Annotated in this window: 97 protein-coding genes, 1 pseudogene and 2 riboswitches (1 of these 100 running past the window's edge); of the genes and pseudogenes, 42 read left to right on the top strand and 56 right to left on the bottom strand. The window is 73.2% G+C overall.

Annotation, left to right across the window (positions count from 1 at the left end):
• Both AC069K_RS08035 and AC069K_RS08040 read right to left on the bottom strand, forming a co-directional pair.
• Positions 1-371, bottom strand: a 371-nt coding sequence (locus AC069K_RS08035) for a substrate-binding domain-containing protein (protein WP_365107648.1), incomplete at its 3' end; no start/stop codon positions are given.
• 269 nt (positions 372-640) lie between these two features.
• Complete coding sequence (locus tag AC069K_RS08040; protein WP_478613338.1) at positions 641-1,354, bottom strand: TetR/AcrR family transcriptional regulator; 714 nt, start codon at positions 1,352-1,354, stop codon at positions 641-643.
• Between the two features lie 218 nt (positions 1,355-1,572).
• Between AC069K_RS08040 and AC069K_RS08045 the strand changes: the two genes are divergently transcribed.
• A complete protein-coding gene (locus tag AC069K_RS08045) occupies positions 1,573-3,057 on the top strand; it encodes an MFS transporter (RefSeq protein ID WP_478613341.1) in 1,485 nt (494 codons plus the stop codon).
• Positions 3,058-3,101: 44 nt separating this feature from the next.
• Here the strand turns inward: AC069K_RS08045 and AC069K_RS08050 are convergent, their stop codons facing one another.
• Entirely contained in the window at positions 3,102-4,085 is a 984-nt protein-coding gene (locus AC069K_RS08050; protein WP_478613344.1) for a hypothetical protein, read from the bottom strand.
• A 109-nt stretch (positions 4,086-4,194) separates the two neighbouring features.
• Between AC069K_RS08050 and AC069K_RS08055 the strand changes: the two genes are divergently transcribed.
• Together AC069K_RS08055 and AC069K_RS08060 are read left to right on the top strand one after the other, a co-directional pair.
• On the top strand, positions 4,195-4,950 hold the full coding sequence (locus AC069K_RS08055; RefSeq protein WP_478613347.1) for a tyrosine-protein phosphatase: 756 nt from the start codon (positions 4,195-4,197) through the stop codon (positions 4,948-4,950).
• A gap of 95 nt (positions 4,951-5,045) precedes the next feature.
• On the top strand, positions 5,046-6,029 hold the full coding sequence (locus tag AC069K_RS08060) for a trypsin-like serine peptidase (RefSeq protein ID WP_478613350.1): 984 nt from the start codon (positions 5,046-5,048) through the stop codon (positions 6,027-6,029).
• A gap of 40 nt (positions 6,030-6,069) precedes the next feature.
• Here AC069K_RS08060 and AC069K_RS08065 read toward each other — a convergent pair whose 3' ends face one another.
• The gene (locus AC069K_RS08065; RefSeq protein WP_478614424.1) at positions 6,070-6,357 is read right to left on the bottom strand and encodes a hypothetical protein; all 288 of its coding nucleotides are present in this window, start codon (positions 6,355-6,357) and stop codon (positions 6,070-6,072) included.
• Positions 6,358-6,621: 264 nt separating this feature from the next.
• Here AC069K_RS08065 and AC069K_RS08070 point away from each other — a divergent pair, with 264 nt between their 5' ends.
• Positions 6,622-8,109, top strand: coding sequence for a sigma-70 family RNA polymerase sigma factor (locus AC069K_RS08070; protein WP_478613354.1), 1,488 nt, complete (start codon positions 6,622-6,624; stop codon positions 8,107-8,109).
• Between the two features lie 78 nt (positions 8,110-8,187).
• Here AC069K_RS08070 and AC069K_RS08075 read toward each other — a convergent pair whose 3' ends face one another.
• The 8 genes from AC069K_RS08075 to AC069K_RS08110 all read right to left on the bottom strand — a co-directional run bounded on the left by AC069K_RS08075 (position 8,188) and on the right by AC069K_RS08110 (position 18,519).
• The gene (locus tag AC069K_RS08075) at positions 8,188-9,045 is read right to left on the bottom strand and encodes a CAP domain-containing protein (protein WP_478613357.1); all 858 of its coding nucleotides are present in this window, start codon (positions 9,043-9,045) and stop codon (positions 8,188-8,190) included.
• A 109-nt stretch (positions 9,046-9,154) separates the two neighbouring features.
• On the bottom strand, positions 9,155-10,198 hold the full coding sequence (locus AC069K_RS08080; protein WP_478613360.1) for an ArsR/SmtB family transcription factor: 1,044 nt from the start codon (positions 10,196-10,198) through the stop codon (positions 9,155-9,157).
• A 242-nt stretch (positions 10,199-10,440) separates the two neighbouring features.
• A complete protein-coding gene (locus AC069K_RS08085) occupies positions 10,441-10,983 on the bottom strand; it encodes a hypothetical protein (RefSeq protein ID WP_478613363.1) in 543 nt (180 codons plus the stop codon).
• On the bottom strand, positions 10,980-11,609 hold the full coding sequence (locus AC069K_RS08090) for an RNA polymerase sigma factor (RefSeq protein WP_365107674.1): 630 nt from the start codon (positions 11,607-11,609) through the stop codon (positions 10,980-10,982). Before AC069K_RS08090 ends, AC069K_RS08085 begins: the two co-directional genes overlap by 4 nt.
• Positions 11,610-11,661: 52 nt before the next feature.
• Positions 11,662-12,138: an LPXTG cell wall anchor domain-containing protein gene (locus AC069K_RS08095; RefSeq protein ID WP_365107677.1), complete on the bottom strand. Its 477-nt coding sequence runs from the start codon at positions 12,136-12,138 to the stop codon at positions 11,662-11,664.
• Positions 12,139-12,260: 122 nt separating this feature from the next.
• The gene (locus AC069K_RS08100) at positions 12,261-13,154 is read right to left on the bottom strand and encodes a LysR family transcriptional regulator (RefSeq protein ID WP_358837126.1); all 894 of its coding nucleotides are present in this window, start codon (positions 13,152-13,154) and stop codon (positions 12,261-12,263) included.
• Between the two features lie 470 nt (positions 13,155-13,624).
• A complete protein-coding gene (locus AC069K_RS08105) occupies positions 13,625-16,657 on the bottom strand; it encodes a tetratricopeptide repeat protein (protein ID WP_478613368.1) in 3,033 nt (1,010 codons plus the stop codon).
• A complete protein-coding gene (locus AC069K_RS08110) occupies positions 16,654-18,519 on the bottom strand; it encodes an HSP90 family protein (protein ID WP_478613371.1) in 1,866 nt (621 codons plus the stop codon). The genes AC069K_RS08105 and AC069K_RS08110 overlap by 4 nt, the downstream gene beginning before the upstream one ends.
• A 299-nt stretch (positions 18,520-18,818) precedes the next feature.
• Between AC069K_RS08110 and AC069K_RS08115 the strand changes: the two genes are divergently transcribed.
• From AC069K_RS08115 to nicT, 4 genes are all read left to right on the top strand, one after another.
• Entirely contained in the window at positions 18,819-19,931 is a 1,113-nt protein-coding gene (locus AC069K_RS08115; RefSeq protein ID WP_365107686.1) for an alpha/beta hydrolase, read from the top strand.
• A gap of 239 nt (positions 19,932-20,170) precedes the next feature.
• Positions 20,171-20,518, top strand: a complete 348-nt coding sequence (locus AC069K_RS08120) for a peptidoglycan-binding domain-containing protein (protein ID WP_478613374.1) — start codon at positions 20,171-20,173, stop codon at positions 20,516-20,518.
• A 216-nt stretch (positions 20,519-20,734) separates the two neighbouring features.
• Positions 20,735-21,805 carry a radical SAM protein gene (locus tag AC069K_RS08125; protein WP_478613377.1) on the top strand — a complete coding sequence of 357 codons (1,071 nt, stop codon included), beginning with the start codon at positions 20,735-20,737 and terminating at the stop codon, positions 21,803-21,805.
• A gap of 71 nt (positions 21,806-21,876) precedes the next feature.
• Positions 21,877-22,083: riboswitch (cobalamin riboswitch) on the top strand.
• Complete coding sequence (gene nicT, locus AC069K_RS08130) at positions 22,082-23,311, top strand: Nickel transporter NicT (RefSeq protein ID WP_478613380.1); 1,230 nt, start codon at positions 22,082-22,084, stop codon at positions 23,309-23,311. Its footprint overlaps the riboswitch before it by 2 nt.
• Positions 23,312-23,422: 111 nt before the next feature.
• Here the strand turns inward: nicT and AC069K_RS08135 are convergent, their stop codons facing one another.
• On the bottom strand, positions 23,423-24,733 hold the full coding sequence (locus tag AC069K_RS08135) for an aldehyde dehydrogenase family protein (protein ID WP_478613383.1): 1,311 nt from the start codon (positions 24,731-24,733) through the stop codon (positions 23,423-23,425).
• A gap of 358 nt (positions 24,734-25,091) precedes the next feature.
• On the opposite strand from AC069K_RS08135, the gene AC069K_RS08140 reads away from it, so the two are divergent.
• A complete protein-coding gene (locus AC069K_RS08140) occupies positions 25,092-25,754 on the top strand; it encodes an HAD family acid phosphatase (protein WP_478613386.1) in 663 nt (220 codons plus the stop codon).
• Positions 25,755-25,820: 66 nt separating this feature from the next.
• Here the strand turns inward: AC069K_RS08140 and AC069K_RS08145 are convergent, their stop codons facing one another.
• The 3 genes from AC069K_RS08145 to AC069K_RS08155 form a co-directional block, all read right to left on the bottom strand.
• Positions 25,821-27,137, bottom strand: coding sequence for an FAD-binding oxidoreductase (locus AC069K_RS08145; protein ID WP_478613389.1), 1,317 nt, complete (start codon positions 27,135-27,137; stop codon positions 25,821-25,823).
• Between the two features lie 206 nt (positions 27,138-27,343).
• Positions 27,344-27,667 (bottom strand): hypothetical protein, encoded by a 324-nt coding sequence (locus tag AC069K_RS08150; RefSeq protein WP_478613392.1) that lies wholly within the window; start codon positions 27,665-27,667, stop codon positions 27,344-27,346.
• A 15-nt stretch (positions 27,668-27,682) separates the two neighbouring features.
• Positions 27,683-29,353, bottom strand: coding sequence for a sodium:solute symporter family protein (locus AC069K_RS08155; protein ID WP_478613395.1), 1,671 nt, complete (start codon positions 29,351-29,353; stop codon positions 27,683-27,685).
• 223 nt (positions 29,354-29,576) lie between these two features.
• Here AC069K_RS08155 and AC069K_RS08160 point away from each other — a divergent pair, with 223 nt between their 5' ends.
• The 6 genes from AC069K_RS08160 to AC069K_RS08185 all read left to right on the top strand — a co-directional run bounded on the left by AC069K_RS08160 (position 29,577) and on the right by AC069K_RS08185 (position 35,459).
• A complete protein-coding gene (locus AC069K_RS08160) occupies positions 29,577-30,518 on the top strand; it encodes an AraC family transcriptional regulator (protein WP_478613398.1) in 942 nt (313 codons plus the stop codon).
• Between the two features lie 38 nt (positions 30,519-30,556).
• Complete coding sequence (locus AC069K_RS08165) at positions 30,557-31,423, top strand: dioxygenase family protein (protein WP_478613401.1); 867 nt, start codon at positions 30,557-30,559, stop codon at positions 31,421-31,423.
• 296 nt (positions 31,424-31,719) lie between these two features.
• Complete coding sequence (locus AC069K_RS08170; protein ID WP_478613404.1) at positions 31,720-32,634, top strand: aldo/keto reductase; 915 nt, start codon at positions 31,720-31,722, stop codon at positions 32,632-32,634.
• Between the two features lie 351 nt (positions 32,635-32,985).
• A riboswitch (cyclic di-AMP (ydaO/yuaA leader) is annotated at positions 32,986-33,170 on the top strand.
• A gap of 4 nt (positions 33,171-33,174) precedes the next feature.
• The gene (locus tag AC069K_RS08175; RefSeq protein ID WP_478613407.1) at positions 33,175-34,005 is read left to right on the top strand and encodes a transglycosylase SLT domain-containing protein; all 831 of its coding nucleotides are present in this window, start codon (positions 33,175-33,177) and stop codon (positions 34,003-34,005) included.
• Positions 34,006-34,137: 132 nt separating this feature from the next.
• Entirely contained in the window at positions 34,138-34,731 is a 594-nt protein-coding gene (locus AC069K_RS08180; protein ID WP_365107720.1) for a TetR/AcrR family transcriptional regulator, read from the top strand.
• On the top strand, positions 34,725-35,459 hold the full coding sequence (locus AC069K_RS08185; RefSeq protein ID WP_478613411.1) for an LmeA family phospholipid-binding protein: 735 nt from the start codon (positions 34,725-34,727) through the stop codon (positions 35,457-35,459). The genes AC069K_RS08180 and AC069K_RS08185 overlap by 7 nt, the downstream gene beginning before the upstream one ends.
• Positions 35,460-35,506: 47 nt before the next feature.
• On the opposite strand, the gene AC069K_RS08190 is transcribed toward AC069K_RS08185, so the two are convergent.
• Positions 35,507-36,187, bottom strand: a complete 681-nt coding sequence (locus AC069K_RS08190; RefSeq protein ID WP_478613414.1) for a LamG domain-containing protein — start codon at positions 36,185-36,187, stop codon at positions 35,507-35,509.
• 390 nt (positions 36,188-36,577) lie between these two features.
• Between AC069K_RS08190 and AC069K_RS08195 the strand changes: the two genes are divergently transcribed.
• Both AC069K_RS08195 and AC069K_RS08200 read left to right on the top strand, forming a co-directional pair.
• Positions 36,578-36,781: a cold-shock protein gene (locus AC069K_RS08195; protein ID WP_067161837.1), complete on the top strand. Its 204-nt coding sequence runs from the start codon at positions 36,578-36,580 to the stop codon at positions 36,779-36,781.
• A 340-nt stretch (positions 36,782-37,121) separates the two neighbouring features.
• Positions 37,122-38,648, top strand: a complete 1,527-nt coding sequence (locus tag AC069K_RS08200; RefSeq protein ID WP_478613419.1) for a DEAD/DEAH box helicase — start codon at positions 37,122-37,124, stop codon at positions 38,646-38,648.
• A gap of 56 nt (positions 38,649-38,704) precedes the next feature.
• Here the strand turns inward: AC069K_RS08200 and AC069K_RS08205 are convergent, their stop codons facing one another.
• From AC069K_RS08205 to AC069K_RS08215, 3 genes are all read right to left on the bottom strand, one after another.
• Entirely contained in the window at positions 38,705-39,115 is a 411-nt protein-coding gene (locus AC069K_RS08205; protein ID WP_478613422.1) for a GntR family transcriptional regulator, read from the bottom strand.
• 132 nt (positions 39,116-39,247) lie between these two features.
• Positions 39,248-40,234, bottom strand: a complete 987-nt coding sequence (locus tag AC069K_RS08210) for an ABC-2 transporter permease (RefSeq protein WP_478613425.1) — start codon at positions 40,232-40,234, stop codon at positions 39,248-39,250.
• A complete protein-coding gene (locus tag AC069K_RS08215; protein WP_478613428.1) occupies positions 40,231-41,175 on the bottom strand; it encodes an ABC transporter ATP-binding protein in 945 nt (314 codons plus the stop codon). Before AC069K_RS08215 ends, AC069K_RS08210 begins: the two co-directional genes overlap by 4 nt.
• 235 nt (positions 41,176-41,410) lie before the next feature.
• On the opposite strand from AC069K_RS08215, the gene AC069K_RS08220 reads away from it, so the two are divergent.
• Complete coding sequence (locus AC069K_RS08220) at positions 41,411-42,082, top strand: DUF4232 domain-containing protein (RefSeq protein WP_365107739.1); 672 nt, start codon at positions 41,411-41,413, stop codon at positions 42,080-42,082.
• A gap of 18 nt (positions 42,083-42,100) precedes the next feature.
• Here AC069K_RS08220 and AC069K_RS08225 read toward each other — a convergent pair whose 3' ends face one another.
• Complete coding sequence (locus AC069K_RS08225; protein ID WP_478613433.1) at positions 42,101-43,222, bottom strand: sulfite oxidase; 1,122 nt, start codon at positions 43,220-43,222, stop codon at positions 42,101-42,103.
• 235 nt (positions 43,223-43,457) lie between these two features.
• Here AC069K_RS08225 and AC069K_RS08230 point away from each other — a divergent pair, with 235 nt between their 5' ends.
• A complete protein-coding gene (locus AC069K_RS08230) occupies positions 43,458-44,840 on the top strand; it encodes an FAD-binding oxidoreductase (protein ID WP_358834148.1) in 1,383 nt (460 codons plus the stop codon).
• Positions 44,841-44,867: 27 nt separating this feature from the next.
• Here the strand turns inward: AC069K_RS08230 and AC069K_RS08235 are convergent, their stop codons facing one another.
• The 6 genes from AC069K_RS08235 to AC069K_RS08260 form a co-directional block, all read right to left on the bottom strand.
• On the bottom strand, positions 44,868-46,217 hold the full coding sequence (locus AC069K_RS08235) for a VWA domain-containing protein (protein ID WP_478613436.1): 1,350 nt from the start codon (positions 46,215-46,217) through the stop codon (positions 44,868-44,870).
• Entirely contained in the window at positions 46,214-47,083 is an 870-nt protein-coding gene (locus AC069K_RS08240; protein WP_365107749.1) for an AAA family ATPase, read from the bottom strand. The genes AC069K_RS08235 and AC069K_RS08240 overlap by 4 nt, the downstream gene beginning before the upstream one ends.
• Before the next feature lie 147 nt (positions 47,084-47,230).
• On the bottom strand, positions 47,231-49,423 hold the full coding sequence (locus tag AC069K_RS08245) for a SpoIIE family protein phosphatase (RefSeq protein ID WP_478614427.1): 2,193 nt from the start codon (positions 49,421-49,423) through the stop codon (positions 47,231-47,233).
• A 187-nt stretch (positions 49,424-49,610) separates the two neighbouring features.
• A complete protein-coding gene (locus AC069K_RS08250; protein WP_478613439.1) occupies positions 49,611-50,999 on the bottom strand; it encodes a hypothetical protein in 1,389 nt (462 codons plus the stop codon).
• A gap of 211 nt (positions 51,000-51,210) precedes the next feature.
• Positions 51,211-52,326, bottom strand: a complete 1,116-nt coding sequence (locus AC069K_RS08255) for an oxidoreductase (protein WP_478613442.1) — start codon at positions 52,324-52,326, stop codon at positions 51,211-51,213.
• A 140-nt stretch (positions 52,327-52,466) separates the two neighbouring features.
• A complete protein-coding gene (locus AC069K_RS08260; protein ID WP_478613444.1) occupies positions 52,467-53,837 on the bottom strand; it encodes an amidase in 1,371 nt (456 codons plus the stop codon).
• Between the two features lie 310 nt (positions 53,838-54,147).
• Between AC069K_RS08260 and AC069K_RS08265 the strand changes: the two genes are divergently transcribed.
• Complete coding sequence (locus AC069K_RS08265) at positions 54,148-54,732, top strand: hypothetical protein (protein WP_478613447.1); 585 nt, start codon at positions 54,148-54,150, stop codon at positions 54,730-54,732.
• Positions 54,733-54,868: 136 nt separating this feature from the next.
• Positions 54,869-56,392 carry an alpha/beta hydrolase gene (locus AC069K_RS08270; RefSeq protein WP_478613450.1) on the top strand — a complete coding sequence of 508 codons (1,524 nt, stop codon included), beginning with the start codon at positions 54,869-54,871 and terminating at the stop codon, positions 56,390-56,392.
• A 117-nt stretch (positions 56,393-56,509) separates the two neighbouring features.
• On the opposite strand, the gene AC069K_RS08275 is transcribed toward AC069K_RS08270, so the two are convergent.
• Positions 56,510-57,514, bottom strand: a complete 1,005-nt coding sequence (locus AC069K_RS08275; protein WP_478613453.1) for a GlxA family transcriptional regulator — start codon at positions 57,512-57,514, stop codon at positions 56,510-56,512.
• Positions 57,515-57,566: 52 nt separating this feature from the next.
• Here AC069K_RS08275 and AC069K_RS08280 point away from each other — a divergent pair, with 52 nt between their 5' ends.
• Together AC069K_RS08280 and AC069K_RS08285 are read left to right on the top strand one after the other, a co-directional pair.
• The gene (locus AC069K_RS08280) at positions 57,567-57,986 is read left to right on the top strand and encodes a cupin domain-containing protein (protein WP_478613456.1); all 420 of its coding nucleotides are present in this window, start codon (positions 57,567-57,569) and stop codon (positions 57,984-57,986) included.
• 193 nt (positions 57,987-58,179) lie between these two features.
• Positions 58,180-59,982: a S8 family peptidase gene (locus tag AC069K_RS08285; protein WP_478613458.1), complete on the top strand. Its 1,803-nt coding sequence runs from the start codon at positions 58,180-58,182 to the stop codon at positions 59,980-59,982.
• 94 nt (positions 59,983-60,076) lie between these two features.
• Here AC069K_RS08285 and AC069K_RS08290 read toward each other — a convergent pair whose 3' ends face one another.
• Entirely contained in the window at positions 60,077-62,386 is a 2,310-nt protein-coding gene (locus AC069K_RS08290) for an NlpC/P60 family protein (RefSeq protein ID WP_365107776.1), read from the bottom strand.
• A gap of 453 nt (positions 62,387-62,839) precedes the next feature.
• Here AC069K_RS08290 and AC069K_RS08295 point away from each other — a divergent pair, with 453 nt between their 5' ends.
• Positions 62,840-63,649 (top strand): endonuclease/exonuclease/phosphatase family protein, encoded by an 810-nt coding sequence (locus AC069K_RS08295; protein WP_478613463.1) that lies wholly within the window; start codon positions 62,840-62,842, stop codon positions 63,647-63,649.
• 1,054 nt (positions 63,650-64,703) lie between these two features.
• A pseudogene (locus AC069K_RS08300) lies at positions 64,704-65,743 on the top strand (glycoside hydrolase).
• A gap of 31 nt (positions 65,744-65,774) precedes the next feature.
• Here AC069K_RS08300 and AC069K_RS08305 read toward each other — a convergent pair.
• Positions 65,775-65,936 (bottom strand): hypothetical protein, encoded by a 162-nt coding sequence (locus AC069K_RS08305; protein WP_358835241.1) that lies wholly within the window; start codon positions 65,934-65,936, stop codon positions 65,775-65,777.
• Positions 65,937-66,314: 378 nt separating this feature from the next.
• Between AC069K_RS08305 and AC069K_RS08310 the strand changes: the two genes are divergently transcribed.
• Positions 66,315-67,232 carry a MurR/RpiR family transcriptional regulator gene (locus AC069K_RS08310; RefSeq protein ID WP_358835242.1) on the top strand — a complete coding sequence of 306 codons (918 nt, stop codon included), beginning with the start codon at positions 66,315-66,317 and terminating at the stop codon, positions 67,230-67,232.
• 336 nt (positions 67,233-67,568) lie between these two features.
• A complete protein-coding gene (locus AC069K_RS08315) occupies positions 67,569-67,958 on the top strand; it encodes a hypothetical protein (RefSeq protein ID WP_358835243.1) in 390 nt (129 codons plus the stop codon).
• 16 nt (positions 67,959-67,974) lie between these two features.
• Here the strand turns inward: AC069K_RS08315 and AC069K_RS08320 are convergent, their stop codons facing one another.
• Together AC069K_RS08320 and AC069K_RS08325 are read right to left on the bottom strand one after the other, a co-directional pair.
• A complete protein-coding gene (locus tag AC069K_RS08320; protein ID WP_478613467.1) occupies positions 67,975-69,672 on the bottom strand; it encodes a YfcC family protein in 1,698 nt (565 codons plus the stop codon).
• Positions 69,669-71,042 (bottom strand): M20/M25/M40 family metallo-hydrolase, encoded by a 1,374-nt coding sequence (locus AC069K_RS08325; protein WP_478613470.1) that lies wholly within the window; start codon positions 71,040-71,042, stop codon positions 69,669-69,671. Before AC069K_RS08325 ends, AC069K_RS08320 begins: the two co-directional genes overlap by 4 nt.
• Positions 71,043-71,218: 176 nt before the next feature.
• On the opposite strand from AC069K_RS08325, the gene AC069K_RS08330 reads away from it, so the two are divergent.
• Positions 71,219-71,485: a hypothetical protein gene (locus AC069K_RS08330; RefSeq protein WP_358836605.1), complete on the top strand. Its 267-nt coding sequence runs from the start codon at positions 71,219-71,221 to the stop codon at positions 71,483-71,485.
• Positions 71,486-71,581: 96 nt separating this feature from the next.
• Here the strand turns inward: AC069K_RS08330 and AC069K_RS08335 are convergent, their stop codons facing one another.
• Entirely contained in the window at positions 71,582-72,583 is a 1,002-nt protein-coding gene (locus tag AC069K_RS08335) for a LacI family DNA-binding transcriptional regulator (protein WP_478613475.1), read from the bottom strand.
• 341 nt (positions 72,584-72,924) lie between these two features.
• On the opposite strand from AC069K_RS08335, the gene AC069K_RS08340 reads away from it, so the two are divergent.
• Positions 72,925-75,654, top strand: a complete 2,730-nt coding sequence (locus tag AC069K_RS08340; RefSeq protein ID WP_478613477.1) for a GH92 family glycosyl hydrolase — start codon at positions 72,925-72,927, stop codon at positions 75,652-75,654.
• Here AC069K_RS08340 and AC069K_RS08345 read toward each other — a convergent pair.
• From AC069K_RS08345 to AC069K_RS08360, 4 genes are all read right to left on the bottom strand, one after another.
• The gene (locus AC069K_RS08345) at positions 75,627-77,198 is read right to left on the bottom strand and encodes an alpha/beta hydrolase (protein WP_478613480.1); all 1,572 of its coding nucleotides are present in this window, start codon (positions 77,196-77,198) and stop codon (positions 75,627-75,629) included. The genes AC069K_RS08340 and AC069K_RS08345 overlap by 28 nt on opposite strands.
• A 56-nt stretch (positions 77,199-77,254) precedes the next feature.
• Entirely contained in the window at positions 77,255-78,307 is a 1,053-nt protein-coding gene (locus tag AC069K_RS08350; RefSeq protein ID WP_478613483.1) for an SIS domain-containing protein, read from the bottom strand.
• Between the two features lie 356 nt (positions 78,308-78,663).
• A complete protein-coding gene (locus tag AC069K_RS08355) occupies positions 78,664-80,115 on the bottom strand; it encodes an amino acid permease (protein WP_365107811.1) in 1,452 nt (483 codons plus the stop codon).
• A gap of 166 nt (positions 80,116-80,281) precedes the next feature.
• A complete protein-coding gene (locus AC069K_RS08360; protein WP_365107805.1) occupies positions 80,282-81,238 on the bottom strand; it encodes a hypothetical protein in 957 nt (318 codons plus the stop codon).
• 439 nt (positions 81,239-81,677) lie between these two features.
• On the opposite strand from AC069K_RS08360, the gene AC069K_RS08365 reads away from it, so the two are divergent.
• A complete protein-coding gene (locus tag AC069K_RS08365) occupies positions 81,678-82,619 on the top strand; it encodes a DUF389 domain-containing protein (RefSeq protein ID WP_358831914.1) in 942 nt (313 codons plus the stop codon).
• A gap of 22 nt (positions 82,620-82,641) precedes the next feature.
• Here AC069K_RS08365 and AC069K_RS08370 read toward each other — a convergent pair whose 3' ends face one another.
• Positions 82,642-83,079 carry a hypothetical protein gene (locus tag AC069K_RS08370; RefSeq protein WP_478613488.1) on the bottom strand — a complete coding sequence of 146 codons (438 nt, stop codon included), beginning with the start codon at positions 83,077-83,079 and terminating at the stop codon, positions 82,642-82,644.
• A 201-nt stretch (positions 83,080-83,280) separates the two neighbouring features.
• Between AC069K_RS08370 and tgmA the strand changes: the two genes are divergently transcribed.
• Positions 83,281-83,472 carry a putative ATP-grasp-modified RiPP gene (tgmA, locus tag AC069K_RS08375; protein WP_478613491.1) on the top strand — a complete coding sequence of 64 codons (192 nt, stop codon included), beginning with the start codon at positions 83,281-83,283 and terminating at the stop codon, positions 83,470-83,472.
• 15 nt (positions 83,473-83,487) lie between these two features.
• Positions 83,488-84,414, top strand: a complete 927-nt coding sequence (gene tgmB, locus AC069K_RS08380; protein ID WP_478613493.1) for an ATP-grasp ribosomal peptide maturase — start codon at positions 83,488-83,490, stop codon at positions 84,412-84,414.
• Here the strand turns inward: tgmB and AC069K_RS08385 are convergent.
• Both AC069K_RS08385 and AC069K_RS08390 read right to left on the bottom strand, forming a co-directional pair.
• Positions 84,408-85,820 carry a cytochrome P450 gene (locus AC069K_RS08385; RefSeq protein ID WP_478613496.1) on the bottom strand — a complete coding sequence of 471 codons (1,413 nt, stop codon included), beginning with the start codon at positions 85,818-85,820 and terminating at the stop codon, positions 84,408-84,410. The genes tgmB and AC069K_RS08385 overlap by 7 nt on opposite strands.
• Before the next feature lie 71 nt (positions 85,821-85,891).
• The gene (locus AC069K_RS08390) at positions 85,892-86,878 is read right to left on the bottom strand and encodes a LysR family transcriptional regulator (protein WP_478613499.1); all 987 of its coding nucleotides are present in this window, start codon (positions 86,876-86,878) and stop codon (positions 85,892-85,894) included.
• A gap of 157 nt (positions 86,879-87,035) precedes the next feature.
• On the opposite strand from AC069K_RS08390, the gene AC069K_RS08395 reads away from it, so the two are divergent.
• Positions 87,036-90,515: a M28 family peptidase gene (locus tag AC069K_RS08395; RefSeq protein ID WP_478613502.1), complete on the top strand. Its 3,480-nt coding sequence runs from the start codon at positions 87,036-87,038 to the stop codon at positions 90,513-90,515.
• A gap of 83 nt (positions 90,516-90,598) precedes the next feature.
• On the opposite strand, the gene AC069K_RS08400 is transcribed toward AC069K_RS08395, so the two are convergent.
• Positions 90,599-91,960 carry an FAD-dependent oxidoreductase gene (locus tag AC069K_RS08400; protein ID WP_478613505.1) on the bottom strand — a complete coding sequence of 454 codons (1,362 nt, stop codon included), beginning with the start codon at positions 91,958-91,960 and terminating at the stop codon, positions 90,599-90,601.
• A gap of 235 nt (positions 91,961-92,195) precedes the next feature.
• On the opposite strand from AC069K_RS08400, the gene AC069K_RS08405 reads away from it, so the two are divergent.
• Positions 92,196-92,492 carry a DUF4031 domain-containing protein gene (locus AC069K_RS08405; RefSeq protein WP_358831906.1) on the top strand — a complete coding sequence of 99 codons (297 nt, stop codon included), beginning with the start codon at positions 92,196-92,198 and terminating at the stop codon, positions 92,490-92,492.
• Between the two features lie 13 nt (positions 92,493-92,505).
• On the opposite strand, the gene AC069K_RS08410 is transcribed toward AC069K_RS08405, so the two are convergent.
• Both AC069K_RS08410 and AC069K_RS08415 read right to left on the bottom strand, forming a co-directional pair.
• Positions 92,506-93,780 (bottom strand): MFS transporter, encoded by a 1,275-nt coding sequence (locus tag AC069K_RS08410; RefSeq protein ID WP_478613509.1) that lies wholly within the window; start codon positions 93,778-93,780, stop codon positions 92,506-92,508.
• A 66-nt stretch (positions 93,781-93,846) separates the two neighbouring features.
• Positions 93,847-94,353, bottom strand: a complete 507-nt coding sequence (locus AC069K_RS08415; RefSeq protein ID WP_365106310.1) for a mycothiol transferase — start codon at positions 94,351-94,353, stop codon at positions 93,847-93,849.
• A 167-nt stretch (positions 94,354-94,520) separates the two neighbouring features.
• On the opposite strand from AC069K_RS08415, the gene AC069K_RS08420 reads away from it, so the two are divergent.
• Positions 94,521-95,411, top strand: a complete 891-nt coding sequence (locus AC069K_RS08420; RefSeq protein WP_365106272.1) for an arylamine N-acetyltransferase family protein — start codon at positions 94,521-94,523, stop codon at positions 95,409-95,411.
• Positions 95,412-95,543: 132 nt separating this feature from the next.
• Here AC069K_RS08420 and AC069K_RS08425 read toward each other — a convergent pair whose 3' ends face one another.
• On the bottom strand, positions 95,544-95,948 hold the full coding sequence (locus AC069K_RS08425) for a DUF5997 family protein (protein ID WP_358831903.1): 405 nt from the start codon (positions 95,946-95,948) through the stop codon (positions 95,544-95,546).
• Positions 95,949-96,006: 58 nt separating this feature from the next.
• Here AC069K_RS08425 and AC069K_RS08430 point away from each other — a divergent pair, with 58 nt between their 5' ends.
• On the top strand, positions 96,007-96,810 hold the full coding sequence (locus tag AC069K_RS08430) for a LysR family transcriptional regulator substrate-binding protein (protein ID WP_478613514.1): 804 nt from the start codon (positions 96,007-96,009) through the stop codon (positions 96,808-96,810).
• Positions 96,811-96,832: 22 nt separating this feature from the next.
• Here the strand turns inward: AC069K_RS08430 and AC069K_RS08435 are convergent, their stop codons facing one another.
• Positions 96,833-97,495 (bottom strand): histone deacetylase, encoded by a 663-nt coding sequence (locus AC069K_RS08435; RefSeq protein ID WP_478613517.1) that lies wholly within the window; start codon positions 97,493-97,495, stop codon positions 96,833-96,835.
• Entirely contained in the window at positions 97,492-97,998 is a 507-nt protein-coding gene (locus AC069K_RS08440; RefSeq protein ID WP_478613520.1) for a GNAT family N-acetyltransferase, read from the bottom strand. Before AC069K_RS08440 ends, AC069K_RS08435 begins: the two co-directional genes overlap by 4 nt.
• Positions 97,999-98,298: 300 nt before the next feature.
• Here AC069K_RS08440 and AC069K_RS08445 point away from each other — a divergent pair, with 300 nt between their 5' ends.
• Positions 98,299-99,525, top strand: coding sequence for an FUSC family protein (locus AC069K_RS08445; RefSeq protein WP_478613521.1), 1,227 nt, complete (start codon positions 98,299-98,301; stop codon positions 99,523-99,525).
• 339 nt (positions 99,526-99,864) lie between these two features.
• Here the strand turns inward: AC069K_RS08445 and AC069K_RS08450 are convergent, their stop codons facing one another.
• The 7 genes from AC069K_RS08450 to AC069K_RS08480 all read right to left on the bottom strand — a co-directional run bounded on the left by AC069K_RS08450 (position 99,865) and on the right by AC069K_RS08480 (position 108,090).
• On the bottom strand, positions 99,865-100,524 hold the full coding sequence (locus AC069K_RS08450; RefSeq protein ID WP_365106261.1) for a peptidylprolyl isomerase: 660 nt from the start codon (positions 100,522-100,524) through the stop codon (positions 99,865-99,867).
• Positions 100,525-100,739: 215 nt separating this feature from the next.
• A complete protein-coding gene (locus AC069K_RS08455; protein WP_365106258.1) occupies positions 100,740-101,678 on the bottom strand; it encodes an AraC family transcriptional regulator in 939 nt (312 codons plus the stop codon).
• 35 nt (positions 101,679-101,713) lie between these two features.
• Positions 101,714-102,637 (bottom strand): NADP-dependent oxidoreductase, encoded by a 924-nt coding sequence (locus tag AC069K_RS08460; RefSeq protein ID WP_365106255.1) that lies wholly within the window; start codon positions 102,635-102,637, stop codon positions 101,714-101,716.
• A 138-nt stretch (positions 102,638-102,775) separates the two neighbouring features.
• The gene (locus AC069K_RS08465) at positions 102,776-103,882 is read right to left on the bottom strand and encodes a glycoside hydrolase family 26 protein (RefSeq protein WP_478613524.1); all 1,107 of its coding nucleotides are present in this window, start codon (positions 103,880-103,882) and stop codon (positions 102,776-102,778) included.
• Positions 103,879-105,627, bottom strand: a complete 1,749-nt coding sequence (locus AC069K_RS08470; RefSeq protein ID WP_478613527.1) for a glycosyltransferase family 2 protein — start codon at positions 105,625-105,627, stop codon at positions 103,879-103,881. Before AC069K_RS08470 ends, AC069K_RS08465 begins: the two co-directional genes overlap by 4 nt.
• A gap of 125 nt (positions 105,628-105,752) precedes the next feature.
• Positions 105,753-107,729: an outer membrane protein assembly factor BamB family protein gene (locus AC069K_RS08475; RefSeq protein ID WP_478613530.1), complete on the bottom strand. Its 1,977-nt coding sequence runs from the start codon at positions 107,727-107,729 to the stop codon at positions 105,753-105,755.
• Between the two features lie 61 nt (positions 107,730-107,790).
• The gene (locus AC069K_RS08480; protein ID WP_478613533.1) at positions 107,791-108,090 is read right to left on the bottom strand and encodes a hypothetical protein; all 300 of its coding nucleotides are present in this window, start codon (positions 108,088-108,090) and stop codon (positions 107,791-107,793) included.
• A 285-nt stretch (positions 108,091-108,375) separates the two neighbouring features.
• Between AC069K_RS08480 and AC069K_RS08485 the strand changes: the two genes are divergently transcribed.
• The 3 genes from AC069K_RS08485 to AC069K_RS08495 are packed head-to-tail and all read left to right on the top strand — an operon-like array spanning position 108,376 to position 110,963.
• Positions 108,376-110,073 carry a reprolysin-like metallopeptidase gene (locus AC069K_RS08485; protein ID WP_478613536.1) on the top strand — a complete coding sequence of 566 codons (1,698 nt, stop codon included), beginning with the start codon at positions 108,376-108,378 and terminating at the stop codon, positions 110,071-110,073.
• 13 nt (positions 110,074-110,086) lie between these two features.
• Positions 110,087-110,719 (top strand): superoxide dismutase family protein, encoded by a 633-nt coding sequence (locus AC069K_RS08490; protein WP_478613539.1) that lies wholly within the window; start codon positions 110,087-110,089, stop codon positions 110,717-110,719.
• Positions 110,712-110,963: a DUF6225 family protein gene (locus AC069K_RS08495; RefSeq protein WP_365106234.1), complete on the top strand. Its 252-nt coding sequence runs from the start codon at positions 110,712-110,714 to the stop codon at positions 110,961-110,963. The genes AC069K_RS08490 and AC069K_RS08495 overlap by 8 nt, the downstream gene beginning before the upstream one ends.
• A gap of 6 nt (positions 110,964-110,969) precedes the next feature.
• On the opposite strand, the gene AC069K_RS08500 is transcribed toward AC069K_RS08495, so the two are convergent.
• From AC069K_RS08500 to thrC, 3 genes are all read right to left on the bottom strand, one after another.
• On the bottom strand, positions 110,970-111,590 hold the full coding sequence (locus AC069K_RS08500; protein WP_365106231.1) for an L-threonylcarbamoyladenylate synthase: 621 nt from the start codon (positions 111,588-111,590) through the stop codon (positions 110,970-110,972).
• Positions 111,591-111,740: 150 nt separating this feature from the next.
• Entirely contained in the window at positions 111,741-112,640 is a 900-nt protein-coding gene (locus AC069K_RS08505) for an arginase family protein (RefSeq protein ID WP_478613544.1), read from the bottom strand.
• Between the two features lie 92 nt (positions 112,641-112,732).
• Positions 112,733-113,827: a threonine synthase gene (gene thrC, locus AC069K_RS08510; protein WP_478614432.1), complete on the bottom strand. Its 1,095-nt coding sequence runs from the start codon at positions 113,825-113,827 to the stop codon at positions 112,733-112,735.
• An 84-nt stretch (positions 113,828-113,911) separates the two neighbouring features.
• Here thrC and AC069K_RS08515 point away from each other — a divergent pair, with 84 nt between their 5' ends.
• Together AC069K_RS08515 and AC069K_RS08520 are read left to right on the top strand one after the other, a co-directional pair.
• Positions 113,912-114,748, top strand: a complete 837-nt coding sequence (locus AC069K_RS08515) for a MurR/RpiR family transcriptional regulator (protein ID WP_478613547.1) — start codon at positions 113,912-113,914, stop codon at positions 114,746-114,748.
• Between the two features lie 177 nt (positions 114,749-114,925).
• Positions 114,926-115,343: the 5' portion of an nSTAND1 domain-containing NTPase gene (locus AC069K_RS08520; RefSeq protein WP_478613550.1), read on the top strand. It continues 3,389 nt past the right edge of the window; the window shows 418 of its 3,807 coding nt (coding positions 1-418); it begins with the start codon at positions 114,926-114,928; its stop codon lies beyond the right edge, outside the window.

Consider the following 115,343-nt stretch of genomic DNA (forward strand, 5'->3'; position numbering starts at 1 on the left):
TTCTTCACCGCGCCCGCGATCGCCTTGGAGTCCACCGCGTCCACGATCAGCGCGTCGACCTTGTTGGTGATCATCGTGTCGACCTGCTGCGTCTGGATCGTCGCGTCCTGCTTGGCGTTCGCGTAGACGACCTGACCCTTGCCCGCCGTGAGCTCCTTGACCATCTTCTCGATGAGCGGCTTGTCGAACTTCTCGTAACGCGCGGTCTGGTTCTCCGGGAGCAGGAGGCCGATCTTGATGGCGCCGCCCTTCCTGGCCCCGGACTTCTTGGCGGGGTCCCCGGACTCCTTGGCGCTTCCGCAGGCGGCGAGGGAGACGGCCAGCGCGGTGGCGGTCGCGGACACGGCGGCACGACGCATACGGGTGTTCATCGAGAGACCTCCCCTGACATGGCCGCGTCCTCGCGGCCGAGGTGGCTGGAAGTCAACTGGGAGGCGCAAGGGGCGTCAAGGAGTTGAGGGTGAACGAGACCGCAATGAGTCATTCCGTTGATTAGTCGAAGAAGCAACAACTCTGAGCGACGGAACGCCGGTTGGGACGCGGGTGGGACGGCGGTCGGGACGGCGGTGGGACGGCGGTCGGGACGGCAGCCCTCGCGCCCCCGGTTCCGCCGTATCCGGCCCGCCCCCCGGCCCGCCGGTCACGCCAGCCGGAACGCGTCCGCCAGCGCGTCCGCCTGGGCCAGGAGCAGGGTCCGCGTCCTCGGACCGATCCCGCCGTACTGGCCCGACACCGCGAGGCTGACCGTGCCGTGCAGTTGCGACCAGGCGAGCACCGCGCCCGCCAGCGCGGTACCGGTCCGCGCGTCGTACGGGGGCAGCCCCGTGTGTTCTGCGATCCACGCGGCCAGCGAGTCGTCCTCCCGTACCCACCCGGCCATCTCCTCCACCGTCGGGCGGAACGCGTCGCTGGGGTCGCCGGAGGCGAAGACGGTGAGGAAGGGGCCGAGCGCGGCCCGCGCGCGCTCCGCCGTGTCGGGCGGCGCGGCATGGCCCGGCACCGGGGTCCCCTGGATCAGCAGATAGCGGTGCGGCTGCGCGGTGGCCCAGTCGAGGAACGCGTCGGCGAGGGTGTGCAGCACCGCGCGGGCGTCCCTCGCACCGAAACCCCGGGCATGGGTGACGGCGTGCGCCAGATCGTCGTACGCGTCCCGGATCAGCTCGTCCAGCAGTTCGTCGCGGCCCGCGAAGTAGCGGTAGAGGGCCGGTCCGGACAGCCCCATGTCCCGGGCGATCCGGGTCAGCGCCACCGCCTGGGCGCCGCCCTCGGCCAGCTGGTCCAGCGCCGCCGCCTTGATCTCGGCGCGCGTCTGCTCCCGGTATCGGGCCCGGGGACTCCTCACCTCGGCGGTCATGGGTCCTCCTGCGTCCACCGGGGTCGTGTGCGGCGCGGCGGCGGACGCGGTGCCTCGCGTCGCTCCCTGACTCAATGATCCCCTCGTGAGGCCGCTTCGCCAGGGCTACGGGCCGTCACCGCGCCGGACCGGCGCGGGAGGGCGCGTGCGGTGTGTCTCCTGCGTCATCATGCGGATGCGTACCGTTGCCCCTGACCGCGTGAGAAAGAAGGCCGCCGGTGGCTCCGCATTCCGAGGGCGGCCGCGACGCCGGGCCGGGCCGTGCCGGTACGGCCGCCGCCGAGCCCCTGTCCGACCGCGGCCGCTGGCGGGCGCTCGCGGTGTGCCTGGTGGCGGGGTTCATGACGCTGCTCGACGTGTCGATCGTCAACGTCGCCCTGCCCTCGATCCGGGTGGCCCTGGACGCCCCGGAGGCCGACCTCCAGTGGGTCCTCTCCGGGTACGCCCTCGCCTTCGGGCTCTTCCTCGTCCCGGCCGGGCGGGTCGGCGACGCCCGGGGCAGGCGCGCGGTGTTCATGACCGGGCTCGCCCTGTTCGTCCTCGCCTCGGCGGCCTGCGGGGCCGCCCAGTCCAGCCTCTGGCTGGTGGCGGCCCGAGCCGTCCAGGGCCTGGCCGCGGGGCTGATCTCGCCGCAGATCTCGGCCCTGATCCAGCAGATGTTCACCGGCGCCGAACGCGGCCGTGCCTTCGGGATGCTCGGCAGCGTCATCGGCCTCTCCACCGCTGTGGGCCCGCTCCTCGGCGGGCTGCTCATCCACGCGGCGGGCCCGCGGGAGGGCTGGCGCTGGGTGTTCTACGTCAACGTGCCCCTCGGGATCGGCTGCCTGCTGCTGGCCCGGCGGCTGCTCCCGGACACCCCGTCCGCCCGCCGCATCTCGCTGCGCGCGCTCGATCCGGCCGGGGTGCTGCTGCTGGGCGCCGGAGTCCTGGCGCTGCTCCTGCCGTTCGTCCAGGCCCAGCAGTGGCACGGCCCCGAGAAGTGGCTGCTCCTGGTCCTGTCGGCCGCGCTGCTCACGGCGTTCGTGGCCTGGGAGCGGCGCCAGAGCGCCGGCGGCGCGTCCCCGGTCGTCGACCTCACGCTGTTCCGCGACCGCGGCTACTGGCTGGGCTGCGCCCTGATCCTGCTGTACTTCGGCGGGTTCACCTCGATCTTCTTCATCAGCGCCCTCTACCTCCAGGCGGGACTGCATCTGAGCGCGCTGCTCGCGGGCCTGGCCATCACCCCGTTCGCCGTCGGCTCCGCAGTCGCCGCCACCATCGGCGGGCGCCTCGTCGGCCGCTTCGGGCGCCGGCTGGTCGCGGTGGGCCTGGTCATGGTCGCCACGGGCCTGGGCGCCACGGCGCTCGCCGTCCACCTGGTGCCGGGCAGGTCCGCGGCATGGGCGATGACGGCTCCGCTGCTCCTCGCCGGGCTCGGCAGCGGTCTGGTCATCGCCCCCAACCAGACGCTGACGCTCTCCCGGGTCCCGGTCCGCTCGGCGGGCAGTGCGGGCGGCACCCTCCAGACCGGCCAACGCGTCGGCTCCGCCGTCGGCATCGCCGCCGCCGGGGCGGTCTTCTTCGCGCGGCTGGCGGACGACGGCTGGGCGGCGGCGTACGACCACGGACTGCTGGTGTCGCTCGCCTTCGTGGTCGGCGCGCTGCTCCTCGCCCTCGGCGACCTGCGGGCCGGCGCACGCGAGAGCCGGACCCGGACGACCTGAACCCCCTTGCGCGGACGGGTGCCTCGCCGCTCAGGGCGTACCCCTCACCTCGCCTCCCTGACGGCCCGCCGCCACGCCGAGTCGACCGAGAGCAGGGCGGCGGGGGCGAGGTCGGCGGGGACGTCCGGCAGGAAACCGCCGCCGTCCACGGGACCGGGGCCGAGGGACCGCGCCGGGCCGCGTCGCGCCGCACTCCCTCGGCCCGCCCAGTGCTCGCGCGCCTCGTCCCGTACGTCGACGAGGGCCTGGCGGCGCTCCACCGGCGGCGGGGCGAACCGGCCGCCCGCCGCCCGGGCCTGCTCCTGCCACCGGTCCTGCCAGAACTCGACGGTCCAGCCCGGCCAGCGCGCCTCCATCTGGTAGGCCCCGGCCTGGGCGCCCAGCAACCACCAGCCCACCAAACGCCGCGCCGGGTCGACGTGCAGCCCGGAGAGCACCGCGAACTCGCACCGGCCGTGGTCGGGCGCCGCTGCGAGGCGGTCGAGGAGGGCGGGCCCCTCCGCCACCGGGTGGTCCCCGGCGGCGGCGAGGAGATGGCAGCGGCCGGTGCCCACGGTGACGACCGTGGCGAGCGGATCGTCCTCGGCCAGTTCCCCGTCGCCCGGGGCGAGCGGAGCTCCCGCGCGCACCTCGCGGCCCGGATCGCGTACCGCGTCCGGGTCAAGGCCCAGGTAGGCGCGCAGCTCGGCAGGGCCGTCGAAGGTCCAGCGCACCTGCCAGCCCGGCCACGAGTGGCGCAGCAGCTCCAGGGCGGCCGCCCGGTGGCGCATACAGGTGGTCGGCCCGTCCCGGACGAAGACCAGCAGCACCCGGCGGTGCGGGTCGACCAGGACCGCGCCCTCGCAGCGGACGTCGTCGAGCCAGCCGTGGCGCGCGGGGTCGTGGGCGCGCAGGAACGGCAGCACGACGTCGGGACCGGCCAGCAGGTCGAGATCGAGCCCGGCCGCCCCGAACCGCGACTCGTACAGCTCGTACCGCTCGTGGTCGCCGCTGCCGGGAACGACGGCGAAGGTTGCCCATTCGGCCATGGTCGAGAGGATCTCAACCGGTGTGCCGCCCCACCACCCGGTTCCGGGCGGTGCGTCCAGTGATCCACACCACGGACGGACGGCCGCGACGGCCGTAGGGTGCGCTCCTGTGAGCAGACACATCGCGTTCGAGCGGTTGCACAACTTCCGTGACCTGGGCGGCTATCGCACCGAGGACGGCTCCACCGTGCGGTGGGGACGGCTGTACCGCGCCGACTCGCTGGGCAAACTCCAGGGCGAGGACTGGGAGCGGTTCCTGGGCCTGGGAGTGCGGACGGTCATCGACCTGCGCTACCCGTGGGAGATCGAGGGCAAGGGGCGCGTCCCCGAGCACGTTTCGCTGACGTACCGCAACCTCAGCGTCGAGCACCGCCCGTACGACCAGGCGAGCCTCGGCGCGGACGTGGACACCGGCCGGTACCTCGCCGACCGTTTCCTGGAAGTCGCCCACGACGGAGTGGAGGAGCTGCGCGAGGCGCTGCGGGTCATCGCCGCGCCCGGCAGCGGGCCGCTGGTCTTCCACTGCGCCTCGGGCAAGGACCGCACCGGTCTGCTCGCCGCGCTCGTGCTGACCCTGCTCGGCGTCCCCGAGGAGGCCGTCATCGAGGACTTCACCCTCACCGGGCTCGCCACCGACCGCCTGATCGCCGACTGGCGGGCCGCCCACCCCGGCCGCGAGATCACCTGGCCGGACTACGGCCGCGCCCCCGCCGCCGTCATGCGCCTCTTCCTCGACGGCCTCGCGGACCGGCACGGCTCGGTGCACGCCTACGCACGCGAACTGCTCGGCGCCGACGAGCAGTTGGTCGACGCGCTGCGCGCCGGGCTGCTGGAACGCGCGGCCGAGCCCGTCGCCGTCGCGTAACCGGCTCGCCGGGCCGGGCCCCCGGCGGACCCTTCTGCCCGCCACGCGCCGCGCCTATGGTGGGTCGTCATGTGTGTCCGCCCGGAAGGGGACTGATGGTGCGTAGAACCAGGATCATCCGGCACACCGCCGCACTCGCGGCCGCCCTGCTGATCGGCGCGGGGGCCGGCGCGGGAGCCACCTCGGCCGCCGCCGACGAGAGCGGGCCGGCCCGGGCGAACCGGAACGCCGCCGCGCTCGACGCCTACTGGAGCCCGGCGCGGATGGCCGCCGCGCTGCCCGCAGAGACGGCGAAGGGCGCCGGAGCCGGGCCGACGGCCTCGCCCACCGAGGACGGACCCCGGCCCGGTGAGCACATCCCGCCCAGCCGGAGCTTCGACGGCATCCCCCAGGCGGGCACGTTCTTCTGGACCGACGCCCACGGCACCGGCCGCACCTGCAGCGGCTCGGTGGTCCGCAGCCCCGGACGCGACCTGGTGCTGAGCGCCGGACACTGCCTGAAGGGCTACGCGGGACCCGCGCCCCGGCGCCGTCTCGCGTTCGTGCCGCGCTACCACGACGGGACCAAGCCGTTCGGCGCCTTCCCCGTGGTGACCGACGGCGTCTACGTGCCGCAGCCGTACTACGACCTGGGCGAGCACGCCGGAGCCGCCTACGACTTCGGGTTCGCGCGCACCGAGCCCAACCAGGACGGCACCAGGCTCCAGGACGCGGTGGGCGGAGTCCGCCTGCTCACCGGCACCGGCTACTCCCACCTCCCGGTACGCATGATCGGCTATCCGGGCAACGCGCAGCGGCCGCTGGAGTGCTGGAGCCGCACCACCAGGTTCGTCAGCGACGACCCCGCCGACCCCGGCACCTTCGCGCGCGTCGCCTGCGACGCGTTCGTGGGCGGGACCAGCGGCGGACCGATGCTGGTGCCGGGGTGGGACGGCTGGGGCGTGATCGGGGTCATCGGCGGCTACCACACCGGCGGCAACACCCCGCAGGTCTCCTACAGCGCCCCCTTCGGCGCCGCCGCCCGGGCGCTCTACCGCGCCGCGGTCAGGGGCGCCCCACCGGCGGGTCCCGCGTCCTGAGTGCCGTCCCCACCGGAGAGCGGGAGCCCGCCGCAGGGGTTCAGCGGGCCAGGGCCTGCAAACCCTTGCGCAGATCGTCCTGGTTCATGACCGGCGTGAAGTCGACCTTCGCGCCCATTTCGAGGAAGAACGGTTCAGCGGTCTTCGGAATCTGCGACGAGTCCTCCAGGTCGAACACGAGGTAGGCGGTACGGCACCCGTTGCGCGAGGTGAAGTAGGCGGCCTCGGGGTGGATCGCCTCCACGGCGGCTTCCATCGTCTTCTGCATCGAGCCGTTCCTGATGGCCTCGTTCGCCTTCTCGGTGTCCAGTTGGGCGGTCAACAGCATGCGCACGAAACTCACCCCTTCCCGACCGGGTGGGTGCTCACTTGCGGCGCACCGGTGACTCCCGGCCGCGTACACCACCAGCGTCTCCCCTCGGCGCCGATAGCACAACGCGGGAGATCCCGCACACCGGCGCGACGGGAGGTGGGCGTTCCGGCGGGGCGGGTCGTCGTACAAAATGAGGGCCCGGTTCCTGTTATCCCCACGCCTGCCAGGGATCTCCGAACGACGGGAGCGCACAGACGACGCCAGTGGGTGAGGGAGCGGATGCACAGGGACAGCACGTCCATGCCGGAGCTGGTGGGCGCCGCGCGGACCGGCGACGCCCAGGCGCGCGAGCGGCTCGTCGCCGACTACCTCCCGCTGGTCTACAACGTGGTCGGCCGCGCCATGGACGGCCACGCGGACGTGGACGACGTGGTGCAGGAGACCATGTTCCACGCCCTGGAAGGCCTCGACGGGCTGCGCGAACCGTCCCGCTTCCGGTCCTGGCTGATCGCCATCGCGATGAACCAGATACGCCACCGCTGGCGCGCCCAGCAGTACACGACCCCGGCCGCCCCCGAGCAGCTGGCCGCGGCCGCCGACCCGGAACCGGACTTCGTGGACCTCACCATCCTGCGCCTCGGCCTGTCCGGGCAGCGCCGCGAAGTGGCCGAGGCGACCCGCTGGCTCGACGAGAGCGACCGCGAACTCCTCGCCCTGTGGTGGCAGGAGGCGGCGGGCGAGCTCACCCGTGCCGAACTCGCCGAGGCGATGGCCCTCACCCCGCAGCACACCGCCGTCCGGGTCCAGCGCATGAAGGCCCAGCTGGAGGTGGGCCGGGTCGTGGTGCGGGCGCTCGGGGCCCGGCCGCTCTGCGACGAGCTGGCCCGGACCGTCGCCGGGTGGGACGGCCGCCCCGCCCCGGTGTGGCGCAAGCGGATCGCCCGCCACACCCGTGACTGCCGGACCTGTTCCGGGCGGGGCGCGGGGCTGGTGCCCGCCGAGGGGCTGCTCGCCGGCCTCGCCCTGCTGGCGCCGCTGTACGGGGCCGCGCAGTTCGTCCCGGGCGCCCGTCTGGCGCCGGTCGCGTCCACCGCGCCCGTGCCGGGCGCCGCCGGGACGGGGCCCGCCGCACCGGCGAAGGCACCCGCGTACGCGGTCAAGGGCGCGCTCGCTCTCGCGCTCGCCGCCGTCCTCGCCGTCGGCACCGCCCTGCTCTGGCCCGACCCGAGGCCGCGGGCCACTCCCGCGCCGCCCGTCGCACCCCGGACCACCGCCCCTACCGTCCTGCCGTCCCCCTCCGCCCCACCCGTACGGCCATCCGCCAAGCCGAGCCCGTCGCCCACCTCCACCCCGAGGACCGCCCGGCCCACGCCGGTCGGCGTGCCCCCCGAGCAACGGCTGCTGCGGCTGGTCAACAGCCGCCGGAGCGCGGCCGGCTGCGCCCCGCTGCGGATGGACCCGCGGCTGACCTCGGCGGCCCAGCGGCACGCCCGGGACATGGTGGCGCGCCACTACTACGACCACGCGAACCCCGAGGGGCGGCACGCCGACGCCCGGATGCGGAGCGCCGGGTATCCGGTCGGGGCCTGGGCGGAGAACCTGGACCGGGGGACGGCGGACCCGGCCGCGATCGTCGAGGACTGGACGGACGGCGCGATCCACCAGCGCAACATGCTCGACTGCGGCTACCGTGACACCGGCGTGGCCGCCGTGCCGGGGCCGGGGGGCACGGTGTGGGTGCAGGACTTCGCGGGCGCCTCGCCCTGAGGCGGTCTCCCGTCCCGGGGCGGTTTCCCGTCCCGGGACGGCCCGCCGTCCCGCGCCCCCACCGCTGCCGGGCGCGGGTCAGCTGCCGAAGTTCTGCACCCACCACGGGCCGTTGCCGCTGAGGTTGACCCCCACACCGATGTCCTTGAAGCCGCAGTCCAGGATGTTGGCGCGGTGGCCGGGGCTCTTCATCCAGTCGCGCATCGCGTCGGCTGCGCTCTTCGGCCCCCGGTGGATGTTCTCGCCCCACTTGTGCCAGTCGTATCCGGCGGCGCTCATCCGGTCGCCCGCGTTGCGTCCCTCCGGGCTGTTGTGCTCGTAGTAGTCGCGGGCCGCCATGTCGTCGGCGTGCGCCTGGGCGGAGGTGTTCAGGCGGCCGTTCGCCCTGAAGGGCGCGCAACCCGCCTTGGCGCGCTCGGCGTTGGCGAGGTCCACCACCTGCTGGACGTACGAGGCGGCGGCGCCGGTGGGCGCGTTGTCCGTACGCGGAGGTGTGCTCCCGCGCGGTATGCGACCGGCGCCCGGGTGGTGGCCCTGGGTCGTCGTGGTGCCGGTACCGGAGCCCGTGCCCGTGCCCGTGCCGGGGTGCGCGGAACCGGAGGCGGTGCCGGTCCGGCTCGGTTTCGGCTTGGGGGAGGGGGACTTCGCGGGCGCGGTGGAGCGTATCGGGGAGGGGGTGGCGGACGGGGCGGGGGCGTCCGCGGCCGCTCCGGTGCCGAGGGGGTGCCCGGCGGGCGGGGCCGCCTGGGTGCGCACGGCCTCGGCGGGGTCGTCGGAGTGCGGCCACAGCAGCGCTCCCGCGACGGCGGCGACCGCCACGGTCCCGGCCACGGCGGTGCCGACGGCCCGCCGGGACCGCTGCCGGTGCGCACGCCGCCGGGTGGCCCGTCCTTCGCTCGCGGGCCGAACGTGGGGGTGGTCGTCGTGGTGCTGCATGGGGCTCCGCTCTCTCTCCGGTACTGCCGGGGTGTCCGGCACATGGGAGAGCGGGAGGCGGCCGGGCCATAACACTTTCCGCGTACGTGACCTGGGCCACAGGGGCCGGTCAGGCGCGCAGGGCGGTGGCTTCCGGCCCGGTGGCGTCGGCGGTGGACGCGTTGAGCAGGGCGATCCCGGCGGCGGTGGGGGTGTGCAGCACCGCGTTGCGGTCCCGTGCCGTGCCGACCAGGCCCGCCGACCGCAGCACCGTGGCGTGTTCGCTCGCGCTCGCCGGGGAGATGCCCGCCCGGGCGGCGAGCTGGCTGGTGGTCAGGCCCGGGTGTTCCGCGATCGCGCACAGCACGGTGGCCCGGGTGCGGCCGAGGAGCGCCGCGAGCGAGCGGGGCGCGGCGCTGAGGGCGCCCGCGGTCACCGTCGCGGGCAGCGGGGACCACGGCGGCCGGTCGTCGCCGACGGGGAAGCTGACCCAGGGCTGCGGCCCGGCGTCGTCGAAGACCGGATACGCCGAGCCGAAGAGCGTCGGCACGAGCAGCAGTCCCCGCCCTTCGAGACGCAGGTCGCCGTCGTGGCCGGATGCCATGGTCAGTTCCAGCACCGGCGGGTTCCAGCGCACCCGCCGCGGGTGGAGCCGCTGGAGCAACCGCTCCACGCCGCCCTCGGTCAGATGCCGCATCCGCCTCGCCCGGTCGACGTCGGCCAGCCGCTCGATCCGGGGCCAGTACGGCGCCACGAGTTGCTCGTACGTGTCCTCGAAGACATCGACCAGCTCCCGCAGGAAGCGGGGATCGTCGGCGAGGCGGCCCGTCCACTCCGGAATCCGCTGGACCCGGCCCGCCCACTGGCCGACGTGTTCCCGTACCCGCCCCGCCGGGGTGGCGCGCACCTTCTCCCACAACTCCTGGACGCCGCCCGGCTCCACCGGCAGGAGGAAGTCCAGCGACCACCCGGTGGGCGGCACCACGTCGAAGGCCAGGCGGTTGCGGGGCGCCAGCCGTGCCAGCGACTCCCGCCGCCACGCGTCGAAACGCGCCCGGTGCACGTTCTCCTGCAACACCCGCAGGGCTACGTCGAGTTCGAGCATCGGCCGCGGTCCCTCGGCCACCCGGGTGCGGGCGAGGTCGTCGGCGGTGAAGTGGATGCGCAGCGTCACGCGCCCGAGCATGGCCTTCGGCCGTGTTTCGGACCAGCCCGAAACACGTCACCTCCGGGGCCGTGGCCCTGCCACGGTGGAGGTGCACGACAACGGGGGAGTGCCGGCCGGCCCACACACGGCTACGGGGGCGGTGGGCCGGCCGGCACTTGCGTGCGTGGGGTGAGCGGGCCGGGTATGCCGTGGGCCCGGCACGGGGGCTTCAGTGGGCGACTTCGGCGACTTCGGCGACTTCGGCGGCTTCAGTGGGTTGCCGGTGCTGACGGTGTGCGGGACGGCTGGAGCGAGGGGAGGCCCGTCGACCTCGGTGGCGGCGTTCGAGGGGGCGCGCTGGTGTCCGGCTGGGGGGTGGTGCCCGGGGTCCGGGCCGACGGCCGGGCGGGCCGTCGCGCCTTCGTCGGCGGCGTGGAGGGCTCGGGCCGGGACGATTCGGCCCGGGAGGGCCGGGGGGAGGGTTGCGGGGAGACCGGGCCCGGAGAGACCGGGCCCGGGGTGGCCGCGGGCAGCGGGTGGTCCGGCGCACCGCCCGGCTCCACGGCCAGGTAGCCGATCGCCACGGCCGCCGCGGTGGCGAGCGCGGCCAGCGGCAGGGCCAGGCGGCGCAACCCCGGGGTGGGCGGCCACGACCGGACGAGCGCGGTCCGGCGCAGATGCGGGCCCGGTGGGTCCGCCGGGCGCAGATCGCGGACCGTCACGGTCTGCGCGCGAGCAGCCAACGCCCGCCGCAGCCGTACCTCGACGGGGCGTTCGGGACTCTCCCCGCCGCTCATGTCCACTCCTCTCACGACCGCTCCTTCAAGATCTTCTCCAGGGCGTCCAGGCCCCGGCTCGCCAGCGACTTCACCGAGCCGCGGCTGATCCGCAGCGTCTGCGCGATCTCGGCCTCGGTGAGCTCGCCCCAGTACCGCAGCACCAGCACCTCACGGCGGCGCGCGCTCAACCGCCCCAGCGCGGCCAGCACTTCGCGGTGCTCCTCGTCGAGGACGACGCGCTCCTCGGCGGAGGGCGCGTCGGCCTCGTACGGCGGGGTGTACGCGCGCGCCGTGCGCCGCCGCCGCAGCACCGAGCGGGAGGCGTTGACCACGGCGGTACGGAGATAGGCGAGCGCGTTGTCCACCTCGGCGATCTCCTCGCCGTGGCGCCGGTACAGCGCGGTGAACGCGTCCTGCACCACGTCCTCGGCCGTGGCCCGGTCGTCCACGAGCATCACCGCGAGGTGCACCATGCGCAGCCGGTGCGCGTGGTAGAGCCCGCTGATGGTCGGCCGTGCGGGGTGCGGGCCGTACCCGCCGAGGACGGCCGGGCGCTCCGGCCCGGTGGCCAGCCGGTCCCGGCGCAGCAGCCAGTGCAGAAAGGCGCGCGGGCCCAGACGCCCTGGCGGCGCCGGGTACCGGACGGCGGTGTACTCCATCACTTCCTCGGGTGGAACGGCGCGGCCCCGCACGGCGGGGCCGTCCTGCGCCTCAGTGGTTCTGTCGCCGCCGGACGGCGTAGACGGTCCCGGCGCCCGCGGCGATCAGCGCGCCCGCTCCGGCACCCAGGACCGTGTTGGTCTTGGACGAGCCAGTATGGGCCAGTTCGTCCTGGCGTGTCGAAGGGGAGGGCGCGGCGCTGGGTTCGGTGCCGGGCCGGGACTCGCTTGGGGTCTTCGTCGGGGGCGCCGGCTCGGGCGCGCTCGGGGGCGTGCTGGGCGCGGCGGTGGGCCGCAGGCTGGGGGAGGCGGGCGTCGTGGCGGGTGCGGGGCGCTGGGGTGAGGTGGACGGCGCCACGGTCGGTGCGGCGGACGCCGGGGCGGGGCGGGTGGTGGCCAGATGGCGCGGCTGCGTGCCGCCGTCGGCGTGGGCCGTGCCGGCCAGGGCGGGCACGGCGAGCGCGGCCAGCAGTCCGGCGGCGGCTGCCCCGCGGGCGAAGGTGCGGCCGTGGTGCTTCGTGGTGTTCACGTAGTACGTCTCCAGGTCGGCTGAACGGCGTCGGACGACGCCCTTCACCCCTCACGACGTGCGGCGCGGGCCGGGGTTGCCGACCAGTCGAAGAAAGTTTTCGTACCGCGTCGGCGCACCCCTCACCCTTCCCCGGTGAGCGTGTCCACGACGGTGCCCGCGAACTCCTGGGCGAGTGGCCCCAACGCGTCCCACTGGCGTACCGCCCACCCCGCGGCCAGCGGCGGGAGCGTCGGCAGCGGTACGAAGCGCACCGCGCCCGGGGCGGAGGCGGTCCACCCGGGCAGCGCGGGCACCACGGCGTGGCCGAGCCCCAGCTCGGCCAGGAGGATCGCGGTGTCCCAGTCCGCCACGCTGGTGGTCGAGGCGAGACTGACGTCCAGACCGGTCAGTTGCCGGTCCAGGTGGTGACGGGACCTGGAGTCGGCGGGCAGTTGGATGTGCCGGATACCGGCCAGGTCGGCCGGTTCGATACTGCTCCTGCCCGCGAGGGGATCGTCCGCGTGGACGGCGAGGACCCACGGCAGCTCGATGACCGGACGCTGCTCGATGCCCCGCACGGGGGCGCCGATGGTGATCCAGGCGAGATCGGAGTCTCCCGCGGCGAGCGCGTCGACGCAGGCCCGGCTGGAGTTCTCGGTACGGAACTCCAGCCCGGCGCGGGGGTGCGCGCCCCGGAAGCGCACCACCGCGTCGGACATGAAGTGGCGGACGGTGGTGGCGCCGGTGGCGATCCGCACGGTGCCGCCGTCGCCCTCCCTGAGCTGGCGGAGCTGACGCAGCGCCAGCTCTATGTGGCCGATGCCCTGCGCGGCGGCCTGCTGGAGGATCCGCCCGGCCTGGGTGGGGGCCACCCCGCGCGGGCGCCGCTCCAGGAGGGGCAGCCCGAGCTCGGCCTCCAGCCGCTTGACGTGCTGGCTCACCGCCGACTGCGTACGGGACAGATCGCGTGCCACGGCGCTGAGATTGCCGCTCTCGCAGGCGGCGACGAAGACGCGGAGATCATCGAGAGTCATGAACCCCAAGGTATTGCTTGGGCCTTCGAAAGAAAACCAGAGGATTGACTGGGGTGAGGGGCCCCGCGAGGATGTGACGCGGGGCGGCAACCCGTCCGTGGAAGCCATCAGGGATCCGGACCCGGACGGCGGTCCCCACGGAGGGTGCCGACCCCGGGTGTGGACTTGCGGTCCGGGTGAGCTGACGGCCCCGCAGGTCACGCCATCCGGCGATGAATGCGGGGACTGCGGCGACTTTGGCGTTGCGGCGAGCGGGCAACGGTGCCTGGGCGCCTGGGGCCGTGCGCTCGGGGCCACGGGCCGGCCTGGGAGCCGGTGGCACTTGACCTGCTCCTGTTGTCGGGCCACCCGCCGGCCGCCAAGCGCAGCCCGAACACGCCCCCCGCTTCCCGGGGCACTGGCAGCGCCAGTAGGGCCCCCGGGCCCCGGCGGCGGGAGGGGGAGGGGCCTACTCACACCTCCCGCCGCGATCAGCCCAACCGCTCCCGTATCTGCTCCGCTTGGGCAGCGAGCTCGGCCGCCTCGGGGCTCTCCAACTGCCCGAGACGGGCGATGAGGGCGGTCAGCCGGGCTATGCCGTCGTGTGCCCGGCCCATCTCCTGTTCGGTCAAGGCCGCCCGGGCGGCGCACTGGAACCACTCGCGCAGCGCGTCCTCGCCGAGCCCGGCATAGCCGGTGGACGCGCGGTCGAGGAGTGCGACGATCTCGGTCCGGACGGCCGCGGACGCCTCGGCCATCACGTCCGGTTCGGCACTGGCGGAGGTGCCCCCTCCGTCCTGCCCGTCGTCGTGGTCGTCCTCGTACTCCTCCTCGTACTCCTCGTCCTCCTCCAGGGAGTCCTCAAGGACGGCGGCGAGTTGCTGCCAGGTCTGCGCCCGCTCGTAGCGGGACTCGGGCTCCTCGGAGCCTTCGAGCACGGTGATCGCCTGCTCCATCAGCACGCGCGCCTGCCCGTATCGGTCGTCCCCCGCCGCGCTCTCCGCCGCCAGCCAGGCCAGCGACCGCAGCACCCGGACCTCCCCGACGGGGTTGTCACCCGCCTGCCGCCACAGCTCCAGCGCCCGTCCGTACGCCGACCGCGCCTCCTCGCGCAGCCCGGCCGCCGCGAGCGCCTCGGCGGCGGAGTGGGCCAGGCTCGCCTGCGGACGGGGGTTCTCCCAGCCCTTCGCGGTCTCGGCGGCGAGCAGATACTGCTCGGCCGCCGCGCGCTGGTCGTTGAGTCCGCGCAGCAGTTCACCGAGCATCCGCCGGGCCTCCACCGCCTCCTGCTCCCCGTGCTCCACCAGGTCGGGCAGCGCGGACTGGAGGACCTCGGCCGCCTCGGCGGTGCGCTCGGCCTCCGCGTAGGCGCGGGCCAGCAGCAGGCGCGCCCGGGCGCCGTCGGTCGCGGTGAGCCCCGCCTGGTCCAGCCAGTGCGCCGCTTCCAGCGCGTGCGCCGCCGCCTCGTCGGCCGCGCCGGGGCCGCGCAACAGGATCTCCGCGAGCGTGAGCCGTACGGCGGCGTGCTCCTCGGGATCCGTCAGCTCGGCGGCATGGCCGAGCGCGGCCCGGGCGAGAGCCTCGGCGCCTTCCGCGTCGCCCCGCGCCGCCAGCACGCGCGCCCGCAGCGACAGCGGTTCGACCGCCTCCCAAGGACGCTCGGCGGTGAGGCAGCGCTGCGCGGCGGAGGCCAGCAGGGGCTCGGCCCGGCCGAGGTCACCGGTCATCAGCGCCATCCGGGCCAGGACCAGTTCCGCCTCGGCGACCACATCCGCCACATCCCCACCCCCATCCCCATCCACGTCCGCGCGGTCGCCGGTGCCGTGCGCGGCGACGAACTCCTCCAGCCCGACGGCCAGATGGGCGTCCCGCGTCTGCCGGTCCTCCTCGGGCGTCTCGCGCTCGCGCAGGTACGACTCGATCTGGAGGGTGGTCAGTTCGGCTGCCGCGACCCGGCGGGCGCGAGCGGGGTCGGTCTCGGCCAGGGTCCGCGCGGCCGCGGTGGCGACGGCCAGCAGGTGCCGTATCTCCACGGGCTCCGCGCCCGACCGGGCGGCGGCGGCCGCGACGCCGAGCAGGGCGTAGGCCGCGCGGGCGGGGTGCCCGGCCGCCCGCTGGGCGTCGGCCGCGCGCGCGAACAACTCCCGGGCCTGCTCGGAGCCGGTCCGGGCCGCCGCCGTCGCGCGGAACTCCAGCAGGTCGGCGGCCGTGGCCGCGTCGGGCGACGCCTCTCCCGCCTCGACGAGTTCGGCGACCCGGGCCCAGAGGGCGCCGGCCGAGGGACGGCCCTGCCTCCGGGCCGTACGCGCGTGCTCGACCAGAGTCGCGAGGTCCAGGGTGTCGGTGGCGGCCGCGGCCTGGGCGGGGGCAGCGCCCGGGCGCACGCCCGCGGGCGCCGGGGCCGCCGGAAGTCCCGCGGTGCGCACCCCGAGCGGCAGCACGTCGACCAGGGGCTGCTGGGCGATCCGCTCGGCGAGCCGCTGCGAGACATGCGCGGAGCCGTTGCGGGCGTCGAAGCGGGCGGCGATGGAGGTGGCGTCCGCGAAGAGCCGCTCGTACAGCTCCTTCACCGTGTGTCCCGTGCCCCGGTAGGGGACGGCGGGGCGGTCGCCGTGCCCCAGGTCGGTGAGACGGCGCAGCAGCACCAGGACGCCGCCCGCGAACTCCATCCGCGTCTCGACGTCGGTGAGCGGGCCGAGATGGGTGGTGTGCTCGGCGAGGATCTCCAGGCCGCGCGGTTCGTTGCCGGTCAGCGCGCAGAACTCGATGTGCTTGCCGACCGAGCGCAGCAGGCTGTCGTTGCCGCGGGCCATCCGGTAGCCCCGCAAGTGGTGGGAGCGGGCCTCGTCGAGGCGGCCGAGGCGCACCAGGGGGAGCAGCGAGTGCGCCAGGACCCGGTGGGGCTCCTCCATGCAGGACATCTCACCCGCGAGCACCGGCGCCCAGATCTCGATCGCCTTGGCGTCCTCGCCCTTGCGCGCCCAGTACCAGCCCTGGGTGTTGATCTCGCACGCGTGGCAGTCGCTCATCCGGTCGCGCGAGGCCGCGGTCCAGCCCGCCGCGGCCCGGTCCATGCGGGCCTCGTCGCCAGTCGCCTCGGCGAGGTGGAACTCGGCCTGGCGCACGGCCCGTTCGCTGTATCCGGCGAGCCGGTAGCGGCGCTCCATGTCCACCAGCCAGCCCTCCACCGCGGCGAGCGGGATGTCCGGGGACTCGACGATCCGCCCGGCCACCCACTTGAAGCGCCAGAACAGGCCGTGCACCTCGTAGGCGGGGAAGGCGGCCGGGTCGCGGTCGTACTCCTGGAGCAGACGCGCGAACGGCACCACCATCTTGGTGCGCTCGGCGCTCCACTCGTACGCGTCGATCAGCCGGTCCAGCGCCTGGCGGAACAGCTCGCGGTCCCCGCTCGACTCGGCGGCGGCGGCCAGTGTCTCGGCGCGCGCGTTGCGCGCCGCGCCGTAGGGAGTCCGCGCGTTCTCCGCCAGGGCCTGGCGGATCTCCTCGGGGGTCATGGCGGTCACTTCCGGCCCTCCTGGGGGTGGGTGCCCGGCGTGGAGTGGGTGGCCCATTCCAGGAGGTCCAGGAAGGCCCGGTTGAGCAGGGTGGAGTCGGCCGGGCGCAACGGTCGCTGCGACATCAGCAGCGCCTGGCCGTAGAGCGATTCGACCGCCGTGCCGGTCAGCTCGGCGTCCGGCAGCGTGGCGATCCGACGGATCAGCGGGTTGTTGTGGTTGAGCACCAGCCGCGCGCGCGGGGCGGAGCCGCGCAGGGCGCCGAGGATGTCGTTCCACAGCGAGTCGGCGTTCTCCTGGGCGGCGGCCCGGTCGCGCTCGTGCCGCGCCTGCCGGTCGTCGAGGAACAGCGCGGGCACGGCCACCGGCTGGAAGGCTCGCAGCACCACGTCGCACCCGTGCGGGTCGAGCCGGGTGCGGGCGGTCGACAGGAAGGCGGCGAGCGACAGCTCCGCGGTGGTGGGCACCGGGTCGAGGCGGTCGGTGACCGCGCCCGCGTCGAGCTCGGTCACCTTCAGGCCGGGCCGGATTCCGGGGAGCAGGGCGAGCAGGTCCGCGTCGTACGTGTAGCCCGCGTTGACGACGCCCAGGCCGTGCGCCGCCGCGATCGGGGCGATCTGGCGGAACTCCTCGACGGTCCGGGTGAAGTGGATCTCGGTGTGGGCGGCCGCGAACTCATCCAGGCTGCGCCGGCCGTCGTTGGTCTCGAACGGCAGCCACGGCAGCATCAGCGCGAACAGCTCGGCGTCGTGCCGGGCCAGGGACTTCACGCCCAGGTGATGCACGCTCAGGAACGCGGCGAGGCGCTGGGGGTCGCCCGCGGCGAGCTCCGCGAGCCACTGCCGCAGCCGGGCGCCGAGGGCGTCGCGGACGGCGGCGAGCGTCTCGTCGTCGTACAGGTTCTCCCGCGAGGCCGTGGGGCGCAGGGTGTCGGTGTCGACCACCGCGCGCACGAAGAACGCCCACTCGGGCAGCAGGTTGTCGGCGCGGTCGGTGAGCAGCATGCCCTTGAGGTAGGTGCGGTGCCCGGCCCGGTGCGCCGGGCTGGTCGGCTCCGGCAGTACGTAGGCGACGCCCCGCACGCCCGCGACCGGCAGGTCCAGGTCGATCGAGTCCAGCGGGGTGAAACCGAAGACCCGCGCGCAGTGACCGGAGAGCGCGACGCGGCGGGCGGCCGGGGTCGGGTACTCCCGCTCCCAGACGGGCGGCCGGTCGGTGACCGGGCGCTCGGCGCCGTCGTCCCCCGCGAACGCGATGTCATAGGGCAGCAGGGAGCCGAAGTCGCGGGCGAGCTCCTCCACGCGCGCGGCGGTGGTCCACTCCTCGGCACCCGGGCGCGGTTCGAGGTGGACGGTGGTACCGGGCTCGGGCCTGGCGTCGTCGGGCAGGACGCGGACCGTGTACGACCCGTCGTCGCACGCGAGCCACTCCACCGGGGCGGCGTCGGGGGTGCGCGCCGAGCGGGTGACCACACGGATGCGGCGGGCCACCACGAAGCAGGCGAGCAGGCCGATGCCGAACTGGCCCAGGAACTCCCGCCGGGCGGACTCCAGACCGTGCTCCCCGCCGCGCTTGGAGCTGCGGCCGATCGTGGCGAGCAGGGTGTGCACCTCGTCGGCGGTCAGGCCGATGCCGCTGTCCTCGATGGCGACCCTGCCGCCCACCGAGGAGAGGCGGATGCGGATGCGGGCCCCGGGGTCGTGCGCCCGGCGGGCCGTGACCGCGTCCACCGCGTTCTGCAGGAGCTCGCGGACGTAGACCCGCGGGCTCGAGTACAGATGGTGGGAGAGGAGGTCGACCAGCCCCCGCAGGTCGACCTGGAAGCTGTTGACGTCCGGCGGAGCGCCGTCGGTCGGGGCGGCGGAAGTCATGGATCATCACCTCGCGGGCACAGGGAAACAGGCGATCGCGAGGCCCCCCTCGTCGATCACGACGTGAGCATCAGCGTAGGGGCGGCCACTGACAATCTCCTCCGGGTTTGCCCTCGGCGGTGTTCCGCGCTCCGTGGCGCCGTGATCCTGCGTTTTCGTTACTGTCCGTGTCGGTCCGCTCCTCGTCAAACGTTGATCACAGTTTGGCAAATTTGGAACCCTTACAGCTGCTTTGTCCATCCCCGGAGGCGGAACACGACCGTCGTGCCCCGAGGGGCCGCACCAAGCCGGAGCCATTGATGTCGCACGCGACCACCAGGACCAGGGACGGGGCCGAGACGTACGAGTCCCGGGGCCACCGCCGCGCCTCCAAGGCCCGGCGATGGCTCCTCGTGGTCGTCGGCGTGGGGTTGCTCGGGGCGATCGCGTGGCCGGTCATGAGCTACTTCGAGATACCGCCGTTCACCGACAAGGGCGACCCCATCTCGTACGGCAGGATCGACGACAAGCCCGGCGCCGCCCCCCAGAAGCCCGTGGACTCCAAGACCCTGATGCCGACGGGACCGGCCGCCGACTTCAAGATCTCCAGCACGCTCGGTGACGGCACGCACGTCGGCGTCGTGAAGATCACCGGCAGGAAGTCGGGCTTCACGGGCAAGGTGTGGGTCTGGGCGCCGAAGCAGTACGACGACCCCAAGTACGACAAGAGCGGCTTCCCCGTCCTGATCGCCCTCCCCGGCGGCCCCGGTTTCCCCAACAACTACTGGATGGACAACAACCTCAAGCTGGAGTCGTCCATCTCCAAGTGGGCCGATGAGGGCAAGGGCAAACCGTTCCTGCTGGCCATGCCGGTGCTGAACCCCAAGCCGGACGACGGCGGGCTCTACTGGGACGGCAGCGACATCCCCGGCCAGCCCAGGATGGGCACCTGGCTGACCGAGGACGTGCCCGACCTCATGCGGCAGAACTTCCGCACGATCAAGTCGCGTGACGGCTGGGCCTTCATGGGCTCCTCCTCCGGCGGCTTCGCGGGCCTCAAGGCCGTCCTCAAGCACCCCGACAAGTTCAAGGCCGTCATCGCCTCGGGCCCCGACATCGTCCCGGACTCACCGCTGTGGAACGGCCACCCCCAGGAGAAGGCGGAGAACAACCCGGAGGTGCTCTCCCGGCGGCTGATCGCCGCCAAGGGACCGGACGTGTACCTCGCCTTCCAGTACGGCACGAAGGAGAAGTCCGTCATCCCCAAGGTGAACAAGTACATCGCCACCTACGGCAACAAGGGCCCCATCCACACCCACCTCGAAGTCATCCAGGGCGGCCGGCACAACGCCGTGACGTATGTGAAGGGGATGGACGCGAGCAGCATGCAGTGGATCAGCGAACAGATCGAGGGACCCACTCCGGCGTCCTGAGCCGGGAACGCACATGGCGTCGCCCCTCCGACCGGCGCGGCGTGACCCGGCTGCCGCGCCAGGTGGAGGGGCGGGCCGGCTACCGCTGTGGTTGCAGGAGGTGAATCCACCCCCTGTGGGACGCCTCGCGCCCGCGCTCTCCCTAGCGTGGCCTTCCGGCGGCGGCGCATCGGCACGCCGCCGCAGTCCGGCGACACGCGTGTCCACCACACGCGGTCGCCCTGTCAACGGGAGGCCCCATGAAACAGGTACGGATCCTCGTCGTCGCCCTGGTCAGCGCGGGAGTGCTGGGAGGGGCGGGCATGCTCGCCCCCGCCGACGCGGCCGCGCCGGCCGCGTCGAGCGCCGCCGGCTGCGCGCAGAGCAGGCCGTTCCTGTCGCAGGGCGACACCGGAACCTGTGTCAGGTTCCTCCAGCAGAAGCTCACGGACCAGGGCTTCCGCACCCGCGTGGACGGCATCTTCGGCAGCGGGACCATCAAGTCGGTGAAGTCCTTCCAGTACGTCTGCGGCTACCGGGGCCACGATGTGGACGGCCTGGTCGGCCCCCGGACCTGGGCCGGTCTGCTGGACCACGCCTGCGTCTGAGCGCCCGAAGGCGGCAGGAGCAGAAAGGGGCGGGGTCCGTGATGGCGGCAAGGCCCCCGGGGCGGGGCGCGGGGCGCTCCGTCGGGTCCACGCCATCCCCAGAGTTGGGGATACCGTGCCCCGCCGCCCCCTCCTAGTCTGGGCCCGGCGGAACGTCCCCCGCCCGCGCGGGGGGTGTTCCGGCGCCGAGACCGCGAGCGGACACGGGAGCATGCGATGGAGCACGCGACGGAGCACGCGCACCAGGTTGCCGACGGTCCGCAGTCCGTCATCTGGGACATCACCTACGCCTGTCCGCTGCGCTGCACCCACTGCTACTCGGAGTCCGGCAGACGCCCGTCGCGGCAGGTGAGCCACGAGGACCTGCTCCGGATCGCCGACGCGATCATCACCCTGGGCCCGGTCCAGGTCACCCTCGCCGGGGGCGAACCACTGCTGGTCAAGGGGGTCTTCGAGGTCGCGGAGCGGCTGACGCGCGCGGGGATCTCGGTCCTCGTCTACACCGGCGGCTGGAACTACCGGCCGTGGATGACCGAAGAGCTGGCGCGTGTCTGCGGACGGGTCGTGGTGAGTGTCGACGGTCCCACGCCCGAGGTGCACGACCGAATTCGCGGCAGGGCGGGTTCGTTCGGCCGGGCGATGCGCGCGCTGGCGCTGCTGGAAGACGGTGCGCGGGAGCGGGACCGGCGAGCGGACCGCCCGCTCCCGTTCGCCGTCGACTGCGCGGTCGTCCGGAGCAACATCGACCGGCTGGAGGAGTTCTGCACGGACGTCCTGCCGCGCTTCCCGCACCTCAGCTCCCTGGACTTCGGCGCCGCCGTCCCGTCGGGGCTCGGCAGCCGCGCCGGATACGCCGAGCACGAGCTGCTCACGGACGAACAGCTCGCCCGGCTGGGCAGTGAGGAGCAGCGTGCGCGGCTCCAGTCGCTCGCCCCCGCCACGGTCCGCGTCGGCACGTCGACCAACTTCTCCCTGCAGATGAATCCCGAGCAGGTGGCGCGCGGCCTCGACTTCCAGTCCCTCCAGGTCGAGCCCGACGGGCAGGTGCGGGCCATGCTCATCTACGAGGGGACGGTGGGCAGTCTGCTGGAGGAACCGCCGGCCGAGCTGTGGCGGCGTGCGGTGGAACGGTGGAACGATCCGTTCGTGACCGAGGCGCTCTCCGACGCGGGCACCATGCGGAGCTGGGCCGAGGCCGTCCGGCGCATCGACTACCACTTCGGTTCCGACGAGGTCCGCGCCCGCATCGACCGCCGCCCGGCGTTCGTCGCGCCGGCGACGAAGTGAGCACGGCTGCCCGGAATGTGATCTGCAATACCCGCGTCCACGGCCAGACTTGCAGGTGGGGCGGGTCGCACCTACGGTTGGCGAGCCGTGGTGTTCGGGAAGACCGGTGCAAGACCGGAGCGGCCCTCGCCACTGTGATCGGGCCCCACGTCGTTCAGGCCATGAACGGCTTCGGGTAGCCCGTCCCGTTGTGCCACTGGTGGCCGTGAGGCCGCTGGGAAGGCGGGGACGGTGCGACACCCGGAAGCCAGGAGACCGGCCACGGCATCTCGCGTAATGATCCACGAGGTGCTGGAGCGTGAACGAATGACCCTGCCCACCCCTGCCGCCACATTCCACTGGCGACGTGAGGACACCGTACGCACCGCCTGGCTGCTGGCGGTGATCGCCGCCCTGCACGTCGTCGCGTTCGGCATCCTCTTCCTGCTGGTGGTGCCCGAGCACTACGAGGTCGGTTCCAAGACGTTCGGCCTCGGGCTCGGCGTCACCGCGTACACCCTCGGTATGCGGCACGCCTTCGACGCCGACCACATCGCCGCGATCGACAACACCACCCGCAAGTTGATGGCCGACGGCAAACGGCCGGTGTCGGTCGGCTTCTGGTTCGCCCTCGGGCACTCCAGCGTCGTCGTGGTGATGGCGGCGCTGGTCGCCGGGGGCGCCCAGCTCGCGGGCACCCTGATGAACGACGACTCGCCGACCCATCAGACCCTCGGCGTGGTCGGAACGACCGTCTCCGGATCGTTCCTCTACCTCATCGCCGCCCTCAACCTGCTGGCCCTGGTCGGCATCCTGCGGGTGTTCCGGGCCATGCGCGCCGGGACGTACGACGAGGCCGCGCTGGAACAGCACCTGGACTCACGGGGGTTCATGAACCGCCTCCTGGGGCGTTTCACCAAGTCGATCACCCGCCCCGGCCAGATGTACCCGCTGGGCTTCCTCTTCGGCCTCGGCTTCGACACCGCCACCGAGGTCACCCTGATGGTGATGGCCGGCTCGGGCGCCGCCGCCGGACTGCCCTGGTACGCGGTGCTGTGCCTGCCGCTGCTCTTCGCGGCGGGGATGAGCCTGTTCGACACCATCGACGGCACCTTCATGAACTTCGCCTACCAGTGGGCGTTCTCCAACCCGGTGCGCAAGGTGTTCTACAACCTCACCATCACCGGTCTTTCCATCGCGGTGGCCTTCCTGATCGGCACGATCGAGCTGGTGGGCGTGCTGCACGAGAAGCTGGACCTGCGGGACGCCGTCACCGGGTGGGTCGCGGGCCTCGACCTGGACAACGTCGGCTTCATCATCGTCGGCCTGTTCGTCGCGGTGTGGGCGGCGGCGCTGGCGTACTGGCGGTTCGCCAGGGTCGAGCAGCGGTGGGCGGTACGCGCCGCCGCGGCGCCGGGCCGGACCTCGCCGGACGCCGCCCGCGACGAGGCGGCACCCGGCCCCCGGGGCGAGGCCGTTCCCGCGCCCCGGGACGGCGCCGCGCCCGCCCCGGACGCCGTCGGCTGAAGGCCCCCGCGCCTGGTCGCGGGGGAGACCGGGGCCGGTCCGGTGGGTGTCGTGGCCGGGACGGAGATCCCCGGGACGGAGATCCGTCCCGGGCCCCTCACCGACCGTCGGTCACCCGGCGGCCAGCACCGCCTTGCGGTGGCTGAACGTCTCGATGGAGTAGCGGCCGTGGTAGTTGCCCATGCCGCTCTCCCCGACGCCGCCGAACGGCAGGTCGGAGACGGTGAGATGGGCCAGCGGCAGCCCGAGGCCGAGGCCGCCCGATGAGGTCTCGGCGGCCAGGCGCTCCCGGGTGGTGTCGGACTCGGTGAAGGCGTACAGCGCCAGCGGCTTGTCGCGGTCGTTGATGAAGTCGATGGCCTCGTCCAGGTCGGACACCGTCACGATCGGCAGGATCGGGCCGAAGATCTCCTCCCGCATCACCGGCGACTTGGGGTCGACGTCGGCGAGGACGGTCGGCGCGAGGTACTTGGTGGCGCGGTCGCCCCGGCCGCCGGTGACGACACGGCCGGAGTCGAGCAGACCGTTCAGACGGTCGAAGTGGCGCTCGTTGACGATACGGCCGTACTCGGCGGAGGCCTGCGGGTCGGTCCCGTACAGCGCCTCGATCGCCCGGGTCAGCGCCGGTTCGAGGGCCCGGGCCGTCTCGGGGTCGGTGAGGACGTAGTCGGGCGCGACACAGGTCTGGCCCGCGTTGAGGAACTTGCCCGCGGCCAGCCGGGCCGCGACGCCGGCGATGTCGGCGTCCCGGTCGACGAAGGCCGGGGACTTGCCGCCCAGTTCGAGGGTGACGGGCGTGAGGTGCTGGACGGCCGCGGCCATGACGATACGGCCGACGGTGCCGTTGCCGGTGTAGAAGATGTGGTCGAACCGCTCGGCCAGCAGCGCCGTCGTCTCGGGAACACCGCCCTCCACCACGGCCACCGCGTCCCGGTCGAGATACTCGGGCAGCAGGCGCGCCAGCACGGCGGAGGTGGCCGGAGCCATCTCGCTGGGCTTGGCCACGACCGCGTTCCCGGCGGCCAGGGCGCCGATCACCGGGGTGAGCAGCAGTTGCGCCGGATAGTTCCAGGGCGCGATGACCAGGACCACGCCCAGCGGGTCGTACTGCGTCCAGGCCGTCGCCCCGCCCAGGTGCTCCGGCACGGGCGCGGGCTCGGGGCGCAGCCACCCCGCGAGGTGTTCCAGGGTGTGGTCGATCTCGCGGACGACGAAGCCGATCTCGGTGCGCTGGACCTCGGCCGGGCTCTTGCCGAGGTCGGCGTGGAGGGACTCGACCAGCTCCGCGCCGCGCTCGGTGAGCATCTCGCGCAGGCGTCGCAACTGGGTGGTGCGCCACTCGACGGGCTTGGTGCGGCCGGTGCGGAAGGTGGCGCGCAGCCGGGCCACGGTGTCGGCGGGCTGCTCCTGGGTGGGGTTCATGGTGCCTCGCTGCTGGGGGCGGATCGTCGGTCCGCGCTGTGGTCGTCGGACGAGCCGCAAAGGCTCGATGTATATACCAACAGTTGAGGTACCAAAATACATTCCCGGGTGTGCGGAACGGGCTGGATCCGGCCGCCCGGCTTCCGTATGAGGCGGTCCTGTGCGGGCGTGAGCGGTCCTCCCGCGGATTCATCCCCCGTCAACGAGAAGTTCCCTACCGACCGGTAGACATCGCGCCAACGGCTGATCATTCTTGGCCGTGCGCATGCCAATTCCGTTGCCGTACGTGCCGGTCCCCACGGCCCGGGCGGATCTCCCGCGGACTCCCACCCTCGCGACAGAGGAGCACCGACCCCCCATGCCCCGCACTGCTTGGACGACGCGCACGGCCGTCGCCGTGGCCGCCGCCGCGACCGCCCTCATCGCCGCGCCCACCGCCTCCCAGGCCGCTCCGACGGCTTCCGCCCCGTACTCCGTCGCGGCCCGCACCTCCGCCTCCGGCGCAATCGCCGGGCCCAAGGGCGTCGACCACGCGACCTGGCTGCGCGATGTCCGGACCGTCGTGGACACCGCCCGCCCCTACATCGAGGAGCGCGTGGCCGCCTCACCCGCGGGTGAGAAGCCCGCCATCGTCCTGGACATCGACAACACCTCGCTGGAGACGGACTTCCACCACTTCTGGACGTTCCCGACCCCGGCCATCGACTCGGTCCGCGCCCTGGCACGCGAGGCGAGCTCCCGGGGCGTCGCCGTCTTCTTCGTCACCGCGCGGCCCGGCATCGTCGAGTCCCTCACCTCGTACAACCTCAAGGCGGTGGGCTACCCGGTCACCGGTCTGTACGTCCGCGACCTGCCGGACCTCTTCCACGAGGTCAGCACGTACAAGACGCAGAAGCGGGCCGAGATCGAGGCGCGCGGCTACACGATCATTGCCAACATCGGCAACAACACGACCGACCTCGTGGGCGGGCACGCGGAGCGCGCCTTCAAGCTCCCGGACTACGACGGCAAGCTGTCCTGACCGTCCCCGGACGCGGAGCGGCGCCCCACGGCCCAGGGCCGAGGGGCGCCGCCCGTGCTCCCGGGGTCAGCCCAGGACGGGGAAGTTGCTGCGGAGGACGCCGCGCGGGTCGCGGTCGCGCTTGACCTGCTGGAGCCGGGCCAGCGCCTCGGGCCTGAAGGCCGTCGCGGCGGTGTCGCCGGGGGAGAGGTAGGTGAAGGGCTTGCGTCCGCTGACGTACGGGGCGACGGACTGCACCAGCGCCTCCTGGCGGGCGGCGATCTCGGCCCCGCGCTCCGGCGAGAACGGCACCCCGAACATGGACAGGGTGTACGGCTCGGTCAGCGGGCCCTGCGGGTTCTCCGTCGGGGCGGCGAAGGCGCCTCCCAGGTGGCGGATGTGCACACCGACGAGCGGGTCGATCGGCTCCGCGAGGAGGGCCGCCGCCACCTTGTCGTCCAGGTCGGTCAGGAGCTCGGCGCGGGTCGCGCTGGGACCGGGCTCGGTCGGCTCGCCGGTGATCTCGCCCAGCTGGGCCACCGGCAGCACGCCCCGGGTGTCGGTGGTGGCGCCCTCGATCCCGTCGAGCGCGCGCAGCAGCGCCCGGCCCTCGGCCTCCTCGCCGAGGAAGGTGCTGTCCACGGTGACGAGCGAGGGACCGTTCGGGATCTGGAGGAGGTTGATCCAGGCGGTCAGCTCGTCCGGCGCGTTCGCGGTGATCCTGCGGAAGGCGTCCAGGACGCGCGGCGCCTGGCTGCCGTGCCAGACCACCCGGCCGCCGAAGAGGGCGGGCGCCGGGTGCAGGTCGTACTCGATGGCCGTGACCAGGGCGTAGTCGCCGCCACCGCCGCGCAGCGCCCAGAAGAGCTCGGCGTCGGAGTAGGCGGTCACCCGGGCCCGGTCGCCGTCGGCGGTGACCACGTCGAAGGCGGTGACGCTGTCGGCGGCCCAGCCGTACTTGCGCCCGAACCAGCTGAGCCCGCCGCCCAGGGTGTAGCCGACCACGCTGACCAGCGGGGAGCTGCCCGGCAGCCCGGTCAGACCGAGCGGCCCCGCCACGGCCTGGACCTGACCGCCCAGGACGCCCGCGCCGACGCGCGCGGTACGGGCGGCGGCGTCCACGCGCAGCTCGTCGAGCTTGCCGGTGCGCAGCAGGATCACGCCCTCCACGTCACCGCTGGCGCCCCGGCCGCCGGCCTGGGGCGCGACGACGAGCCCGGCCGCCGACGCGTACCGCACCACGGCCGCGACGTCGTCGGCGTCGGCCGCCTCGACGACCGCCGACACGGGCTGCTGGACGGAGAGGTTCCACGGCTGTCGTGCCTGGTCGAAGTCGTCGTCACCGGTCAGCAGGACACGGCCGCGCACCTGTGACCGCAGTTCGGCGAGAGCGCTCGTCGTCATGGTTCTTTCCCTACTTCCTCGTTCCGCGTGTGCCCCCGGAACCGCACCGGCCGGCTTTCGCGATCACTTCCCTGACGGAATCGAACGGGGAAATGTGACGGGGCGGAGGAGGCGGAGGGGGAGCGGGAGGAGGGGAAGAGGGGCGCGCGGGACCCTTCGGGAGGGTCCCGCGCGCAGGGTGCCGGGTGCCGGGGCCTGGCCGTGGGCTAGAGCGCCGCCGGCCCGTCCTCGCCGTCCTCGCCGTCCCTGCCGTCTTCGCCGGCCTGCGGGACGGGCGGGGCGAGGGGCCGCAGCCAGAGCCAGCCCAGGAAGAACAGGCCGAGGGCGAGCATGCCGAGGCCGGTCCAGAGGTTGATGTTGACGCCCTGGGCCTTGTCGAGGTCGGCGTCGGAGGCCGTCAGCCCGGCTATGGTGACGATCACTCCGTACAGGGTGAAGAGCCCGCCGATGATCCGGCGGATGTCGAAGAGCCGGGCCGCCGTGGCGGACTTCTTCTCCAGCTCGGAGACTTCGCGTTGCAGTTCAGACATGGTCCTGGCCTCCGATCAGAGCGAGTAGGGCACGTAGCAGAGCGCGGCGAGGACCACCGCTCCCCAGCCGAGCAGCGCGGGCTTGCGGTACCAGGCGCCGTCGCCCTCGCCGGGCGCTTCCTCAAGGCCGGGTGAGACCGTCCCGTACACCAGGCCGGCCAGTTCGGCTTCGGGCTTGGGGGCGGTGAAGAGCGTCACCACGACCATGGTGATCGCGCCGGCGGCGAAGCCGACGATCGCGGAGACGAAGTTGGCACCCTGGTCGGTGGGGATGGAGACGACGCCCTGCTTGTAGATCCAGAAGTAGTTGACCATCGCGGCGGTGGTGCCGGCGACCAGCCCCCACACGCCGGACTTCATGGACGCGCGCTTCCAGAACATCCCGATGACGAAGACCACGAACATCGGCACGTTGAAGAAGGAGAACAGCGTCTGGAGGTACCCCATGATGTTGGAGAAGCTGGACGCGATGAACGCGGTGCCGATCGAGGCCAGCACGCCGATGGCCGTGATCAGCCGCCCGAAGCGCAGGTAGTACGCGTCCGGCCGGTCCTTCTTCACGTACTTGGACCAGATGTCGTAGGTGAAGACGGTGTTGAACGACGACACGTTGGCCGCCATGCCCGCCATGAAGGCGGCGAGCAGACCGGTGACGGCGATCCCGAGCACACCGTTGGGCAGCAGCTCCTGCATCAGATACGGGATGGCGTCGTTGTACGTCAGGTCGGAGCCCGGGGTGCCGATCTTCGGCACCAGGGCGGCGGCGACCAGGCCCGGGATCATCACCAGGAAGACGATGAACATCTTCGGGAAGGCGGCGATCAGCGGGGTGCGCCGGGCCGCGCTGAGGTTCTTCGCGGACAGCGCGCGCTGGACCTCGGCGAAGTTGGTGGTCCAGTAGCCGAAGGAGAGCACGAAGCCGAGGCCGAGGATGATCGTCAGCCAGTTGGCGCCGAGCGGGTTGCTCTGCCCGATGCCGGTGCCGCCCCAGGCGGTGAGGTAGTTGTGGCCGTGCGCGGGCTCCAGGTCGTCGCTGAGCGCGCCCCAGCCGCCGACGCGCTTGAGGCCGAGGACGACCAGCGGGATGAGCGCGGCGAGGATCACGAAGAACTGGAGGACTTCGTTGTAGATCGCGGAGGAGAGTCCGCCGACGGTGATGTACGCGAGGACGAAGAGCCCGGCCACCACGATGGCCACCCACTGCGGCCAGCCGAGCAGCGCCTCCACGACGATCGACAGGGCGTAGAGGTTCACGCCCGCGATGAGGATCGCGGCGAAGGCGAAGAGAGCCGAGCTGAGCAGGTGCGCGGAGGCGTCGAACCGCTGGAGCAGGAACTCCGGCACGGACCGGACCTTCGAGCGGTAGTAGAACGGCATCATCACCAGGCCGAGGAAGACCATGGCCGGGATGGCGCCGATCCAGTACCAGTGCACGACCGCCACCCCGTACTGGGCGCCGGTGGCGGCCATCCCGAGGATCTCGGTCGCGCCGAGGTTGGCGGCGACGAAGGCGAGCCCGGTCACCCAGGCGGGCAGCGACCGCCCGGAGAGGAAGAAGTCGAGGCTGGTCTTCACACTCGCCCGGGCGGCGAAGCCGATGCCCAGAACGACGACGAAGTAGATCGCCAGAATCGTGTAGTCGAGCCCGTTGGTGGGGAGCCGGAGCCCTGCGGCCAGAGATTGCATACGTACCCGCTTCGTCGAGCGAACTGATCGGAACGGAACCTACGCCTCACCGGCGAGAAACTGAACACTTTTGTTGGAAGTTTTTGTTTGATTGTGGTGGAGGCTGGGGGTGTGGGGTGTGCTTGACCGCCCCCGGCCGCTCGCGGCGGTGTTCCGGATCCCTTCTGGTCGTGTCATCGTGAGGCTCACCGTTGGCTGGTCCGGGCCAGGTGGGGGGTCGTGGATGCGTGGGGCGGCTGTGTTGCCGGGGGCCGGTGGGTGTGGAGACGGGGGCGAGGTGCCGCCGTTGCATCGGCTGGAGGTGCCGATGCCCAACGCGCTGCCGTTCGCCATGGGCACCTTCGACACCATCGGCGCGATGTCCCGCGCAGACTTCCCCCACCGGCACACCTTCTACGAGATCGTGCACATCACCGGCGGCACCGGCGCCCATGTGCTCGACCTCGCCCGGTTCCCGCTGCGCCCACCGCATCTGTGCGTCATCGCCCCCGGGCAGGTCCACCAATGGGAGTGCGCGGCCGGGCCCGAGGGGTGGGTGATCCTCTTCACCGAGGACTTCCTGCTCGACCACCCCGACGACCGCGCCCTGCTGCGCGGCCTCGGCCCCCGCCCCTGGCTGGAGCTGGACCGGGAGGCCGAGAGCTGGGCCTCCTCGCTGGTGGGGGAGATGTACGAGGAGTACCGGACGGGGGCCGAGGGGTTTCACGGGGTGCTGCGCGCGCTGCTGCACGTCCTGCTCGTCCGGGCCGCGCGACTGCCCGCGACCCCCGTCGCTCAGGACGTCGCCCGCGCGAACGGTGTCGCGGGCCGGTTCGCCGCCCTGGTGGCGCGCGCCGACGACCTGCCGTCGTCCGTACGCGCGTGCGCGGACCGGATCGGCGTGTCCGTGGGGTATCTGACCGAGGCCGTGAAGGAGGCCACCGGCCGCACACCCGGTGAGCTCATCCGCCAGGCCCGCACTCACGAGGCCAAACGGCTCCTCCTGCACACGGAGTTGACGGTACGTCAGGTCGCCGACCGGGTCGGGTTCACCGATCCCGCTTACTTCTGCCGCTTCTTCCGCCGGGAGACCGGCGCCAGCCCCGGCGACTTCCGGCGCGGCGGCGGAGATTATCACCACGACCACCGCATCGCGTCCATCGCCCGAACCCGATCGTCCGCCTAGCGTCGTAGCCGTCCCCCACCTCCCCCCAAGGAGCAGCCATGGATGGCGAGAGCGACGCGACACGACGTGACGAGAACCGGCCCGCAGAGGCCGATGGACGGTCCCGGCCCAGCCGCAAGACCGTACTGCGGGCAGCGCTCGCGGCCTCCGTGGCCGTGCCCGTGTCCCTGGCCGGGGTGCCCACGCTGGCCCGTGGCGCCGCCGGCACCGCCCCCCGGCTCACCCCGGCGTGCGACGACGGCGACCACCCCACCCCGGAACAGACGGAGGGCCCCTACTTCAAACCGAACTCCCCCGAGCGCACCTCGCTCCTGGAGCCCGGCACCCCCGGCACCCGCCTCACGGTCACCGGGTACGTCTTCGGCCGGGCCTGCCTGCCGCTGTCCCGCGTTCTGCTCGACTTCTGGCAGGCCGACACCAACGGCGCCTACGACAACACAGGCTTCCGCCTCCGCGGGCACCAGTACACCGACGCCCGGGGAGCGTTCACCCTCACCACGATCGTGCCGGGCCTCTACCCCGGCCGCACCCGCCACATCCACGTGAAGGCGCAGGCGCCCGGCCGGCGGGTGCTCACCACCCAGCTCTACTTCCCCGGCGAGCCGCGCAACAACACCGACTCGCTCTTCGACGCACGGCTGCTGATGACCGTTCGGGACGCGGGCGGCGCGAAGGAGGCGGCGTTCGACTTCGTCCTGGACGTGGCCCAGTCGCCGTCGCCGTCGCCGTCACCGACCCCCACGCCCACCGGCCCACCCCCCGGAACCACCTGGTCCGTCGGCACTGCCTACCGCTCGGGCGATCGCGCCGCCTACGGCGGACGCGGCTACGTCTGTCTCCAGGCACACACCGCCCAGCCGGGCTGGGAGCCGCCGAACGTGCCCGCGCTGTGGCGGGCGGAGTAGACACTTCCCTTACCGACCCACCGTGTTGGCGTGAATCCACGGGACAAGGCGAACGGGCAGGAGCACTTATGTGGAATGTCGAAGGGAGAAAGCGCGGCGGGCTGAAACCGAAAGGGGTGCCGGTGAAGGCGATATCGCGAAGAATTCTCCCCCGGCGCGCTTTTCCGCGCAGGGCGCGAGTCCGTTCGGCGCATTGAGTGCGTTGAGGTCGTGGACTGTTCACAGTCCGCGTAGGCCTCGCCGTGCTCCGAGTCGGAGCGTTCCGTTCGCGCCGGTCCTGATGACAGACTGCGATCATGACTACGGAGACGATCCACGCGGCGGCCGCGGGCACCTGGAAACTCGGTGACCTGTCGGTCAACCGCCTGGGATTCGGCGCGATGCGCCTCACCGGGAGCGCCGCGTTCGACCTCGGTACGCCGAGCGACCGCGAGCGCTCCCTCGCCGTGCTGCGGCGCGCGGTCGAACTCGGTGTCAACCACATCGACACCGCGGCTTTCTACTTCTCCCGGCTCCGTTCCGCCAACGAACTCATCAACCGGGCGCTCGCGCCCTATCGGGACGATCTGGTCATCGCCACCAAGGTCGGCCCGGGGCGCGACGCGTCCGGCGCCTGGCTGCCCTGGGCCACCCCGGAACACCTGCGCGGCCAGGTCGAGGAGAACCTGCGCCAGCTCGGCCGCGACCACCTCGACGTGGTCAACCTGCGCCTGAACGGGCCCGGTTCGCTCGCCGAGCACTTCGGCGCCCTGGCCGAGCTGCGCGAGGCCGGCCTCATCCGCCACCTGGGCATCTCCAACATCGGCCCCGAGCACCTGGCGGAGGCCCAGGCGATCGCGCCCGTGGTCTGTGTGCAGAACCGGTACGGCCTGGACAGCAGGCGGACGGGCTCCGGCGAGGTGCTGCGGCTCTGCGGCGAGCAGGGCATCGCGTTCGTCCCGTTCTTCGCCATCGCGGGCGAAGGCCGCGAGAGCGGCGCCGGGCAGGCGGCCGGCGCGGAGAGCGAGGCGGTCCTCGCGGTCGCCCGCGCGCACGGCGCGACATCCGCGCAGGTCCGTCTCGCCTGGACGCTCCGGCAGGGCGAGCACGTGCTGGCCATCCCCGGCACGGGCAACCCGGACCACCTGGTGGAGAACGTGGCCGCCGGCGGGCTCCGGCTCACCGACGAGGAGGCGGCCCTGCTGGAGACGCCGTCGGAGCCGTCCGCCTAGATGTCCGAAATGGACGGCGGGCGCCCGGTTTCGCTCCTATGTCGTCAATCTATTCATTGGGAATGATAAAGGGGCTTAGCTTTTCTTTTGCGCGCCGCCAACGCCCGTTCATTCTTCTGGGGAACGCGCAGGAATCCCTCTCCAAGGCCGCGGAAGAAGTGAAGTGGGTCACTTCGGGCCCCGGTGCGCGCGCGAGGGTGATGCGCTCATTCCGTTGCGTGGAAGGCGAGTTGGGGATACGGGGAGAAGGGCGCTCGTATCCCCGGCACCGATGGATCTTTCTCTCCGATGCCGGAATGAATTCACGCTCTTGTTTCCGCCGGGCCCATTCGATTACGGTCTCGCTCAAATCCGGATGGACCGCCGAATCCTGCCGCTGTCCGGAAACCTCCCACACACGAAAAGGCAGGAGCGGGGGACCCAGGTAGTCGCCGGATCCGGAGGACGGAACGGCTCGGGGTGAAGCCGCGTGCAGCGCGGCCGGGCAGCCCTCGCCCGAACCCGACAGCTCACCTCGCAGGCGAAGGAGAGGAATTCGCCATGCCTGCAAAGGGTAAGCACCGCCGCCCCAAGTCCAGCAGCCTGACCCGGGGCATCGCCGCCGCGGGCACGGGCGGCGCCGCGCTCATCATTCCGGTGATCGGCGCGACGAGCGCCGGTGCCGCACCCTCGGCCGCCCCCCACGCCGCCGCCCCGAAGGCCGCTCCCGCCGTCGCCGCCAAGGGTGCCGTGTCCGCCAAGCCGATCGTGGCGCAGAAGGCAGGCGCGGCGAAGGCGGCCCCGACGACCTACTCCGTCGTCGCCGGGGACACGCTCTCCAAGATCGCCCAGGACCTCGACGTGAGCGGCGGCTGGAAGAGGCTCTACAAGGACAACCGCCAGGCGATCGGCGGCAACCCGGCGCTGATCCACCCCGGCCTCCAGCTGGCGGTGGGCAAGAAGGCGAAGGCCCCGTCCGCCGACCGCCCCGCCACCCCGGCCCGGGCCGACCGTTCGGCGCGGACGGGCACGCCGCCCCAGCAGGCGACCGCCGCCGTGGCGAAGACGTACGGCAACGATCTGGACGGCTGGATACGCCAGTCGCTGGACATCATGGCCCAGCACGGCATCCCCGGCTCCTACGACGGCATCTACCGCAACGTCATGCGCGAGTCGTCGGGCAACCCCTTCGCCATCAACAACTGGGACTCCAACGCCGTCGCGGGCACCCCCTCCAAGGGCCTCCTGCAGGTCATCGACCCCACCTTCCAGGCCTTCCACGTGCCCGGTACGTCGACGGACAGCTACGACCCCGTCGCCAACATCGTCGCCGCGTGCAACTACGCGGCGAAGACGTACGGCTCGATCGACAACGTCAACGGTCCGTACTGACGGAAGCCCGCCGACCGACAAAACCTCCCCGCCGCAAGCCGCTGGCAGCCGCCGGCAGCCGCCGGACCATCTGGTCCATCCAGGACCAGATGGTCTGTTACGGTGGCGTGACCAGGCTCAGGGGAGGACCGCATGCCACGCCCGACGCGCGCGGAACTCGACGCGGAGATCGTCGAGGCCGCCGCCGAGCTCTTCACCGCCCAGGGGTACCTCGGCACCTCCGTCCAGGAGATCGCGGACCGGGTCGGCTACTCGAAGACCGGGCTGCTGCACCGCTTCCCCTCCAAGGAACGACTGCTCGCCGCGACGCTCATCGGCCCCCTCACCGAGTTCGCCGCGCTCCGGGCCACCTGGGGCGCCCTGCCGCAGGGACCCGAGCGGCAGCTGCGGGCCTCGGCCGATCTCGTCGATCTGGCGCTGCGCCACCGCTCCCGGCTCGCCCTGCTCTTCAACTCCGGGCTGCCGGTGCTGCCCGGCGCCCTCGCCGGAGTGGAGGGCCTGGGGGATCTCGGTGACCACCGCACGGAGACCCTGGCCGCCTTCGCGGACGCGGACGACCTGGCGGGCACGGTCCGGGCGCAGCTGGCCGTGACCGGCCTGGTCAGCACCGTCGCCGCGCGCCAGGACCTGCCCGACGAGCTGCTGCGCGCCCCGCTCCTGAGCGCCTTCCGCGCCGCGTGCGGCATCTGCGCGCACCCCGTCCCCGAGGAGGGGGCCCCGTGCTGAAGGCGCGTGCCGCGGCGGGCCGGGCACTGCGGGGATGGTGCAAGTACGCCGTCGCCGTCGTGGTGCTGGCGGGACTGGCCGTGGCGGGGGACCGGGCCGCGGCCTCCTGGACGGAACACCGTACGGCCGACGCGTTCCAGAAGGCGCGGGGGCTCCCGTCCGCACCCCATGTGGAGGTGCACGGCTTCCCCGTACTGACCCAGTTGGCCGGGGGCACCCTCGACCGCGTCGACATCGAGGCCTCGGACATCCCCGCGGGCCGCGACGGCGGCAGGCTCCCCATCACCACCCTGAACGTCGAACTCGACCACCTCCGGCGCTCCTCCCACGCCTCCGAGGCACACGCCGCCTCCGCCAGGGCCACCGCCTTCGTGTCCTACCGGGACCTGTCCCGCGCACTCGGCATCGACATCGGCTACAGCCGGGACAGCACCAGGTCCGAGCCGCGCGTCGCGGCCACCGCCTCGCTGCCGCTCTTCGGGAAGGTCGGAGCCAGCGCGCGCGTGGAGACGGCGGGCGGCCGCACCCTGAAGCTGCGGTCCGTGAAGGCGGGCGACGACCTGCCCAAGGCGGTGCGCGGGATCGTCACCGGCATGCTGGAGCGCGAGATCGAGCTCGACGGGATTCCGGACGGCCTGGCGCTCACCTCCATCACCACGAGATCCGAAGGGCTCACCGCGACGCTCTCCGGCAAGGACGTCACCTTCCGTACGGACACCCGCGCCTGAGACACCGTCGGGCAACTGTCAGGTGACGAGATGTCATGAAGCCCGCGTCATACGGGCGTTGGGGGCTCCCGGTACACCCGTAGCGCGGGCACCTCGAACGACATCTCCGACACCTCGGGAGCGGGCCGCGGATGGAATCGGCCCGCGCTGACCGAGAGGTTGACGATGAGGTGGGCGTGCCAGCGGCGGCCCACCCCCTTGTGGTCGGCGAAGACCGGCGCGCCGTTCACCCACCAGGCCACCGAGCGGGCGCCGAACTCGACCCTCAGATCGAGGAGGGCGCCGGGGGCGACAGAGGGGTCGCGGTGGGAGTGGTGGGCGTCGCGGACGTGGTTGGTGAGTTCCAGCAGGTCGGGGTTGTCGGGGTGGTACTCGAACACGTCGACCTCCTGGCCGCCGTCCCGCCAGGTCCAGATCGCCGGCCAGGCCCCCTGCTCGCGGGGCAGCCGGACGCGGGCCTCCAACACGTCACCCGCGCGCACCAGGAAGTCCTCGTCGCTGCCCTCGGTGGTCAGCAGACCCGTGTTCCACAGCCCGTCGGCGCGGCGCCGCGCCCGGAACGTGCCGCCGCGGCCGTACTCGGCGTCGGGCACCAGATGGTCGAGCTTGTCGTCGCCGGGGTTGACGGGACCGCCGTCCGGATACGCCCAGGAGCGGCCCGCGACCCACTGCGCGGGAGAGGTGAAGTCGGCCGTGAGGACGGGGGACCGGGGGGCCTCGGGAAGCACGGTCACACTCTGGCACAGGCCGGGTGCGCACCGTGGCGTCTTCCCCACGTCGCCCCGCGTCTCCTCGCCGTACGCCGAAAGTATGCTTTACGTAAGCAAAGGCCCGGAGGGGCAGGATCGGGGCGTGTCCAGGGGTTTTCCCCGGGAGATCAGGGATTCCGCGGCACACGGATGAAAACTTCGGCATTTGCTGTACGCCACGGCCGACCCGTGCTACTGTTGATCTCAGTTGCAGTTGTGGTTCCCAAAGACTTCAAGTGCCTGGGCGGGCAATCTTCCGCCGGGCACTTTTGTATTTCCGGTGCTTTTTCCGGACGGGGTAATCATCGCGGCGACGCCGGGGTTCACACAGTGTGGACTCCAAGGGCAATGCCCCGAAGGAGATATGACATGGCTACTGGCACCGTGAAGTGGTTCAACTCGGAAAAGGGCTTCGGCTTCATCGAGCAGGAGGGTGGCGGCCCGGACGTGTTCGCCCACTACTCGAACATCGCCACCCAGGGCTTCCGTGAGCTTCAGGAAGGCCAGAAGGTGAACTTCGACGTCACGCAGGGCCAGAAGGGCCCGCAGGCGGAGAACATCACCCCCGCCTGAAGCCACTGAGGCACAGGTTTGACGCAGCTGGGGCCCGCACCTTGTGTACGGGCCCCAGCTCGTTGCTGTCTCCAGGACACGCGGCCGTACGGCCCGTGTCCCGCGCGGCGTGGACGGCACTCCACGACCCGCGGCACACCGGGCACCGCCCCACCGCCCCCGCCGGGACCATCCCTGCGGGCCGGCGCGCGGCAGGTATTCCGAGGCCCGGCGGCGGCCCGCGACGACGCGGCCGAACCGGGCTCGTTCCCGTCTTTTCTTTCGGCTCGTTCTTGCGATTCCCCGGCAGTGGTCTCCGCCGCGAATTCCTCGATACGTGCCCTATCGAGGAAGGTTCTGCATGAACCGCTCTGCTCGCACGAATGACCGCTCCTACGGCGCCCGCAACGGTTCTGGATCCGGTGGCGCCGAACGCGGCGGCGCCCGCTACCGCGCCCAGGCCCAGAACCGCTCCGCGGGCCGCAGCCGGCGCCCCGCCGCCCCGCAGGGCGAGTTCACCCTGCCCGTCAGCGTCACCCCGGCGCTGCCCGCCGCCGAGGCGTTCGCCGACCTGGACATGCCCGCCCCCCTGCTGGCGGCGCTCGCCGACCAGGGCGTGACGGAGCCGTTCCCCATCCAGGCCGCCACCCTGCCGAACTCCCTCGCGGGCCGTGACGTCCTCGGCCGGGGCCGCACCGGCTCCGGCAAGACCCTCGCCTTCGGCCTCGCGCTCCTGGCCCGTACCGCGGGCAAGCGCGCCGACTCCAAGCAGCCGCTGGCCCTGATCCTGGTCCCCACCCGCGAGCTCGCCCAGCAGGTCACCGACGCGCTCACCCCGTACGCCCGATCGCTCAGGCTGCGCCTGGCCACCGTCGTCGGCGGCATGTCGATCGGCCGGCAGGCCGGGGCGCTGCGCTCGGGCGCCGAGGTCGTGGTGGCCACCCCGGGTCGCCTCAAGGACCTCGTCGAGCGCCGCGACTGCCGTCTGGACCGGGTGGACATCACCGTGCTGGACGAGGCCGACCAGATGGCCGACATGGGCTTCATGCCGCAGGTCACCGAGCTGCTCGACCTGGTGCGCCCGGACGGGCAGCGGATGCTCTTCTCCGCCACCCTGGACCGCAACGTGGACCTGCTGGTGCGCCGCTACCTGAGCGACCCGGTGGTCCACTCCGTCGACCCCTCGGCGGCGGCGGTCACCACGATGGAGCACCACCTGCTGCACGTGCACGGCGCCGACAAGTACGCCACCGCCACGGAGATCGCCGCCCGCGAGGGCCGGGTGATCATGTTCCTGGACACCAAGCACGCGGTCGACCAGTTCACCAAGCACCTCATGAGCAGCGGTGTACGGGCCGCCGCGCTGCACGGCGGCAAGTCGCAGCCGCAGCGCACCCGCACCCTGGCCCAGTTCAAGGACGGGCAGGTCACCACGCTGGTGGCGACGAACGTGGCGGCGCGGGGCATCCACGTCGACGACCTCGACCTGGTCGTCAACGTCGATCCGCCCGCCGACCACAAGGACTACCTGCACCGGGGCGGCCGTACCGCCCGCGCGGGTGAGTCCGGCAGCGTCGTCACCCTGGTCACGCCCAACCAGCGGCGCGACATGACCCGGCTGATGGCGGACGCCGGCATCCGGCCGCAGATCACCCAGGTCCGCTCCGGTGAGGCCGAGCTGAACCGGATCACCGGCGCCAAGGCCCCGTCGGGCGTCCCGATCGGCAACGCGCCGGCGGCCGAGCGCCCCAGGCGCGGCGGAGCCCCGTTCCGGGGCATCGGCACCACCCCGGGCCGCCCCGGCCGCTCCGGCGGGGGCCGGCGGACCACCGAGGCCCAGCAGCTCGCCGAGGCCCGCAAGGCGGCCCGCGTACGCCGCTCCGCCTAGCCGAAACCGTACGCGGAACCGTACGCGGACGCCGTCCGGCCCGGCCGGGCGGCGTCTCAGCGGGCAGGCGTGTGGGTGGGGGTACTCGCCGGAAAGACCTCGGTGAGCAGCGCGTCGAACAGCGTCGTCACGTCGTGCTCGGTCAGGCCCTCCGCCCGCGCCTCGCGCAGCCACTCCCCGAGCCGGGCGCGCAGCGGCGACTCGGGGGCGGTCTGCGGGGTGGCGAGCGAGCGGGTGATGAACGTCCCCGCGCCCTGGCGCACCTCGACCAGACCGGCGCGCTCCAGCTCCCGGTAGGCCTTGAGCGTGGTGTTGGGGTTGACCTTCGTCGTGGCGGCCACCTGGGCCGCCGTCGGCAGTTTGTCGCCCTCGGCCAGGGCCCCCATGCGCAGGGCCTGCTCCACCTGGTGGACGATCTGGAGGTAGGCGGGCAGGCCGCTGCGGCGGTCCACACGGAACGCGACCATCGCACCTGCCTCCTTCGGTGGGAATCCCTGTCGGTCGCGGGCCCCGGAAGTCAGGGGACCCGGGGCGCCGACACCTTGCGTACGGTGACGTACAGCCTATGCCCGGCCGGTCGGCCGGGCCGGACGGCCGCGCTAGAACGCCTGGCGGCGGGTGCGCCACACGGCCACGGCGAGCAGGACCGCGCTTCCCGCGGTCAGCAGAGCGGCCGCGGTCCACTGCAAGGTGGCCATCTGGTCGTAACCGAAGTAGTCCCATACCGAGTTGACGATGCCCTTCTGGGCGCGGCAGCGCTCGGGGCTCGCGGTGTCGACGCAGGTGCCCCACCCGTAGAGCCTGCCGGACGCGGTGCCGATCCACTGGTCCACCTGGACCGCGCCGTCGAGCACCGCCGGCTGGGTGCTCTCCAGGGGGAAGGCGATCCGGCGGGGCGTGGCGAGGTGCGGCTTGAGGTAGTCGAAGGCCACCGAGAAGGCGAAGGCACCGAAGAAGGTCAGCGTCATCGCGGTCACCGCGCGGCGCACCAGCGCGCCGATGGCGATGCCGAGCGAGAGCGTGAACAGCGCCCTGGTGAGCAGTACAGGACCCGTGTTGTCGAAGATCGTCCCGTCCAGCCAGTCACTGGAGACGAACGGCCGCGCGGCATGCCAGTACCAGGTCAGCAGCGTGCCGAGGACGGCGGTGGTCAGCACGACGAGGCCCAGCGCGAAGCCGAGCTTCCACAGCAGCCAGCGCGAGCGGGGCACCGACTGCGTGGTGACCAGCCGGGCCGTGCCGTTCTCCTGGTCCGCGGCGAGCAGCGGGGCGCCGAGGAAGACGCCGAAGAGCAGGGGGAGATACCCCACGTAGGCGGCGTAGTTGTTGAAGGTGTCCGACATCCGCATGCGCCGGGCGCCGTCGAAGTCGTCCACGGAGGTGGCGGGCCAGCCGCCCGCGTGGGCCTCGTCCAGCAGGGCGCCGCGCTCGTGGATGATCAGCGCCGCGCCGAGCAGGGTCGCCGCCGCGCAGAGGATCAGGACGGCGCGGTGCTGGCGTGTCACCAGCCAGAGCAGTCCGCGCAGCCTCCTGGGCCTGGTGCGGGCCGGCTCCCTGGTGGCGAAGGGGCGGGTGAGGGTGTTCATACGGCGTACTCCTCCTGGTGGCCGGGAGCGGCGGCCGGGGACAGCAGCGCGGGCGCCTGGGGGTTGCGGAGGTAGGCGAGCAGCACCTCTTCCATGCTGGGCTCGGCGAGCTGCCAGTCGCCGGTCAGCCGGCCCTCGGTGCGCACCATGGCCGTGAACTGCCGTCCCGCGGTGCGGGATTCGATCACGGTGTGGGTGCTCAGGGCGGCGGGCAGGCCCTGGTCCGTGGTGACCCCGGTGACCAGGGTGTGCATCGGCACCAGCTCGTCCGTCTCACCCGCCATCCGGACCCGGCCGTCGGCCAGGACGAGGAGGTAGTCGCACATGTGCTCAAGGTCGCCGAGGATGTGGGACGACATCAGGACCGTGGTGCCGCGCTCGACGGCCTCGGACATCAGCAGCGAGCTGAGCTCGTCACGGGCGACCGGGTCGAGATCGGCCATCGGCTCGTCCAGGAGCAGCAGGTCGGGCCGCTTGCCGAAGGCGAGCGCGAAGGCCACGCGGGTGCGCTGGCCCCCCGAGAGGCTGCCGATCCTGGCGCCCATCGGGACCTGTCCGCCCCGCACGATGCGCTCGGCGGCGTCCTGGTCCCAGCCCTGGTTGAGCTCCCGGCCCAGCCGCAGCGACTCGGCCACGGTGAACCGCTTGAACATCGGCTTGTCCTGGGCGAGGTACGCGAACCGGGGCAGCGCGGCGGGGGAGCCGGCCGGGATGCCGAAGATCCGCAGCTCGCCGGTGCTCGGCTCGACGAGCCGGGTCGCCAGGTTGAGCAGTGTGCTCTTTCCGGCGCCGTTGGGTCCCACCAGGCCGCAGATGCGCCCGGCCGGGAGCCGGAAGGTGCAGTCCCGCAGGGCCCAGCCCCGGCGGTACTTCCTGCCCAGCCCGCGTGCTTCCAGGGCCCAGCGGGTGTCGGCCGCGCCGGGTGCGGTCATGTCGCCCACGCCTCCCCCTTTCCATGATTCCACTAGTTGACTAGTGGAATCATGGGGTCGGGGGCGAGGAGGTGTCAAACCACCGGGCGAGCCGGGCAGGGCGGCCGAATACGCTCGATCGCCCCCTCGGACCGCGGATTGTCACCGTCGTGCCACACCTCCCGGTCCGCGCGAACCATTGCCGCCGCCAGGGTGTGTTGTTCGGCGAGCGCCGGGGTGTACCGGCCCTATCCTCGGGGGAGTCATGGACTACTCACTTATGCGTCGCGTGATCACGGTGGCCGCTACGACCACGGTGGCCGGTGTCCTGGTGGTCGGCTGCGAGCCCGGTGGCGGCAACGGATCCGGGTCGGGCGCCGCCGCGTCCCCGGTGATCCCCACCGCCGCGGCCACACCGCACACCACCGCGCCCAGCACGAAGCCCCCCACCCACCCGGGACCCGCGGGCAGCACCAAGCCCAAGCACGCGGCCCCCAAGTGCGCGCTCACCGACCTGAAGGTCACCCCGGCCCACCAGTCGGCCGACCGCCCCCCGGGCACGGGCCTCGGCGCGGCCGTCGTCGGCTTCGCCAACACCTCCGCGCACCCGTGCTCGGTGAAGGGGTTCGTCACCGTGGCCGGCGCGGGCAACGGCGCACCGGACAAGAACGTCCCCCTGTCCGTCACCCCCACCGGCACCGCCTCCACGGTCCTGCTCGCCCCGGGAGCCCGCGCCTGGACGAAGCTGACCTTCGTGCAGGTCCAGGGCGAGGCCGACGGGTACTGCGTGTCGGGGGCCGAGCCGTCCTCGTACCCGACCCTCGTCCTCGGGGTGCCGGGTGCCGGGCGCCACCAGACGGCCCTGGACGACGGTGTGTTCGCCGAGTGCGACAACAAGGTGAAGGTCACCGCGCTCTCCGCCACCAAGCCCTCCTGAGCCCGGGGCCCGGGCCGCTCAGCCGGCCCCGGGGCAGAACACCTCGATCCGCTGGACCAGGTTGTTGGCGAAACCGCCGCGGTTCCAGGGCTGGGTGAGCGGCTGGGTGGCGCCCCCGGCGTCGGTGGCGCGAGCGCTCAGGACATGGCTGCCGGGGGTGGCCGTCCACAGGGCCCGCCAGCGGCGCCAGGCCCAGCCGTGGCCGACCGCCGGGGCCAGCTCGGCCTCGGACCAGCCGCGCCCGCCGTCCGTGCTCACCTCGACGCGGGTCACCGGCGCCCGCCCCGACCAGGCCCGGCCCTCCAGGAGCACACGGCCGGGGCGGACCACACGGGTGCGGGACATGAAGTCGGGGAAGCCGGGCGGGATCATCAGCGCGCGCGGAGCGATCCGGGTCACCGGCTCGCCCGGTTCCCCCGCCGACTGCCGGTAGCGGTAGGCCACTTGCTGCTGGAAGCCGGTGAACGGGGTCGCGGTGAGCGTGATGGCGCGCAGCCACTTCACATGGGCCATGCCGTACCACCCCGGTACGACCAGGCGCAGCGGATGGCCGTGCTGCGGCGGCAGCGGGGCGCCGTTCATCTCGTACGCCACCAGCACTTCGTGGTCCCGGCCGAGGGCCTCCGCCAGCGGGAGGCCGCGCTGGTAGTCCTGCTCCACCCCGCGCTCGACGCCGTGGTCCGCGCCGGTGAAGACCACCTCGACGGCGTCCGGCTCCACTCCGGCCTCGGCGAGCAGCAGCGCGCGCAGCGGCACCCCCGTCCACTCCGCGGTTCCCACCGCCTCGGTCAGCCACGGCTGGCTGACGGGACGCGGGGCGAGCAGCGCCCGGCCGTTGCCGGCGCACTCCATGGTCACCCGGTGGGTGACCGCGGGGAAGGAACGCAGGGTCGCCATGTCCAGGGTGAGCGCGGTGCGCACCCGGCCGTCCACGGTGAGTTCCCAGCTGTCCGCGTCGGCGTACGGGATGTCGTAGTGGACCAGGACGTAGTGCAGCCCGGGCGGGGTGACGTCGTAGCGCAGTGCCTCCAGGGGCAGCCCGTGGTTGCGGGCCGCGAGGGCCAGCTCCTCGGGGCTGATTCCCTCCCCGGGGTCGGCGAGCCGGCCCGGGGTGCTGATGTCAGCGAAACGGGCGTCCATTCCCCCATCGTGCGCCCGCGGCCCGGCCCGGTCATCTCCGGAGGCGGAAGCGGGGCCGGGGATTGCGAGTGCCCGGTCGCGGCGAGACGCTTGAGGTGTCAGCCCTGTGGCGCCCGTCAGCGGCCGATACCCGTGGGGGCGCCGGGGCACCGGCGCGCGAGAACCCACCGGCGGCCCAGCAGGGGAAGGGCCGGGCGGGTCCCCGGACCCGCCGTGCCGCGGCAAGGAGATCGTCATGGACGGCACGACGCTGGAGGCGATGCGGACCGTGCTGCGCGGTCCGGTGATCGGCCCGCAGGACCCGGGGTACACCGAGGCGCGCACGATCTACAACGCGATGATCGACCGGCGGCCGGCCGCCGTCGTGCGGTGCGCGGACGCGGGCGACGTCATCGACGCGGTCGACTTCGTCCGCGACCACGGCCTCGAACTCGCGGTCCGCGGGGGCGGGCACAGCGGGGCGGGCCTGTGCCTGGTGGACGACGGCGTCACCCTCGACCTGTCGCCCATGCGCTGGGCGCGCGTCGACCCTTCCGCGGAGATCGCGCAGGTCGGCGGCGGCTCCCTGATGGGCGACCTGGACCACGCGGCGCACGCGTTCGGTCTGGCCACGCCCGGCGGCATCATGTCGACGACCGGTGTCGCGGGGCTGACCCTCGGCGGCGGCCACGGCCATCTGACCCGCAAGTACGGGCTGACCATCGACAACCTGCTGGCGGCCGACGTGGTGCTCGCGGACGGCAGCTTCGTCACGGTCAACGAGCGCAGCCACCCCGACCTGTTCTGGGCGCTGCGCGGGGGCGGCGGGAACTTCGGTGTCGTCACCTCCTTCACCTTCTCGGTGCACCCGGTGCACACCGTGGTGCTCGGTGTCACCGTGTGGACGCTGGACCGCATCGGCGACGTCCTGCGGTGGTACCGCGAGTTCCTGCCGCAGGCGCCCGAGGACCTGAACGGGTTCTTCGCGGTGCTCGTCGTCCCGCCGGGGCCGCCGTTCCCGGAGGAGATCCACGGGCAGAAGATGTGCGGAGTGGTGTGGTGCTGGACCGGCGACCCCGACGAGGCCGACACGGTCTTCGCGCCGGTGGCCGAACCGGGCCCGCCCGCCTTCCACTTCACGGCTCCCATGCCGTACCCGATGGTGCAGAGCATGTTCGACGAGCTGATCCCCGCGGGCCTCCAGTGGTACTGGCGCGGCGCCTTCTTCGACCGGATCACCGACGGGGCCGTCGACGTCCACGCCAAGTACGCCGAGGGCATCCCCACCGACCTGTCGACGATGCACCTGTACCCGGTCGACGGCGCCGCCCACCGGGTCAAGCCGGGCGACACCGCCTGGGGCTACCGGGACGCCGTCTGGTCCGGGGTCATCGGCGGCATCGACCCCGACCCGGCCAACGCCGAGACCGTCCGGCAGTGGTGCGTGGACTACTGGGAGGAGCTGCACCCGCACTCCATGGGCGGCAGCTACGTGAACTTCATCGGCGCGGGGGAGGGCCAGGAGCGGGTGAGGGCCACCTACCGCGACCAGTACGACCGACTGGCCGCGGTGAAACGCGCCTACGACCCGCACAACCTCTTCCACGCCAACCAGAACATCGAACCGGCGCGCGGCTAGCGGCGGTTCGCGCCCCGGCGGGCCCGATCACACCGGCAGGAGCCGGGCGACGAGATCGCCGAGCTGCCGGGCGTCGCGGCACACGTGCATCTCCACCACCTCGGCGTAGGCGAGCGCCGCGGAGTCCCCGGTCGACCACAGGGAAGCCGGCTCCGGGTTGAGCCAGTACACCCGGCGGGCGCGCTCCGCGATACGGCGCAGCGCCGGGAGGTTGGGGTCGCTCATGTTCGTCCGCGCGTCCCCGAGGACGAAGACGGCGGTACGCGGGCCGACCGCGTCGAGGTAACGCTCGGCGAACTCGCCGAGCGCGGTGCCGTAGTCACTGCTGCCGTGCCGGCCGGTCACCGCCGCCTCACCGGCGATGCGCCCGCCCGGACCCGCCGGATCCGCCGCGTCCTCGCGCAGCAGCGCGGTGACCTCGTCGACGCGGTTGACGAAGGCGAACACCCGCACCTTGGAGAACTCGTCGTGGAGCGCCCGCACGAGCAGCATGGTGAAGTCCGCGAACCCGGCGACCGAGCCGGACACGTCGCAGAGCAGGACGAGTTCGGGGCGGGCGGGACGGCGGCGGCGCAGGACCGGACGCATGGGGACGCCGCCCGTCGACAGCGAACCGCGCAGGGTACGGCGCAGATCGATACGGCCGCGGGCCGCACGGCGGCGGCGCGCCGCCAGACGGGTGGCCAGTTTGCGCGCCAGCGGCCGCACCGACCGGCGCAGCTCGTCGAGTTGGGCGCGGTCCGCCACCAGGAAGTCGACCCGGTCGGCGGTGGGCCGCAGGGCGCGGCGCGCGATCTCCTCGGTACCGCGCCGCTCGGCCACCCGGCGGCGCGCCTCGGTGCCCACCTGCTCGCGGAACCGCTGGATGCGGCGGCGGATCTCGTCGTCGGTCAGCCGGTCGGTGAAGCCGCCGCCCCCGCCGCCCCGGGCGAGGGTGGAGCGTACCCGCGCGAGCAGCGTCTGGGGGCGCAGCCGGTCGAGGGTCTGGTGCGCGGAGAAGCCGTCCGAGCCGGGGGAGGAGCCGTATCCGCCGAGGGCGTCCACCGCCTCGGCCGCCAGCCGCCCCAGCGCCGCCGCGTCGTCGTCGGCGAGCGCGGCGGCCAGCCGGTCGCGCAGGCCCGCCAGGTCGCCGCCGGGGGTGGCCGGGGCGCCGACGCGCAGCGGGAAGTACAGATCGAAGACGGGGTCGAAGACCGTCCGCTGGCCTTCGCCGTGGAGCAGCGTCGCCGCCAGCCCCTCCCGCATCCGCTCGCGGTCGGCGAGGCCCAGCGCCTCGAGGGCGGCCGCCGCGTCGACCGTCTCGCCCGGGCCGATCCGCAGTCCGTGGGCGCGCAGGGTGCGGACCAGTCCCGTGAGCCGGTCGGGCAGCGCGGTCACACGGCGTCCAGGTCGAGCTTGGAGGCGGCCTTCAGCAGGTCGTCCTGGTGCTTGAGGAGGACGCCGAGGGTTTCGCGCACGACGTTCTCGTCGAGGGTGCCGGCGCCGAGCGCGAGCAGCGTACGGGCCCAGTCGACGGTCTCCGCGACCGAGGGCGCCTTGCGCAGGTCCATCGCCCGCAGCGCCCCCACCACCCGTACCACGGACGCGGCCAGCGCCTGGTCGAGCCCGGGCACCCGCATCCGTACGACGCGGCGCTCCAGTTCCTCCTCGGGGAAGCCGATGTGCAGGAAGAGGCAGCGGCGGCGCAGGGCCTCGGAGAGCTCGCGGCTCGCGTTGGAGGTGAGCACCACGAACGGGCGGCGCGTCGCCGTGATCGTGCCGAGCTCGGGCACGGTGACCTGGAAGTCGCTGAGCACTTCCAGGAGCAGCCCCTCGACCTCCACGTCCGCCTTGTCGATCTCGTCGATCAGGAGAACCTTGGGGTCGTCGCCGCGGATGGCCGTGAGCAGCGGGCGGGGAAGGAGGAACTCCTCGCCGAAGATGTCCGTGCGGGTCTCGTCCCACGACTCCTCGCGGCCCGCGGTGATGCGCAGCAGCTGCTTGGCGTGGTTCCACTCGTACAGCGCCCGGGACTCGTCGACGCCCTCGTAGCACTGGAGCCGGATGAGCCGGGCCTGCGCGACCCGGGCGACCGCCTTGGCGAGCTCCGTCTTGCCGACACCCGCCGGGCCCTCCACGAGCAGCGGCTTGCCGAGCCGGTCGGCGAGGAAGACGGTGGTGGCGACGGCCGGGGACGCCAGATAACCGGCCTCGGCGAGGCGGGCGCGGACCTCGTCCACGGACGTGAAGTACCCGGTCGTCATGGGGCGTTCTCCTGGTCTCCCGCTCGGCCGGCGGTCGCGTGGCGCGCTCGCACGTGATGCGGTACGTACTCGATCAGCTCCCGGGGCCGGTCCACAACGGGCGGGCGCGGTTTGCGGCGAAGGTCACGGTCCGCCGGGCGGGGTGCGTCAGCGCGGGGCGCGGCGGGTGGTCAGCAGGAGCGCGATGTCGTCCGGGCGGTCCGTGGTCTGCCGGGCCTCCTCGATCAGCAGGTCCGCGGTGCCGCCCAGGGACGGGCCGGTGCGCCGGGTGGGAGTGGCGGCACGGGACAGGGACGCGCGCAGCCGCTCGACGCCCTCGTCGATGTCGGTGCCCGGCCGCTCGACCAGCCCGTCGGTGTACAGGGCGAGCACCGCGCCCGGCTCCAGGCGCAGGTCCGCCACCGGGTACACGGCGTCCGGGGCCACCCCGAGCACCACCCCGCCGGGCAGGTCCAGGACCTCGGCGCGGCCGTCGGGGTGGCGCAGCAGCGGCTGCGGATGCCCGGCGCGCGCCGCGCGGGCCTCGCCGGTGAGCGGGTCGAGCCGGATGTAGCAGCAACTGGCGAACTGGCCCGGGTCGAGGTCGATGAGCAGCCGGTTGGTGCCGCTCATGACCTCCTCGGGCGGATGCCCGCCGAGCGCGAAGGCCCGTACCGCGCTGCGCAGTTGGCCCATGGTGGCCGCGGCCTGCACCCCGTGCCCCTGGACGTCCCCGATGACCAGGGCCAGCCCGTCCCCGGCCTCCACGACGTCGTACCAGTCGCCGCCCACGTCCATGCCCTGGGTGCCGGGCAGATACCGTCCCGCCGTCTCCACCCGGGGGTGGGCGGGCAGGCGGTGGGGGAGCAGGGCCGCCTGGAGGCCGCGGGCGAGGGCGGCCTCGGTGTCGTAGCGCTGGGCCCGCTCCAGGGCCTGGGCGATCAGACCGGCGAGCGCGGTGAGGACCGTGCGCTCCTGCGGGCTGAAGCCGCGCGGCCGGTCGAAGCCGAGGATGCAGGAGCCGACGGGCCGCCCCGAGGCGATCAGCGGCAGGAAGGCGCGGGCGCCCTCCTCGGCGTCCAGGGGGATGCCCGGATAGGCGGCGGCGAGCTGCTCCATCGACTCGAAGAACAGCGGGCGGCCGTGGGTGAGCGTGTCGACCCCGGGCAGCCGCACATCCAGGGCCACCCCGTCGAAGGGGTCGAGGAAGCCCTGGGGGAAGCCGCTCTCCCAGGCCAGATAGAGGTGCCGGTCCTGGAGCAGGTAGAGGGCGAGGCGACGGCCGCCGAAGGCGGGGAGCAGCTCCTGCATCACCACGGCGGAGACCTGGCGCGCGGTGACCGCCTCGCTCAGCGCCAGGGCGAGGAAGACCGGCGGGTAGAGGGATTCCGCCCCGGCCGCCCGGTCGGCGGGCGCGGCCGGAAGGCCGTCGGGCGCCGCCGGGGCCGGCGGCGGGCCGAACGGGGTGGCGCCGGGCTCGCGGCCGTCGCGGGCCGCGGCGCCGGGCGCGGGGGCGGCCCCGGCGGCGTCCGCGTCCCGGCCCACGGGGACCACCGTGAACGTCAGCCCGTCGGCGCCGGGGTAGACGGACAGCGAGAGGCGGTCGCCGTACCGCTCCCCGGTGTGCGGGTCCGCGCCGGGCGGCCGCGGACGCCGTACCTGGAAGTGCACCGGGTCCCTGGACAGGAGCGCGCCCCGCAGATGGTCCTGGCAGGTGGGCTCCTCCAGCCAGGGCGCGGCGTGTCCCAGGGGCTGCCCGAGGAGTTCGCTGCGGGGGCGGCCGAGGAGCAGGGCCGCGCGCGGGTTGACGTAGCTGATCAGGCCCAGCCGGTCCAGGGTGAAGACGCCCTCGGGGAGCAGGTCGGCGGCGTGCTCCCCGGCCGCGCGGCCGGCCGGTGCCCCGTTGGCCAGGGGCGCCACGCACAGCGGCTCACCGTCCCAGACGACCTCCGGGCCCTCCTCGTCCAGTGCGAGCAGAGCGGCGCCCAGACCCTGAGCGGCCTCGGTGAGGCGGTCGCGGTCCCGGGGAGCGGAGGTGGCGTCCGGCGCGGCGGGACACAGCACGGTCAGGACGCCGTACGCCGTCGACGCCCCCACGACCGGTACGTACACCGAGCCGAAGCGGAACGGCAGCCCGGCCGCGAGCTGGGGGTAGCGGCGCATGGTCTCGATGGGGTCGGCGAGCTGGATCTCGACGCCCAGCCGATGGGAGTCGGCGACCGGGAACGGCCGGTCCACGTGCATGCGCCACCAGGGGCGGAACAGCGGCCCGGGCAACCCCGCGAGTACGGCGAGCCGCAGCAGTCCGGGGGTGCTGGAGCGCAGGTACACACCGCCCACATGGCCGCCGACGGCGCGCATGCCCTCCGCCACGGCCCCGGTGAGCAGTGCGGTCAGCTTTCCCGGCGCCCAGCGCCGGCTCTCGGCGCTCTCAGTCATCTTGTCTGCCCTCGTCCGCGCGCCGCGCGGTAGGTGATACAGCAAGAATGCGCCACGGGATGGGGGGCCCGCACCTCGTGACCCCCCACCCGGAACGCGTGCGCGCGCCCTAGCTCGCCGCGTGCCCCTTGGCCAGGGGCCACTCGCGGTGCAGGGCGCCGAGCGGGATGCGGCGCTCGAAGACCGGCGTGCCGAACAGGGACAGCTGGAAGTGGAGCTGCCCGCTGAGGTCGAACCCGCCGTACACGGCCCAGGCACCGGACACGGACGCCTTGCCGTCGCTGGACGCGGTCGCCGTCACATCGGCCTCGCCGCGCAGATAGGGCGCGAAGTCGGCGCTGACGCCGACGGCCCCGTACAGGCCGACGGATGCCTCGGCGCCCATGGCGCCCTTCACGCGTCCGGCGGCGCTCACGGTGGCCGTCACCGGAGAGCTGTGCACCGCGGAGGTGCTGACCGGCGTCCAGCCCTTGCCGGAGGCGTAGCTGCCGCCGACGCGGAAGTCGCCCTTGACGTCCTGCGCCACGTCGAGGGTGACGCGGCCGTCGGCCTCGACCTGGACGTAGCAGGTCAGGTCGAGGTTGACGACGACCGGGACGGGACCGACCTGGATGACGGGCGCGCTGTGCAGCTTGGCGAACGGGATGCGCTTGGGGGCGCCAGTGCTTGCGGCGGCGCGGCCCTTGAGCGCCCACTGCGAGGACCAGTCGCCGCTCATGCCGAGGAAGGCGGAGCGCGGCCCGGTGCCGCTGCCGCCGTCGTACGCGAACTCCACCTCGGGGGCGAGCTGGACGAAGCCGGAGACCGAGGCGCCGGCGGAGACGGGGGCGTCCTTGGCGGTGTCGACGGCGGCGTTCACGTCCAGGCGCAGATTGCCCAGGGGCAGCTTGGCGCCCTTGGGGCCGAAGGTGAGCCCCTTGCCCTTGGCCCAGGAGAAGGTGACGCCCTTCATCAGGGGCTCGACCTTCACCGAGGACGGGTCGACCGGGACCTTGCCGTCGGCCTTGTCGTCCTTGAGGACGGAGGCCAGCGTGGTGGAGGCGGTCTTGACCTCGGTACCGCGGTCGGTCTTCCCGACGACCTCGGTCACCTTGGCGAGCAGTCCGTTGGGAGCACCGGGCGCCGGGGCGCTGGCGATGACGTCGCCGACGGCCACGGGCTTGTCGGGCGCGGGCGAGTGGCCGGGCGCGCCGGTGGGGTGCCGGGAGGGTGTGGATATGACGGCCCGTCGGCTCGTCCGGTCGTAGGAGGCGACCTTCAGCGAGGACTTCTGCGGGCGACCCTTGCCGGTACCGGGGCGGGCCACCGCCGTCGGCGCGGACGCCTCCTGCGGCGCGGCGGCCACGTCGAGCTGCCGCGTGTCGTCGGCGGTCACCGCGATGGTGGCGGTGCTGCCGGGCTGTGCCGCGGTGCCGTGCCCGGAGGAGGAGCAGCCGGTGGCGGCGAGGGCCAGGGTGGCCAGGCCGGGCACCAGGAGGCGGGTGGTGAACGTGCGCACGGAGTTGTGACCTTCGGATGGGAGGAGGGGGGTCGTTACTCGGGAGTAACGCGAAGGTGATCATGCCATGCGCGCGCGGCGCCAGTCATCTTGAGTTCACGCCAACTCGTGGGCGCGGCAAGACGGTTGAAGCTTCACTTACGTAGGGGGAGGCGGAGGGGACCGGGCGGACGCGGGAGAGGCGGCGGCCCCCCGCACCGCCCCCTCTCCGTCAGGCGCTCGGCGCGAACGCGTCCACCCCGGTCAGTTCGGCGGAGAGCCGCCACAGACGTGCGGCCTGGACCGGGTCGGTCGCGTGGGCGCTGACGCCGGGGGTGAGCGCGTCGCGGCCCACCTCACCGTCCGTCGGACCGACGGCCGGGCCCGCGGGCTCCGCCACGGCGGCGGGCTCCGCCACGTCGCAGTCCTCGCAGTAGACACCGCCCAGACCCGCCAGGCGCGCGGAGGTAGCTGCCCATACCTGGGTGGCCGCACCCTGCTCGGGCGTCTTGAACGACCCGGCCACGTTCCCGTCCTCGTCCACCCACCCCGCGTCGAGCATCTCCTCGCGCGAGACGTGCCGCGTCAGGGGCGTGAGGATCTCGCCCGGGTGCAGCGCGAACGCCCGCACCCCCGCGTCCCGGCCCAGCGCGTCCAGATGGACGGCGAAGAGCACATTGGCCGTCTTGGCCTGCCCGTACGCCAGCCACTTGTCGTAGCCCCGCGCGAAGTGCACGTCGTCCCAGCGGATTCCGGCGAGCTGGTGGCCGCGCGAGGACACCGCCACCACCCGCGCCCGGCCCGCCGCCAGCGCCGGCCAGAGGCGGTTGACCAGCGCGAAGTGACCGAGGTGGTTGGTGGCGAACTGCGCCTCCCAGCCCGGCCCGACCCGGGTCTCGGGGCAGGCCATGACACCGGCGTTACCGATCATGAGGTCGATGGCACGGCCCGACGCCAGGAAGCGGTCGGCGAAGGCGCGGACGCTGTCGAGGTCCGCCAGGTCCAGGGTGTCGACCTCGGCGCCGGGTCCGACGCCGCCCTCGGCGCCGAGGAGACCCGCCAGTGCCTCCCGCGCGGCGGCGCGGCGCCGCGCGGGCACCACCACCCGCGCCCCGGCCGCCACGAGAGCGCGCGTCGTCTCCAGGCCGAGCCCCGAGTAGCCGCCGGTGACGAGGGCGAGCCGGCCCGTGAGGTCGACGCCCCGCACCACCTCCTGGGCGGTGCTGCGGGGACCGAATCCCGATCCGATCGCGCGCTGCGGTGTCGTCGGGGCGGTCGCGCAGTTCGTGTCGTGCGTGTCGCCCGTGTGGTTCGTACGAGTCGTGGGAGAGGAGGGGTGCGCTGTCATGCCGACGACGCTACGAATTGGAGTGCGCTCTCAGTCAAGCCCCGCTCTTGAGCCCGGCCTTGAGGTCCAGCCCTCAAACCCAGCCCCCTCAAGTCCAGCCCTCAAGTCCAGCCCTCAAGTCCAGCCCTCACGTCCAGTCCTCACGTCCTGCCCTGACCAGTGACCGGCGCGGTGCGCCTCCAGGGGTGCGTGCCCTCCAACTGCGCCACCACGTCGAGGAGCCGGTGCTCGGAGCCCGGGCGGCCAACCAGCTGGACCGAGCCCGGCAGACCCGTCGGCAGCGTGCCGAACGGCATCGCGAGGGCGGGGTACCCCGAGAGGTTCCACGGCGGGGTCATCGGCGAACAGGCCGTGTTGACCAGGACGTTGGCCAGCCAGCCGCGCTCGTGCCAGGCGTCGGCCGCCGGGCCGCGACGGGCCAGCGCGGGCGTCAGCAGGATGTCGTACTCCTCGAAGAACGGCGCCAACCGCCGGTTCAGCGCGCCCCGGTGGTCCGCGCGCAGCATCCCGAGCCGCCCGGCGGCCCGCCCGACCGCCGCGTGGCGCCGGGTGCGCGCGGTGAGCAGCCGCGGATCGAGCCCCTCGGCGTCCTGCGCGGTGCCTCCCGTCCAGCGGGCCAGGACGACCGCGCCGAAGGTGAGGGGGTAGGGCGGATGCGCCACGGACACGCGGTGCCCGGCCGACGCGAGTGCCCGGGCGGCCCGGCGGGCGAGCGCGGCATGGGCGCCGCTCACCCGCACCCCGGCGATCGGGCTGCGCGTGGAGACGGCGATCCTGAGCGGGCGCGGCGGGTCCGCCGGATCGCCGTCGCCGGGCGGTGTCTCGCCCGCCAGTACCGAGAACATCAGCCGCGCGTCGGCCGCCGTCGTCGCCAGCGGGCCGTTCTCCGACATCCCGAACCAGCCACCGCCCAGGTCCGCCGGGACACGTCCGGTACCGGGCTTGAGCCCGACCAGGCCGCAGTGCGCGGCCGGTATCCGCAGGGACCCCATACCGTCGTTGCCCAGCGCGAGCGGCACCAGGCCCGCCGCGACCGCCGCCGCGCCGCCCCCGGACGAGCCACCCGCCGTACGCGACGGGTCCCACGGGTTGCGGGCGATGCCGTGGACCCCGTCGGTGGTCCCGAAGACACACAACTCCGGTACGTGCGTGAGCCCCACCACCACCGCGCCCGCCGCCCGCAGCCGGGCGACGGTGACGTGGTCCTCGGCCGCCGGGGTGTCCGGGGTGGCCGCCGAGCCGTTGCGGGTCGACTCGCCGCGTACCGGAAGGTTGTCCTTGACGGCCACGGGAACACCGGCGAGGGGCAGCCGGGACAGGTCGGTACGGGCACCGACCGCGTCCGCCTCCGCGAGGGCGGCCGCGGCGCGCACCACGCGGAACGCGCCGACGCGTCCGTTCCGCGCGGCGATCGCCGCGAGGTGGTCGGCAACCACCTCGCGCGGGGTGACCACCTTCTGCCGGACGGCCTCGGCCATCTCGACGGCGGTCCGGCCTGCCCACTGGGTCACGGTGGCTCCTCGGCGCTGCTGGCTCGGTCACGACAACGGGAGGCCACTGTGTACGACCCTGGTGGCTTCTGTCGATACCCGTGGATCTCCGCCACCGGCGGAGCCGGAACGGCTGGGTCCTGGACCTGGGCACGGGGTGGGCCCGGAAGACCGCGCGGCGCCGCGCGGCCTCCCTGGGCTCGCGACCCTGACCGGCGCCGCGCCCGGCCGCTTTGTCCTCGGCCGCCCTGACCGCGGATGATGGGAGCCGGGCGACCGACGGGACCGTCGGACGCCCGTCGACCGCGACCCACTCCGAACAGGAGCCTTCTTGTCCTCCCGCCAGCCGCCCCGGCACACCTCCCCGACCCGTACCGGATCACGTGCCGTGGTGCTCGCCCTGACCCTCCCCCTCCTCGCGGCCGTCGCGACCGGCCCGGCCCAGGCACAGCCACGCCCCGCCGTGGCCGCGTCCGCCACCCACCCGGCGCCCCTCACCGCCACCGTGACCGAGGGACAGGTCAGGGAGGTGGCACGGGGCGGTGTGCTCACCTACCCCTCCGTCACCAGCTGTCTGACGGTGACGGTCCGGCTGCGCGGCGGCGGACTGGTCGGCGCCCACGCCAGCCTGTTCCAGGTGCCGGGCGAGCTGCGGTCCGACGAGATCCTGCCCGCGCTGCGCAGGGCCGTGGCCGGGCGGCCCGTCGCCGCCGTCGAGGTCCGGGGCGCGGTGGGCGCCTGGCACCCCGGCTACTTCACGCGGGCGATCGAGGCGTACGGCGAGGGCGAGGCGGTGCCGCAGCCCGAAGGCCGGGACTTCGCGGGGCTGGCCGAGGCGGTCGCGCTCCGGCTGAGGCAGCCGCGCGCCCTCGTGACGGTCGAGGACGTACCGGACGGCGACCAGATCGTGCGCTGACCCGCAGACGCCCCGGGCCGCCCGGAAGAGCGCCGCGGGTGCCTCCGGGGGGTTCGAGGGGTTCGGGGGATATCCCCACCCCGGTCGGCCTGCCTGCCGGATGGGACCACGGGAGACCCTCAACCACCCTTGTCCCATGACGACTTACCGCACCAGGGGCCTCGCGATCGCCCTCACCCTCGCGGCCGCCACCACGGCCCTCACCGCCACCGCCGCCCCGGCGGCCCAGGCCCTCTCCACCGGCGCCGGGGCGCCCGCGCCCGACTCGCTCGACTGGAAGCCCTGCGCCTTCGACGGCGCCGTGAGGGGGCAGGAGTGCGCCTCGCTGCCCGTACCGCTCGACTACGCCCACCCGCGGGGTCCCGGCCTGACCGTCGCCGTGTCCCGGCTGCGCGGTCAGCACCCGGACAAGCGGCGCGGGGCGCTGCTCGTGATCCCCGGCGGGCCCGGCGGCTCCGGGCTGCGGCAACTGGCCGAGCAGGGGCCCGCGTTGCGCACGCAGACCGGCGGCGCCTATGACGTCGTCAGCCTCGATCCGCGCGGCGTGGGCGCCAGCACCACCGCGAGCTGCGGACTCTCCGCCGACGACCGCATGCTGGTGAACCTGCGGTCCTGGCCGGGCCCCGGCGGCGACATCAGCGAGAACGTCGCCCGGTCCCGCCGCGTCGCCGAGGCCTGCGAGCGCAACGGGGGCGCGGTCCTGCGCAGCTTCACCACCCGCAACGAGGTCCGCGACATCGACCGCTTCCGCCAGGCGCTCGGCGAGCGCAGGCTGTCGGCGTACGGCGTCTCGTACGGGACCTATGTGGGCGCGGTGTACGCGCAGTCCTACCCCCAGCACACCGACCGCTGGGTGCTCGACAGCAACGGCGACCCCGACCCGCGCCGCGTCGAGCGCGGCTGGCTGGCGAACATGGCACCGGCGGCCGACATCCGCTTCCCCGACTTCGCGGCCTGGGCCTCGGACCCGGCCCGGGAGCCCCAGGGACTGCGACTGGCCCAACGCCCGTCAGACGTACGGCCGTTGTTCCTCGCGCTGGCGGCGAAGCTCGACGTACGGCCGAGGAAGACGACCACGGACGGGGTCGCGCTCACCGGCAACCACCTGCGCCAGGCGCTCCAGCTGGCCCTCTACTCGGACAGCTCCTTCCCCATGCTGGCGCGCCTGGTCCAGCAGGCCCAGGACCCCACCGCGACACCGGTCCTGCCCCCGCCGCTCGCCGAGCCCCTCAGCGACCAGGACGCGGCGGCCACCGTGGGGGTCATCTGCAACGACGTGAGCTGGCCCCAGCACACACCCGGTACGTACGAGCGGGCCGTCGCGGCCGACCGGCTCCGCCACCCGCTCACGGCGGGCAGTCCGGTCAACATCGTGCCCTGCGCCTTCTTCAAGGAGGGACCCGCCGAGAAGCCGGTCCGGATCACCGGCGACGGCCCGTCCAACATTCTGATGATCCAGGGCCTGCGGGACCCCGCGACCCCGTACTTCGGCGCCCTGAAGATGCGTCGGGTTTGGGGCGACCGGGCCCGTCTGGTCACCGTCGACCACGGCGGCCACGGGATGTACCTGGACAACGGCAACGCGTGCGGCGACCGCGCGGTCACCACGTTCCTCACTACGGGGGAGCGGCCCGAGAAGGACACGTACTGCGCGGGCTGACCCCGGCCCCGGCCCTGGTCCTGGTCCTGGTCCTGGTCCCGGAGAGACCGGTGCGTGCGCGCGGGTGACTCCTCCGTATGCGGCCGGATGTCGTCCGCGTGTGCTGTCGTCCTGCCGTCAGCCCGGCACGGGCGCCGGTTCCGGCCCGAAGCGCCGCCGGTACGCCGAGGGGCTCAGGCCGGTCTCGCGGCGCAGCCGGGAGCGGAGGTTGGCTGCGGTGCCCAGGCCGCTGCTCCGGGCGACCACGTCGAGCCGCCGCTCACCCCGTTCGATGAGACGGCAGGCGAGGGCGATCCGCTCGCCGGTGAGCCAGGCCAGCGGGGTGGTGCCGAGCTGGACGCGGAAGCGGCGGTGCAGGGTGGCGGGGCTGACGGCCGCGCGGGCGGCGAGGTCGGCCACCGTGAGGGGTGCGCCGAGCCGCTCCTGAGCCCAGGCGAGCACCGGCGCCAGCGACTCGTCCGGGGTGTCCGGCACCGGCCGCTCCACGAACTGCCGCTGCCCGCCGTCCCGGTGGGCGGCGAACACCAGCCGCCGGCTCACCGCGTTGGCCACCTCGGCTCCATGGTCCCGGCGCACCAGGTGCAGCCCCAGGTCGAGGGCGGCGGCGCTCCCCGCGGAGGTGAGGATGTCACCGTCGTCGACGAACAGCACGTCCGGCCGCAGGTCGACCGAGGGGAAGCGGGCCCGGAACGCTTCGGCCCACTGCCAGTGCGCGGTGGCCCGGCGCCCGTCGAGGACCCCGGCCTCGGCCAGGGTGAAGGCGCCGCTGCACATCCCGACCAGCCGCGCCCCGCGCGCGTGCGCCCGGCGTACGGCGTCGAGGACGGCGGGGCGCCGGGGTACGTCGGTGTCCGGCCGGTTGGGCACGATCAGGGTGTCCGCGCTGTCGGCCGCGTCCAGCCCCGCGACCCCGGTGAGCGTGAAGAACCCGTCCCGCATCAGGGTGTCCGGCTCCGGTGCGCACAGGATGAAGTCGTAGAGCTCGCGGCCGAGTTCGGGCCTGCGCAGCCCGAACACCTCGGTGACGCAGCCCAGCTCGAAGGGGTTGGAGTTCTCGTCGACGATCACGACGACCCGATGCGTGCGCGTCCCGTGGGTCCCGTGAGAGGAATCTTGCGGCATGTGCGATTTCTAGCACTCACGGCGGGGCGGTGGCACATCCGAGGATGGGTCCATGAGCCACCACCCCGTCACCGACGACACCCTGGCCGCCCGGCCCATCGCCCTCGACCGCGCCCTCGCCTCCTTCGACGCCCTGTGGAGCCCCCGCGTCGTCACCCGCGTCAACGACTACGACGTACGCGTCGCCAAGGTCGAGGGCGAGCACATCTGGCACGTGCACGACCACACCGACGAGTTCTTCCTGGTGGTCGACGGGGAGTTGCGCATCGCGCTGCGCGAGGACGCCGGGGAGCGGACCGTGACCCTGCCGACCGGCTCGGTCTTCACCGTGCCGCGCGGCACCGAGCACAAACCCTCCGCGCCGTCCGGTGCCTCGATCCTCATGTTCGAGCCCAGCGGCACGCTCTCGGTGGGAGACCGCCATGAGGAGGTTCCCGCCCACGTCGACGCGACGACCGGGCACGCGCTCTGACCGCCCGCGTCCGGGCGGAGGGCCGGTGGCGGCGCTGATCGCGTCGCGGGCACGGTGCGCGTGCCGCAGATGAACACCCGCACCGTGAAAGCCCCTTCCCTCCCCGGCTGATCATCTGACATCTTGCGTCCACCACTCGTTTCGTACGACCCGGTAGGTGCCACCCGTGCCTGTCGGGTCATCGGAGGACGCATTGATACCCCCCATATCCAGACGCCCCCGACGCCTCCTGGCCGGGACCGTCGCCCTCGGAGCCGCGCTGACCTTCGCGGCTCCCGCCCTCGCGAGCACCCAGCCCGTCGCCCCGTCCGCCACCGCGCCGGCCCGCGCGACCGCGCCGGTCACGGCCCGCACCACGGCGGCCTGGGCCGCGGGCACCCGCGCCTACCTGGTCATCACCGCCCCCGGTGACACCTCGGCGGTGCGCTCGGCCGTCACCGCCAACGGCGGCACGGTGTTCTCCTCCTTCGACGCGATCGGCGTCATCGTCGCCCACTCCGCCTCCGGCACCTTCGCCGCCACCATGCGGGGCGTCGGCGGAGTCCAGCAGGTCGGCGCCACCCGCACCGCGGACGTCCCGGCCGACGCCTACAACCCGGCGCTTCCCGCCAACCCGGCCCAGTCGACCACCCCGGCCGGTGAGCCGGTGCGCTGGGACATGAGCCAGATCAAGGCCGACCAGGCCTGGGCGGTCTCCACCGGATCGTCCTCGGTGAAGGTGGGCGTCCTCGACACCGGTGTGGACGACCAGCACCAGGACCTCTCCGCCAACTTCGACGCCGCCGACTCCGTCTCCTGCGCCTACGGCAAGCCGGACACCCGCGCCGGCGCCTGGCGCGACGTCGACAGCCACGGCACGCACGTCGCGGGCACGATCGCCGCCGCCAGGAACGGCAAGGGTGTCGTGGGCGTCGCCCCCGGGGTGAAGATCGCCTCGGTCCGCCTCGCGGAGCCGGGCTCGACGCTCTTCTACGCGGAGAACACCGTCTGCGGTCTGATGTGGGCCGGTGACCACGGTTTCAAGGTCACCAACAACAGCTACTACACCGACCCGTGGCAGTTCAACTGCCCGGACAACGCCGACCAGGCCGCCATCATCGAGGGGGTGCGGCGCGCCCAGGCGTACGCCGAGGGCAAGGGCTCCCTCCAGGTCGCCGCCGCGGGCAACTCCAACTACGACCTCGCGAACAAGACGACCGACACCGAGAGCCCCAACGACTCGACGCCCACCACCCGCCGCATCACCAACGCCTGCCTCGACATCCCGACCGAGCTGCCGGGCGTCGTCACCGTCTCGGCGATGGGCAGCGGCAACGTGAAGGCGTCCTACTCCAACTTCGGCAACGGCGTCATCGACGTCGCGGCCCCGGGCGGCGACGGCTCCAACGGCGTCTACTCCACCCTGCCGGGCGGCAAGTACGGCACGAAGAGCGGCACTTCGATGGCCTCCCCGCACGTCGTGGGGGTGGCCGCGCTCCTGGCGAGCACCACCCCGGGGATCACCCCGGCCCAGCTCCGCGACAAGCTGGCCGTCCAGGCCAACGACGTCGCCTGCCCGTCGGACAGCCGGTGCACCGGCACCACCGCCAAGAACGCGTTCTTCGGCGAGGGCCAGGTCGACGCGCTCAAGGCGGTCGGCGGCACCGTCCCGCCGGGCGCGTACTTCGAGAACACGGCCGACGTCGCCATCGGCGACAACACCACGGTGGAGAGCCCGCTCACCGTCAGCGGTGTGACCGGCAACGCCCCGGCCGCGCTCAAGGTGGGGGTGAACATCGTGCACACCTACATCGGTGACCTGAAGGTCGACCTCGTCGCCCCCGACGGCACCGTGTACACCCTGCACAACCACACCGGCGGCAGCGCGGACGACATCCACCAGACGTACACCGTCGACGCGTCCGCGCGGGTGGCCAACGGCACGTGGAAGCTGCGCGTCAACGACAACGCGGGCGGTGACACCGGCCGGATCGACAGCTGGAACCTGACGTTCTGAGACGGTCGGGCCCGCGTACCGGCGGAAAAGGCCCGGGCGTCCACTCCCCGGAGGGAGCGGACGCCCGGGCGTCGTGCTGTTCACCGCACAGCGGTCAGGCCCTGGTCTCCGGGTCCAGGGCGGGCGGCCGGGTGCAGTCGATGACCCGGTCGAGCCAGGCCGGGCCCTTGAGGTAGATGTTGCTGATCCACGCCTTGTAGTCCGGCAGGTACGACCACACGTCGTTGGTGACGCCCTCGGCCGTCACCGACTGCGCGTGCTTCTGGCAGCCGATCCTGACCTGGGTCGGGCCGCTGAAGGTGTTCTTCACGTCGGAGGTGACGTACGGGCGCGCATGGGTGTTCACCCCGGTGCCCCAGGTGCTGAACATACCGTCGGCGCCCGCGCTGGTGCCGCCTCCGCTGCCGGTGTCCGGGTCCAGGGCCGGCGGCCGGGTGCAGTCCATGACACCGTCCAGCCAGGCCGGACCCTTGAGGTAGATGTTGCTGATCCAGGCCCCGTAGTCGGGCAGGTACGACCACACGTCGTTGGTGACGCCCTCGGCCGTCACCGACTGGGCGTGCTTCTGGCAGCTGATCTTCACCGGGGTCGGCCCGGAGAAGGTGCTCTTCACCGCCGAGGTGGTGGAGGGGTGCGCGTGGGTGTTCACGTCGGTGCCCCAGGTGCTGTTGTTGCCGGTCGACGTGCCGCCGCCGCAGTCCGGCACACCGTCGAGCCAGGCCGCGCCCCTGACGAAGATGTTGCTCACCCAGCCGCCCAGGTCGGGCAGGTGCGACCAGGCGTCGTTGGTGATGCCCTCCGCCGTCACCGACTCCGCGTGCTTCTGGCAGTCGATGTGGATGGCGGTGGGCGCGGAGAAGGTGGTGACCACCGAGCCGGAGCGCGAGGGCGTGGAGCGTACGTTGACGCTGTCGCCCCACGTCGAGTGCTCCCCGGAGCCGCTCGCACCGCCGCAGTCCGGCACCCCGTCGAGCCAGTAGGCGCCCTTGACGAAGATGTTGCTGACCCAGCCGTTGTAGTCCGGCAGATGGGACCAGACGTCGTTGGTGATGCCCTCGGCGGTGACCGTCTCGCCGTGCTTCTGACAGTCGATGGTGATCGCCGTCGGACCGGGGAAGGTGGTGACGACCGAGGCCGAACGGGCCGCGGCGGAACGGACATTGATACCCGTTCCCCACGTCATGTGGTTGCCCGAGCCCGCGCCGCCCATGAACCGCAGACCGCCCGCGTAGTCGGCCATGTTGTGGCTGTTCAGGTCCGAGACCATCACATGGGTGTCGGACTCGCGCGCCTCGACGATCTTCCCCGCGCCCAGGTAGATGGCCACGTGGTGCACCGACCGCTTGCCCCAGAACACGATGTCACCCGGGCTGAGCGCCGTGGTGTCCGTGCCGAGCCGCTGCCCGGGCAGGCTGAAGATGCCCGCGGCGGTGGTGTTGCCCATGACGTCGTAGCCCACCGCCTGCGACCAGGCCCACCGCACCAGGCCCGAGCAGTCGAAGCCCTTGCGGTACGGGTCGTTCTTGCTGCGTTCGGGATCCGACTGGTCCACCCACCCGTAGGAGGCACCGGGCGAGGCTCCGTGGCCGCCGCCCCAGCTGTACCAGGTGCCCGCCGCGACCTGCGAACAGGCCGCGTCGATCGCCCGGTTCGCGGCCGGGGAGACCGCGCCGCCGTGGGCGGCGCACCCCCAGGTGTTCTGCCCGTCCGGCGGACCGTACTGCCACGGCCAGTAGAGGTGCCCCATCTCGCAGGGGATGTGGGCGTTGCGCGCCAGGTCGACCGGGTAGCGGCACTGCGAGTCGAGGTGCTCCAGGAAGCCGTCGGGGTACGCCCACTGGTGCCACTCGCCATGGGTGATCCCGTACGACAGGTTCTTGGCGTACTGGTCCCAGATGATGGTGGCGACCGGCGTGTTGTAGGTGAGCCACTCGCTCAGGCTCCACGGCCCGTCGGCCCGTACGTGCAGCAGCAGCGCGCTGTCCGTGCGCTCGATCCAGAACACGATGGCGCGGCCCGCGCCCTCGGAGTGGCCGGGCAGCGAGACCAGCCGGAAGCCGGTGGTGTACACGTCGGTGGCCTGCACCGGGTTCTCGGTGCCGAGGTAGGAGAGCATGCACTTCGCGCCGGGCTTGAGCTGGCCCTGGCAGTCGGTGTCGAAGGCGAAGTACTGGGCGAACCGCCATTCGGCCATCGCCGCGACCTGCCAGGCCGCGGGCTCCGCGGAGCCCTTGTCGACGGATGCCAGGGTGTAGGTGAGCTCGTGCGCGTCGTCCGCCCGGGCGGTGGTGGTGCCGGTGAAGAGCAGGGTGCCGATGGCCATGATGAGACCGGCGGCCAGGGCGAGGGCACGGTGCCACACGCTCCGCGGGCGCCCTGGCGCCCGTGCGACCTGTGAGGTCATGGTTCTCCTTGGTCAGGGGGGTGCGCGTGCCCGTTGGCGGAAAGCCGACCCCCCGGTCGGCCGGGAACGCGCGCACGGATCATAGCGTTGTCTGAGCACGGTCAAAGTGGATCTTGAGGCTGCCCCCGGGAGGCCGGGACAGGTCCACCCGAAGGGCGTCAAAACGCTCCTCCTCTGTGCCGTTTCACACGGGCCGTGAGGGCGAATTTCCATCCAATCGGATGATTTTTGTCAACCTTGCTAGGTAAGTGGGGAGTTAGACAGCAAGGTAGCGAACCCACCCCCCGTCCCCCGGCCCGTCCCCCGTCCCGTTCACGCCCGTGTCGATGTCGCTCTGACGGCCCCAGGCAGCACCCACCCCGTCAGGGCGTGTCGGCATGCTCCGGGTTGTGCGCGGACCCGTACGACGACTTCCGCAGACTTCGAAGAAGACAGAGGTGTTTTGTGATCCGTGTGTGCGCCAGGCCCGCGCTGGCTCTCGTCCTGATGCTCGTCCCCCTGGCCGTCGCACCGACGTCCTCGGCGGCGGCCGCACCTCAGACCCTGACCGTGCTGACCTACAACATCCACCACGGCGCGGACTCCGACAACGCCCTCGCCCTCGACCGGATCGCCGCGGTGGTGAAGGACAGCGGCGCCGACGTCGTGGGCCTCCAGGAGGTCGACCGGCACTACGACGCGCGCAGCGACTTCGTGGACCAGGCGAGCTGGCTCGCGGAGCGCCTCGGGATGCAGGTGGCCTACGGCGCCAACCTCAGCCTCGACCCGCCGCGGGCCGGGGCGCCGCGGCGGGAGTACGGAACCGCGATCCTGTCCCGGTTCCCGGTCGTCGCGGCGCACAACACCCCGCTTCCCCGCCCGCGCCAGGGCGAGCAACGCGGCCTCCTCGAGGCCGACATCGACGTGAACGGCACGGCGGTGCGCGTCCTGAACACCCATCTGGAGCACACCTCGCAGACCGAGCGCCTCGCCCAGGCCGACGCCGTCGGCAACGTCGTCAAGAGCTCCAGCCGTCCCACCCTGCTGATGGGCGACCTCAACGCCCCTCCGGCGGCCGGTGAGGTCGGCGTACTGACCAGGATCCTCGCCGACACGTGGCGCAAGGCGGGGGAGGGCGCGGGATACACCTTCGACGTCCGCAACCCGCGCAAGCGCATCGACTACGTCCTCGCCTCCTCGACCGTGGCCCCCCAGCAGGCGCGGGTCCTCGACAGCGAAGCCTCCGACCACCTGCCGCTCCGCGTCGAAGTCACCCTTCCCTGACCCCTGCGGGCCGACCGAGGAGGCAGTGGGTGTACGGATCGTCCGGGTGCCCGGCGGCCCGCCCTCTTAGAACCCTCTTAAGGGACACGACTATTCACGACCCATGAGATCAATCCTCCCGGCCCCGGCCCGCACACCCCGCCGTGCCGCCGCCCACGGCCTCGCCGCCGTCCTCGCCCTCGCCGCGCTCGCCGGATGCACCACGGCGAACGGCGCCGAGGTCTCCGACCACGCCGGAGACGGCAAGGTGACCGTCCCCGTCCGGGGCGGCACCGCCGTCATCGACACCGTCTCACTGGCCGTACGCGCGCACCCGGCCTCCGGGGGAGAGCTGGAGCTGTCCGCGCCGGCCGCCACCGGCCTCGGCCGGCCCGGCCCGGTCACCCGGATCCGCGGGGGAGCCCGCTGGACGTACCCCGCGAAGGGGTTGACGGTCACGGCCGTCGCCGAGCGCGGGCGGCTGCGCGTCGACATGGCGGCCGGACGCGACGGGGAGGTGCGCTGGCCGGTCACCGGCACCGACGCGTCCGCCTCCGACCTCCAGCTGCCGCGCGGCGAGGGCCTGAACATCCCCGTGGGCGACGCCTTCTGGAGCGCGCCCGAGCGCGGCCTGACCGGTGACCCGATCGACCTGGGCTCCGGCGCCCTCACCATGCCGATGTGGGGATATACGTACGGCGGGCGCGGCGCGAGTTACCTCATCCCCACCGACATCGGCACCTCGCTGCGGTTCGCCTCCCAGGGCGGCCGACTGCGCGGCACGGCCACCCACACCTTCGACCGCGGCGAGGACACCCGCGCGTACACCGTCACCTTCGCCCTCACCGACGGCAACCCGGTGGCCCCGGCCGTCGACTACCGCGACTGGCTCTCCGAGCACGGCCGGCTCGGCAGCCTCCGCGACAAGATCAGGGCCAACCCCGCCGACGGCCGGCTGCTCGGCGCCTTCCACGCCTATCTGTGGGGCGAGGCGCGCACCCCGCGGGGCGTACGGGAGCTGCACCGGCTGGGGGTGAGCCGGATGTGGCTCGGCTACGACGCGGGCAACGCCCCGATGAGCTCCGAGGCCGTGCGCACCGCCGAGAGGAGCGGCTACCTCGTCGGCCCGTACGACTCCTTCGCCAACGGACAGGACCCCGCCACCGCCGACTCCCCGAGCTCGGCGTGGCCGGGCCGGGTCTACCCCGACCACTGCGTGACCGACGCCCGGGGCAAGCCGGAGACCGGGTTCGGCAACCGGGGCTGCTACCTCAGCTCGCAGGCGTTCGAGCAGGCCGAGCCGGGCAGCCACCTCCTCGCCGACCGCACCCGCCACATGGTGGCCAACGGCGCCGACAGCTACTTCCTCGACGTCGACGCGGCCGGAGACCTCTTCCGGGACCACAGCCGCGCCCACCCCATGACCAAGGCGCGGGACCGGGCCAACCGCCTCGCCCGGATGCGGCGCCTCACCGACGGCGGCCTCGTCCTCGGCTCCGAGTCCGCCGGCGCCTGGGCCAACCAGGTCCTCGCCTTCGACCACGGAGCGGCCACCCCCGTCGGCGACGGCCTGTGGCCGCTCCAGCGCGACAAGGAGGTGTGGGGCGGATACGCCCCCGAGAAGGCGCCCAAAACGTTCTTCAAGCCGGTCGACCTGCCCGCCGACCTCGCCCGGGAGATGTACGACCCCGGTACCGCGTCCCGCTGTACGAGACCGCCCTGCACGGCTCGCTCGTCAACGTCGAGCGCTGGGAGCTGTCCTACGGGAAGCTGCCGCGGCAGAAGACGACCCGGGCGATGCTGGCGATGCTCTACAACATCCCGCTGAACTACGTCCTCGACGGCCCGGCCCTGAAGAAGGACGGGCCCGAACTGGCCGCGTTGCAGCGGTACTTCGCCCCGCTGCACCAGAAGGCGGGCACCGAGCGGCTGACGTCCTTCCGCTGGCTGACCGCCGACCGCGCCGTGCAGCGCGCCGTCTTCGGCGCCGGTGTGCTGACGGTGACCGCCAACTTCGGGGCCACCGCGTCCCACGGCGTCCCCGCCGGATGCGTCAGCGCGAAGCTGAAGGGCGACGGCGGGCCGAGGCTGCTGTGCCCGAAGGCGTTGTCCTGACCGGCTTCCGCCGACGCGGTGGGGCGGGTGGTCAGCGGAAGAAGCCCGGCGTCGGCAGGCCCGGGCGGAACGGCATGATCACCTGCTCCAGGTGCCGCTGGATCTGCTCGGCCTCCCGGCGCACGTCGCCAGGGACGTCACCCCGTTCCCGTATGAGCTGGGCGTAGATCGGTACGTCACTGTCGCTGTTCACCGCGCGCTGTCCCTCCTGGCCGCCGGCGCGTCCCGCCGGCGGCACGATTTTAGGCGGTACGGGGGAGCGGTCGGTCACGGCGGGTCGTTTCCCGGTCGGTATCGCGCTCGCCGCGGTCCCCAACAGGCCCTGCCCGCAGCGGTGTTCGGCCCGGGCGGAGATGGCGGGCGCCGAGGGTGACGAGGCAACCGGAGGGCGGACGGCGCCCGCCGTGCGAGGGAGGTCGATCGAGCCGGGGACGCCCCCGCGCACGAGGATCCGGACGGGGCCGCCGGAGCCCCGCGCGTACGCGGGTGACCAGCGGATGGAACGGGCGCCTGCCCATCGCGGCGGTGAGCTATGTTTTGAGCACACATGGCATGAGAAGGAGGCCCGCCGGTGTCATCGGGGCAGAAGGCGCGCGCCCAGGCGGCCGCGATCACGCCGAGCGGGCAGGCGTCGCACCACGAGCGCCCCGCGGCGGACCGGGTCCGGGCCCTCTTCGACGGCCACCGCCTCTCCCCGGGGCAGCGGCGCATCGCCCAGTACCTGATCGACCACCTCACCGAGGCCGTGTTCCTCTCCATCACCGAGCTCGCCGAGCGGGCCGGGGTGAGCCAGCCGTCCGTGACCCGCTTCGCCGTCTCCCTCGGCTACAGCGGCTATCCGGCGCTGCGGGACGTGCTCCAGCCGATCGCGCTGAGCGCGGTCGCCGGCTCGCCGGAGACCCGCGAGGAGATCCGCCACAACGAGCTCCAGGCGGCGGTCGACGCCGAGATCGAGAACCTGGAGAACGTGCGCAGGCTGGTGGCCAACACCAACCAGGTCCTGGAGACCGGCCGCGAGCTGGCCGCTTCGGTCCCGCTCACCGTCCTCGGGCTGCGGATCTCCGTGTCCCTCGCGGAGTACTTCGCGTACGCGGCCCGGCGCATCCACCCCGATGTGCGGCTGGTGACGCGCGGCGGCAGCGTCGCCTACGACGCGCTGCTCCAGTCGCGCTCGGCGGGCGGCACCTGGGTACTGGCCTTCGCCATGCCCCGGCACGCCAAGGAGACCCTGGCCGCGCTGCGGGCCGCCCGCAGCGCCGGGCTGCGCATCGCGCTGATCACGGACACCACCCTGGGGCCGCTGGTCGACGAGGCGGACGTGGCCTTCACCGCGGGCACCGGGTCGCGGCTGGTGTTCGACTCGTACGCGGCGCCGGGTGTGCTCGCGGCAGCTCTTCTCCAGGCCATGGCGGACGCCGATCCGGAGCGGACCCAGGCGCGCCTCGAAGAGTACGAGCAGGCCGCCGACCAGCACGGTTTCTTCCTGTAGGACCCGATTCGGGCCCGTTTCCCCGGTGGGGCTCCTTGGGATCTTCACACCGTACGGGCGCATGAATTTTTTCATACCCTTGTTTACTCAACGGTATATATGTTTACTGAGGCGGAGGCGATCCCCCCGATCCCCCAGATGCCAAGGAAGGCGCTTCCCCACGCCCTCCCAGAACGGACAGCCGACGTGACGCCCCCCTCCTCGCGTCAGCCGGACGTCCGATCCAGGCTTTCGGATCCGGGCGGACGCCCACGGGCGGCCTCGGCCAACCCCTAGGCCGGGGCCGCCCCCTCCCCACCTCTCGATCAGAGTTCGACAACTTCGGAAGCGACGAGAATGCCCCACACGGCCCCCACCATCGCGCTCAGCCCGGACTGGCCCTGTCAGGTCAAGGAACCCGGGACGCGGGACTGGGAACGCACCGCGACCCGCTGGCTGCGCGACCTGCTGCCGGCCCGCTACGCCGGCTACTCACCGCTGACGCGCCACCACGTCATCCTCGCCCGGCACGCGCAGCTCCAGCTCCAGCACGAGATGCGCGCGGTCCGGGTCGCCCTCCAGACCAGCCGCGCCGAACTGCCGACGCTGGGCGTCGCGGAGGCGGTCATCGAGAACACCATCCGCATGTACGCGACGGAGCTGGACCAGCTGGGCCGGCTCGCCCGCGGGGTGCGCCTGGTGACGGACGCCCTGATGGGCGACCACCCGGCCCACCGCAGGGTGTAGGCCCCTGCCCCGCCGCTCAGGTCACGGCCGCGCCCAGCGCCACGAACCCGCAGATCAGCACGGCCAGAATGACCAGCAGGGGCCAGACGAACCGCAGGTACTTGTCGTAGCCGACCTTGGCGAGGGCGACCCCGCCGATCGTCACCGCCGTCGTCGGCACCCACAGGTTCATCCAGCCGCTCGCCGCCTGCCAGGCGGTGACGACCACCGCGCGCGAGACGCCCGCGAAGTCGGCCAGCGGGGCGAGGATCGGCATGGCGAGGGTGGCGTGGCCGGAGGTGGAGGGGATCAGGAAGGCCAGCGGCAGGTTCACCACGAAGACGATGATGGCGAACACGCCGGACGAGGTGCCCTTCACCACGCCCTCGATGGAGTGCAGGACCGTGTCCGTGATCCGCGAGTTGTTCATGATCACAGTGACCCCGCGGGCCAGCATGATGACGAGCGCGGGGGAGACGAAGTCCCCCGCCCCCTGGACGATCGTCGAGCTGGTCTTCTGCTCCCCGAGCCGGGCCACCATGCCGACGAGTACCGCCGCGCACAGGAACAGGGCCGCCAACTGCGGGAAGGACCAGCCCAGTTCGAAGGAGTACGGTGTGGCGTCGGCCTTGCCCGTCAGCGCGCTCGACCACGGCACCACCGAGAAGATCATGAAGGCGAAGACGAGGCCGAGCACCACCAGCACGGCTTTGTGCGTGCCGGTGAGGCGCGGGGCCTCGCCCGTGTCCGTCGCCGTCCGCTCGCGGTCCCCGGGCAGGAATCCGCTCAACGAGCGCCCGGGCACCTTCTGGACGCGCCGGGCGTAGCGCACGACGTAGGCGATGGTGACCGCCGTGAGCACCAGCCACATCACGAAGCGCAGCACGATGCCGTCGCCCAGCGAGATGTCGGCGGCGGAGGAGGCGACGCCCGTGGCGAAGGGGTTGACGGTCGAACAGAGCACGCCCACCCCGGCGCCCAGGATCGCCGTGCCGACCGCCACCATCCGGTCGTAGCCGAGCGCCAGCATCATCGGCACGAGCAGTCCGTAGAACCCGAGCGTCTCCTCGGCGAAGCCCTCCACCGTGCCCAGCACCGAGAAGACCAGCATCACCCCGGCGATCAGCAGGGCGCCGCGGTCGCGCAGCCGGTGGGCGAGGCGCTCGATGCCCCGGTCGAGCGCCCCGGTGGCGAAGACGACGGTGATGAACGCGCCGATCGCCAGGACGAACAGGAACACGCCCGCGCTGCCGTACAGATCACCGGTCAGATCGGGGCCGACCGCGCCGGAGGTGGAGTCCCGGATGCCGTACAGACCGTTGACCGGGGCCAGGAAGAGGTCGTTGAGGCGGTCGACGAAGCTCTGGCCGGAGGAGACCCGGTGATAGGTGCCCTGGACGGGGGCGCCCTTGTCGTTGCGGTCGTACTGGCCCGAGGGGATGAGGAAGGCGAGCAGCCACACGGCGACGGTGACGATCGCGAGGACGGTGAGCGCGCTCGGAAACGCGAGCCTGCGCTTCGGCGGCGGGCCGGGCGGCTCGGTCGAGGCGGTGCCGCCAGGCCCCGGGGGACCGCCCGGCTCACCGGGTCCGACCGGTTCCAGCGGTGTACCGCCCGGTCCTCCCGGATCGACCGGCCCAGCGGACCCGCCGGACCCCGCAGACCCCCCGGTCCCAGCCGTCCCGCCGGTCCCGGCCGTCCCGCCGGGGCCGCCCGCGCCGTCCACGCCGCTCACCGGCCAGCCCCGGCCCCGCCGTGCGCGTCGCCCCGGGTGAAGTCCTCCGCGTACTCGCGGACGAACGCGGCCATGGCGATCACGGTGCTGCGCAGTTCGGAGAAGAGGACCCGTTCGTTGGGGGCGTGCAGGTTGCACATGCTGTCCTGGGCCCCGAACAGCAGCACCTCCGCGCCCGGCGCCGCCTCGGCCAGGCCGTTGACCAGCGGGATGGAGCCGCCCGTGGCGACATACGAGGCCTCCTCGCCCCACGCCTCCTTCAGCGCGGTGAGCGCGGCCCGGTAGGCCGGGCCGCCGGTGGCCGCCTCGAATCCGGGTCCGGTGTCGCCGGGGGTGACGGTCAGCGGGATGCCGTAGGGGCGCAGCGCGCGCAGATGGTCGACGAGCCTGCGCTGTGCCTCGCGCGGGTCCTGGAGCGGATGGAAGCGCAGGTTCAGCTTGGCCCGGGCATAGGGGACCACCGCCGAGGCGGCCTGCTCGACGGCCGGCGCGTCCAGGCCGATCACGGTGATCGCGGGCCCGCTCCAGAGCCGTTCACCGAGCGACCCGGATCCGATCAGGGGAAGCCCCTCCCGTACGCCCGCCAGCGAACGGAACTCCTCCTCCGTGTACGTCGTCCCGGTCCACGGGTCGCGGCGCAGGCCCTGAACGGCCACGTCGCCGTGCAGGTCGTGCAGCGTGGCCAGGGCCTTGAGCAGGGCCAGCAGCGCGTCGGGCGCCGCCCCGCCGAACTCGCCGCTGTGGCGCGGCTCGTCCAGGGTGCGCACCTCGACCGTCACCTCTGCCGCCCCGCGCAGCCCGGTGGTCAGGGTCGGGGTGCCGGGGCGGAGGTTGCCGAGGTCGGCGACGACCATCGCGTCGCAGGCGAACCGCTCGGGGTCGGTCGGCGGGTAGGTGTCGAAGGCGCTGCCGTACTCCTCCTGCCCCTCGATGACGATCGTGACGCCGACGGGCGGCCGTCCCCCGTACACCCGCAGCATCCCGAGGTGGGCGATGACGTTGGACTTGTCGTCCGCGATGCCCCGGGCCCGCAGCCCGCCCTCGACGGGCGTCGGCTCGAACGGCGGGGAGAGCCACAGGGTCCGGTCGCCCGGGGGCTGGACGTCGTAGTGGCCGTAGAGCAGCACGGTGGGCGCGTCCGGGGACGGGGCGGGGATCCGCCCGTAGACCACCGGGGCGGTGCCGGGGAGGTCGAGCCGTTCGATGTGGGGCACCCCGGCGTCCCGGAGCAGCTCCACCACCAGGTCGTGCGCCTCCTCGACGGGGCCGGGCGGAAAGCCGGGGAAGGCGATCGAGGGGATCGCCGCCAGCCGTTCCAGGTCGGCGCGGAGCCCGTCCATGAGGCCGTCGACCCGGGTTTCCAGCTCCATCGCGCGCCGCCCTGACTGCCGCTCCGCCACCGCGCCCGGCGCCCGGACCGGCGGATTCCGAATGCCGTCGGGACACCACGATCGGCGATCGGACGCGGGGCCGCACCCCGGGTGGCGCACCCGGGTCACCGCGCCCGGAACCGGCGTTGTCAGTGGTGGGTGGCACGCTGACGGGTATGGACGAGCTGATACGGCGCCGGGTCTACGGGGCCGACCACGACGATCCGGACCCCGGACCGCGGCCGGGGCGTGTCTACCGCGAGCTGGTGGCGGGCCCGCTGGACGGACTGCTGCTCGACGTCACCGGCTGGACCGAGCGGCAGCTGGGCGAAGGCGCGGCCCTCGCCACGGAGATCGGCTCGCACGGCCCGGGCGGCCGCGCGTGGTACGGACCGCGGCCGGGCGACCCGCACCACTGGGACTGGGCGGGCGACACCCCCTGACCGCGTCGCGTGCGGACCGCGGGGCGCCGGTCGGCCGCGCGCGGGGAGCGACACGGGCGCACCGAGGGCTCGTCGCGGCCGTCGCGCCGGGCGAGGTCAGGAGTCGTGCCGTCCTGCGCCGCCGCGGACGATCAGCCGGGTGAGCAGGACGACGGACCTGGGCGCCGAGCGGTCGCCGTCGATCCGGGAGAACAGCAGCTGGGCGGCGGTGGCGCCGAGCGCGACCGGGTCCTGGCTGACGACGCTGAGCGGCGGGCTGAGGCGGTCGGCGAGGGGGAAGTCGTCGAAGCCGACGACGTCGACGCGGTCGGCGTCCCCGAGCGCGCCCATCACCCCCATGGTGATGACGTCGTTCGTGGTGAACAGGGCGGTGGGCGGCCGGCCCAGGGCCCGCAGCGCCGCCAGGGCCGCCGCCGCGTCCGGCCGGCTGCGCAGTTCGTGCCGTACGAGCGCGGGGTCCTCCGGTATGCCGTGCGCGGCCAGCGCGTCGCGATAGCCGGCGTGGCGCTCGCGCTGGGTCCAGATGCCGAACCGGTCGCCGAGGTAGGCGATCCGGGTGTGGCCCCGGGCGAGCAGATGGCGTACGGCCCGCTCCGCGCCCGCCCGGTTGTCGACCGTGACGGTGTCGACGGCCAGCCCCTTGGCGGGCCGGTCCACGCAGACGACCCGGGTGCCGCCCTCCATCGGCTGCTTGAGGAACCCGTGGCCCCCGATGGTGGGCACCAGCAGGAGACCGTCGACCTGGCGGGCGGTGAAGGCCGCTATCACCTCGCGTTCGCGGCGCGGCTCGTCGTTGGTGCTGCCGACCAGGACGAGGCAGCCGCGGCGGTGCGCCTCGTCCTCCACCGAGCGGGCCATCAGCGCGTAGAAGGGGTTGGCCAGATCGTCCACGACGAGCCCGATCGTGGACGTGCCGGGGTTCTTGCGCCGTAGGTTGCGGGCGTTGTCGTTGCGCTGGTAGCCCAACTGCCGTACGGCCTGCTCGACTCGGGCGGCCGTCCCCGGCGAGACGCCGGGCTCGCCCGACACCGCGCGCGACACGGTCATGGGGCTGACCCCGGCGGCGCGGGCCACGTCCTTCATCGTCGGGCGCTTCACGGGTCTCCTCGGCGGCGGATCCGTCCCCGGACGACGGACGCTGGTGTGTCGATGATTGCAGACGGAGCCGCATGTCAGGCCGGATGAGCCGACCTTGGGACCGCTGGTGCGGCCTGAGCCTTCGCGGGGCCCGGACTTGGTAACGTTCCCATCCCCGACGTCCGGTTCCCCGGCTTGTTACGTGCCGGGCCCTTGACGTGTCGTCAGGGACACCTCAACAATCCTGAGTTGATTGGTAACGTTCACAACGACCGTCACGCACCCGCGCTCCGAGCATCCCCCGTCCCCGAGGCAGCCCGCCGGACGGCGAGCGGGCCTCCGCGAGAAGGTGGTCCCCCCTCGTGCTCCGATCCGTGCACCCCTCCCGATCCCGTCCGCGCCCCCGGTGCGCGGCGGCGCTGAGCGCCCTCGCCCTGGCCGCCACCGGCCTCGTCGGCCTCGCCACGGCGGCGCCGGCCCACGCGGCGGTGCTGCCGCTGACCCAGTACGTCGATCCGTTCATCGGCACCGACGACAGCAACGCCCCCAACCCCGTGCCGGGCGGCGCCGGGGGCAGCACCTACCCCGGCGCCGTAGTGCCCTTCGGCGGCGTGCAGTTCAGCCCCGACACCCCCACCGCCTCGCCGTCCGGCTACCGCTACAAGGACGCCACCGTCGAGGACTTCAGCCTCACCCACTTCGACGGCGCCGGCTGCCCCAACAACGAGGACCTGCCGCTGCTGCCGGTCACCGGCGCGCTCGGCACCTCACCCGGCTCCAACTGGACCGGCTACGCCTCGGGCCACACCAAGGCGAACGAGACCGCCCGCCCCGGCTACTACAAGACGCGCCTGGACCGCTACGCCACCGACGTCGAGCTCTCCGCCACCACCCGCACCGGCATGGGCAGACTGACCTACCCCGCCTCGTCCGCCTCCCGGCTGCTGGTCGCCACCGGCCGCAGCGCCACCGGCAGCCGCGCCGGAACCGTGCACGTCAGCGGCGGGGAGCTGACCGGCAGCGTGACCGCCGGAGGCTTCTGCGGCTCGTCCAAGACGTACCAGATCTACTTCGACATCCGCTTCGACCGCACCCCCACCGGCTTCGGGACGTGGTCCGGCGCCACCGTGACCGACCGCTCCGCGAACGCGTCCGGAACCAACACCGGCGCCTACGTCACCTTCGACACCACGGCGAACCGCACCGTCCAGTTCAAGGTGGGCCTGTCGTACGTCAGTGTCGCGGGCGCCCAGGCCAACCTCGCCGCCGAGAACGGCGGCTGGGACTTCGGCGCGGTGCGCACGGCGGCCGACGACTCCTGGAACCAGCTGCTCAACCGGATCCAGGTCGGCGGCGGCAGCACCGCCGAACGCCAGAAGTTCTACACCTCGCTCTACCACGTCCTGCAGAGCCCCAACATCTCCAGCGACGTCAACGGCGACTACCGGGGCTTCGACAACGCCGTGCACCGCTCGGCCCGCCCGGTCTACCAGAACTACTCCGGCTGGGACATCTACCGCTCCTGGGCCGCGCTGATAGGGCTGATCGCGCCGACCGAGGCCAGTGACATCGCCAAGTCGATGGTCCTGGACGGACAGCAGGGCGGACTGCTGCCCAAGTGGTCGCAGCAGACCAACGAGGACTTCGTGATGACGGGCGACCCGGGGCCGATCATCGTGAGCAGCCTGTACGCGTTCGGGGCCCGCGACTTCGACACGGGCGCGGCGCTCGCCCTGATGGAGAAGGCGTCCAACGGCGGCACCACCCAGGGCAGCGCGATCCGGGGCCGCCAGTCGGCGTACACCAGCCGCCACTACCTCGACGACCCCTCCGACTCCCTGGAGTACTCCGCGTCCGACTTCGCGGTGGCCCAGTTCGCCAAGGCGCTCGGCGACACCTCCGCCTACACCACCCACATGACCCGCGCCCAGTGGTGGCGCAACACCTTCAACGCCGAGTCGTCCTACGTCCAGCAGCACAAGAGCGACGGCTCCTGGACCTGGCCGCTGGACCCGGCGAGCCAGTCCACCTTCACCGAGGGCAACGCCTCCCAGTACACCTGGATGGTTCCGTACGACTTCGCCGACCTGATCAGCTCCATGGGCGGCCGGCAGACCGCCGTCCAGCGACTGGACCACCACTTCACCGAGGTCAACGCCGGTCAGAGCAGGCCCTACTACTACATCGGCAACGAACCCGAGCACGGGGTGCCGTGGGCCTACAACTACGCCCGCCGCCCCTCCGGCGCCTCGGACGCCGTGCGCAAGGTGATGGCCGAGTCCTTCACCACCGGCGCCGGCGGCCTGCCCGGCAACGACGACCTCGGCGCGACCTCCGCCTGGTACGTGTGGGCCGCGCTCGGGATGTATCCGGCGACGCCCGGCGCGGACACACTAGCCCTGCACGGGCCGCAGTTCCCGTCCGTCCTCATCCAGCGCGCGGCCGGGAACATCACCATCAACACCTCCGGCTCCGGCGCCTATGTGCAGGCCCTCGCCGTCAACGCCACCCCCACCAGCCACAGCTATCTGCGCTACCCGGACCTCGCCTCCGGCGCCACCCTCACGTACACCATGGGGTCGGCGCCCGGCGCCGCCTGGGGCACCGGGGCGGCCGACGTACCGCCCTCCTTCCAGGACGGCGCCACTCCGGTACCGGCCGCGCCCGAGCTCGGAGCGAACCTCGCCCGGGGCGCGACGGCCACCGGATCGGCCGTCTGCGCCGCCGCCGAGTCGCCCGACCGGGCGGTGGACGGCTCGTTGCGGAACAACAGCAAGTGGTGCTCCTCCGCGAGCGGCCCCTTCCTCCAGGTGGACCTCGGCTCCGCCCGGACCGTGTCGTCGTTCGTCGTCGAACACGCGGGTCTGGGCGGTGAGAACACCGGCTGGAACACCGGCGGCTTCGAGATCCGGACCAGCACCGACGGCTCCTCCTGGACCGCGGCCGCCACCGTCACCGGCTCCCGCTCCAGCCGGACCTACCACCCGGTCTCGCCCCGCACCGCCCGCTACGTCCGCCTGCTGGTCACCAGCCCGGCCAACACCTCCGACAGCGCGGCCCGGATCTACGAACTGGAGGTCCACGGCGCCTGACGCCCCGGCCCGGTCGACGGGCCGTCGCCGCGCGCCGCCGGGCAGACGAGGTCGGCGCGCGGCAGCCGTCCGTCGGCCAGGTAGGCGTTGACCGCGCCGTTGACGCAGGCACTGCCGTAGGCGAGTCCGTACACCGCGTGCCGGTAGGAGTCCTTCACCGTGATCAGCCGGGAGCTCGGCCACCTGGCGTGCATGGCCCGCGCCTCGGTGTACGGCACGCGCGGATCGCCGGTGGCGTTGACCATGAGCGCCGGCACGTCGTTGTCCACGACGGTCGGCCGCTCGCGCGGCGCGGGCCAGAACGGGCACGGGGTGACGTCGTTGAGGATCGGCCCGAACAGCGGATGGGCGGCGCGGCTGCGCTCGACGGCCCGCCGGTAGACCTCCGGGTCGCGCGGGCCCGGGGTGTCGGCGCACAGATACGCCGTCTGGGTGCTGCCGTACGCGGAGTACTCGCCGGTGAACAGTGCCGGGAGCAGCTCCGCGAGTCCGGGGTCGGGTTCGGCGTGGCCGGTCGCGGCGGCCTGCCTCAGCGTGCCGAGCATGACGGCGATGCCCGCGTCGCTCTGTTCCAGGTCGTCGCCGAGGACCCCGTACAGGAGCACCGGCAGGACGTGGGCGTCGATGCGGAAGGTGCCGACGGTGAACGGGTGGCGGGCGGCGGTGGTCCGGACGCGGTCCACGGTGGCGAGGACCGCGTCGGCCGTGGTGCCCAGTCCGTAGGCGGCGTCGCGCCGCGCGGCCCACCGGGCCCAGTTCCGCAGGGCGTTCTCGTTCACCCGCTCCGTTCCGTACTCGGCCCAGGGTGCGAGGTGGCGCGGTTCGTGGACGCCGTCGAGGACCATCCGGTCGGTGCGGCCCGGGAACATCGCGGTGTAGACCTCGCCCAGATACGTGCCGTAGGAGATCCCCAGATAGGAGATCCGCCGCTCGCCGAGCGCCGCGCGCACCAGGTCGAGGTCGCGGGCCGCGTTGCGGGTGGAGGCGTAGGGCAGCAGAGCGGCGGCGTCGCGGCGGCACCTGGCGGCCAGGTCGCGCTGGAAGGCGGTCATCCGGTCGAAGCCCGCCCGGTCCTCGCCCGCCGAACGGAAGTACGTGCTGGTCGGCCAGTGGCAGTCGAGCGGCGCGTTGCGGCCGGCGAAGCGGGGGTCCACGCCCACCAGGTCGTACCGGGCGGCGAGTCGGCCCAGCGCGGCGTGGCGGTCCGGCAGATAGTCGACGACCGGGTCGGCGGGGCCGCCCTCGTTGACCACGAGGGTGCCGATGCGGTGGGCGGTGTCGGTGGCCGGGATCCGGGCCACCGCGACGCCGAGGGCCGGGCCGCCGGGGCGGGTGTGGTCCAGCGGGACCCGCACCTCCGCGCACCGGGCGCCCAGCCTCTCCAACTCCTGGCCGGAGGTGTCCTGGGCGTCCCGCACACAGCTGTGCCAGCGGGGCCCGGGCGCGGCGGCGGACGGCGGCGCGGCGGTGAGCGACAGGAGGGCGGCCACGGCGGTGGCCGCCCCGAGCCGGACGCGGGTGTGTGTGCCGTACGCCATCCTCATGTCACTGAGGGTAGCCGGACGATTCCGCACGCCGCCGCCGAAAGCGGAAATGTGCGTCAGAGAGCGGCGACGGGGGAGGCGTGCGCGAAGTCCGCCACGACCACTCCGCCCTCCTTGGTGTCGTCGTTGATGAAGACGATCGACTCCATGGGCACGTTCCGCTCCTCGCCGAGCGCCGCCACCAGCTCCTGCGCCACGACCGTCTCCAGGACGACCCGGGCGCCGGGCGCGGTGTCGGGCAGCCGGACGACGGCGAGGTTGTCGGCCCCCTCGACCCGGGCGGTGGTCACCAGCAGGGTCAGATGCCCGGCCGCCGACAGCGAGCGGGCGAGGGCGATCTCGCGGCCGCGGCCGAAGACGAGGTGCAGGGTGTTGCCCGCCGACTCCATCTCGCCGTGCAGGTAGTTGCGGGTGACCGAGGCCGCGGCCGGCATCCGGGGCACCTCGCGCAGCAGCAGTGCCGCCTCCTCCGCGGAGACCCGGGAGGCGCCGGAGGCGACGCAGTCGACGGCGACGCACCGCGCGGCACGGGCCAGCAGCGGGGCGACGGCGTGGGCGGCCCGTGTCCGCACCGCCTCGGCCTGTTCGGGGACGCCGTCCCAGGAGTCGCCGGCGCGGCCCGCGATCACCCCCGAGATCAGGTCCAGGGCGATGACCGTGCCGGTGAAGCCGACGGTCGAGGCGCAGGAGTCGGGCTCGTTGCCGAGGTCCACGGTGAGTGCGGCGAGGGCGCCGAGGGGGGAGGGGGTGACGTTGAGGAGCGCCAGGGTGGGCACGTCCCGCGCGGCCCGGAAGGCGGCGATCGTCTCCGAGCTGCGGCCGCTCTGCGACACCCCGATCAGCAGATCGGTGTCGAAGCCGCCGAGCCCGTCCTCGATCTCGCTGGCGAGCACCCGCTGGGCGGGTACGCCGTGGCCGCGCAGCACCTCGACCGGCAGGGCGAGTGCCGCGTACGAGGCGCCGATGCCGGCGAGGAGCGGGCGCCTCGCCGCGCGCAGCCGGTCGCCGGCCGGCCCGGCCAACTGCCGCCGCACCTGGGCGGTCACGCGCTCCAGCGCCTGCGGCTGGCCGGCCAGGCCGTCGAGGAAGGTGATTCGCGTTCCGGGCATGAGGAGTCCTTTCGTGCGCCCCCGGCGTGAGCGGGCGGGGGCGCGGTGCGGGGATCAGAAGGCGGACGAACCGGGCAGGCAGGACGTTGAAGGCAGGATCATCCTGCGAAGTGCCGACCGGGGGAATGGCGCCCGGGGAGCGCACGGTGGCGGACGTGTCCGCCGTGACAGCAGGCGTCCCACCCGCCCCGCGGGCGCGCCGGGGCCCACGGCGCCCGGCGCCGTGTGTCCGCCGTCGGGCCGTACGCCGGCCGGCTGGGGGGACGGAATCCGGGGTACCCCCGCACATACACGGGCCGTCCCCCGCTCCGAAGAGGCGGGGGACGGCCCGGGAGGTCAGGCGCGGACGGCCGGTGTCAGATGAGGTCCATCGCGGCCACCTCGTCGGGGCTGCCGTAGCTGACGGGGCCCTGGAAGCGGTGGCGGGCGGTGGCGAACCACCACAGGGTGGCGATGAAGAGCACCGCGCCGAGAGCGATCGGGGCGTAGTTGAACGAGTCGGTGGTGATCGGCGAGGTCTGCGGCAGCATGAACAGCACGCTGCTCAGCACGATCCAGGCCACCGCGACCGCCGCCACGGGCTTGCCCCAGCGGCCCAGGTTCCACGGGCCGGGCTGGAAGTCGTCCAGGCGCAGCCGCAGGAAGATCGGCACGCCGTAGGCGAGGTAGAGGCCGACGACGTTGACGCTGACGATGGCGGTGAAGGCGGTGTGCGACCACCAGCCGGGAATGATCAGCACCAGCGAGCACGCCGCCGCCAGCCACACCGCCTTGACCGGGGTGCGGGTGCGCAGCGACACCGAATGCCACCACCGCGAGCCGGGCATCGCCCCGTCGCGCGAGAAGGCGAAGATCTGGCGGGTGTTGCTGGTCATGTTGGCGAGGCCGCAGAAGAGCATGGCGCCGATCACGATCAGCAGCAGGAGCTTGGCGGTGCCCATGCCGAGCGCGTCGATGAGGATCTGCACCGGCGGGGCGGCCGAGCTCGCCTCACCCGCGTAGTCGCGGATCGCGTACACCAGGGCGAGCATCAGGACCAGTCCGGCGAGCGCCGAGTAGATGATCGCGCGCATGATGCCCTTGGGGGTGTTGACCGTGGCCTTCACGGTCTCCTCGGACATGTGGAAGCTGCCGTCGAAGCCGGTGAACGTCCAGCTGGTCACCAGCAGGCCCAGCAGCGCGGCGTACAGACCGCTGCTGAAACCGGTGGTGTTGACGAAGTGGTTGGCGAACGAGGCGGACTGGTGGTGCGAGGGCTTCAGGGTGAGGGCCGCCACGATGACCACCATCCCGATCAGCAGCCACCACACGGAGATCCGGTTCACCACGGCCACCAGCTGCACCGTGTACGTGTTGGCGAGCGCCTGCACGACCAGGATCACCGCGGCGATGCCGACGGTCTGCTGGGGCGTGGGGTGGTAGGAGGACCACTGCATCGAGACGAAGGCCTGGATGAAGGTGGCGGCGGCGTAGTTGGTGGCGGCGGTGCCGCCCACCTGGCCGACGAAGTTCAGCCACCCCGTGTACCAGGACCAGGCGCCGCGGTGCCGCTTGGCGAGCTTGCCCGCGGAGAAGTACAGGGCGCCGCTGGTCGGGTAGGCGGAGGCGATCTCGCCCATCGCCGCGCCGACGAACAGCACCATCAGCGACACGCCGATCCAGCCGAAGATGAGGATGCGCGGCCCGCCGGCGCCCATTCCGAATCCGAAGGCGGAGAATATGCCGGAGATGATGTTGATGATCGTGAAAGATATCGCGAAATTGTCGAACGCGTGGAATCTTCGGGTGAGTTTCCGCGGGTAGCCCATCGCGTGCAGGGTCGCGTCGTCGTCGAGGGCGACGGGCGGTTCCCGGCGAGGGGCTTTCGTGCGGGGCGGGGACGTGCGCTCGGACACTGGTGGCAGCCTTTCCTGGGGGGGTGGACAGGACGCGTGTCGTACGGGTGCCGCTGGGCCGTGCGGTGGTGCGGGCGGGTCAGGCCGGGCCGGGGGTCGGCAGCCCGCAGGCCCGCCGGGCCCTGGTCAGCCGTTCCTCGGGATCGCCGAACGCGCTCCAGGGCATCCGGGAGGCGTAGGGCCCCATGGCCGTGAGCACCTCCCGGGCCTCGAACTCGCGCTTGGCCATGTACAGCGCGTGTGCCAGATACGCCAGGTCCAGGACCGGGGTGAAGCGGTAGGCCGCTGTCCGGGGGAACCAGTTCTGGTAGATGCCCAGCGCCGTCGCCGTCCACTGGGGCTGGAGCCAGGTGCTGTCCGCGAGCAGGGCGGACGGGTCGTAGTCCTCGACGAGCGCGACCAGCGGCAGCAGCCGCAGCGGTGAGGTGAGCGGGGCGCGGTGGCTGAGGAAGGAGGCGACGTCCCAGCGGGCGCTCGCGGAGCCGCCGTGGCGGGTGAAGAAGAAGGCGAGGAAGCGGTGGTGGGCCTCGCGGTTCCAGGGGTCGAGCCGCAGGATGTGCGAGAAGAGCTGCCAGGGTCCCGGCGGCGCGGTCAACAGGCCCTTGGGGGCCGGGTCGTGGGAGCGCTCGAAGCGGGCGAGGGCGAGCTGGGCGACCCACGGGGTGGGGTCCTGGGGCAGCATCTTCGCGGCGCGGCCGCAGGCGGCCGTGGCGATGCGCACCAGCGCGCCGGCCCGGCCGTCCCGGGCGTCGGCCATGCGTAACGCCCGGACCATCGCGACCCGCGCCGCCAGCAGTGCTGCCTCGGCGCTCGGTTCCTCGGCGAGCCAGCGCTCGGCGAGGTCGGAGTCGGCGGCCTCGGACGCGAGCACCAGCGAGCGGTGGGCGCGCACCTCGAAGTCGGTGCGCGCGTCCTTGAGGACGTTGTGCGCGCTCAGATACCGGCCGGCCCGCACGTCCGTGCAGGCCTGCGCCAACTCGCGGTCGTCGGCGGCCGGATGCCACACGTACTGTCCCTCGAACGAGCCCGCAGTCACGATCCCCTCTCCATCCCGAAGACGACGCCACCCGCATGCGCATTCCGGCCATGGCGAATTCGGCCAAGGGACGTAACCCCTACGCAGGCTCACTGACAGCGAGCCACACCTTACTCATCATGAAGTCGTATCGAAACTCGTCGCCCGGAATATCTGGTTCCTTGTCATTTATGGGCCGGGCAAATGCGGTTGGGTCCGCCGGGCGCCGACACCGGGCTTTTGGCGGACACCGGTGGGGGGTGTGGGTACGGTCCTATTCCGCGGCGGTGACGTCTTTTCGGCCGTGGCCTGATTTCCCGCGGTGGCCGTTCCGACCTCGCCGGTGGCGCGCGTGACGCGGCGGCGCGGGCGTGCCACCCTTGCCGTCGACGGAGGCCCTGGTCACGGGGCCGGAAGCCGGGGCCGGCCGGCGCCGAGGAACCGATCTGGAGTAGGGCTGTTGCTGCATCTGCGTCTGAACGTGCCCGCCGACCTCACCGACGAGGTGGTGCGGACCCTGGAGGCCACGGTGGGCACCGCCCATCTGGCCGTCGTCCCGGGTGCCTCCCGCAACCCCGTGGGCGACCTGGTGCTGTGCGACGTCGCGCGCGAGGCCGGTGACGAACTCATCGCGCGGCTGCGCGCGCTCGGGCTCGACCGGTCCGGCGCGATCGCCGTCGAGAACATCGACTTCTCGCTGTCCAAGCGCGCCGAGAAGGCCGAGGCGGAGGCTCCCGGCGAGGGCGTCGACGCGGTGCTGTGGGAACAGCTCACGGACGCGACGCACGAGGAGTCGACGCTCACGGTCACCTATGTGGCGTTCCTGGCGATCGCCACGATGCTCGCGGCGTGCGGCGTCATGCTCGACAACGCCATTCTCATCGTGGGCGCGATGGCGGTCGGCCCCGAGTTCGGACCCCTGGCCGGTATCTCCACGGCACTGGTCCAGCGCGCGCCGGGCCTCGTGTGGCGGTCACTGACCGCGCTGGTGGCCGGCTTCGCCGCGGCCATGCTGCTGACGGCCGGCTTCGGCTGGCTCCTGGACCAGGTGGGGCTCTTCGACAAGGGCATGCTGGAGGCGACCCGTCCCAACACCGCCTTCATCTGGAAGCCCGACTGGATGTCCTTCGTCGTGGCCTTCCTGGCGGGCGTCGCCGGAACGCTCTCGCTCACCTCGGCCAAGTCCGGGGCGCTCATCGGCGTGGCCATCTCGGTGACCACGGTCCCCGCGGCGGCCAACGCCGCCATGGCGTTCAGCTACCGGGAGTACGCCCAGACGTGGGGCTCCACCGAACAGCTCCTCGCCAACCTGGGCGGCATCGTCCTCGCGGGCACCCTCACCCTGCTCACCCAGAAGGCGCTCCTGAGGAGCCCGCGCCGGCGCCGCGAGCCCGCGCGCTGAGTGCCACACGCGACCGGTCCGGTCAGTAGCCCGTGTGGCTGGCGCTGTGCCAGCTCGCCCAGCCGCAGTCGGACTGGTAGTGGGTGCCCTTGTTGGCGCTCGTGTCGCCCTCCATGTGACAGGCGCCCTTCCGGCCGCCCTCCAAGCCGTGGTCGCGGCCGTGGTCACGGTCGTCGTCACGGGCGTAGCCGTGGTGGCGGTTGTCGTCACGGCCGTAACCGTGGCCGTAGTCGTGACGGCGGTCGTCGTTGCGGCCGTGGCCGTAGTCGTGGCGGCGGTCGTCGTCGCGCCCGTAGCCGTAGCCGTGGCCGTAGTCGTGACGGCGGTCGTCGTCACGGCCGTAGCCGTAGCCGTGGTTGCGGCCGTGGTCGTCGTCGCCGTGGGCCAGCGCGGTCGTCGCGCCGCCGAGGACGACGCCGACGGCGAGGACGCCCGCGGTGAGGGTGGTACGCAAACGCATGTGTGCTCCTGTGGGGTCGGAGGCAGATCGTGACGTCCTGAGCGATCACCGTTACGGACGGTGGCGAAACCTGCCTTCACCCGACTGCCGGGGGTGTGACCTCCTTCACGCCGATGTGGCGGTACGTGATGAATTCCTTACAGGGGCACTCCGTACAGGTGAGGACAGGATCGGCGTGACGTCGCAGCAGGAGGTTCCCCCATGAGGCCGTTCACCTTGCGCTACACGGTGCCCCAGGAGCCGGAGGAGCGGCCCGTCGCCTACCGCTTCGACGCCTCGCGGCAGCTGAACGTGCTGCCCGACGGGCGCCCCGCCGTCACCGACCGTGCGGTGCTCCGAGCGAGCGGCACCACCGCCTCCACCGCCGGTTCCCAGACCCACTTCGACGACTGACGGCCCGGCAGCCGGATGACGGTTCTCATCCTCACGTGCGAACAGGACGTCACCACCGACATGGTGGTGACCCATCTGCACGAGCGAGGCGTCCCGCTGGTGCGCCTCGACCCCGCCGATGTGCCCGGCAGAGCGGTGCTCTCGGCCGAGTACGCCCACGGGGACTTCAGCGGGCACCTGTCGGTCGACGGCTTCGTGGTGAGCATGTCGGGGCTGCGCTCGGTGTGGGTGCGCCGGCCGGGGCAGCCGGCCGCCCACGCCCCGGAGCCCTCCGCGTGGCTGACCGCCGAGACGCGGCAGGCGCTGTTCGGCATGCTGTACTCGGCCCCGGCGCGCTGGATGAACCATCCGCGCGACGCCGAGGCGGCCCGGCTCAAGCCCTGGCAGCTGCGGGTCGCCCACGTCAGCGGGTTCGCCGTGCCGCCGACCGTCGTCACGACGGTGCCGCGGGTGGCCCGGCAGTTCGCGCAGGAGTACCGGGACGTGGTGGTCAAGAGCGCCGCCGGGCCGCCGCCGGACGAGCCCCTGATGGCGCTGCCGACGACGCTGATCGGGCCCGACGCGGACTTCTCCAGCGTCCGGGCGGGGCCGGTGCTGCTCCAGCGCTTCGTCCCCAAGAGGGCGGACATCCGGTTGACCTGTGTGGGGGCCGCGCTGTTCGCCGCCCGCAAGGTCTGCGACCCCGGCCAGGTGGACGGCCGCTACGGCGACGGCGGGCGCGGCTGGGAGCCCGTCGGTGTGCCGGGGCGCATCGCCGAGTCGGTGCGCGCGTACACCCGGCGCACCGCGCTCGCCTACGCGGCGTTCGACTTCGCCGAGGACACCGACGGGGTCTGGTGGTTCCTGGAGTGCAACCAGGGCGGGCAGTTCGGGTTCGTCGAACTCGACACCGGCCAGCCGATAGCGGCGGAGGTCGCCAGCTGGCTGGCCGGGGCTCAGTGAACCGCGGCCCGCGGGCGGCCCCGCACCGTCGCCAGCAGCGGCACGGCGGGCTGGAGCAGCAGTCCGGCGCGGGGTACCGCCTCGGCGGGCGGCACGTCGAGGTGGTGGCGCTGGGCGAGGGTGGCGAGCACGAGGGCGGCCTCGACTTGCGCGAAGCGGGCGCCCAGGCAGGTCCGCTGGCCACCGCCGAACGGGTACCAGGCGTGGTCGGGCACCGCGTCCGGCGCGTCGGCGTCCCAGCGCTCGGGGCGGAACGCGTCGGGGCGCGGGAACCAGCGCGGATCGCGGTGCGTGGTCCACGGGCTGCACCAGACGATCGTCCCGGGCGGAACGCGCGTGCCGGCGAGCGTGGCCCCCGGGCGGGCGACCGCGCCGATGAGCCAGGCCGGCGGGTAGAGCCGCAACGCCTCCTTGACGATCTGCCGGGTCCACACGAGCCGGTCGTAGTCGTCGGCGGTGGGCGGGCGGCCCCCCAGCACGTCGTCCAGCTCGGCTTCGAGGCGGGCGCGGACCCGCGGGGCGCGGCCGAGCAGGTACACGATCCAGGTGAGCGCCGTGGAGGTGGTCTCGTGTCCGGCGGCCCACAGGGTGACGGCCTCGTCGCGCACCTCCTTGGGCGAGAGCGGCCTGCCCTCCTCGTCGCGGGCCGCGAGCAGCCTGCTGAGCAGGTCGTCGCGCGTGCCGAGGTCGTCGGGGGCGCTCAGCCGGGCCCGGATGAGCCGGTGCACCTCGGCGTCGATGGTGGCCACCGCGCCCAGCAGGGAGCGCCGGGAGGAGGTGCGCACCCAACCGGGCAGGAACAGGCCGATGCCCCGCAGCTCCGCCCCCACCGCCTGCTCCGCCACGGTCATCGCGTCGCCGAGCGCCGCGGTCTGCTCCCCGAGGTCGTTGCCGAACAGGGTGCGCAGCACGACCCGCTGGGTGATGAGCGCCATCTGGCGGTGCACGTCGATCCGCTCGCCCTCGCGCCAGGCGTCGGCCGCCGCGCCCGCGCACTCCACCATCGTCGCCGCGTACCCGCGGACCTGGCGCGGCCGTACCGTCGGCTGCACCAGCGAGCGCTTGCGGCGCCAGTCGGCACCTTTGCTGAGCAGGACGCTCCGCCCGATGATCTGCTTGAGCGCCCAGCCGATGTCGAGGATCTCGTACGCGTGCTCACGCCCCGTCAGCAGTTCCACGACGTGCTGGGGGTGGGAGAGGAACAGACCGCGCCGGGGGCCGAGCGACCAGGTCACCGCGTCGCCGAAGCCGTCGCGCAGTCCGCTCAGGAAGTCCAGGGGGTCCCTGCCGAAGGCGAACAGGTTGCCGAGGGGGCGGGGCAGCCCCCGGGGGCCGCGGACGGGCCGGAGCGGGGGCGCGGTCAGGGGCACGGGGGCTCCGGCGGTGGGCCGGTCAGAGCTCGACATGCTGCTTTTCTACCCATCTGCCCGAAACGGCAAGCCGGTCGGGCAAGCGCTCGCCGTCCGGTCCCGGGGGTTCAGACGTCGGAGGCCTGGAGCTCCGGTCTCTCGTACGGGGGGTGCAGCTCGGGGTGGCTGTCCCACCACAGGCGGTGGAAGGCGTTGTTGTCCACGTTGGCCAGATACGCGCACAGGGCCGCCCGGTAGAGCAGTTCGGCCTGCCGGTCCGGGACGGCCGAGCGGTTCCAGGCCAGCCGGATGCGCCCGGTGAGCGGGGCCCCGGCGAGGGGGCGCATCACGGTGCCTTCCGCCCCGGGCGCGGTCGGCTGGCTCAGGGCGACGGCACGGCCCCCGGCGATCAGTGCGTACTGCATCTGGCGATCCGCGATCCGGTAGCGCAGCCGGGGTGCGAACCCGGCCCGCGCGCACGCCTCGGCGAACGCCTCCGGCCCGCCGTCGTCGTCCTCCACCAGGTTCATCCAGGACTCGTCGGCCAGCTCGGCCAGTTCGATGTGCTCCCGGTCGGCCAGCGGGTGGCGGGCCGAGAGCCGGATGGAGAAGGGCTCCTCGGGGATCAGCGTCCTGGCCAGGACCCCTTCGGGGAGCGGCACTTCGTGGCCGTTCACCTCCCCGTAGACGATGGCGTCGTAGCGTCCGGCGCCGAGCATCCGGGTCAGGGCGGTCACCGAGTGCTCCAGGTCCACGGTGATCTCCTGGCCGGAGAGCGAGAGGTCGGTCTGCTCCAGCAGGCCGTCGAGCAGGACCAGCAGGATGCAGCCGAGCCGCAGCGGGGCGTCGGTGGCCACAGCACGGGCCCGGGTGCCGAGCGCGTCCATCTCGCTGAGCACCCGGCGCGCCCTGGCCAGCACGAACCGGCCGAGCGGGGTGGGCTCCGTGCCGTGGCGGCTGCGGACGAAGAGATCGCCTCCGGTGACCCGCTCGATGCGCCGCAGTTGGGCGGAGAGCGAGGGCTGGGAGACCCCGAGCCGGCGCGCGGCGCGGCCCAGACTGCCCGCTTCCGCGATCTGGCAGACGGCCTGTAAGTGCCTCAACTCCAGCTGCATCTTCCGAGCGTACGCAGCGGCCCGGCGGCGCACCATAACCCGCGTCGTATGCCCGACTGGTATGTACCACGTTTGCCATGTCCACGCCCATACTGCGCGGAGAACAGGCCCCCCACGATCGGAGTGGACGTTGCGCCCCTTCAGATTGACGGCCGCCGTGGCAGCACTGAGCCTGACCACGGGCCTGACCGGCGCTTTGGCCGGTACGGCATCGGCCGCACCTCATACGCAGTCAGGGACCGCCCAGCGGCCCAGCCCCCTCTCGCGTGCCGTCGCCGCCGCCGACCAGGCGGTCCGCAGCGGACTCGACACCTTGGTCAACTCCCCGCAGGAGCAGTACGAGCGGCGCATGGTCACCCCCTGGGTGAAGGACCTCTACTCCGTCGCCTACGAGCGCAGCTACCGGGGACTGCCGGTCGTCGGCGGCGACGCGGTGGTGCTCGCGGACGGCGACGGCGACATCCGCGCCGTGCAGTCCGCCTCCTCCGTACGGATCGACGTGGCGACCACCGCCTCGGTCACCGCGAAGGCCGCCGAGGCCACCTCGCGCGCCCGGCTCGCCAAGGTCGACAAGGTGGTGCAGAGCCGGCTCGTCGTGCGGCTCGCGGACGGCAGGCCCGCGCTCGCCTGGGAGACCGTGCTCACCGGACGCACCAAGGCCGCGCCCAGCAGGCTGCACGTCTTCGTGGACGCGCGCACCGGCAAGGTCCTCGGCACCCACGACGACGTCGAGGCGGGCACCGCCAACAGCAAGTGGAACGGCCCGAGCCCGGTCACCATCGACACCACCAACTCGGGCGGCAGCTACTCGCTGCGCGACCCCGGTCGGGCGGGGCTGAGCTGCGCCGACTACAGCACGGGCTCGGTGTTCACCAAGTCCTCCGACTCCTGGGGCACCGGCAACCCCACCAGCAAGGAGACCGGCTGCGCGGACCTGATGTTCGCGGCGCAGAAGCAGTGGGACATGCTGGGTCAGTGGCTCGGCCGCAACGGCGTCAGCGGCAACGGCCGCAGCTTCCCCGGCAAGGTCGGCCTCGGCGACCTCAACGCGTACTGGGACGGCAGCTCCGTCACCATCGGCCACAACAGCGCCAACGAGTGGATCGCCGGGATCGACGTGGTGGCCCACGAGTACGGGCACGCCATCGACAGCAACACCCCCGGCGGCACCAGTGGCCAGGAGGCCGGACTCGGCGAGGGCACCGGTGACATCTTCGGCGCGCTGACCGAGGCGTACGTCAACGAGCCCTCCCCGTACGACACCCCGGACTACACCGTCGGCGAGATGATCAACCTCCAGGGCCGGGGCCCGATCCGGAACATGTACAACCCGCCGGCCGTCAACAACGACCCGGCCTGCTACAGCTCCGCGATACCCGGCACCGAGGTGCACGCCGCCGCGGGCCCCCTCAACCACTGGTTCTATCTGCTGGCCGAGGGCAGCAGCCCCGGCGGCGGCAAGCCCAACAGCCCCACCTGCAACCAGAGCACCGTGACCGGGGTCGGCGTCCAGAACGCGGGCAAGATCTTCTACGGCGGCATGCTCCTGAAGACCAGCAGCATGTCGTACAAGAAGTACCGCACCGCCACGCTGAGTTCGGCCAAGTCGCTCGACGCCACCTGCAACCTGTTCAACCGGACCAAGGCGGCCTGGGACGCCATCAGCGTGCCCGCGCAGAGCGGTGACCCGACCTGCCAGCCCAGCGGCCAGAGCGACTTCTCCCTCGCCCTGAACCCGTCGTCCGGCACCGTCCAGCAGGGCGGCTCGGTCACCACCACCGTGACCACCAGCATCACCACGGGCTCGGCCCAGTCGGTGACGCTCACCGCCTCCGGCCTGCCCTCCGGCGTGACCGCGTCCTTCAACCCGGCCACCGTGCAGTCCGGCCAGTCCTCGGTGCTCACGCTCTCCGCGTCCACCAACGCGGCCCCCGGCCCCTCCACCATCACCGTCAAGGGCCAGGGCACCACGCTCTCCCACACCGTCGACTACGTGCTCAACGTCGGCGGCACACCGCCCGGCACCGACCCGCCCAACATCGACGTGGCCAACGTCCAGGCGCACCTGTCGCAGCTGGGCACCATCGCCACCCAGAACGGCGGCAACCGCCGTGCGGGCAGCGGCGGACACACCCAGTCACTGGCCTACATCAAGGGCAAGCTCCAGGCCGCCGGATACACCGTGGCCGAGCAGAACTGCACCACCTGCACCTACCCGTCGAACAACCTGATCGCCGACTGGCCCGGCGGCCCGGCCGACCAGGTGCTCATGCTCGGGGCACACCTCGACAGCGTGTCGGCCGGTCCCGGCATCAACGACAACGGCTCGGGCTCCGCGACCCTGCTGGAGAACGCGCTGGTCCTGGCGCAGAAGAACCCCACCATGACCAAGCACGTGCGCTTCGCCTGGTGGACCGACGAGGAGCAGGGCCTCAACGGCTCCGAGTTCTACGTCAACCGGCTGAGCACCACCGACCGCGCGGCCATCAAGGCGTACTACAACTTCGACATGGTGGGCTCGCCCAACGGCGGCTACTTCATCAACAACGTCAACTCCACCGCGGCCGCCCCGCTCAAGGCGTACTGGGCCTCGCTCAACCTCGCCCCCGAGGAGAACGTCGAGGGCCAGGGCCGCAGTGACGACGCGTCCTTCCAGGCGGCCGGCATCGCCACCTCCGGCTACGCGGCCGGCGCCAGCGCCCGCAAGACCTCGGCGCAGGCGGCCAAGTGGGGCGGCACGGCCAACGCCGCCTACGACTCCTGCTACCACAGCGCCTGCGACACCCCGAGCAACATCAACGCCACGGTCCTGGACCGCAGCGCCGACGGTGTGGCGTACGCGATCTGGAAGCAGGCGGTCGGCGGCACCACCCCGGCGCAGGACTTCTCCCTCGCCGTCACCCCGCCCTCCGGCAGCGCCAACCCGGGCGGCAGCACCACCGCGACGGTGAACACCACCACGGTCAGCGGTGACCCGCAGACGGTCGCCCTGTCGGTCTCGGGCGCGCCCAGCGGCGTGACCGCGACCCTCGACCCGACCTCGGTGCAGTCCGGCAAGTCCTCGACGCTGACCGTGCAGGTCGGCGCGGGCACCACGCCGGGCACCTACACCCTGACGGTCACCGGTTCCGGCACGGTCGGCCACAGCACCACCTACACGCTGACCGTCGGCGGCGGTAGCGGCTGCACCGCCCGCCAGCTCGTCGTCAACGGCGGGTTCGAGAACGGCTCCAGTCCGTGGACGGCCACCTCGGGCGTCATCACCAACCAGGCCGGCGAGACGCCGCACGGCGGCTCCTACATGGCGTGGCTGAACGGCTGGGGCTCGGCCCGTACGGACAGCGTCTCGCAGTCGCTGAGCATCCCGTCCGGCTGCTCCGGCTACCGGCTCTCGTTCTTCCAGCACATCGACACGGACGAGGACGAGAACGTCGTGTACGACACGTTCACCGTCTCGGTGGGCGGCCAGACCCTGGAGACCTTCTCCAACCTCGACGCGAACTCCGGTTACGTCCAGAAGTCCTACGACCTCTCGGCGTTCGCCGGACAGACCGTCACCCTGAAGTTCAACGGCGTGGAGGACCAGGCTCTGCAGACCTCCTACGTCGTGGACGACATCACCCTCCAGGTGAGCTGACACCTTATCCGGTCACCTCGTGAACGGCGTCGGCCCCCGCCTCTCCCCGGCGGGGGCCGACGCGCGTGGCGCGGGGCGGGCGGTCACGCGCCGCTGGCCCTCAGCATGTCCTCACGCTCGACGATCTTGACGCGCTCGCGGCCCTGCGGCTCGCCCAGTGCCTTCTCGGCCGCGTCGAGCCGGTGCCAGCCCTCCCAGGTGGTCCAGCGCACCCCGCGCTCGGCGAGGAAGGCGTCGACGGCCTCGGGCTCCGGCGCGGAGGGGGTGCGCAGCCGGCCCTGGGCGTGGTCGTCGAGGAGGTTGGCGACGGTCTCGTTGGCGTCGCCCTTGGTGTGGCCGATCAGGCCGACCGGGCCGCGCCGGATCCAGCCGGTGACGTAGGTGGAGGCGAGGTGCCGGCCGGCCTCGACGACGCGGCCGCCCTCGTTGGGGACCGTGCCCGACTCCACGTCCCAGGGGAGCTTCGGCAACTCGTCGGAGAGGTAGCCCACGGCCCGGTAGACGCCCTGGACGTCCCAGTCGTGGAACTCGCCGGTGCCCGCCACGTTGCCGGACCCGTCGAGGCGGGTGCGCTCGGTGCGCAGGCCCACGACCGTGCCGTCCTCGCCGAGGATCTCGGTGGGCGACTCGAAGAAGTGCAGGAAGAGCTTGTGGGGGCGTTCGCCGACGTCGCGGATCGCCCAGTTCTCCAGGGTCTTGGCGACCATGTCCGCCTGCTTGTTGGAGCGGCGGGTGGCGATGGAGCCCTCGTCGTAGTCGATGTCCTCGGGGTCGACGATGACCTCGATGGTGGGGGAGTGGTCCAGCTCGCGCAGCTCCATCGGGCTGAACTTCGCCTGGGCGGGGCCGCGGCGGCCGAAGACGTGGATCTCGCGCGCCCGGTTGGCCTTCAGGCCCTCGTGGACGTTGGGCGGGATCTCCGTGGGCAGCAGCTCGTCGGCGGTCTTGGCGAGGATGCGGGCGACGTCCAGGGCGACGTTGCCGACGCCGAGCACGGCGACCTTCTCCGCGTGCAGCGGCCAGGTGCGCGGGACGTCGGGGTGTCCGTCGTACCAGGACACGAAGTCGGCGGCGCCGTAGGAGCCGTCGAGGTCGATGCCGGGTATGTCGAGGGCGCGGTCGGCGTCCGCACCCGTCGAGAAGATCACCGCGTCGTAGAACTCGTGGAGTTCGTCGAGGCTGATGTCGCCGGGGTAGTCCACGTTGCCGAAGAGCCGGATCTGCGGCTTGTCGAGCACCTGGTGCAGGGCGGTGACGATGCCCTTGATGCGGGGGTGGTCGGGGGCGACGCCGTAGCGGATCAGCCCGAAGGGCGCGGGCATCTTCTCGAAGAGGTCGATCGAGACGCCGGGGTCGGTGGCGGCCGCGGACTTCAGCAGCGCGTCCGCGGCGTAGATCCCGGCGGGACCTGCGCCCACGATGGCTGTCCGCAGGGGGCGGGGCATGGCTGTTTCCCTTCGACCGACGACGAAATGGCTCGTCAGACACCCTAAGCTTAGGCACACCTAAGTGGGTACCCGCCCCCTCTTTATGAGCTCATAAGCCCACCTTATGCCAACCCAAAGTTAAGGTGATGGGCGGGGTCGAACGGCGCGAAACGGTCGTTCCGGCGGGGTGTCCGGGAGTCCGTGCGGGGCAAGGGAGAATACAAAGCCTCAGCAGGAGTGGGAGGTTGCCCCCTTGACCGTCTACGTGGACGACGTGAAGGACTACGGCGCTCTCGCGCGACGACGAGGTCTGCCGTCCGCGCACTGGTGCCATATGACCGCCGACACCGAGGAGGAGCTGCACGCGTTCGCGGCCGCCCTCGGCATGCGCCGCGCCTGGTACCAGCGCAAGGGCCCGGGCGACCACCGCTGGCACTACGACATCACCCCACCCACCCGCGCGCAGGCCGTACGGCTGGGCGCCCGGGAGGTGGACCGGCGGTTCATGGGCAACCTGATGATCAGCCGCAGCGACGGCGTCCGGGTCTGACCCGGCGCGCGGACTACGGCGCCGCGCTCGCCTCCGGCCCGGCCGCGCGCCGCACCGGAGCGGGCGCGCCGTGCGGCTTCCGGCGTGCGAAGGCGTGCCGGACCAGGGCCGCCGCGACCAGCACCGCCACCAGGGCGCACACCCCGGGCCAGCCGACGGCGGCGTACGCCCGCGCCCCCGCCCACGACCCCAGGCTGCCGCCCAGGTAACCGCAGGTCATATAGGCGGTGTTGAGCCGGCTGCGGGCCTCGGGACGCAGCGCGTAGAACCGCACCTGGTTGGCGACCATGCCCGACTGCATCCCGATGTCGAGCAGCAGCGTGCCCGCCACCAGGGCGACCATCCCTCCCGTGCCGCCCAGCGCGCCGAACACCAGGACGACGGCGGCCGCGAGGACGCCCAGCATGCTCACCAGGTTGACGGCGTCGGGCCCCCGGCGGTCCGTCGCGCGCCCGGCGTACGGCGTGCAGAGCATGGTCGCCGCGTTGACCAGGGCGAGCGCGCCGACCGCCCGCGCCCCCATGCCGTACGCGGAGCCGGTCAGCAGCAGGGCGACGCCCGTCCAGACCGCCGAGAAACCGCCGAACACCATCGCCTGGTAGAAGCAGGACCGCCGCAGCTCGGATTCGGCGCGCAGCAGCCGCAGCGGTTCGGCCAGCAGCGCCGGATACCGCTGCCGCGAGGGCGGGGACGTCCTCGGCAGCACCCGCCACAGCAGGGCGGCGATGGCCAGGGCGAGCACGGCCGCGAGCAGATACGGGGCACGCCATCCCAGCCACTGGCCGAGCGTTCCGCCGAGGGTGCGGGAGAGCAGCATGCCGCCGATGGACCCGCTCAGCAGCGTCCCGCTCACCGCCCCGCGCCGGTCCTCGGGCACCAGACCCACCGCCAGCGGCCCCGCGATCGGGGCGATCACCGTGGTGACGCCGATCAGCGCACTCGCCCCCACCAGCGGCCCGAGCGACGGCGCGGCGCCCGCCGCGAGCAGCCCGAGCCCGGTCAGCCCCAGCAGCGTGACGATCAGCCGCCGGTGGGCGATCCGGTCCCCGAGCGGGACCAGGAGGAAGATCCCCGCCGCGTACCCGAACTGCACCGCGGTGACCGTCAGGGCCGCCGCGTCCGGCGAGACGCCCAGCCCGGCGGCCACGGTGGGGCCGATCGCCTGCGGGAAGTAGACGTTGCCCACGGCCACCCCGCAGACGACCGCCAGCAGCAGGATCACCCGGCGGCTCACCGGGGCGCCGTCCTGGACGACGCCCGCCGGCCGGGACTCGCGGAGATCAGTCATACGGGCAAGTCCACGTCACGGCGGCACCGTTGGCCACCCGATTTACGGCTCCCGTCAAACGTGTGGTCAGCGCCGGGACAGCACACCCCGGACGAAGGCGGCCTGGCCGGCGTGCTGGAGGCTGTCGGAGACGACGCTGACCAGCCGGACCGCCAGCGTGACGGGCGGGTCCCACGAGGTGTCGACGACCCGGGCGAGCGCCTTGCCGTCGAGCCCCGCCAGATACGCGGCGGTCCGCGCGTGCACGGCGTCGTGGTAGCCGGTCAGCAGCTCGGCGGAGGCGGTGACCGAGGCGACCTGGGCGGAGGTGTGGCCGTAGCCGGTGTCAGAGTCGTCCAGCGGCAGCCCGAACCGCCGCGCCCACCCCTGCCCGGTCCACACCTGTTCGCCTCCGGCGGCATCCGCGATGTGGTCGTCCTGGATCCTGGTCAGATGCCACACCAGCCAGGCGGGGGAGTTGGCCGAGCCGTCGATCCGGAACGCCAACTCCTCGCCGCTCAGGCCCTCGACGGCCTCCGCGACGCCCTCGCGGATCCTGCCGAACGCGTCGAGAAGGAGATCGGAACTCGTCACCGTGGTCACGCCTGCCAACCTAGGGCCTGCCGCCGCTCCTCGCACGGGGAAGCGCCCGAGGGAAGCGGGCATACGGCCGACGCCGCCACGGTTGACCGTCGTGAAGCGGACGAGGTGGAACCCGACGGTGTACGGATGGACCCGTGCGGGCCCGGAGGAGGCGAGCGATGACAGAGCCGGCGAACGTACGCGGCTGGTCGGGGGACCGGCTGGACCTGGACGCCTATCTGGCCCGTATCGGGTACGAGGGGGAGCGCGCGCCGACGCTGGAGGTGCTGCGCGGGCTCCAGCGGGCGCATGTCACCTCGATCCCGTTCGAGAACGCCAACGCCGTGCTCGGCAAACCGGTCGCGCTCGACCTGGAGACGGTCCAGGACAGACTCGTGCGGGGCGGCCGGGGCGGCTACTGCTACGAGCACGTCGTGCTCTTCGCCAGTGCGCTGGAGCGCCTGGGCTTCGCCTTCACCGCCCTCATCGGGCGCGTCACGCTCGGCAGCGACAAGATCCTCCCGGCCACCCACGCCCTGACCGGGGTGCGCCCCGCCGACGACGACCGGCTGTGGCTGTGCGACGTGGGCTTCGGCAGCGGACCGCTCGCGCCCGTCGAGATCACCGACGGGGCCGAGGTGGATCTGGAGGGCTGGAGGTTCCGGACGCGGCGGGTGGCGGGCCCGCTCGGCGTGGACCAGTGGTGGCTGGACCAGTACGGCCAGGACGGCTGGACCCCCCGGCACACCTTCACCCTCACCCCGCAGTACCCGATCGACTACACCGTGGGCAGCCACTTCGTGAGCACGCACAGCCGCTCGCCCTTCACGGCGCGCCTGTTCGCCCAGAAGTTCGGCGCCGACCGGCTGCACCAGCTGGACGCGGCCACCTGGAGGACCGTCCGGCCGGACGGCTCCGCCACCGAGCGCACGATCGAACCGGCCGAGCTGGGGCACGTACTCGCGGACGCGTTCGGGATCACCGTGGAGGCGCGGGAGCTGGCGCTTCTGGAGCAGGGCATCGCCGCCGCCCGGCAGGCGGAGCGGGAACAGGGCCTCGACGTGGCCTGACGCCCGGGCTGCCGGACCGCTGGGACGCGAAAGCCGGTGACCTTCGCCGTGGCGAAGATCACCGGCAGTTCACCGGCCGCTCACGCCGGGGTCCCGGATGCGGGGCCCCGGCGGCGCCGCCCGGGCGCGGGCTCAGGAACGCTTGTCCCCGGACTCCTCGGCGCGCTGCGCGTTCTTCTCCTTGATGCGCACGGCCTCCTTGCGCACCTCGGCCTGGGTGGCGCGCTCCTTCTGGAGCCACTCCGGGTTCTCCTGCTTCAGCGCCTCGATCTGCTCGGTGGTGAGCGCCTCGGTGACACCGCCGCGGGCGAGGCCCGCGATGGAGACGCCCAGCTTCGCCGCGACCACCGGCCGGGGGTGCGGGCCGGTGCGGCGCAGCTCCTGGAGCCACTGGGGCGGATCGGCCTGGAGCGCGTTCAGCTCGGAGCGCGAGACGACACCCTCCTGGAACTCTGCGGGGGTGGCCTCGAGGTACACACCCAGCTTCTTCGCCGCGGTCGCGGGCTTCATGGTCTGGGCGGTCTGGTGCGACGTCATGGTGCCAAGGGTATCGAGCGTGTGCGCCACCTCCGACCATCACCGGTAACCTGGCGGAGTGACAGGCTCGGAAGCATCCCCCTCGTTCCGGCTCGCGTACGTCCCGGGCGTGACACCCACCAAGTGGGTGCGGATCTGGAACGAGCGGCTGCCCGACATCCCGCTGACCCTGGTCGCGGTCCCCGCCGACGAGGTGTTCGGCGTGCTGCGCGACGGCGGCGCCGACGCCGGTTTCGTCCGGCTGCCGGTCGACGGGACCGACCTCAGCGCCATCCCGCTGTACGAGGAGACGACCGTCGTCGTCGTCCCGAAGGACCATGTGGTCGCGGCGGTGGACGAGGTGTCCGCCGAGGACCTGGCCGACGAGACCGTGCTGCACCCCCTCGACGACACCCTCGACTGGGAGCGCCCGCCCGGGCAGCCCGCCTTCGAGCGCCCCGCCACGACGGCCGACGCGATCGAGCTGGTGGCGGCGGGCATCGGTCTGCTCGTCGTCCCGCAGTCGCTGGCCCGGCTGCACCACCGCAAGGACCTCACCTACCGGCCGGTGACGGGCACCCCGGAGTCCCGTGTCGCCCTGTCGTGGCCGCAGGAGCGGACTACCGACCTGGTGGAGGACTTCATCGGGATCGTCCGCGGCCGGACCGTCAACAGCTCCCGGGGCCGCGCCCAGACCCCGGCCAAGGCCGAGCCGAAGGCCAAGCGGCCCGACCCCGCCGCGGCCCGGCGCAAGCCCGCCGCGGGCAAGCCGGCCGGCAAGAACACCCGGACCGGCGCGGGCGGCTCCAAGAGCGGCGCGAAGGGCGGTTCCAAGGGCGGAGCCGGCGGAGCCAAGCGCGGCAAGCCCCGCGGCCGCTCCTAGCCCTCGTCCCCCGGGACACCCGTCAGGGCGGCAGCAGCTCCCGTACGGCCTGTTCGGTCCAGTGCGGGTGCGCGCCGGGGCGGGAGGCCAGATACGCGACCACCGCGCCGGAGTCCCACGCTCCCGCCTCCGCCAGACCCGCGGCCAGATGGCGTACGTACGCGGCGGACGGCACGGTCGTCGGCACGTCGGACATCTTCCAGGGAGCCGTGAAGGTGAGCACGGGAATCCCGTCCAGTCTGCCCGCGCGGACCAGGGTCTCGTAGCGGCCGTCGCCGAGCGCCGTGCGTCCCCGGGTCAGCACCTCGGTCAGGTCGAGGTCGGTGCCCGGCTCCCGGTACATCTCCTGCGCGGCGATGTCGGCGAACTGGGAGGCCGACAGGAGGTGGGCCCGCGCCAGTACGCGCCCTTCGGCGTCGGGGTCGTAGAACGCCCGGCCGCCGCCCCAGACCGGTGACCGGGTGGCGAAGTACAGGGCGCCCGGCAGCTCCACGGGCACCGAGGCGGACGGCGGGCTGCCGTCGCGGCACCCCGGATGGACGCGGGTCCCGCCGAGCGGCCGTCCACCGGCGAGGTAGCAGGAGAGCCGGTGCAGGAACATGTTCGAGCCGTACGAGGCGTACCAGACCCGGCGAGGGGTCAGATCGCGGACCGGGCCCGGGTCGATGGCCCGCGCGGGGATCACGGGAGCCTCGGGGACGCCTCGTTCTCCAGGCTCCGCTCGAAGCGCAGCCCCGGCCGGCCGCTCAGCTCGATCTCGCCGCAGGGCGTGAAGCCGGTACGGGCCAGGACGGTCCGCGAGGCGGTGTTGTCGAGGGTGGTCCTGGCGCGCAGCCCGGTCAGACCGTACGCGGCGGTGGCCAGGGCGCAGGCCTCGCGCACGCCCGCCGTGGCCAGTCCGCGCCCGGCGGCGTGTTCGGCGACGCGGTAGCCCAGCTCGGCCCGTCCGTCGGCCGCGTCCACCAGGTTGAACCGCCCCAGCACCTCGCCGTCGTCGTCCACCAGCAGGTGGAAGAAGTGCAGGCCCGCGGCCTGTTCGGTGAGCAACTCCGCGTGGCGTGCGGCGAAGTGGGTGAAGTAGTCGTCGCCCCGGTCCGGGACGGACAGGGCGAAGTAGGCGCGGTTCTCCCGCTCGAACGCGAGCAGGGCCGGGGCGTGGCCGGGACGCAGGAGCTGGAGTCGGGGCATGACCGGCATGGTACGCATCGGGCCCAGAGGACGGCGATCGCCTTTCGGGCCCTGCCGAGCCCCTGCCTGGCCCTCGCCGCAGCCCGGTTGGTGGATCGGCCGCGCGCCGCGACGATGGTTTACCACCTTGTGGGAATCGTGCGGGAATCGTGGGAGCCGTCGTGTGAACCCGTCCCGGGCCGCCGAAGTCGGCTTCCGAAGCGGACCGGCTGGTCGGGTGATTCGGATCACCATGCCGTGGAAGCGGCGGATCACCGGACATCAGTGGTAGGGAAACCACGGAGAGGGAAGGTGCGGGAGGTGCTTGAGTTCACTGATCCCCTCATCCATCTCGCCCGCCGGCGCCGGGAACCCGCGGTGGTCCAGACCCTGCGCTCCACGGCGGCCGCCGTCATCTCCTACGTCGTGGCGCTCCAGCTCAGCAGCGAGCTGGCGCCGCTCACCGCCCCGCTGACGGCCCTTCTGGTCGTCCAGGTCACCCTCTACACCACCCTGATCACCGGGGTACGACGGGTGAACTCGGTGATCGCGGGTGTCCTGCTCGCCATCGGGTTCAGCGCGCTGGTGGGGCTGACCTGGTGGAGCCTCGGACTCATCATCCTGGCGGCGCTGGTGATCGGGCGCTTCGTCAAGGCCGGGGAGTTCGTCCCGGAGGTCGCCATCAGCGCGATGCTCGTGCTCGGGGTGACCCGGGTGTCGGCGACCGCGTGGGACCGCGTCCTGGAGACCCTCATCGGCGCGGGCGTCGGGATGCTGTTCAACGTGCTGCTGGTGCCACCGGTGTGGGTGGAGTCCGCGGGTGAGGCCATCGAGGAGCTGGCGGCCCGGATGAAACGGCTCCTGATCGACCTCGCGGAGGAGGTGGGCGGGCACACCCCGGTCGCGCGGGCGGCGGCCCGCCTGCACGAGGCCCGCAAGCTCGACCACGACATCGTGCAGGTCGACGCCTCGCTGCGGCAGGCCGAGGACAGCCTGCGGTTCAACCCCCGGGTCAAGGAGGGGCTGCTGTCGCGGATCGTGCTGCGCACCGGCCTGGACGCGCTGGAGATCTCCGCGGTCGTGCTGCGGGTGGTGTGCCGGTCCGTCACCGACCTCGCCAAGGAACGCACCGAGGAACACCTCTTCGAGCCGGAGACGGGGATGGCCCTGCGGGACGTCTTCGAGCACATGGCCCAGGCCGTGGAGAGCTTCGCCGTACTGATCACCACGCAGGTCAGGGCAAACGCCGAGGAGGCCGAGAACCGCTTCGCCGACGAGCTGGCCGCGGCCCGCGCCAGCCGCGACCGGGTCGCGGTCCTGCTGCTCGACCAGGTCCGGCGCGACGCCCGGCAGTGGCAGCTGCACGGCGCGCTGCTCGCGGAGGTGGACCGGATCCTGGACGAACTCGACGTGGAGAAGCGCTCCCAGCGCCTGGTGGAGGAGCTCGACAAACACTCCCGCGAACGCCGTGAGCGCTATCGCCTCCTGGGCCGACTCCAACGCGGCCTGCGCCTGCGCGACGCGCGACGCGCGAACCGCGGGGTCTAGGGAGCTGCCCGATCGGCGGCGTCGGGGAGCGTCGGGCATTGGTGTGTGTGGGGGAGTCGGGGCCGCCGCGGGAAATAATCCCGTGCCGCCGACCCGGCCGGGCGACCGATCCGCCGACCGGCCGCGCTAGGCCGCCCGATGACCGAGAACTCTTCGTCTACGCCTCCCGTCTGCGCGGTCGCAACAGGGGCCGGGGCGCCTTCGCCACGCGGCCCGTGGGGTACGCCCCCGTCCCGGCCCAGGTGGCGGGCGCGCTGCTGGCCCGCTAGCGGCGCACGGTACGGCCCTGCCCGAGGGCGGGGCCGTAGCCGCGTCGGCCCCGGCCCGGAGTGACCGGAGCTACTTGTTCTTGATCTGTACGCGCTTGATGTTCACCGGGAGCGTCGGGAACCCGTCGCCGGGCCCGTTCTGGTCGTCCTCGCCGCCCGCGGCGATCTTCTGCAACACGTCGAGTCCGGCCGTGACCTTCCCGAAGGGTGTGTAGGCCGGGGAGAGTTTGGTGTCCTTCCAGACGAAGAAGAACTGGCTGCCGTTGGTGTTCGGCCCGGCGTTGGCCATCGCGACCGTACCGGCCGGGTAGGTGGCGCCGGTGAGGTTCTCGTCGGGGAAGGAGTAGCCCGGCCCGCCGCTTCCGGTGCCGGTCGGGTCGCCGCACTGGAGCACGAAGATCCGGGCCGTGGTGAGCCGGTGGCAGTGCGAGCGGTCGAAGTAGTCGCGCTGCGCGAGGAACTTGAAGGAGTACGTGGTGCACGGCGCCTTGTCCGTCAGCGCCCGGAAGGTGATGGCGCCCTGGCCGGTGCGGAGGGTCGCGCTGTACGGCTTGGCGGCCTTCACCGGGTCGAAGACCGGTATCCCCTTGAAGTTGTCCGCGGGCACGGCCGGCGTGTAGGCGCAGGCCGTGGGCGCGGGGGCGGTGGGGGAGTCGGCTGCGGCCCGCGTCGCGGCGCCGAGCGGTAACAGGGCGGCAGCGGCGAGCAGGGCGTACGGCTTACGGAGCACGAGACGGGTCCCTTTCGGATCGGCACCGGACGGGCGTACCGGGGCCAGGGGTGTGTCATGGCCGCCTCATCCTGCCCGCTGTGGCACGCGCCATGCGCGGGACCGGCTACGGGACCGGCCCCGGGAACGGCCGACGCACGGTCACAGCCGTATGACCGCGTGCGGCGCCGGATCCGGTGCCGTGAAAGCCCGGTGCTCCCCGGGGCGTTGGCGGGTCAGGCCGCCCTCGTCTGGCGGCGGTATCCGCCGGGCGCCAGGCCGTACTCCCGCTTGAACGCCTTGGCGAAGGCGAACTCCGACCCGTAACCGGCGCGCGCCGCGACCGAGGTGAGCGGGGCGTCGCTCTCGCGCAGCAGGCGCGCGGCCGTCGTCATGCGCCAGCGCGTCAGATACGCCATCGGGGGCTCGCCCACCAGGGCGGCGAACCGCCGGGCGAACGCGGCCCGGGACAGCCCGGCCCGCTCGGCCAGCGACTCCACCGACCACGGCGCCGAGGGGTCCTCGTGGATGGCCGACAGGGCCGGCGCGACCGCCGGGTCGCCGAGGGCCGCGGCCCAGCCCCGGGCGGAGGCCGCGGGCTGCTCCTCCAGCCAGGCCCGCAGGATGTAGAGCAGCAGGGAGTCGATGAGCGTGGGCACGATGCCGTCGGAGCCGATGCGCGGGTTCTCCAGCTCGGAGCCGAGCAGCTGGACGGCGGCGCTCAGTTCGGGGTGGCGGCCGTGCCGCGTCCGCAGATGGATCACCTCGGGCAGCTGACGCACCAAGGGATGCGCGCGGCCCTGGTCGAGGTGGTAGTTGCCGCACAGCAGACGCGTCTCGGGGCCCCCGGCGCCGACCGTGACCGAGCCGATGGGCGCACTCTGCGCGCACTGCTCGGCCCTGGCCTCCTCCGCCACCGTCGTGGGGTGGTCGGCGAGGATGTGGCCGCGCCCGTCCCGCAGGAACACCACGTCGCCGGGGCTCAGCGGGATCGGTTCGAGATGCGGCGGCGCGTCCTCCAGCGGCACCAGCCAGCACGTCCCGTACAGGACCACGTGGAACCCGGCGCCCGCGACCGGTGGCAGCCGCAGGCCCCAGGGGGCGTGGCCGTTGGTTCGTACCGATGTCGGGTGTCCCGTGCGCATCGAGGCCAGCGCCTCGGTCAGGATGTCCATACGGCCCCGCCCCTCTCCTCCACGGCCCTCCCCGGTCAGACCGTCAGGACAATCTTGCCCTGGACCCGCCCCGAGCCGACCAGTTCGTGGGCCTTGGCCACCTCCGCCAGCGGGAAGGTCTCCTCGACATGGGGACGGATCCGGCCCGCGTCCACCAGTTCGGCGATCGCCTCCAGCGCCGCCCGGTCCGGCTCGACCGACACGCCCGCGAAGCGCCGCCCGGCCGCCTCGACGCGCGCGGCCACCTGCGTGTCGTGGTGTTCCAGGATGCTGATGAGCACACCGCCGGGGCGCACCGCGGCGACGGAGAGGTCGGACTGCGCCGTGGAGTCGAGGAGGATGTCGACCGGCTCCACGGCCTCGGTGAAGTCGGTGGTGCGGTAGTCGATGACCTCGTCGGCCCCGAGGCCGCGCAGGAAGTCGTGGCGGGCCGCGCTCGCCAGGGCGGTCACCCGGGCGCCGCGCGCCTTCGCGATCTGCACCGCGAAGTGCCCCACCCCACCGGCCGCGCGCTGCACCAGCACCCGGTCGCCCGCCTTGACGCCCGCCTCGCGCACCAGCCCCTGCCAGGCGGTGAGGGCCGCGAGCGGAACGGCGGCGGCGTGCACGTGGTCGAGGGAGGCGGGCTTGCGGGCCATGTGGCCGGCGGGCACGGCCACGTACTCGGCGTATCCGCCCGCCGTGCGGGGGAAGAGCGGCATCCCGTACACCTCGTCGCCCACCGCGAACCCGGCGCCGGGGCCGGCCTCAGCGACCACACCGGAGACGTCCCAGCCCACCCCGAACGGGGGCTCGCCGAGCAGCGGGAACGCACCGGCCCTGACCGCCACGTCCACGGGGTTGATCGCCATGGCGTGGACCTTGACGAGTATCTCGCCGGCCCGCGGTACGGGCCGGTCGGTCTCGACGATCTCCAGGACCTCGGGGCCGCCGACGGACTTCTGGATGACTGCGCGCACGGTAACTCTCCCTGAGTCGGGTTCTCCTGCTTGATGTCCTCAACCCTAGGAAGATCGAACGAGCCGCAGAATGGCCTTCCGTCTCGCTTGTATGTCCCAGCGTCTCGCCGCCCGATGGTTGCGGTGGGGATCGTCGGTTCAGCGCAGCCGGGGCGCGCCACCCGGCTCCCACCGCTGCTGGTAGCGGGCGGCCGAGGCGCCCGCGGCGAAGGCGGCCGACGCCGCGGGGGAGGTGCCCACACGCCAGTCGATCTCCTTCACCGCCTGGTACCAGATGACACCGATGACGTCGCGGTGGCGGGGCAGCGCGCGGAACATCCCGGTGATCCACTCCGCCTTGCGCCCGGCCGCGTCGGTGGCGCCCACCTCGGTGATGACCAGCGGCTTGCGGGTGAAGCGGCGCAGCTCCTCGAGGGAGGGAGTGAACAGGGCCTCGAAGGACTGGTAGTTCTCCTTGCCCGCGGTGCCGTAGTACCCGGACAACCCCACCCAGTCCACATAGGCGTCGCCCGGGTAGAGGCGCCGCAGCGGGGTGGAGTTGGTGTAACTGATGTTGGGGCTCCACACCCACACCGCGTTGTGCGCGCCCGCCGCGTCGAAGATCCGGTGGACGTGGCGCCACGCCTCGACGTACTCGCCGCGGCCGTTGTCGTTGGACTGCTCGCACCACGGGTACCAGTAGCCGTTCATCTCGTGGGCGAGGCGGATCGCCACGGGGTAGCCGAGCGAGGCGATCCCGCGCGCCCAGGAGCGTACGTACGCGTCGAAGTCGCCGTCGACGATCCGCGACAGGCGGTACGCGGGCTGCTCGCCGCGCAGCTTCGGCTCCTCGGCCTCCTCGCGGTGGTCCCACGGCTCCCAGGCGACCATCGGCATCATGCCCCGCGCGGCCACCCGGTCCAGGGCCTTCGCGTCGAAGCGGTCGTGCGCCCAGTCCGCCGAGAACTCGAAGACCTGCGGCCGGTGCCGGGTCCCGCGGGCGAAGTCGGCGGCCTCGGTGAAGTCGTGGGTGCCCTGGGAGGTGAAGACACCCAGGAACGCTTTTCCGGGGGCCGGGAAGGGCGTCGTGGAGCGGCGGGCCGCCTCGGCGCCGGGCAGCCGGGTGGTCGGCGGCAGCACGGCGTCGGCGCGGGCCGCAGCGGCGCGCCGGCCCCGGTCCGCGACGTCCGGCGCGACCTGGAAGGTGTACCAGCACAGGACGATGGCGCAGAGCAGCACGAGCACCCTCGGCGCGGTGACCCTCACCGCTCGGCCCTCGCCGTGCGCAGCCGGGCGGAGAGGCCGTCGGCCAGGGCGAGGAGCGGTGGCGCCGAACCCGCCGCCAGACACAGCAGCGTCCACACCCGCATGCCCGTGTAGTCGTGGTGGTGGACGAAACTGACCACCAGCAGCCCCCCGGCCAGCAGCGCCCACAGCAGATGCAGCCGGAACGTGCGCGGCGACTCGGAGCTGCGCAGCTCCCCCTTGGCGGTGACGACGTACGCGAGGGGGCGGCGCAGCAGGGCGTTGACCGCGGCGGCGATGTACACGGGCCCGGCGAACAGGGTCAGCAGGATTCCCGCCGTGCCGATCTCGCGCCGTTCGTGCTCGGCGAGGTGGAACCGGCGCAGCCACAGCCACAGCCCGAACGACCCGGCCATGCCCGCCGACCAGAGCAGGAACCAGGGCAGGCCCGGCAGGTGGATCGACTCCACCCCGAGCAGCATGTACAGCGCCGTGGCGAGGGTGCCGAGCGCCAGGTTGACGGCGATGCTCGGGTAGTAGAACTGCACCAGGTCGTACAGCAGCCGCTGGCGGGGCCTGAGACGGATGCCGTGCCGCAGCCGGGGGTTGAGCTTGATCTCCCAGATGCCGTACGCCCAGCGCTTCTGCTGGTTGAAGTAGTCGGTCCAGGTCGTGGGGCCCTCGCCCACGGCCACCACGTCCGGGGTGTAGACGCCCCTCCAGCCGTTGCCGGTGGCGGGGTTGAGCGTGCCGTGGACGCGCATGCTCGTCAGATGGTCCTCGATGATCGAGTCCTGGTACCCGCCGATCTGCCGCCAGGCCGCCACCCGGTAGAGGTGGTTGGTACCGATCAGCAACGGGGCGTCCAGGCCGTTCCCGCCGCGCTCGACGATGCTGCTGAAGAGGTACTGCTGCACGGAGGCGCCGTGGGCGACCCAGTTGTCGTACGCGTTGCCGTAGACCTGGGGGGCGACGACGAACGCGGTGTCGGGGTCGTGGAAGTAGCCCAGGGTCCGCTCCAGGAAGCACGGCAGCGGAACGTGGTCCGGGTCCATCTGCGCCACCACGTCGTACCGGTCCTCGTGCTCGGCGCGCCACGCGTTGTGGTTCCCGGACTTGGTGCGCCCGCGGAACGGGCCCGAGGGCCGGTTGTACTCGGGGCGGTTCCTGCGGCTGAAGTGGTGGACGCCCAGCCGTGCGGCCATCTGCCGGACCGCCGGGTCGTCGCCCTCGTCCAGGATCCACACGTCCACCGCGCACTCCCAGCGCTCCACCTCCAGCATCGCGCGCAAGGTGCGCTGCACGACGGCGAGGGGCTCCTTGGCGGGCACGATCGTCGTCAGCAGGGCGACCCGCAGTTTGGCGGGCGGGGTCATGGGGATGGGGTCGCGGGCCCGGAACGCGAACACCCAGATCGCCACCGCCTGCACGACTTTGATCGCCTCGACCGCGATGACCAGGCAGAACCCGATCCGGGCCAGACACAGCCCGCAGCCGCCGAGCCCGGTCACCCCGGGCCCCGGCACATGCTCGGGCAGGAGCAGCCAGCCGATGAAGGCGAGGTCGGCGAGCGCGGTCGCGGCGACCAGCGCCGTGAGCGAGATCCGGTCACCGGTGCGCAGGACGGAGAGGTACGCCACCGCCCCGCGCGGGTTCGCCAGCGGGCCGCAGCCCCGGGCCGCGCGCCGGTACGCCGTGACGGCCCGCGCGTTGCGGCGGGCCCTCTTCTCGGCGCGCGCGGCCGGCCGGGATGCGTATCCGGACATGTCCCCCCCTTGCTGACCGACACCATCACGCCGGTGTGAACAGGCCGTTACTTGCGGTGAGTAGGACAGTCGTCACCCGGTGTCCGGTTCCCGCCCCTCGGCGTGGCCGGGTGGTGGGGCGCGCGTCAGAGGCGCACGGCGTACAGCGCGCTGTCGGCGCAGCCGAAGTACACCGTGTCCTCGGTGGCGGTGGGGGCGTGCACCGGGGCGGGGGCGAGATGGCTCCAGAGCGGGCGGCCCGTGGCCGCGTCCAGCGCGTAGAGCCTGCTGTCGTCGCTGCCCACGTACACCGCGCCACCGGCCACCGCCGGGGCGTGCACGTCACCCGCCGCCAGGAACGTCCAGCGGGCCTTGCCCGTGGCGGCCTCCAGTGCGGACAACCGCTTGCCGCCTCCCACGTACACCAGGTCCCGCGCGACCGCGGGCCCGGCGCCGACGGACGCGCCCGGGAAGCGCCAGACCTGCTGTCCGCTGTCCGCGCCGACCGCGTACAGGCCGCCGTCGGTGCTGCCGAAGTGGACCAGGCCGCCCGCGACGACCGGGACGCCGGAGACGGCGCCGCGCGTGGGGAACGCCCACCGCTTCTCGCCGGTGGCCGCGTCCACCGCGTACAGGCGGGTGTCACTGCTCCCCACGTACACCGTCTCGCCCGACACGGTGGGGGAGTGCGTGTCGTTGCCCGCGGTGAAGGCCCAGCGGCGCTCGCCGGAGGCCACGTCCACGGCGTGGAGGCGGTGGTCGGCGCTGCCGACGTAGGCCACACCACCGGTCACCACCGGCGTGTGGACGATGCCCCCGGTGGTGTACCGCCAGCGGATCGCGCCCGAGCGCGCGTCGAAGGCGTACAGGACGCGGTCGTCGCCCCCCAGGTAGACGGTGCCGCCCAGCACGGCGGGCGCGGAGCCGATGGCGCCGCCGGTGGTGTACGCCCAACCCCGGCGCCCGTCCGCCTTGTTCAGCGCGTAGAGCGTGCCGTCGTTGCTCGCCGCGTAGACCAGGTCGCCCGCCACTCTCGGATACGACAGGACCGTGCCGGTGGTCGCGAAGCGCCAGCGCGTCGTCCCCGCCCCCGGCGCGCCACCGCGCGACAGCGCCCAGCCGGCCGCCGCAGCGCCACCGGCCGCCAGCACGCCGGCAGCCGAGTACAGCACCCGCCGACGATCCACCGGGGGCCCGGGCGGCGGGACCGCGGGGACGGGTGGCGCGAACACCGAGGTGGGGGTGGGCGGGAGGGCCGGCGCCGTGTCCTCGCCCTGCCAGGGCTCGGGCAGCCAGCCCGGCGCGAGCAGCTCTCCCGGCGGGCGTCCGCCGGTCAGCGCGTGCATCAGCGCGGGCAGCTCCGGGCGGTCGGCGGCCTTCTTCGCCAGGCACCGGCCGACCAGCTCGCGCAACTCCGGGGGCACCGCCTGGAGATCGGGCTCCTCGTTCACCACCCGGTACAGCAGCGCGGGCACCGACGCCTCCCCGAACGGGCTGGTGCCCGTCGCCGCGTACGCCAGCACCGAGCCCAGCGAGAACACGTCGGTCGACGGCTCGACCCGCAGCCCCTGGATCTGCTCGGGCGACATATATCCCGGCGAGCCGATGGTGGTGCCGGTCAGGGTGAGGCCGCTGTGCTCGCAGAGCCGGGAGATCCCGAAGTCGATGACGCGCGGGCCGTCCTGGGCGAGGAGGACGTTGGCGGGTTTGAGGTCGCGGTGGATGAGGGAGGCGCTGTGGATCGCGGTGAGCGCCTCCACCAGCGCCGCCCCGAGCGCCCGGACCGAACGCTCGGGGAACGGACCGCTCTTCTGCACCGCCCGCTGGAGCGAGGGGCCCGGGATGTAGGCCGTGGCCAGCCACGGCCGGGGCCCCTCGGGGTCGGCGTCGACCACCCCGGCCGTGAAGAAGCCGCTCACGGCACGGGAGGCGATGACCTCGCGGGCGAACCGCTGCCGGAAGGCCGGTTCCTGGACGTACTCCGGCCGGATGACCTTGACCGCGACCTTCCGGCCCGCGGGGGAGTACCCGAGGTAGACCCGGCCCATGCCGCCGCTGCCCAGCCGGGCGACCAGCCGGTACGGCCCCACGGCGGCCGGGTCGTCGGACTCCAACGGCTCCAAGGCGCCCCCCGGGTCCCCTCCTGGACGTCACCACGTCGCTCGTCGCACAGCGTAGCGCCGCTCAGGCGGCTCCGCCGACCCCCGGAGCCACGAACCGGCGGTGCAGCGGCAGCAGTTGGGTGTCCGGCCGACCGGTGATGCCGGCCTTCTCGACGGCGGGCGCGAGCCGTTCGCCGAAGAACCGTTCGAAGTCCTCCTGCGACTCCCAGACATCGGTGACGCACAGGGCACCCACGTCGAACCACGCCACGTGCAGACAGGCGCCGTCGGGCGCCCGCTCCTCCCACCCCACGGCCTCACGCACCGCGTCGTACTGCTCCGGGGTCACCCCGGCCCAGCTCAGCGACAGGACAACGGCCATCGCCCACCCCTCTCCCCAAGTGCCCGCCCTCGTGGACCGGGCGGGGCAATTCTCGCCGCGGGGGTCCGTTTCCGGACACCCCTGCCGAGGGCGTGCGGCAGCGTGCGGGAGCACGTACGAAAACCGGCACGCCCCTGGGCCGGCCGTGCGGCCGTCACCCGGACGGCCGCTCCGGACGTTCCCGGCGGACCGGGCGCCACCCGTCCAGCGGCGGTCGGCGCGCCACGGCGCCGGGCGGGCGCGAGCCTGGGGCTGTAGCCCGTCGACCCCTGCCCAGGAGAACCCGTGCCCTCTCCCCGACGTCTGCTCCGCGGCGCGCTCGCGGCCGCCGTCCTCGCGCCGGCCCTGCCCGCCGTGACGGCCGCCGCCGAGGGCCCCGCGCCCGGGACGGTCCGGACGAGCCGCGTGGAGTGGGCCGACGGGGCCTTCCGCTCCCTCTGCGGCGCCCGGCGGGGCTCCGCGCCCGACCGCCGCACCTTCCGGTTCTTCGAGGAGGCGGGGATCGAGGCGGTGGCCTCGCGCATCTCGCGCGACCCGCAGGGGACCGTGCTGTGGACCGGCCACCTCACGGACCACCCCGACCGGCCCGTGACCCTCGCCGTCGACGGGGCGTGCGGCCAGGGCCCGCCGAGGGTGGCGGGGGAGGTGCATCTGGGCGACAGGCGGTACGTGATCGACGCCGACCGGGCGGGCACCTCCACCGTGCGCGAGCTGACCTACGCGGGGACGGCGCCTTCGCACGACGACGTCGTACGGGTCCAGGCACCGCGCGACACCCGGCCCGTGCACCTGCCACCCCCGGCCCGGCGGGGGTGGCGTGACGCGCGGGCCGCCGTCACCGCCCCCGTCATCGACCTGCTCATCGGCTACACCCCGCACACCGTCACCAGCACCGAGGGCGGGGCGCAGGCGCTGGACCTGAGGGTGAAGGCCGCGGTGGCGGGCGCCAACGCCGCCTACTCCGAGAGCACCGTCACCGCCCGGCTCAACCTGCTGGGCACCTTCACCACCAAGGAGTGGCCGGGCGACGACAGCGACGCCGAGGGCATCACCTACGCCCTGTCGGACCCCGGGAACCCGCGCTACGCGGGCGCGTTCGCCACCGACGCGCGCAAGCAGCGGGACACCAGGGGCGCGGACCTGCTGCACGTGCTCACCCAGTTCACCCCCCGGCCCGGCGCCGTCTACACCGCCGGAACGGCCAACACCCCCGCGCTGCCCCGGACCGGCTCCGGCGGCGCGGCCGGCAGCGCGGGCGAGGCCTTCGGCGCCCAGCAGGCCGACACCCTCGGCACCTACCACCTCGCCCACGAGGTCGGGCACAACTTCGGCCTCAACCACGACTACGTCACCGACCCGGTCGACCGCACCGACCCCCGCTACCGGCCCGTCAACCTCAACCCGTACTACCCCGACAACCATGGCCACCTGCCAGCCGACCGCAGCTGGACGGACATCATGGGATACACCCTGTCGTGCGCGGACGCGGCCAGGTGCGAGACGAAGCTGTGGTTCTCCAACCCCCGCCAGACGTACGGGAACACGCCCCGGGGTGTGCCGCTGGGGCAGCCGCGGCCCGCCGACTGCGTGCGCGTCATGAACCTCACCGGCCCGGTCCTCGCCAACTACCGCACCCCGCCCGCCCCCAAGGCCCCGGCCGCCCGGTACGCGCTCACCGCCGCTCCGGACGACCCCGCCCACGGCACCGTCACGGTGGCCGCGACCGGCCTGTTCGACAAGGGCGACCAGGTCACCGTGGCCGCCGCCCCCAAGGCGGGCTACCGCCTCGACCACTGGACCGTGGACGGCGGGATCCAGCCCACCAACGCCACCGAGCTCACCGTCACCATGGACGGCGACCACTATGTGACGGCCCGGTTCGTCCCGGTGGCGGCGACCACGACCCGGCGTCCGGCGAGCCCCGCCGGGACCGTGGTGGGCGGCACCCCGAGCGCGTCCCCCGACTCCACCCCCACCGACTGAACGGACCCCTCCCATGCACCTCCGGCAGACCCTCGGCGCCGTCTCGGCCGCCGCCGCGCTCACCCTCTCCGTCGCCGCGCAGCCCGCGGCCGCCGACAACGTGGCGGTGGCGGTGGCCACCGGTTTCGCGGCGGCCACCGGCTCCCCGGCCGGCCGGGCGGTGACGTACGTTCCCACGTGGGTGCCGGTGGGCTCCCAAGTCGCCGTCGGTGAGTCCGCGGACGACACCATGAGCCGCTTCGAACTGAGCCTCCGGGGCGTCCTGCCCAACCACACCTACGGTGCCCATGTGCACCGGTTGCCGTGCGGCGCCAACCCCGACGACTCGGGCCCCCACTACCAGAACCAGCCCGACCCCGTTCAGCCCTCCACCGACCCCGCGTACGCCAACCCCCGCAACGAGGTGTGGCTCGACCTGACCACCGACGCCCGGGGTGACGGGAAGTCCACGGCGCAGGTCCCCTGGCGCATCCGGCCGGGCGAGGCGAGCTCGCTGGTCATCCACGAGAAGGCGACGGCCACCGGCCCGGGCCAGGCGGGGACCGCGGGGGCGCGGCTGGCCTGTGTCAGCGTGCGCTTCGCGCCCGTTTCCGGCGCGGTGACGCGGCCCGGCCCGCCCGCGCCGCTAGCCTCGCTCCATGACTGACACCTTTGAGCACAACCCCCGGGTGTGGACCGCGGCGCGCCTGCGCGAGGCCCTCCAGGGGCTGCCGGACGACACCCCCATCCACGTCGGTGTCGCGGACGGGCCGGGCGACTTCGACGGGTACAGCGAGTACGCGCTGGTCAACCTGGAGCCCGTCGAGAAGGACGACGACGCGCAGGGCGGTGTGGAGTACACCCTCTTCGCGGACTTCAAGGCCGGTCAGTACCACTTCGACCTGGACTGATCCCGGCTACTCGAAGCGCGAGGTGTCGCCCGCCCCGCGGCGGACGATCTCGGCCTCGCCACCGGAGAAGTCGATGACGGTGGTCGGCTCGGTGCCGCATTCGCCGGAGTCGATCACGGCGTCCACCACGTGGTCGAGGCGCTCCTTGATCTCCCAGCCCTGGGTCATCGGCTCGTCCTCGTCGGGCAGGAGCAGGGTGCTGGAGAGCAGCGGTTCGCCCAGGTCGGCGAGGAGCGCCTGGGTGACGGTGTGGTCCGGGATGCGCACCCCGACGGTCTTCTTCTTGGGGTGCAGCAGCTGACGCGGCACCTCCCGGGTCGCCGGCAGGATGAAGGTGTAACTGCCCGGCGTCGCCGACTTGATGGCCCGGAACACGTCGTTGTCGATCTGCACGAACTGGCCGAGCTGCGCGAACGTCTCGCACACCAGGGTGAAGTGGTGCCGGTCGTCGAGCCTGCGGATCGACCGGATCCGGTCGATGCCGTCCCGGTTGCCGAGCTGGCACCCCAGGGCGTAGCAGGAGTCCGTCGGGTACGCCACGAGCGCGCCGGAGCGGATGCTGTCGGTGATGCTGCTGATGGTGCGCCGCTGCGGATTGTCGGGGTGCACGTCGAAGTACTTCGCCATCCGCCGAGTCTACGGGGCGGGACCGAGGAGTTCCCGGGGCGCCCGTTCACTCGTCGGTGTGGCGGATCCGGGCGGGACGCCGCACCGGGCCTCCGGCGCCGGAGGCCCGGTGGACGGCGCGCCGACGGCCTGCCGCGTCCGCGCCGCTGCTCAGGGGCGGGGCCCGAGGGCCCCGACCACCAGGTCCGCGAGGAGGCGGCCCGCCGTGCCGTCCGGGTCGAGATCGGGGTCGTAGATCGTGAGGTTGAAGCCCACACACCGCTCCGAGCCGACGAGGGCGCCGAGGAGCAGCGCGAGCTCGCCGGGCATCAGCCCGCCGGGGTCGGGGCTGTCGACGGCGGGCATCACCTCCGGGTCGAGGACGTCGGCGTCCAGATGCACCCAGAACCCGTCGAGGACGTCCGTCTCCAGGGACCGGCGCACCGAGGCGCCGATCTCCGCCGGGCCCCACTGCCTGATCTCCCCGACCGTCGCCGTCGGGATCCTCAGTCCGGCGAACTCCGCGAGGTCCTCGTCGCCGTCCCGCAGACCCAGGATCCTGACGTCCTCGTCGCGTACGTACGGGCGCAGCCCTTCCAGGTCGGTCAGGTCGGACTGGCCGCGCCCGGTGCCCAGGGCCAGTTCCTCGCCTCCGGCCGCGCCGATCCGGTCGGAGTTGCCGGGGTGGCGGAAGTCCGCGGAGCCGTCGACGACCACCAGCCCGTACCGGCCGGTGCGGCGCAGCGCCAGTGAGGCGCCCAGCTGGATCGAGCAGTCCCCGCCGAGCACCACGGGGAAGTCACCGGCCCGGACGTGGTGTTCGACGCGGTCGGCGAGCTTGCGCGTGTACGAGGCGAGGGCGGCGGCGTTGAAGACGCCGTCGCCCTCCTGCCAGTCGCCCCGGTCGTAGCGCGGCGGGACCACCACACCGCCCTCGTACGCGCCGAGCCGCCGCACGATGCCGAACTCCCGCATGGCACCGGCGAGTTTGTAGCAGCCGGGGACCGTGCCCGGGGCGGGTGGACGCAGGCCGAGGTTGGACGGGGCGTCGATGACCACGAGACGTCGCATGCCCGTCATCCTCACCGAGGACGACCCGGTGATCAACGGGTATACGCGGTGCGCGGCCTTCTGCCCGAGGGCCCCGGGCACGCCCCCCGGGGTCAGGACTCCAGGTGCAGGGCCCGGGCCACGTCGGCCGTGCGGGCCGAGGACGTGGTGGACGCGTAACCGCCGCGCATCGACGCGTCCGGGTCCTTGAGGCCGTTGCCGGTGACGGTGACCACCACGCGCTGCCCGGCGTCGAGGCGGCCCGCGCGGTGCTCGGCGAGGAGCCCCGCGATGCCGGCCGCCGAGGCGGGCTCGACGAAGACGCCCTCGTGGCGGGCGACGAGGCGGTACGCGTCGAGGATCTGCTCGTCGCCGACGGCGCCGATCAGGCCCCCGGAGCCGTCGCGCGCGGCGATGGCGCCGGTCCACGAGGCGGGGTTGCCGATGCGGATCGCGGTGGCCACCGTCTCCGGCTCGGCCACCACCTCGCCGTGCACCAGCGGCGCGGCGCCCGCCGCCTGGAAGCCCCACAGCCGGGGCCTGCCGGTGGCGAGTCCCGCGGTGGCGTACGCCTCGTACCCCCGCCAGGCGGCCGTGATGTTCCCCGCGTTGCCGACCGGCAGGCAGTGGATGTCGGGAGCGTCGCCCAGCGCGTCCACGACCTCGAAGGCGACGGTCTGCTGGCCCGCAAGCCGGTGGTCGTTGACCGAGTTCACCAACGCGACCGGGTGGTGCTCGGCCAGTTCGCGGGCGATGCGCAGACAGTCGTCGAAGGAGCCGGTCACCTCGACGATCTCGGCGCCGTAGCGGACGGCCTGGGCGAGCTTGCCGAGCGCGATGTGGCCGCGCGGGACGAGGACGGCGGCGCCGATGCCGGCGCGGGCCGCGTACGCGGCGGCCGAGGCGCTGGTGTTGCCGGTCGAGGCGCACACCACCGTCCGCGCGCCGGCCTCCACGGCCTTGCTGACCGCGACGGTCATGCCCCGGTCCTTGAAGGAACCGGTGGGGTTGGCGCCCTCCACCTTCAGCCACACGTCGCAGCCGGTCAGCGCCGACAGATGGGGGGCCGGGACGAGCGGCGTGTTGCCCTCGTGGAGCGAGACCACGGGTGTGGTGTCCGTGACGGGGAGCCAGGCGCGGTAGCCGTCGATGAGACCGCGCCAGGGGCGGGTCCGTACGGAGGTGCTGGCGGAGGGGCGCTCGTCTATAGTCACGAACGTTACTCTAACCCGAGAGAATCAGTGGTTGCGTAACAATCGTTTCTTCATCGGCGACGGCGGCGGGGGAGTGGCATGGCGGACGACGACGAGGTGGCGGCCCGGCTCGGGGCGGTCTATCCGGAGCTGCCGCGCGGGGAGCAGGCCATCGTGCGCGTCCTGCTCGACGACTATCCGTTCGCGGCCCTGGGCTCGCTGCGCTCCCTGGCCGACCGGGCGAAGGTCAGCCCGCCGACCGCCTCCCGGCTCTTCGCCCGGCTCGGCTGGTCCGGCTTCGCCGAGTTCCAGGCCGCGGTGCGCGCCGAGGGCCGTGAGCACGACCGCTCCCGGCTGCGCGAGTTCGTGGCCACCGCCCCGGACGGCCCGCGCCGCGCGGCCGAGCAGCTGCGGGCCGGTCTCGACGCCACGGTCGCGGCGGCCGGCGAACCCCTGCTCGCCCGGATCGCCGCCCTCCTCGCCCAGGCGCGCGGGGTGTGGGGGATGGGCGGCCCCCTCAGCGAACTCGCCGCCGACTACCTGGTCCGCCAGCTGGCCAGTCTGCGTCCGGGCGTGCGCCGCGTCCCGGACGGGGCGGCCGAGCGCGCCCGGGTCCTGCTCGACCTCGGCCCCGGCGACCTGGTCGTCGCGTACGACTTCCGCCGCTACAGCGACAGCACCGCCCGCTTCGTCCGCGCGGCGCGGGCGCGCGGGGCGCGGCTCGTGCTGGTCACCGACGCCTGGGAGTCCCCGCTGGCCGCGCAGGCCGAGGTGCTGCTGCGGCTCCCGCGCGACGCGGCGGGCCCCATCGCCCCGCTCACCCACGAGATCGCGGTGACCGAGCTGATCCTGGTCGCGACCGTCCCGCTGCTCACCGAGTCGGCCGGGCGCCTGGAGGGCCTCGACGCCCTGACGGCGGAGCTCGGCCAGGACTGAACGGGTCCGCCCGGGGGCCGCCGCGCGCGCCGGGGGATCCGGCCGACGCGGTTCCGGTGTCGCCGCCGTCGCGGAGGCCGGCCGCGGGGGCCGGCGTCCCGTGCGGCCCCGGAGTCCGCCGGGCGCTCCTGCCTCCCGTGAGGCTTACGTCCCGTCGGTCACGGAAAGGAACGGCTCGTGCCGACGAACGACGAGAGGGCCGGTGAGTTCGCCGCCGAGCTGCGGCGGCTCAGGAGCCTGCGCGGGATGTCCCTCACCGAGCTCGCCCGCTCGGTCCACTACAGCAAGGGCTACCTCAGCAAGATCGAGAACGGAGGAAAGCCCCCGACCCCCGACGTCGCCCGGCGCTGCGACGCCGTACTCGACGCGGGCGGGGTCCTCATCCGGCTCGTCCCGGACCCGCCGCCCGCTCCGAAGATCCCCGCCGGGCCCTCCGCCACCCCCGGCGTCCCCGCGGCCCGCTCGGGCGAAGGCGGGGGCGACCCGGAGCGGGCGCCCTGCCCCTTCCGGGGGCTCGCCGCCTACGGGCCGCAGGACGCCGCGTGGTTCTTCGGCCGGGACGCCGCCACGGCCGAGCTGGTGGGGCGGCTCGCCG

The sequence above is a fragment of the Streptomyces sp. NPDC043908 genome (assembly GCF_056435525.1).

What these genes read in the sequence shown, in the direction of transcription:
- AC069K_RS08040 (WP_478613338.1), bottom strand. Translation starts at nt 1,354, where the DNA reads ATGACCGCCGAGGTGAGGAGTCCCCGGGCCCGATACCGGGAGCAGACG.
- AC069K_RS08050 (WP_478613344.1), bottom strand. Translation starts at nt 4,085, where the DNA reads ATGGCCGAATGGGCAACCTTCGCCGTCGTTCCCGGCAGCGGCGACCAC.
- AC069K_RS08060 (WP_478613350.1), top strand. Translation starts at nt 5,046, where the DNA reads ATGGTGCGTAGAACCAGGATCATCCGGCACACCGCCGCACTCGCGGCC.
- AC069K_RS08065 (WP_478614424.1), bottom strand. Translation starts at nt 6,357, where the DNA reads ATGCTGTTGACCGCCCAACTGGACACCGAGAAGGCGAACGAGGCCATC.
- AC069K_RS08070 (WP_478613354.1), top strand. Translation starts at nt 6,622, where the DNA reads ATGCACAGGGACAGCACGTCCATGCCGGAGCTGGTGGGCGCCGCGCGG.
- AC069K_RS08075 (WP_478613357.1), bottom strand. Translation starts at nt 9,045, where the DNA reads ATGCAGCACCACGACGACCACCCCCACGTTCGGCCCGCGAGCGAAGGA.
- AC069K_RS08090 (WP_365107674.1), bottom strand. Translation starts at nt 11,609, where the DNA reads ATGGAGTACACCGCCGTCCGGTACCCGGCGCCGCCAGGGCGTCTGGGC.
- AC069K_RS08100 (WP_358837126.1), bottom strand. Translation starts at nt 13,154, where the DNA reads ATGACTCTCGATGATCTCCGCGTCTTCGTCGCCGCCTGCGAGAGCGGC.
- AC069K_RS08110 (WP_478613371.1), bottom strand. Translation starts at nt 18,519, where the DNA reads ATGACTTCCGCCGCCCCGACCGACGGCGCTCCGCCGGACGTCAACAGC.
- AC069K_RS08115 (WP_365107686.1), top strand. Translation starts at nt 18,819, where the DNA reads ATGTCGCACGCGACCACCAGGACCAGGGACGGGGCCGAGACGTACGAG.
- AC069K_RS08120 (WP_478613374.1), top strand. Translation starts at nt 20,171, where the DNA reads ATGAAACAGGTACGGATCCTCGTCGTCGCCCTGGTCAGCGCGGGAGTG.
- AC069K_RS08125 (WP_478613377.1), top strand. Translation starts at nt 20,735, where the DNA reads ATGGAGCACGCGACGGAGCACGCGCACCAGGTTGCCGACGGTCCGCAG.
- nicT (WP_478613380.1), top strand. Translation starts at nt 22,082, where the DNA reads ATGATCCACGAGGTGCTGGAGCGTGAACGAATGACCCTGCCCACCCCT.
- AC069K_RS08135 (WP_478613383.1), bottom strand. Translation starts at nt 24,733, where the DNA reads ATGAACCCCACCCAGGAGCAGCCCGCCGACACCGTGGCCCGGCTGCGC.
- AC069K_RS08140 (WP_478613386.1), top strand. Translation starts at nt 25,092, where the DNA reads ATGCCCCGCACTGCTTGGACGACGCGCACGGCCGTCGCCGTGGCCGCC.
- AC069K_RS08145 (WP_478613389.1), bottom strand. Translation starts at nt 27,137, where the DNA reads ATGACGACGAGCGCTCTCGCCGAACTGCGGTCACAGGTGCGCGGCCGT.
- AC069K_RS08150 (WP_478613392.1), bottom strand. Translation starts at nt 27,667, where the DNA reads ATGTCTGAACTGCAACGCGAAGTCTCCGAGCTGGAGAAGAAGTCCGCC.
- AC069K_RS08155 (WP_478613395.1), bottom strand. Translation starts at nt 29,353, where the DNA reads ATGCAATCTCTGGCCGCAGGGCTCCGGCTCCCCACCAACGGGCTCGAC.
- AC069K_RS08160 (WP_478613398.1), top strand. Translation starts at nt 29,577, where the DNA reads ATGCGTGGGGCGGCTGTGTTGCCGGGGGCCGGTGGGTGTGGAGACGGG.
- AC069K_RS08165 (WP_478613401.1), top strand. Translation starts at nt 30,557, where the DNA reads ATGGATGGCGAGAGCGACGCGACACGACGTGACGAGAACCGGCCCGCA.
- AC069K_RS08170 (WP_478613404.1), top strand. Translation starts at nt 31,720, where the DNA reads ATGACTACGGAGACGATCCACGCGGCGGCCGCGGGCACCTGGAAACTC.
- AC069K_RS08175 (WP_478613407.1), top strand. Translation starts at nt 33,175, where the DNA reads ATGCCTGCAAAGGGTAAGCACCGCCGCCCCAAGTCCAGCAGCCTGACC.
- AC069K_RS08180 (WP_365107720.1), top strand. Translation starts at nt 34,138, where the DNA reads ATGCCACGCCCGACGCGCGCGGAACTCGACGCGGAGATCGTCGAGGCC.
- AC069K_RS08195 (WP_067161837.1), top strand. Translation starts at nt 36,578, where the DNA reads ATGGCTACTGGCACCGTGAAGTGGTTCAACTCGGAAAAGGGCTTCGGC.
- AC069K_RS08200 (WP_478613419.1), top strand. Translation starts at nt 37,122, where the DNA reads ATGAACCGCTCTGCTCGCACGAATGACCGCTCCTACGGCGCCCGCAAC.
- AC069K_RS08205 (WP_478613422.1), bottom strand. Translation starts at nt 39,115, where the DNA reads ATGGTCGCGTTCCGTGTGGACCGCCGCAGCGGCCTGCCCGCCTACCTC.
- AC069K_RS08210 (WP_478613425.1), bottom strand. Translation starts at nt 40,234, where the DNA reads ATGAACACCCTCACCCGCCCCTTCGCCACCAGGGAGCCGGCCCGCACC.
- AC069K_RS08220 (WP_365107739.1), top strand. Translation starts at nt 41,411, where the DNA reads ATGGACTACTCACTTATGCGTCGCGTGATCACGGTGGCCGCTACGACC.
- AC069K_RS08225 (WP_478613433.1), bottom strand. Translation starts at nt 43,222, where the DNA reads ATGGACGCCCGTTTCGCTGACATCAGCACCCCGGGCCGGCTCGCCGAC.
- AC069K_RS08230 (WP_358834148.1), top strand. Translation starts at nt 43,458, where the DNA reads ATGGACGGCACGACGCTGGAGGCGATGCGGACCGTGCTGCGCGGTCCG.
- AC069K_RS08240 (WP_365107749.1), bottom strand. Translation starts at nt 47,083, where the DNA reads ATGACGACCGGGTACTTCACGTCCGTGGACGAGGTCCGCGCCCGCCTC.
- AC069K_RS08245 (WP_478614427.1), bottom strand. Translation starts at nt 49,423, where the DNA reads ATGCGCGCCGTCGGCGGCCATGTGGGCGGTGTGTACCTGCGCTCCAGC.
- AC069K_RS08255 (WP_478613442.1), bottom strand. Translation starts at nt 52,326, where the DNA reads ATGACAGCGCACCCCTCCTCTCCCACGACTCGTACGAACCACACGGGC.
- AC069K_RS08270 (WP_478613450.1), top strand. Translation starts at nt 54,869, where the DNA reads ATGACGACTTACCGCACCAGGGGCCTCGCGATCGCCCTCACCCTCGCG.
- AC069K_RS08275 (WP_478613453.1), bottom strand. Translation starts at nt 57,514, where the DNA reads ATGCCGCAAGATTCCTCTCACGGGACCCACGGGACGCGCACGCATCGG.
- AC069K_RS08280 (WP_478613456.1), top strand. Translation starts at nt 57,567, where the DNA reads ATGAGCCACCACCCCGTCACCGACGACACCCTGGCCGCCCGGCCCATC.
- AC069K_RS08290 (WP_365107776.1), bottom strand. Translation starts at nt 62,386, where the DNA reads ATGACCTCACAGGTCGCACGGGCGCCAGGGCGCCCGCGGAGCGTGTGG.
- AC069K_RS08315 (WP_358835243.1), top strand. Translation starts at nt 67,569, where the DNA reads ATGCCCCACACGGCCCCCACCATCGCGCTCAGCCCGGACTGGCCCTGT.
- AC069K_RS08325 (WP_478613470.1), bottom strand. Translation starts at nt 71,042, where the DNA reads ATGGAGCTGGAAACCCGGGTCGACGGCCTCATGGACGGGCTCCGCGCC.
- AC069K_RS08330 (WP_358836605.1), top strand. Translation starts at nt 71,219, where the DNA reads ATGGACGAGCTGATACGGCGCCGGGTCTACGGGGCCGACCACGACGAT.
- AC069K_RS08345 (WP_478613480.1), bottom strand. Translation starts at nt 77,198, where the DNA reads ATGAGGATGGCGTACGGCACACACACCCGCGTCCGGCTCGGGGCGGCC.
- AC069K_RS08350 (WP_478613483.1), bottom strand. Translation starts at nt 78,307, where the DNA reads ATGCCCGGAACGCGAATCACCTTCCTCGACGGCCTGGCCGGCCAGCCG.
- AC069K_RS08355 (WP_365107811.1), bottom strand. Translation starts at nt 80,115, where the DNA reads ATGGGCTACCCGCGGAAACTCACCCGAAGATTCCACGCGTTCGACAAT.
- AC069K_RS08370 (WP_478613488.1), bottom strand. Translation starts at nt 83,079, where the DNA reads ATGCGTTTGCGTACCACCCTCACCGCGGGCGTCCTCGCCGTCGGCGTC.
- tgmA (WP_478613491.1), top strand. Translation starts at nt 83,281, where the DNA reads ATGAGGCCGTTCACCTTGCGCTACACGGTGCCCCAGGAGCCGGAGGAG.
- tgmB (WP_478613493.1), top strand. Translation starts at nt 83,488, where the DNA reads ATGACGGTTCTCATCCTCACGTGCGAACAGGACGTCACCACCGACATG.
- AC069K_RS08385 (WP_478613496.1), bottom strand. Translation starts at nt 85,820, where the DNA reads ATGTCGAGCTCTGACCGGCCCACCGCCGGAGCCCCCGTGCCCCTGACC.
- AC069K_RS08390 (WP_478613499.1), bottom strand. Translation starts at nt 86,878, where the DNA reads ATGCAGCTGGAGTTGAGGCACTTACAGGCCGTCTGCCAGATCGCGGAA.
- AC069K_RS08400 (WP_478613505.1), bottom strand. Translation starts at nt 91,960, where the DNA reads ATGCCCCGCCCCCTGCGGACAGCCATCGTGGGCGCAGGTCCCGCCGGG.
- AC069K_RS08410 (WP_478613509.1), bottom strand. Translation starts at nt 93,780, where the DNA reads ATGACTGATCTCCGCGAGTCCCGGCCGGCGGGCGTCGTCCAGGACGGC.
- AC069K_RS08420 (WP_365106272.1), top strand. Translation starts at nt 94,521, where the DNA reads ATGACAGAGCCGGCGAACGTACGCGGCTGGTCGGGGGACCGGCTGGAC.
- AC069K_RS08425 (WP_358831903.1), bottom strand. Translation starts at nt 95,948, where the DNA reads ATGACGTCGCACCAGACCGCCCAGACCATGAAGCCCGCGACCGCGGCG.
- AC069K_RS08440 (WP_478613520.1), bottom strand. Translation starts at nt 97,998, where the DNA reads ATGCCCCGACTCCAGCTCCTGCGTCCCGGCCACGCCCCGGCCCTGCTC.
- AC069K_RS08455 (WP_365106258.1), bottom strand. Translation starts at nt 101,678, where the DNA reads ATGGACATCCTGACCGAGGCGCTGGCCTCGATGCGCACGGGACACCCG.
- AC069K_RS08470 (WP_478613527.1), bottom strand. Translation starts at nt 105,627, where the DNA reads ATGTCCGGATACGCATCCCGGCCGGCCGCGCGCGCCGAGAAGAGGGCC.
- AC069K_RS08480 (WP_478613533.1), bottom strand. Translation starts at nt 108,090, where the DNA reads ATGGCCGTTGTCCTGTCGCTGAGCTGGGCCGGGGTGACCCCGGAGCAG.
- AC069K_RS08490 (WP_478613539.1), top strand. Translation starts at nt 110,087, where the DNA reads ATGCACCTCCGGCAGACCCTCGGCGCCGTCTCGGCCGCCGCCGCGCTC.
- AC069K_RS08495 (WP_365106234.1), top strand. Translation starts at nt 110,712, where the DNA reads ATGACTGACACCTTTGAGCACAACCCCCGGGTGTGGACCGCGGCGCGC.
- AC069K_RS08500 (WP_365106231.1), bottom strand. Translation starts at nt 111,590, where the DNA reads ATGGCGAAGTACTTCGACGTGCACCCCGACAATCCGCAGCGGCGCACC.
- AC069K_RS08505 (WP_478613544.1), bottom strand. Translation starts at nt 112,640, where the DNA reads ATGCGACGTCTCGTGGTCATCGACGCCCCGTCCAACCTCGGCCTGCGT.
- AC069K_RS08515 (WP_478613547.1), top strand. Translation starts at nt 113,912, where the DNA reads ATGGCGGACGACGACGAGGTGGCGGCCCGGCTCGGGGCGGTCTATCCG.